The organism is Paenibacillus sp. ClWae2A, from assembly GCF_032452295.1.
In the GTDB taxonomy this organism is placed as follows: domain Bacteria; phylum Bacillota; class Bacilli; order Paenibacillales; family Paenibacillaceae; genus Paenibacillus.
The window spans coordinates 57,672-173,014 of the sequence record NZ_JAULSQ010000008.1 but is presented as its reverse complement, the minus strand read 5'-3'; the positions used below and the strand labels follow the sequence as shown (position 1 = coordinate 173,014).

96 protein-coding genes, 1 pseudogene and 2 riboswitches (2 of these 99 cut by a window edge) are annotated in these 115,343 nt (G+C 46.3%); of the genes and pseudogenes, 22 read left to right on the top strand and 75 right to left on the bottom strand.

The window, feature by feature from the left end; translation table 11 throughout:
• Positions 1-218: the beginning of a glycoside hydrolase family 43 protein gene (locus QVE09_RS22010; protein ID WP_315938503.1), read on the bottom strand. 1,273 nt of this gene lie to the left of the window's left edge; the window shows 218 of its 1,491 coding nt (coding positions 1-218); it begins with the start codon at positions 216-218; the stop codon falls past the left edge of the window.
• A gap of 180 nt (positions 219-398) precedes the next feature.
• Here QVE09_RS22010 and QVE09_RS22005 point away from each other — a divergent pair, with 180 nt between their 5' ends.
• Positions 399-1,304: an ArsR/SmtB family transcription factor gene (locus tag QVE09_RS22005; protein WP_315938502.1), complete on the top strand. Its 906-nt coding sequence runs from the start codon at positions 399-401 to the stop codon at positions 1,302-1,304.
• Between the two features lie 67 nt (positions 1,305-1,371).
• On the opposite strand, the gene QVE09_RS22000 is transcribed toward QVE09_RS22005, so the two are convergent.
• The 12 genes from QVE09_RS22000 to QVE09_RS21945 form a co-directional block, all read right to left on the bottom strand.
• Positions 1,372-1,899 carry a DinB family protein gene (locus tag QVE09_RS22000; RefSeq protein WP_315938501.1) on the bottom strand — a complete coding sequence of 176 codons (528 nt, stop codon included), beginning with the start codon at positions 1,897-1,899 and terminating at the stop codon, positions 1,372-1,374.
• A 15-nt stretch (positions 1,900-1,914) separates the two neighbouring features.
• Positions 1,915-2,064: a hypothetical protein gene (locus tag QVE09_RS21995; RefSeq protein ID WP_167483655.1), complete on the bottom strand. Its 150-nt coding sequence runs from the start codon at positions 2,062-2,064 to the stop codon at positions 1,915-1,917.
• Positions 2,065-2,117: 53 nt separating this feature from the next.
• Positions 2,118-2,849 (bottom strand): metallophosphoesterase family protein, encoded by a 732-nt coding sequence (locus tag QVE09_RS21990; protein WP_315938500.1) that lies wholly within the window; start codon positions 2,847-2,849, stop codon positions 2,118-2,120.
• Positions 2,846-3,790: a GNAT family N-acetyltransferase gene (locus QVE09_RS21985; protein WP_315938499.1), complete on the bottom strand. Its 945-nt coding sequence runs from the start codon at positions 3,788-3,790 to the stop codon at positions 2,846-2,848. Before QVE09_RS21985 ends, QVE09_RS21990 begins: the two co-directional genes overlap by 4 nt.
• 38 nt (positions 3,791-3,828) lie before the next feature.
• Positions 3,829-4,290 carry a DUF6896 domain-containing protein gene (locus QVE09_RS21980; protein ID WP_315938498.1) on the bottom strand — a complete coding sequence of 154 codons (462 nt, stop codon included), beginning with the start codon at positions 4,288-4,290 and terminating at the stop codon, positions 3,829-3,831.
• Positions 4,287-5,024, bottom strand: coding sequence for a DUF1361 domain-containing protein (locus tag QVE09_RS21975; RefSeq protein ID WP_315938497.1), 738 nt, complete (start codon positions 5,022-5,024; stop codon positions 4,287-4,289). Before QVE09_RS21975 ends, QVE09_RS21980 begins: the two co-directional genes overlap by 4 nt.
• A gap of 41 nt (positions 5,025-5,065) precedes the next feature.
• Positions 5,066-5,494: a GNAT family N-acetyltransferase gene (locus QVE09_RS21970; RefSeq protein ID WP_315938496.1), complete on the bottom strand. Its 429-nt coding sequence runs from the start codon at positions 5,492-5,494 to the stop codon at positions 5,066-5,068.
• Between the two features lie 17 nt (positions 5,495-5,511).
• On the bottom strand, positions 5,512-5,961 hold the full coding sequence (locus tag QVE09_RS21965; protein WP_315938592.1) for a GNAT family N-acetyltransferase: 450 nt from the start codon (positions 5,959-5,961) through the stop codon (positions 5,512-5,514).
• A 32-nt stretch (positions 5,962-5,993) separates the two neighbouring features.
• Positions 5,994-6,404, bottom strand: coding sequence for a GNAT family N-acetyltransferase (locus QVE09_RS21960; RefSeq protein ID WP_315938495.1), 411 nt, complete (start codon positions 6,402-6,404; stop codon positions 5,994-5,996).
• Between the two features lie 128 nt (positions 6,405-6,532).
• Positions 6,533-7,759, bottom strand: a complete 1,227-nt coding sequence (locus QVE09_RS21955; protein WP_315938591.1) for an amidohydrolase — start codon at positions 7,757-7,759, stop codon at positions 6,533-6,535.
• 220 nt (positions 7,760-7,979) lie between these two features.
• Positions 7,980-8,534 (bottom strand): methylated-DNA--[protein]-cysteine S-methyltransferase, encoded by a 555-nt coding sequence (locus QVE09_RS21950; RefSeq protein ID WP_315938494.1) that lies wholly within the window; start codon positions 8,532-8,534, stop codon positions 7,980-7,982.
• Between the two features lie 42 nt (positions 8,535-8,576).
• Entirely contained in the window at positions 8,577-9,281 is a 705-nt protein-coding gene (locus tag QVE09_RS21945; RefSeq protein ID WP_315938493.1) for a DNA alkylation repair protein, read from the bottom strand.
• Between the two features lie 188 nt (positions 9,282-9,469).
• Here QVE09_RS21945 and mgtE point away from each other — a divergent pair, with 188 nt between their 5' ends.
• Complete coding sequence (gene mgtE / locus QVE09_RS21940; protein ID WP_315938492.1) at positions 9,470-10,840, top strand: magnesium transporter; 1,371 nt, start codon at positions 9,470-9,472, stop codon at positions 10,838-10,840.
• Between the two features lie 72 nt (positions 10,841-10,912).
• On the opposite strand, the gene mmsB is transcribed toward mgtE, so the two are convergent.
• From mmsB to QVE09_RS21910, 6 genes are all read right to left on the bottom strand, one after another.
• On the bottom strand, positions 10,913-12,076 hold the full coding sequence (gene mmsB, locus QVE09_RS21935) for a multiple monosaccharide ABC transporter permease (protein WP_036674453.1): 1,164 nt from the start codon (positions 12,074-12,076) through the stop codon (positions 10,913-10,915).
• Complete coding sequence (gene mmsA, locus QVE09_RS21930) at positions 12,045-13,610, bottom strand: multiple monosaccharide ABC transporter ATP-binding protein (protein WP_315938491.1); 1,566 nt, start codon at positions 13,608-13,610, stop codon at positions 12,045-12,047. The genes mmsB and mmsA overlap by 32 nt, the downstream gene beginning before the upstream one ends.
• A gap of 21 nt (positions 13,611-13,631) precedes the next feature.
• Positions 13,632-14,717, bottom strand: coding sequence for a multiple monosaccharide ABC transporter substrate-binding protein (gene chvE, locus QVE09_RS21925; RefSeq protein WP_315938490.1), 1,086 nt, complete (start codon positions 14,715-14,717; stop codon positions 13,632-13,634).
• 318 nt (positions 14,718-15,035) lie between these two features.
• Positions 15,036-16,334: a response regulator gene (locus QVE09_RS21920; RefSeq protein ID WP_397387081.1), complete on the bottom strand. Its 1,299-nt coding sequence runs from the start codon at positions 16,332-16,334 to the stop codon at positions 15,036-15,038.
• A gap of 8 nt (positions 16,335-16,342) precedes the next feature.
• Positions 16,343-18,211, bottom strand: coding sequence for a cache domain-containing sensor histidine kinase (locus tag QVE09_RS21915; RefSeq protein WP_315938589.1), 1,869 nt, complete (start codon positions 18,209-18,211; stop codon positions 16,343-16,345).
• 91 nt (positions 18,212-18,302) lie between these two features.
• A complete protein-coding gene (locus QVE09_RS21910; protein WP_315938489.1) occupies positions 18,303-19,310 on the bottom strand; it encodes a substrate-binding domain-containing protein in 1,008 nt (335 codons plus the stop codon).
• A gap of 203 nt (positions 19,311-19,513) precedes the next feature.
• Between QVE09_RS21910 and QVE09_RS21905 the strand changes: the two genes are divergently transcribed.
• Positions 19,514-20,095, top strand: a complete 582-nt coding sequence (locus QVE09_RS21905; protein WP_315938488.1) for a LysE family translocator — start codon at positions 19,514-19,516, stop codon at positions 20,093-20,095.
• Positions 20,096-20,114: 19 nt separating this feature from the next.
• Positions 20,115-20,900: an AraC family transcriptional regulator gene (locus tag QVE09_RS21900; RefSeq protein ID WP_315938487.1), complete on the top strand. Its 786-nt coding sequence runs from the start codon at positions 20,115-20,117 to the stop codon at positions 20,898-20,900.
• A 347-nt stretch (positions 20,901-21,247) separates the two neighbouring features.
• Here the strand turns inward: QVE09_RS21900 and QVE09_RS21895 are convergent, their stop codons facing one another.
• Positions 21,248-21,826, bottom strand: coding sequence for a hypothetical protein (locus QVE09_RS21895; protein WP_315938486.1), 579 nt, complete (start codon positions 21,824-21,826; stop codon positions 21,248-21,250).
• A gap of 172 nt (positions 21,827-21,998) precedes the next feature.
• Here QVE09_RS21895 and QVE09_RS21890 point away from each other — a divergent pair, with 172 nt between their 5' ends.
• A complete protein-coding gene (locus QVE09_RS21890; protein ID WP_315938485.1) occupies positions 21,999-22,664 on the top strand; it encodes a phosphatase PAP2 family protein in 666 nt (221 codons plus the stop codon).
• 171 nt (positions 22,665-22,835) lie between these two features.
• Here QVE09_RS21890 and QVE09_RS21885 read toward each other — a convergent pair whose 3' ends face one another.
• Positions 22,836-24,269: a glycoside hydrolase family 1 protein gene (locus QVE09_RS21885; protein ID WP_315938484.1), complete on the bottom strand. Its 1,434-nt coding sequence runs from the start codon at positions 24,267-24,269 to the stop codon at positions 22,836-22,838.
• Positions 24,270-24,579: 310 nt separating this feature from the next.
• On the opposite strand from QVE09_RS21885, the gene QVE09_RS21880 reads away from it, so the two are divergent.
• Positions 24,580-25,521 carry a helix-turn-helix transcriptional regulator gene (locus QVE09_RS21880; RefSeq protein WP_315938483.1) on the top strand — a complete coding sequence of 314 codons (942 nt, stop codon included), beginning with the start codon at positions 24,580-24,582 and terminating at the stop codon, positions 25,519-25,521.
• 73 nt (positions 25,522-25,594) lie between these two features.
• On the top strand, positions 25,595-26,410 hold the full coding sequence (locus tag QVE09_RS21875) for a class I SAM-dependent methyltransferase (RefSeq protein ID WP_315938482.1): 816 nt from the start codon (positions 25,595-25,597) through the stop codon (positions 26,408-26,410).
• A 99-nt stretch (positions 26,411-26,509) separates the two neighbouring features.
• Here QVE09_RS21875 and QVE09_RS21870 read toward each other — a convergent pair whose 3' ends face one another.
• The 4 genes from QVE09_RS21870 to QVE09_RS21855 form a co-directional block, all read right to left on the bottom strand.
• Positions 26,510-27,304 carry a hypothetical protein gene (locus tag QVE09_RS21870; RefSeq protein ID WP_315938588.1) on the bottom strand — a complete coding sequence of 265 codons (795 nt, stop codon included), beginning with the start codon at positions 27,302-27,304 and terminating at the stop codon, positions 26,510-26,512.
• Between the two features lie 123 nt (positions 27,305-27,427).
• A complete protein-coding gene (locus tag QVE09_RS21865; RefSeq protein ID WP_074096159.1) occupies positions 27,428-27,844 on the bottom strand; it encodes a hypothetical protein in 417 nt (138 codons plus the stop codon).
• A gap of 546 nt (positions 27,845-28,390) precedes the next feature.
• Positions 28,391-28,795: a VOC family protein gene (locus tag QVE09_RS21860; RefSeq protein WP_315938481.1), complete on the bottom strand. Its 405-nt coding sequence runs from the start codon at positions 28,793-28,795 to the stop codon at positions 28,391-28,393.
• Positions 28,796-29,075: 280 nt separating this feature from the next.
• Positions 29,076-30,356 carry an XRE family transcriptional regulator gene (locus tag QVE09_RS21855; protein WP_315938480.1) on the bottom strand — a complete coding sequence of 427 codons (1,281 nt, stop codon included), beginning with the start codon at positions 30,354-30,356 and terminating at the stop codon, positions 29,076-29,078.
• 203 nt (positions 30,357-30,559) lie between these two features.
• On the opposite strand from QVE09_RS21855, the gene fabV reads away from it, so the two are divergent.
• Entirely contained in the window at positions 30,560-31,753 is a 1,194-nt protein-coding gene (gene fabV, locus QVE09_RS21850; protein WP_315938479.1) for an enoyl-ACP reductase FabV, read from the top strand.
• Between the two features lie 181 nt (positions 31,754-31,934).
• Here the strand turns inward: fabV and QVE09_RS21845 are convergent, their stop codons facing one another.
• The 3 genes from QVE09_RS21845 to QVE09_RS21835 all read right to left on the bottom strand — a co-directional run bounded on the left by QVE09_RS21845 (position 31,935) and on the right by QVE09_RS21835 (position 34,810).
• Positions 31,935-33,182, bottom strand: coding sequence for a DNA glycosylase AlkZ-like family protein (locus QVE09_RS21845; protein WP_315938478.1), 1,248 nt, complete (start codon positions 33,180-33,182; stop codon positions 31,935-31,937).
• 116 nt (positions 33,183-33,298) lie between these two features.
• Positions 33,299-33,526, bottom strand: coding sequence for a hypothetical protein (locus QVE09_RS21840; RefSeq protein ID WP_315938477.1), 228 nt, complete (start codon positions 33,524-33,526; stop codon positions 33,299-33,301).
• Between the two features lie 165 nt (positions 33,527-33,691).
• Positions 33,692-34,810: an NADH-dependent flavin oxidoreductase gene (locus tag QVE09_RS21835; protein WP_315938476.1), complete on the bottom strand. Its 1,119-nt coding sequence runs from the start codon at positions 34,808-34,810 to the stop codon at positions 33,692-33,694.
• A 224-nt stretch (positions 34,811-35,034) separates the two neighbouring features.
• Here QVE09_RS21835 and QVE09_RS21830 point away from each other — a divergent pair, with 224 nt between their 5' ends.
• Positions 35,035-35,469, top strand: a complete 435-nt coding sequence (locus QVE09_RS21830) for a MerR family transcriptional regulator (RefSeq protein ID WP_315938475.1) — start codon at positions 35,035-35,037, stop codon at positions 35,467-35,469.
• Between the two features lie 243 nt (positions 35,470-35,712).
• On the opposite strand, the gene QVE09_RS21825 is transcribed toward QVE09_RS21830, so the two are convergent.
• Positions 35,713-36,309, bottom strand: coding sequence for a restriction endonuclease (locus QVE09_RS21825; RefSeq protein ID WP_036617077.1), 597 nt, complete (start codon positions 36,307-36,309; stop codon positions 35,713-35,715).
• 261 nt (positions 36,310-36,570) lie between these two features.
• Here QVE09_RS21825 and QVE09_RS21820 point away from each other — a divergent pair, with 261 nt between their 5' ends.
• Both QVE09_RS21820 and QVE09_RS21815 read left to right on the top strand, forming a co-directional pair.
• The gene (locus QVE09_RS21820) at positions 36,571-37,839 is read left to right on the top strand and encodes a hypothetical protein (RefSeq protein ID WP_315938474.1); all 1,269 of its coding nucleotides are present in this window, start codon (positions 36,571-36,573) and stop codon (positions 37,837-37,839) included.
• A gap of 284 nt (positions 37,840-38,123) precedes the next feature.
• Entirely contained in the window at positions 38,124-39,005 is an 882-nt protein-coding gene (locus QVE09_RS21815) for a putative RNA methyltransferase (protein WP_397387078.1), read from the top strand.
• Positions 39,006-39,098: 93 nt separating this feature from the next.
• Here the strand turns inward: QVE09_RS21815 and msrA are convergent, their stop codons facing one another.
• From msrA to QVE09_RS21785, 6 genes are all read right to left on the bottom strand, one after another.
• Positions 39,099-39,614, bottom strand: a complete 516-nt coding sequence (gene msrA / locus QVE09_RS21810; RefSeq protein ID WP_315938472.1) for a peptide-methionine (S)-S-oxide reductase MsrA — start codon at positions 39,612-39,614, stop codon at positions 39,099-39,101.
• A 397-nt stretch (positions 39,615-40,011) separates the two neighbouring features.
• Complete coding sequence (locus tag QVE09_RS21805; RefSeq protein ID WP_315938471.1) at positions 40,012-40,269, bottom strand: GlsB/YeaQ/YmgE family stress response membrane protein; 258 nt, start codon at positions 40,267-40,269, stop codon at positions 40,012-40,014.
• A gap of 309 nt (positions 40,270-40,578) precedes the next feature.
• The gene (locus QVE09_RS21800) at positions 40,579-41,883 is read right to left on the bottom strand and encodes an ATP-binding protein (RefSeq protein WP_315938470.1); all 1,305 of its coding nucleotides are present in this window, start codon (positions 41,881-41,883) and stop codon (positions 40,579-40,581) included.
• The gene (locus QVE09_RS21795; RefSeq protein ID WP_315938469.1) at positions 41,883-43,346 is read right to left on the bottom strand and encodes an RtcB family protein; all 1,464 of its coding nucleotides are present in this window, start codon (positions 43,344-43,346) and stop codon (positions 41,883-41,885) included. The genes QVE09_RS21800 and QVE09_RS21795 overlap by 1 nt, the downstream gene beginning before the upstream one ends.
• A gap of 499 nt (positions 43,347-43,845) precedes the next feature.
• A complete protein-coding gene (locus tag QVE09_RS21790) occupies positions 43,846-44,664 on the bottom strand; it encodes a TerC family protein (RefSeq protein WP_397387080.1) in 819 nt (272 codons plus the stop codon).
• 277 nt (positions 44,665-44,941) lie between these two features.
• Entirely contained in the window at positions 44,942-45,253 is a 312-nt protein-coding gene (locus QVE09_RS21785; protein WP_315938467.1) for a DUF3817 domain-containing protein, read from the bottom strand.
• Positions 45,254-45,468: 215 nt separating this feature from the next.
• Between QVE09_RS21785 and QVE09_RS21780 the strand changes: the two genes are divergently transcribed.
• Complete coding sequence (locus QVE09_RS21780; RefSeq protein ID WP_315938466.1) at positions 45,469-46,572, top strand: glycosyltransferase family 4 protein; 1,104 nt, start codon at positions 45,469-45,471, stop codon at positions 46,570-46,572.
• 59 nt (positions 46,573-46,631) lie between these two features.
• Here the strand turns inward: QVE09_RS21780 and QVE09_RS21775 are convergent, their stop codons facing one another.
• The 14 genes from QVE09_RS21775 to QVE09_RS21710 form a co-directional block, all read right to left on the bottom strand.
• Positions 46,632-46,994, bottom strand: coding sequence for an HIRAN domain-containing protein (locus QVE09_RS21775; protein ID WP_315938465.1), 363 nt, complete (start codon positions 46,992-46,994; stop codon positions 46,632-46,634).
• Positions 46,995-47,027: 33 nt separating this feature from the next.
• Complete coding sequence (locus tag QVE09_RS21770; RefSeq protein WP_315938464.1) at positions 47,028-48,008, bottom strand: helix-turn-helix transcriptional regulator; 981 nt, start codon at positions 48,006-48,008, stop codon at positions 47,028-47,030.
• Positions 48,009-48,280: 272 nt separating this feature from the next.
• The gene (locus QVE09_RS21765) at positions 48,281-48,802 is read right to left on the bottom strand and encodes a hypothetical protein (RefSeq protein WP_315938463.1); all 522 of its coding nucleotides are present in this window, start codon (positions 48,800-48,802) and stop codon (positions 48,281-48,283) included.
• 184 nt (positions 48,803-48,986) lie between these two features.
• Positions 48,987-49,616 carry a 50S ribosomal protein L25 gene (locus tag QVE09_RS21760; RefSeq protein WP_315938462.1) on the bottom strand — a complete coding sequence of 210 codons (630 nt, stop codon included), beginning with the start codon at positions 49,614-49,616 and terminating at the stop codon, positions 48,987-48,989.
• Positions 49,617-49,896: 280 nt separating this feature from the next.
• Positions 49,897-52,773 (bottom strand): type I pullulanase, encoded by a 2,877-nt coding sequence (gene pulA, locus QVE09_RS21755; protein WP_315938461.1) that lies wholly within the window; start codon positions 52,771-52,773, stop codon positions 49,897-49,899.
• 481 nt (positions 52,774-53,254) lie between these two features.
• Entirely contained in the window at positions 53,255-55,303 is a 2,049-nt protein-coding gene (gene pulA, locus QVE09_RS21750; RefSeq protein WP_315938460.1) for a type I pullulanase, read from the bottom strand.
• A 171-nt stretch (positions 55,304-55,474) separates the two neighbouring features.
• Positions 55,475-58,723 (bottom strand): DUF5704 domain-containing protein, encoded by a 3,249-nt coding sequence (locus QVE09_RS21745; RefSeq protein ID WP_315938459.1) that lies wholly within the window; start codon positions 58,721-58,723, stop codon positions 55,475-55,477.
• Between the two features lie 443 nt (positions 58,724-59,166).
• A complete protein-coding gene (locus tag QVE09_RS21740) occupies positions 59,167-60,435 on the bottom strand; it encodes an S-layer homology domain-containing protein (protein ID WP_315938458.1) in 1,269 nt (422 codons plus the stop codon).
• Positions 60,436-60,781: 346 nt separating this feature from the next.
• Entirely contained in the window at positions 60,782-62,293 is a 1,512-nt protein-coding gene (locus tag QVE09_RS21735; protein WP_315938457.1) for an extracellular solute-binding protein, read from the bottom strand.
• 108 nt (positions 62,294-62,401) lie between these two features.
• Positions 62,402-63,505 carry a glycoside hydrolase family 88/105 protein gene (locus QVE09_RS21730; RefSeq protein ID WP_315938456.1) on the bottom strand — a complete coding sequence of 368 codons (1,104 nt, stop codon included), beginning with the start codon at positions 63,503-63,505 and terminating at the stop codon, positions 62,402-62,404.
• A 24-nt stretch (positions 63,506-63,529) separates the two neighbouring features.
• Positions 63,530-65,029 (bottom strand): extracellular solute-binding protein, encoded by a 1,500-nt coding sequence (locus QVE09_RS21725; protein WP_062835837.1) that lies wholly within the window; start codon positions 65,027-65,029, stop codon positions 63,530-63,532.
• Positions 65,030-65,090: 61 nt separating this feature from the next.
• Complete coding sequence (locus QVE09_RS21720; RefSeq protein WP_124115652.1) at positions 65,091-65,963, bottom strand: carbohydrate ABC transporter permease; 873 nt, start codon at positions 65,961-65,963, stop codon at positions 65,091-65,093.
• 45 nt (positions 65,964-66,008) lie between these two features.
• A complete protein-coding gene (locus tag QVE09_RS21715; RefSeq protein WP_017686861.1) occupies positions 66,009-66,962 on the bottom strand; it encodes an ABC transporter permease in 954 nt (317 codons plus the stop codon).
• Between the two features lie 282 nt (positions 66,963-67,244).
• Positions 67,245-69,581, bottom strand: coding sequence for an AraC family transcriptional regulator (locus QVE09_RS21710; RefSeq protein WP_315938455.1), 2,337 nt, complete (start codon positions 69,579-69,581; stop codon positions 67,245-67,247).
• 524 nt (positions 69,582-70,105) lie between these two features.
• Between QVE09_RS21710 and QVE09_RS21705 the strand changes: the two genes are divergently transcribed.
• Both QVE09_RS21705 and QVE09_RS21700 read left to right on the top strand, forming a co-directional pair.
• Positions 70,106-72,109 carry an endonuclease MutS2 gene (locus tag QVE09_RS21705; protein ID WP_315938454.1) on the top strand — a complete coding sequence of 668 codons (2,004 nt, stop codon included), beginning with the start codon at positions 70,106-70,108 and terminating at the stop codon, positions 72,107-72,109.
• A 138-nt stretch (positions 72,110-72,247) separates the two neighbouring features.
• Positions 72,248-72,499, top strand: coding sequence for a cysteine-rich CWC family protein (locus QVE09_RS21700; protein WP_315938453.1), 252 nt, complete (start codon positions 72,248-72,250; stop codon positions 72,497-72,499).
• A 60-nt stretch (positions 72,500-72,559) separates the two neighbouring features.
• Here QVE09_RS21700 and QVE09_RS21695 read toward each other — a convergent pair whose 3' ends face one another.
• The 5 genes from QVE09_RS21695 to gcvH form a co-directional block, all read right to left on the bottom strand.
• Complete coding sequence (locus tag QVE09_RS21695; protein WP_315938452.1) at positions 72,560-73,705, bottom strand: mannitol-1-phosphate 5-dehydrogenase; 1,146 nt, start codon at positions 73,703-73,705, stop codon at positions 72,560-72,562.
• Positions 73,702-74,136: a PTS mannitol transporter subunit IIA gene (locus QVE09_RS21690; RefSeq protein ID WP_315938451.1), complete on the bottom strand. Its 435-nt coding sequence runs from the start codon at positions 74,134-74,136 to the stop codon at positions 73,702-73,704. Before QVE09_RS21690 ends, QVE09_RS21695 begins: the two co-directional genes overlap by 4 nt.
• Positions 74,133-76,235, bottom strand: coding sequence for a BglG family transcription antiterminator (locus QVE09_RS21685; protein WP_315938450.1), 2,103 nt, complete (start codon positions 76,233-76,235; stop codon positions 74,133-74,135). Before QVE09_RS21685 ends, QVE09_RS21690 begins: the two co-directional genes overlap by 4 nt.
• Before the next feature lie 38 nt (positions 76,236-76,273).
• Positions 76,274-77,728, bottom strand: coding sequence for a PTS mannitol transporter subunit IIBC (locus QVE09_RS21680; RefSeq protein WP_315938449.1), 1,455 nt, complete (start codon positions 77,726-77,728; stop codon positions 76,274-76,276).
• Between the two features lie 420 nt (positions 77,729-78,148).
• Positions 78,149-78,541: a glycine cleavage system protein GcvH gene (gene gcvH / locus QVE09_RS21675; protein ID WP_047844042.1), complete on the bottom strand. Its 393-nt coding sequence runs from the start codon at positions 78,539-78,541 to the stop codon at positions 78,149-78,151.
• 344 nt (positions 78,542-78,885) lie between these two features.
• A riboswitch (glycine riboswitch) is annotated at positions 78,886-79,008 on the top strand.
• Between the two features lie 3 nt (positions 79,009-79,011).
• A riboswitch (glycine riboswitch) is annotated at positions 79,012-79,112 on the top strand.
• A 216-nt stretch (positions 79,113-79,328) separates the two neighbouring features.
• On the opposite strand from gcvH, the gene gcvT reads away from it, so the two are divergent.
• The 3 genes from gcvT to gcvPB all read left to right on the top strand — a co-directional run bounded on the left by gcvT (position 79,329) and on the right by gcvPB (position 83,394).
• Positions 79,329-80,465: a glycine cleavage system aminomethyltransferase GcvT gene (gene gcvT / locus QVE09_RS21670; protein ID WP_315938448.1), complete on the top strand. Its 1,137-nt coding sequence runs from the start codon at positions 79,329-79,331 to the stop codon at positions 80,463-80,465.
• Positions 80,462-81,817 carry an aminomethyl-transferring glycine dehydrogenase subunit GcvPA gene (gene gcvPA / locus QVE09_RS21665; RefSeq protein WP_315938447.1) on the top strand — a complete coding sequence of 452 codons (1,356 nt, stop codon included), beginning with the start codon at positions 80,462-80,464 and terminating at the stop codon, positions 81,815-81,817. Before gcvT ends, gcvPA begins: the two co-directional genes overlap by 4 nt.
• A 137-nt stretch (positions 81,818-81,954) precedes the next feature.
• Positions 81,955-83,394 (top strand): aminomethyl-transferring glycine dehydrogenase subunit GcvPB, encoded by a 1,440-nt coding sequence (gene gcvPB / locus QVE09_RS21660; RefSeq protein ID WP_315938587.1) that lies wholly within the window; start codon positions 81,955-81,957, stop codon positions 83,392-83,394.
• Between the two features lie 295 nt (positions 83,395-83,689).
• Here gcvPB and ptsP read toward each other — a convergent pair whose 3' ends face one another.
• From ptsP to QVE09_RS21605, 11 genes are all read right to left on the bottom strand, one after another.
• Complete coding sequence (gene ptsP / locus QVE09_RS21655; RefSeq protein ID WP_315938446.1) at positions 83,690-85,402, bottom strand: phosphoenolpyruvate--protein phosphotransferase; 1,713 nt, start codon at positions 85,400-85,402, stop codon at positions 83,690-83,692.
• The gene (locus QVE09_RS21650) at positions 85,395-85,670 is read right to left on the bottom strand and encodes an HPr family phosphocarrier protein (RefSeq protein ID WP_036617010.1); all 276 of its coding nucleotides are present in this window, start codon (positions 85,668-85,670) and stop codon (positions 85,395-85,397) included. The genes ptsP and QVE09_RS21650 overlap by 8 nt, the downstream gene beginning before the upstream one ends.
• A gap of 77 nt (positions 85,671-85,747) precedes the next feature.
• Entirely contained in the window at positions 85,748-87,799 is a 2,052-nt protein-coding gene (gene ptsG, locus QVE09_RS21645; RefSeq protein ID WP_307542706.1) for a glucose-specific PTS transporter subunit IIBC, read from the bottom strand.
• A 287-nt stretch (positions 87,800-88,086) separates the two neighbouring features.
• Positions 88,087-88,941, bottom strand: coding sequence for a glucose PTS transporter transcription antiterminator GlcT (gene glcT / locus QVE09_RS21640; protein WP_315938445.1), 855 nt, complete (start codon positions 88,939-88,941; stop codon positions 88,087-88,089).
• A gap of 166 nt (positions 88,942-89,107) precedes the next feature.
• Positions 89,108-90,664 (bottom strand): flotillin lipid rafts scaffold protein FloT, encoded by a 1,557-nt coding sequence (locus tag QVE09_RS21635; protein WP_091027708.1) that lies wholly within the window; start codon positions 90,662-90,664, stop codon positions 89,108-89,110.
• Positions 90,665-90,727: 63 nt separating this feature from the next.
• Complete coding sequence (locus QVE09_RS21630) at positions 90,728-91,264, bottom strand: NfeD family membrane protein (protein ID WP_315938444.1); 537 nt, start codon at positions 91,262-91,264, stop codon at positions 90,728-90,730.
• Positions 91,265-91,543: 279 nt separating this feature from the next.
• On the bottom strand, positions 91,544-92,707 hold the full coding sequence (locus tag QVE09_RS21625) for an iron-containing alcohol dehydrogenase (protein ID WP_315938443.1): 1,164 nt from the start codon (positions 92,705-92,707) through the stop codon (positions 91,544-91,546).
• 93 nt (positions 92,708-92,800) lie between these two features.
• Positions 92,801-93,388, bottom strand: a complete 588-nt coding sequence (locus QVE09_RS21620) for an MSMEG_1061 family FMN-dependent PPOX-type flavoprotein (protein WP_315938442.1) — start codon at positions 93,386-93,388, stop codon at positions 92,801-92,803.
• A 152-nt stretch (positions 93,389-93,540) separates the two neighbouring features.
• Positions 93,541-95,139 (bottom strand): UDP-glucose--hexose-1-phosphate uridylyltransferase, encoded by a 1,599-nt coding sequence (locus QVE09_RS21615; RefSeq protein WP_315938441.1) that lies wholly within the window; start codon positions 95,137-95,139, stop codon positions 93,541-93,543.
• 14 nt (positions 95,140-95,153) lie between these two features.
• Entirely contained in the window at positions 95,154-96,143 is a 990-nt protein-coding gene (gene galE / locus QVE09_RS21610) for a UDP-glucose 4-epimerase GalE (RefSeq protein WP_315938440.1), read from the bottom strand.
• Position 96,144: 1 nt separating this feature from the next.
• Positions 96,145-97,326 carry a galactokinase gene (locus QVE09_RS21605; protein WP_315938439.1) on the bottom strand — a complete coding sequence of 394 codons (1,182 nt, stop codon included), beginning with the start codon at positions 97,324-97,326 and terminating at the stop codon, positions 96,145-96,147.
• A 153-nt stretch (positions 97,327-97,479) separates the two neighbouring features.
• Between QVE09_RS21605 and QVE09_RS21600 the strand changes: the two genes are divergently transcribed.
• Positions 97,480-98,454, top strand: a complete 975-nt coding sequence (locus QVE09_RS21600; protein ID WP_315938438.1) for an AraC family transcriptional regulator — start codon at positions 97,480-97,482, stop codon at positions 98,452-98,454.
• A gap of 80 nt (positions 98,455-98,534) precedes the next feature.
• On the opposite strand, the gene mgrA is transcribed toward QVE09_RS21600, so the two are convergent.
• The 6 genes from mgrA to QVE09_RS21570 all read right to left on the bottom strand — a co-directional run bounded on the left by mgrA (position 98,535) and on the right by QVE09_RS21570 (position 103,976).
• On the bottom strand, positions 98,535-99,542 hold the full coding sequence (mgrA, locus tag QVE09_RS21595; protein ID WP_315938437.1) for an L-glyceraldehyde 3-phosphate reductase: 1,008 nt from the start codon (positions 99,540-99,542) through the stop codon (positions 98,535-98,537).
• 77 nt (positions 99,543-99,619) lie between these two features.
• Positions 99,620-100,360, bottom strand: coding sequence for an NAD-dependent protein deacylase (locus QVE09_RS21590; RefSeq protein WP_315938436.1), 741 nt, complete (start codon positions 100,358-100,360; stop codon positions 99,620-99,622).
• Between the two features lie 234 nt (positions 100,361-100,594).
• The gene (locus QVE09_RS21585; protein WP_315938435.1) at positions 100,595-101,362 is read right to left on the bottom strand and encodes an HAD family hydrolase; all 768 of its coding nucleotides are present in this window, start codon (positions 101,360-101,362) and stop codon (positions 100,595-100,597) included.
• A gap of 34 nt (positions 101,363-101,396) precedes the next feature.
• A complete protein-coding gene (locus QVE09_RS21580) occupies positions 101,397-102,161 on the bottom strand; it encodes an alpha/beta fold hydrolase (RefSeq protein ID WP_315938434.1) in 765 nt (254 codons plus the stop codon).
• A gap of 95 nt (positions 102,162-102,256) precedes the next feature.
• Positions 102,257-102,922: a bifunctional 2-keto-4-hydroxyglutarate aldolase/2-keto-3-deoxy-6-phosphogluconate aldolase gene (locus QVE09_RS21575; RefSeq protein ID WP_017686833.1), complete on the bottom strand. Its 666-nt coding sequence runs from the start codon at positions 102,920-102,922 to the stop codon at positions 102,257-102,259.
• Between the two features lie 88 nt (positions 102,923-103,010).
• A complete protein-coding gene (locus QVE09_RS21570; protein WP_133385876.1) occupies positions 103,011-103,976 on the bottom strand; it encodes a sugar kinase in 966 nt (321 codons plus the stop codon).
• Between the two features lie 222 nt (positions 103,977-104,198).
• Here QVE09_RS21570 and QVE09_RS21565 point away from each other — a divergent pair, with 222 nt between their 5' ends.
• The 3 genes and pseudogenes from QVE09_RS21565 to ilvD all read left to right on the top strand — a co-directional run bounded on the left by QVE09_RS21565 (position 104,199) and on the right by ilvD (position 107,608).
• Positions 104,199-105,239: an acyltransferase family protein gene (locus tag QVE09_RS21565; RefSeq protein ID WP_315938433.1), complete on the top strand. Its 1,041-nt coding sequence runs from the start codon at positions 104,199-104,201 to the stop codon at positions 105,237-105,239.
• 123 nt (positions 105,240-105,362) lie between these two features.
• Positions 105,363-105,605: pseudogene (locus QVE09_RS21560) on the top strand (KGG domain-containing protein); the annotation flags it as partial.
• A 317-nt stretch (positions 105,606-105,922) separates the two neighbouring features.
• On the top strand, positions 105,923-107,608 hold the full coding sequence (ilvD, locus tag QVE09_RS21555) for a dihydroxy-acid dehydratase (protein WP_074096200.1): 1,686 nt from the start codon (positions 105,923-105,925) through the stop codon (positions 107,606-107,608).
• Positions 107,609-107,725: 117 nt separating this feature from the next.
• Here the strand turns inward: ilvD and QVE09_RS21550 are convergent, their stop codons facing one another.
• On the bottom strand, positions 107,726-109,129 hold the full coding sequence (locus QVE09_RS21550) for a polysaccharide deacetylase family protein (protein WP_315938432.1): 1,404 nt from the start codon (positions 109,127-109,129) through the stop codon (positions 107,726-107,728).
• 174 nt (positions 109,130-109,303) lie between these two features.
• Here QVE09_RS21550 and QVE09_RS21545 point away from each other — a divergent pair, with 174 nt between their 5' ends.
• Complete coding sequence (locus QVE09_RS21545) at positions 109,304-110,500, top strand: AI-2E family transporter (protein ID WP_315938431.1); 1,197 nt, start codon at positions 109,304-109,306, stop codon at positions 110,498-110,500.
• On the opposite strand, the gene QVE09_RS21540 is transcribed toward QVE09_RS21545, so the two are convergent.
• From QVE09_RS21540 to QVE09_RS21530, 3 genes are all read right to left on the bottom strand, one after another.
• Complete coding sequence (locus QVE09_RS21540; protein ID WP_315938430.1) at positions 110,479-112,218, bottom strand: peptidoglycan D,D-transpeptidase FtsI family protein; 1,740 nt, start codon at positions 112,216-112,218, stop codon at positions 110,479-110,481. The two genes, QVE09_RS21545 and QVE09_RS21540, sit on opposite strands and share 22 nt — an antisense overlap.
• Positions 112,219-112,412: 194 nt before the next feature.
• Positions 112,413-114,701: a methyl-accepting chemotaxis protein gene (locus tag QVE09_RS21535; RefSeq protein ID WP_315938429.1), complete on the bottom strand. Its 2,289-nt coding sequence runs from the start codon at positions 114,699-114,701 to the stop codon at positions 112,413-112,415.
• Between the two features lie 234 nt (positions 114,702-114,935).
• Positions 114,936-115,343, bottom strand: partial view of a peptidase U32 family protein gene (locus QVE09_RS21530; protein ID WP_315938428.1) — the final stretch only. Its footprint extends 921 nt past the window's final position; the window shows 408 of its 1,329 coding nt (coding positions 922-1,329); its start codon lies off the right edge, out of view; the stop codon is at positions 114,936-114,938.

Sequence of the window (115,343 nt, the reverse complement as noted above, 5' to 3'; positions counted from 1 at the left end):
AATACACCCCCAGAGCTGTTCACCGTCTCGAGCTGAATCTGGCTTTTGCGAGTCAGGCAGTGACCAATCTGCTTCCAATTCAGCAGATCCTTGCTTTCAAAGAGCGGTACGCCCGGAAAATATTGAAAAGAACTGCAAACCATATAGTATGTATCGTGCACCTTAATCACACTAGGGTCTGGATAAAAACCTTTTACAACAGGGTTATTGTATATCATTACTCCACTCCACCTTTTATTATAAAATTCACAAATATAAGAATTCAACTTCGTAACAACTATAAAAATTAAACACCATTGGGTGTAAACTTGCAATGAATCTGGATTGCATCTTGGAGTTAATTTTATTAAATTAATATATATGTGATTTTAGAAGATTAAGGGTAGGGAGTTGTACAGATGATCAAAGCAAATGGGGAGCCCCAGTTCCTTCCTTTATATGAGGCGCTTGCAAGCGAAGTCAGATGGAGAATCATGGATATGATTGCAGATCGCGAAATGAATGTGAAGGATATTGCTGCAGCATTAGAGCTTAGTCCCTCCATTGTCACGATGCATATTCGCAAACTGGAGGATGCGGGTCTAATTGGGAGCAAAAGAGTTCGGATCAACGGAGGGACACACAAATTATGTTACCTCAAGCAAAATCAGATTGAGATCGAGCTTCCATCCCCAAGCCGAACTTCACGAACCAGAGAGCAGACGATATCCGTCGGGCACTATACTGCTTTTGATATCCACCCTACTTGTGGGCTAGGGACACTTGAGAAAGAAATCGGCGTATGGGATGATCCGCGTTACTTCCTTGATCCCGAGCGGGTACACGCCGCTATCCTGTGGTTTGGGAAGGGCTATGTTGAATATAAAACACCTAACTTTGTACTACCTAATCAGACTACCGATGCTATTGAAATTTCGATGGAACTGGCGTCTGAAGCTCCGGGATTGCGGGATCATTGGCCTTCGGATATTCGCTTCACCTTCAATGGCATTTCTCTTGGAACGTGGACAAGCCCTGCCGATTTTGGCAGAGCAGCACGCGGCAAATATACGCCGGAATGGTGGCATCGCAATGTAAATCAGTATGGATTATTGAAGACCATCCGCATTGATGCCTCTGGTACATATATGGATGGTGAGTGGATGTCAGACATTACTCTCAAAGATGTCAAACTAGACGAACCGTTCTGGACGCTACGCTTCACGGTTGACGAGGAAAGCCCCAACGTAGGGGGATTAACGATCTATGGTGCCGGTTTCGGTAATCATGATCAGGATATTATTATACGTGTACTTCAGATCTGAAGTAACCGCTAAGTGGAGGTGGTGATATCATTCAGATCTGGTATTAGAAGATAGACCTATCTATGTGTTAGCAATCATTTTGTGTTTGGAACCACTTTCTTAGCTGATTAATATGAGCTTGATGATAACGGTTATGGTCAGCCATATGCCATAACCCCCAACGTACCGTAGCTTGCTTTTCGTTCTGATGTCCAAAAGTAACTACTCGATCTAGGTCAGCATCTGCTACTTGTGTGCATGTTTCTTTCAGAAGGGTTAATACACCCTCATATTGAGAGATAAGTGTGTTACGTGATACACCTTGAATCAGCGGAAGTCTATTATGTTCATCAATCATGGGACCATATTGCTCTATTAATGGCTGCGGAAGGACAACTCCCTTTATTCTATAAACCCAATTCATATCAACAAACGTAATATGTCGTATTAATTGAGCTGTACTATTAAACTGGTTCTGTTCCCCTTTGTAATCTACCTCTTCTTGCGACATCCCCTCAGTAATCGATTGAAGTCGCTGACTATTCTCTTTTACTGCGGAAAATAACATTCCAACAATAGGCTCCATATTGGCTTCACCTTGTAAATCGTAAATCATAGTCATCCCACCTTTTTACCTTCGCTCTTTCAATAGGTCCTTAATTTCCCTTAACTCTGATAATATTTCTTTGGTGTGCTGGCTATTTTTTGAGTTATCTATTCCAACTTTCACAACATAAATACCGAGGAACAGATACACCACCAACATAATGATCATTCCCATGTACCTCTCTCCTTTCCAAGTAGCAGCACATTGCTATGAACGTTTACTCAAGTCTATACACCCTCTCTCTCCAACTGATTCCCATGGAATGCCTTCAAAAGAAAAGCCCGATCCGGAACGTTCAATCGTTCATACGATTGCAGATACTCCCTATTGTCATATGGAACGCCAAGGAATTTCACATCCGTTTTGCCCTCTTGGAGATCCACAATCCCATATCTGGAAATGGCAAGATCGTTACAGCCTAAAGCTCCCGGATTCATATAAACCCGCTGATCTGTCCTATAATAATGAAGAATATGATAATGACCAAAACAAACCAAATCATTAGTCGTCCCCTGATACTTCGCGTCTAATTTGGTTCCGGATGGTTCTTTATCGATAACATCCAACTTGTCGTTGCTCATATGATAGTGAGTTAGAAGGAACCGACGTCCTTCTAACTCTTTTTCAACGAATTTCGGTAGAGCTTGTATTCTCTTGATCGATTCTGCACTTAGATGTTGACCAATCCATTCATGGTGCTCAGCTATGCCTTTATGTCCTTCTAATGGACCCTTATTTTGGAGTAAGCTCAATACGGCCTCTTCATGATTCCCCGAAATCGCTATCATATTTTTACGGCTGTACAACATCTCGATCACTTCATTGGAGTAAGGGCCAATACCGATCATATCCCCCAAACAAAATGTATGCTCAACATCTCCTCTGGAATCGATATCAGCTAATACCGCTTGAAGAGCAGGGAAATTCCCATGAATATCGGTTAAGATGGCAACCTTCATTGTGACTCCTCCTCAGGAATATACATCGTCTGAATCTCCTGTACACCCGGAATAAATCCCAGATTCAGATATACGGACTCGGCATCATTTCCTTGCATCACATACAATCGTAGGACAGGATACTGACCCTTAAGCGCATTCAAAGCTCTCTGTAACATCAGTGTAGCAAGCCCTCTTCCTCTATATGCCGGCCGAACCCCTATGCTGTATACAGCAGCCTGATTATCCTGCAGGCAAAGACGACAGTTGGCAATAAGCTGCCCCGTTTCCTTATCGTATACAAGCGTGGAGGCTTGAGTCAGAATTTCATTCGTATAATTAGGGTCATCGCTTGGAATAAAATCTGCAAGCGTGGTATGTTTTCTTCGTGTAGCTTCAAGACTTCCTGCAAAACTCTCCAGGTCACATTGAGCAATCTCATCTTCATTCACATATGTTCTGGTGCCGGTTTCACTTTCAATAATCTCTGGACTCTTCACGGTTACCCTGCTGTCCCACTCGATCTCAAAATGATCTGTAGGCCGCTGCATCCAGCGACATCTGAACTCCACTGGCCAGAATCCAGCTCTTGCGTATAGATCAACTTGGTCTGGAAGAATCTCAAAGGTCAGAATGCGTTTGGTGCGATCGGACCACTGTAATAATTTATGCTTCAGAAGCTTCAATACCTCAAAGCACTGCTGGAATGGCGGGATAAAAAACAAATGATACATCCGGTTAGGCTCCATTCTCACGCCACCTATTTTGCTTTCCCCCTTGTAAATCCAGTACGCACTGATCTTGGAAGAACTAAACTCTTCTTCCCTGAAAAATCCGACATAACGCATATCATAATAAACCGTGCAATATAATCCCCATTCGGCAAAATCAGCTTTGCGAATCGAAAATTCATCCGACAGATCATATTGAAGAATATCTGTAGACCATTCCGTTAAACTCATACGTCATTCCTCCTCAATTCTAATTACATGTACAGCAATTAAAGAACCTTTCTATACGCCACCCCGTGAACATGAATTAACACATGCTTTGCCTCCATACGTTCGAAGAAATCCAACATGTCCTTAAAGGGATTCTCGAAATACGAAGTCAGGTATGCAAGCTCTGGCGTTGTTTTTATAAAATTGTAAAAAAAGTAGGGGTCCATGTTGCCCACATCCTCTGGACTACCGAGGAAAACCTCTAATGTCTGCCCTGTTTTTGTATTCTTGAACATACAGTGCTCGCCGTGAACATCAAAATACCAGTTTCCCGTTAATTCTTCTTCTCCATGGATTACATCCGCATTGGACAGCAAATGGTACGCCCCTTCAAGAATTGACGTCCGATCAGGCTGATCGGTTTCCAATATCAGTTGGTCGATCAATTGCCACGCGATTCTTTGGTACATATCCATCACAGCCAACAATTCTTCCGTAATTTCCTGCGTTATCACCTTCATAATTTCAGATCCTTTGCCCTTTCCAATGAAGATGAACTGCTAGACCTTGCGGTTAGCAGAGATAAAATAACGTATCCAAAAAGTTGAACCGTAAATACAATGGCGACAAATTCAACCATCATGCTGTTCGCTGCATTGAAATCATTCACAAGATCCACGAAGATCTTTCCCGGTCTGGATAATACATCCCACGAATTCCACCGATTAAATCTGCCAATGTAGACCCCTATACTGCTCAATAGCAAAATAACACCGATAACCATCATACTAATGTACTTATTAACTAATTGGTTTAACATGCCGTGGAGCTGAATGATCGAACAAGTTGAGAGCAGCAATCCGATAATTGCTACGGCAAACGTCAGGGTGAGTCCATACCAAAAATCAATATTAACCCAAAATCTAACCTCCCCTTGAGCATCAAAATATCTGAATGAATGCAGAATCTCCGTAAAAAGGTAGGCCGCATTGGGCAGAAAAAAGAGCCATACTCCACACATCAGCCCCATACATATCATACTCGTTGTGGTTAATTTCTTATTGAATATGTATCTAATGCAGGATGAGATAATGAATGGTACCCATGCCAGGAACATGTCCCAACTTAAAAATCGATACATATTCGTATCCGTTTGGGCACGTAAATACATCACAACACCTAGACAACAACAAGTAGCCACGAGCAAAGTAACGATGAGTCGGAGATCTTGAACCGGATGTTTGTTATCTTTCATTTCTTTGCTTCTACTTCCTTTTCCTTGATGAATGTTATAAGTTATAAATACTTTTTAAATGCCTTGCTGGATTCTCCGTTGTACCCCAATTTCGTATAAAAGTGATGTGCTTCGTTTCTGGATGATCCGCTCGTTAGAAACACCTTCACACACTTTTTCTGCACACATACATGCTCTATATGTTTCATCAATTCAGATCCATATCCCTTGCTCTGCACATGTTCCGTAATGATAACCCGCTCAACTACGCCAAATGGTCTATTTTCCACCAAAGCATCCAGACAAATATGTAAATGAGCCGTGCCGATCACCTGATCATCCATTTCATACACCAACAAGAAACTGTTTGGGTTATTCCGAACCTCTTCAATCCGTTCTGCCAGTACCTTCGTGTTTAAGTTGTTTGGCAATAATTCTGTATACAGCCTTTCGATAACCGCTGCATCCCTAGCTTCTGCCTCTCTTATCATCAAGCTTCCCCTCCCTGTTACCTCACTTGATAACTTAAAATGATATCACCGTTGTCTTCCAACTCACCCGTTTCTTGAAACCCGATACGCTTATACAGCGCATTTGCCGCAATGTTATGCGGAACATGGGATACCCTGATTTGCCGGCAGTCACTTCTCTCTTGCAACATACGAACTACTTCTTGAATGGCAAGTTTACCGTAGCCCTTCCCCTGGTACTTCTCATCCATCATGAAGCGCAGAATCCAGTAATACCCGTCATTGTAGATCTCGTTATCAAATAAAATAAAACCGACCATCTGATCCTCTGCAAAAATGCCATATGGTTTGGACGTAATCTCCTTCGTCGCATGGATCAATGAATCCGCATTGCTTGCGACCAAATCGAGCTGATCTTCCCGCGGTTTAAGGTTGATGCATTCGAATTCATTTATTTTGGTTATAGGTTGTAACGTCACTTGCTCCATATCCACAATTTTCTCTCCTTGCAGCTTATTTACTAGATTTTCTTGATCAATATAATCTCCAAGGGTTGTGTATCCAGCAACAGAGCCCCTGCATCAATATATCCCAGCTTTCGATAGAAATGTTGGGCATGTTCGTCCGATTGCGTTGAAGTCATCACGGTATCAAAGCCTTGTTGCTTCATTAGACTTTCCCAGTGATGCACCACTTTTTTGCCAATTCCACCGTTTCGATAGGATTCATCAATCCAGATCATATTCATGAAGGGAAGGTTGTCCCAAAAGTAACCGTACCTCATCCATCCAACTCTTGATCCCTCGTCCTCGTCCCATAAGATGAATATTTCTTTCTCAGAAATCTTCGTTTTCACAAGTGACTGATGGATATGCCGATCTCTTTCAATGATATAGTCGTAGTCAGCTTCCGTTGCGTATTCAATCTTCATTTGTATTACTCCCTTCATTAACTACGTCCATCATAACCCAAAATGTGGTATATGCGAACATTTCTTTCCTCTTTTTCCCCCATGCCAAAAAACCACGGTTTCCCGTGGCTGTACCCGCTCTATTTTCCTCAATCCGCTGTTGATCCGCTGACCAATTGCCCCTTGTACCATACGGCCTGCCGCGCAGATCGCCGCGCAACGGCTTCCGCCGAACAACTCGCATGCACCAATACAAAACTCGCGGAGTCGCCTACCTTCGGCCAGACTTGTTCCCCTTGTGAATCCAGCGGTGTGATCCCCCCTGTTACGAATGCCAAAGATTGAGACAAGGACAATTCGTCACTATATCCGTACAGTTCTGCAAAGCGTCCCGCTTTCTCAAGCAGATCCCCGTTGCCAAAAGGAGACCAATGATCTGTCAGGCTGTCTGTGGCCAACTTCACGTCCACACCCATACGGTGGAGCATGGGAAGAGGCATCATCGTTCTGCCAATGGGCACCGTGGAAGCAATGCTCATACCAAGCGAAGCCATTCGCTGCGCCATATCTTCTGCTTCCTGCTGCTCTGCGCGGGCAAACCAGAACGCATGACTTACCGTAACTTTGCCCTGAAGCCCTGCTGCTTCAGTCAGATTAGCGAGTTCCAGCAGTGTTTGTTTACCGGCCTGCCCGCCATCATGCAGATGTATGTCTATACCCGCCTGGTACTGAACAGCCAGTTCAACCATGGCATTCAGTGATTTCTCGATCTGTTCGTCCACCGTATGAGGATCAAGTCCGCCCACATGTGTTGCACCTTCCTTCATCGCTTGGCCCATAAGCTCCACTGAATGGGAGCGAAGCAGTCCATGCTGGGGGAAAGCTACGATTTCCGACGAGATTTTGCCCGAAAATGATTCCAAAGCCTGCCGCGTCGCTTCCAGTCTTTTCAACCCACTGACGGGTTCGATATTACAATGACTACGTACATGAGTGGAGCCGTACCCCTGGATCAAGGTCAGAATGCTCTCCGCTTGACGCTTTGCATCTGGCAGCAGCTTGGGCAACAGAACCTTCTCTTCCTCAATGCGATCGAAAATACTAGAGATACGTTTAACCGCTGTCCACGGCCCATCGTAGTAGGTTTTGTCCAGATGGATATGAGCCTCCTCGAACGAAGGCAGCAGCAAAAGTCCTTTGCCATCTACTTGTGGCAGATCGCTAGACAGCGGGTTGTTTCCTTCCACAATCGCCGCAATCACTCCATCTTCAATTCGCAGATGAGCAAGGGTTGTCCGTGTCCCTGTCACCTGTTCCCCCTCCTGAACATAACCCCGCTCCAAAGTCACGTTTGTTAACCAATAAACCTGCTTCATCATGTCATTCCTCTTTTCTCACCCGGCATTACGTCTTCCGGATACCGATTGATCTATGATCTATGGTACCATACGGGTTCACAGGGCAAAAATACGTAAAACGTTGGTGTTCCATATGCGGAACGTTTGTATTACGCTACATTAATGCATGCAAAAAAACAGACACAATGAAGTGCCTGCCCTGTCCATATCACCTTAATCTTCTATGTTCCCTCTTCCATTAAAAATGAAACCGCGCATGCCCTCCATCGGTCACACCTTCAATCTGTTCGATATCCAGCAGTCTGCGCTTCATCTCCAAACCTCCGCGGAACCCGGTCAGCTTGCGATTAGCCCCGATAATGCGGTGGCAGGGTAGCAGAACCGGAATTGGATTGGCCCCATTTGCAGCCCCAACCGCTCGCACAGCCGATGGTCTTCCAATCGCAGTAGCTATATCACCATAGGTCCGAATTTCACCATAAGGCACACGCCCTAGCTCTCTCCATACCTCCTGCTGGAAGTTCGTTCCGATCAAATCCAGTGGGATTGCATCTGTATAAGCCATCGGTTCCCCTGCAAAGTAGGACTGCAGCCAGTCCACCATGCCTGTTTGTTTCAGCGCATGCTCGTTCTCTTCCAGTTCCACGCCAGGTGCAACTTTCTGTAACCAGCCATTCCAGTCCTCCAGTGTTTCGTTGGGCATGACCACTCGGCACAATCCCTGTTCCGTTGCGAGCAGCACCCATGGACGACCGTCCAACTGCATCGTAGTGTACATCAACTTTTTTCTCATTCGTTTATCGCCCTCTCCGCGGTGGAATGCTTCATGTTAGGACTAGGAGGTAACCTGCTTCTTCACCTTACGTTTCATACTGCGGATCATCTGCTTGCTCTCCGGATCAACGCGATAAGATTCCGTGATTTTCTGAAGGGCCTTATTATACGTAAAATCGTCCAAGGTATTATGGTTCAGATAACGCAGAGTCACCTCAGGTTGTTTCACATAGGCCATTGAGATGGCCCAAGCAACTGCCATTTTCACATAATACGCCTCGTGACTAATCTGATCCAATGCGGTTAGAACCTGATCAATATATCTCTCATTCAGATAAAAATTCAACAGCATTACCACGCCAAACCGAATCTCATATTCCTGATCTGATTTCAGATAGGGCTGCAAAAAAGCCCACATCGGCTCCGAATGCACCTTCGTATATTTCAGTCCCGCACAGAAGCTGTCACACACCGACCAGTTGTCAATCTTCGGTACAAATGTTTCAATAGCCTTTAACAGTTCGTCCAGATCAGCCTGGACATGTCCAATGACCATTGCTTGCAACATCACTTCTTCAAAATATTCATCCTCTGCCGTTTCCAGATACGTGCGCCAGTCCCCGGCGGCAAGCTGCTTGGCAATTTTTCGTAAGGCAGGCAACCTTACACCTAGTACATTCGTGATGTTGGGAATAAGTGCAGCCGAGAATTTCTGATACTCCGGCTCAACCATGCTGAGCAATTGTGTTCTAATATCTGCTTCCACTAGCGCATGTCCTCCTCGTCTGTTGCTATACAACAAGTATATCCTTGCAGCGGCTGTTTGTAAGCCCATATCGAATGTTTGAGCAAGATTACAATATTTTTGGGTGCGCTCTTTTCCCTTCATTTGTTTAACCGCCAGCCCATTTCGTTTAAAAATATGAAGCTAACCGTTTAGAAAGGAGTGTCGATATGAACGGACCTCATACCAAGAAAGATTTCTCCGTAGAGGAGATCACCGAACAACTCGTGCAATATGTGCAATCCCGGAACCTTCCCGATTTCTATAAATTGGTGAAAGAACTGCATCCCTACGACCTCTCACTTGTATATAAAAAGTTCCCTGAAGAAGAAACCAATCGGTTTCTGCTCCTGTTCAAACCTGATGCTCTGGCGGATCTTGCCGAGACCTTGAAGCTGCACGAACAGATTCAACTGTTTGAACGACTTGGGCCGGAACGAACACTTGAAGTCATGCAGCAGATGGACAAAAGTGATCTGATCCGGTTCATGCACGATTTGCCTGCCAAACGCAGAGAAGAATTGCTGTCCAACATGAATCTGGACCACTCTGCCATTATCCGGTCCGTGCTTAATTATCCGCCGGAAACGGCAGGACGTATCATGACAGATCAATATCGGACCCTGCTCGCCCATGAGACAGCCAAGGAAGCCTTGCGACAATCGCAAGGTACCATGCATATATCCTCCTCCAGTTACCTCTATGTGACCGATAATGAAGGCAAACTGGTCGGTGTCGTGAGTTATCGCTCACTCGCCTTGGCAGACAACAAGACCCAGGTTGAAGAACTGATGACCCGGCGGGTGATCCATGCAACGGTAGATATGGACCAGGAAGAAGCAGCACAGCTTCTGCAGCGTTATGAGTTTATGGCGCTTCCGGTAGTGGATGAGAATCACAGATTATGCGGTATCATCCAGATGGATGACGTCATTGATATTATTATGGATGAAGCGAGTGAAGATTTAGCCAAGATGGGGGGTGGCAGCAAGGATATCGACTTTGATACCAAACCACTCGTGGCCGTCAGACGCAGGCTTCCCTGGCTCATCTTGCTTCTATTGATTGGTCTAATCTCGGGAAGTATTGTGGATTTCTTCGAGGATACATTGAATCAGGTTGTAGCACTGGCATTTTTCATGCCGATGATTGCAGGTATGACCGGTAACACAGGAACGCAGTCTCTGGCTGTTGTGGTACGCGGACTGATCGGACGCAAACTCGACAAAGCCACCGTACTCGCACTGATTGGTCGAGAGATCAAGGTAGGAATAATGATTGGCTTGGTATGTGGATTGCTGATTACTGTCATCGCTTATTTCTGGCAAGGGGACTGGTTACTCGGCGCCATTATTGGTGTATCTCTGTTCCTCACTCTGGTCATTGGTACACTGACCGGTACATGCATCCCGCTTCTACTTAGTCGTTTCAAAGTCGACCCGGCTGTTGCCTCTGGCCCATTAATCACCACATTGAATGATATCTTGTCCCTGTTTATCTATTTTGGGATCGCCACACGTTTCCTCGATGCCTTGATGTAAATAGGTTGTGCATACAACAAAACAGACCTGATCCTGATGAGATCAAGGTCTGTTTTTTCATTTTATCAAGTGTTACGCCGATCTTTTATTTTTATTATAGATATCAAACGCTACAGCGAGCAGCAATACCAATCCCTTAATTCCCTGCTGCCAGTCAATACCAAGACCAATCAGGGACATCCCGTTATTCAGCACACCCATAACCAAACCACCGATGATGGCACCAAATACCGTACCTATGCCCCCTGAAGCGGAAGCACCACCGATGAAGCAGGCCGCAATGGCATCCAACTCGAAATTGGTACCCGCTCTTGGCGTAGCCGCATTCAGACGTGCGGCGAAGATTAACCCTGATACCGCGGCAAGCGTACCCATGTTCACGAAAACCCAGAAGGTTACCTTTTTTGTTTTGACACCGGACAGACCTGCGGCCTTCTCATTACCTCCAAGCGCATACACATGTCGTCCCATGACAGTACGATTCATAACGAAGGAGTACACAACGATCAGGACAAAGAGCAGGACCAGGATATTCGGAATACCTGCATAACTTGCGAGTACAAACGTAAACAGATTCGTCACGACAGCCACCACAATCAACTTGAGCAAGAACAGTCCCTGTGACACAACCTCAAATCCATATTTTCGCTGGGAACGGCGTTCCCGCAGTTCATTGACAATGTACCATACGGTGAGCACAAGACCCACAATGATCGATACCAGACCGAAGCCCGAGAATTGAATGTCTGCCAGGAAACCCGAGCTTATTTTCTGGAATCCACCCGGGAAAGGAGAGATCGATTGCCCCTCCAGGACAATCATCGTTAAGCCGCGGAATAGCAGCATGCCTGCCAACGTCACGATAAATGCCGGAATTCGCACATATGCGATCCAGAAGCCTTGCCATGCACCGATCAAAGCCCCAACCAGCAAAGAAGCGATGACCGCAAGCCAAGCCGGAAGCTGCCAATCAACCATCATAATCGCGGCAACGGCACCAACAAAGGCTGCAATGGAACCAACAGACAGGTCAATATGCCCGGTAATGATGACCAGCACCATTCCAATCGCCAGCACCAAAATGTAACTGTTCTGCAAAATCAAATTTGTAATATTAATCGGCTTGAGCAACAGCCCGCCTGTAAGTACCTCGAACAAGAGCATAATCACTACCAGGGCAATAATCATGCCGTATTGACGGATATTATTTTTGAACAGTTTTGTTATCATTTCCATGCTTGCCGCCTCCAGACTTGGTCATATATCTCATCAACGTTTCCTGCGATGCTTGCTCCCGGCTGACTTCACCCGTGATTCGCCCGGCATTCATCACATAGATCCGGTCACACAGGCCAAGAACCTCCGGAAGCTCGGATGAGATTACCAGTACGCCCTTGCCTTCAGCAGCAAGCCGATGAATGATCGTATAGATTTCGAATTTCGCTCCTACATCAATACCGCGGGTAGGTTCATCCAGGATAAGAATATCCGGTCCGGCAAAAATCCATTTGCTGAGCACCACTTTTTGCTGGTTGCCTCCACTCAGATTACCGGTCTTCTGCAAAATACTTGGTGCTTTGATGTTCATGCTTTTCTTCATCTCTTCCGCCACCAGTACTTCTTCACGCTCGTTCACTACCGCGTTTCGCGTCAGCTTGCTCAGACCCGTCAAGGAAATATTGCGCTTGATGTCATCCATCAGAATGAGTCCGTATTCCTTGCGGTCTTCTGTCACATAAGCAAACCCATTCTGAATAGCCTCTGTGACGGTATTGTTGTGGATCGGTTTACCATTCTTAATGAGTTGACCCGAAATATTCCGGCCATAGGATTTGCCAAAGATACTCATGGCAAGTTCGGTACGCCCAGCGCCCATCAGCCCGGCAATACCTACAATCTCACCACGTCTGATATTCATATGGATCTGATCCAGTACCTTCCGCTCGGCATGATGTTCGTGATATACCGTCCAGTCCTTTACCTCAAGGATAATTTCACCAATGGTCGCATGACGCTCCGGATACCGGCTGGTGAGATCACGTCCTACCATTCCGCTAATAATCCGGTCCTCCGTCACTTTTTCCTTCTTCATATCCAACGTCTCAATTGTCTTGCCATCCCGTAAAATAGTCACCGAATCGGATACCTTGGATACCTCATTCAGCTTGTGTGAGATCAGGATACAGGCGATGCCCTGTTTCTTGAATTCCAGCATCAATTGCAGCAGATTTTCACTGTCGTCCTCGTTCAGTGCAGCGGTTGGCTCATCCAAAATAAGCAGTCGTACCTTTTTGGAGAGCGCTTTCGCAATTTCGACCAGTTGCTGCTTGCCTACCCCAATGCTGGATACCAGCGTGTTTGGATTTTCGCTCAGTCCCACCTTCGTGAGTAGTTCTCGTGTACCTACAAAAGTTTCCTTCCAGTTGACAATTCCTCTGCTGGCACGCTCATTGCCCAGATATATATTTTCCGCGATTGAAAGGTAGGGAATCAGGGCCAACTCCTGATGGATAATGACAATTCCCAGATCCTCGCTCTGCTTAATATTCTTGAACTCACAATTTTTGCCCTGAAATAAAATGTCGCCTTCATACGTGCCATGTGGATATACACCACTCAGTACCTTCATCAAGGTAGATTTACCTGCGCCATTTTCACCACATATGGAATGAATTTCGCCTTCACGGACTTTCAGATTGACATTTTCCAGCGCTTTGACGCCAGGAAAGGTTTTGGTGATGTTTTTCATTTCCAGAATGATTCCGGCCATGGGATGTGCTCCTTTCATTTATTATTTCAGTCCGATTTCTTCCTTCGTGTAATACTGTGTACCAACGATATCCTGCTCCACATTTGTACGGTCCACTGAGATCGGATCCAAGAGATACGCCGGAACAACCTTAATTCCGTTGTTATATGATGTTTCATCATTAACTTCTGCCTGTTTTCCTTGCAAAATGCTATTGGCCATCTCTACCGTCTTCTCCGCTAGCTTGCGTGTATCCTTGAACACCGTCTGCGTCTGTTCCCCGGCCACAATGGACTTGATTGAGGCAAGTTCTGCATCCTGTCCTGTAATAACGGGTAGCGGCTTGTTCGAAGTACCGTAACCAATCCCTTTCAAGGATGAGATGATACCAATACTGATTCCATCATAAGGAGATAATACTGCATCCAGATGATCACCCGAGTAATACGCACTCAGCAGGTTATCCATCCGTGACTGGGCCAGTGCCCCGTCCCAGCGCAAGGTCGCAATCTGGGCCATCGTCATCTGCTTGCTGCGTACCACCAGTTTGCCGGAATCGATGTACGGCTTCAGCACAGACATCGCACCGTCGAAGAAGAAATAGGCGTTATTATCATCAGGAGAGCCACCAAACAGCTCAATGTTATATGGTCCTTTTCCATCCTTGAGCCCAAGCTTTTGTTCGATGTAGGAGGCTTGAAGCACACCCACCTTAAAATTGTCGAACGTGGCGTAATAGGTTAAGTATGGCGTATTGCGAATGAGCCGATCATACGAGATCACTTGTATCCCTTCGTCATGCGCTTTCTTGATTACATCCGTTAATGTGTTGCCATCCACGGACGCGATGACCATCACATCCACACCTTTGGTGATCATGTTTTCAATCTGTGAAATCTGATTCTCAACCACATCCTCAGCATACTGAAGATCGGTTTTGTACCCCTGCTCCTGAAACAGGCGGACCATGTTCTCCCCGTCTCCCACCCATCGTTCTGATGATTTGGTTGGCATCGATATACCGACATATCCCTTTTCTTTACTGCCTGGGCCACTCTCTGCCAGATTGCAGGCCGAAAGCATCAAGGTCATCACCAGAAGCCAGATGAGCATTGCACCTTTTTTCATATGAAGTTCCCCTTTCCTCACGTCATACGGTTCTGAATGAGTTATAAGATAACGCTTACAATGCATGTAGTGCATCCTGTTGCTTGCTGTTCCTATCTGAGACCAATCGTAGCATTGGAGAAGCCATAAGGTCTTTGCACGTTTTGAACCTTTTTTATAAAAATTTAACTTTTGATGGAAACGCTTAAAGTACAAGTTTGATCCACGAGATACCATTCCAGAGTCAAAAAAAAGGACATGCTCCACTTCGCTTCACACGAAGTAGAACATATCCATCTCATTTATCACACGTCTGAATGAACAACTGTATTACGATATTTAATTCGCGGAAGGATGATAAGCCGTCCCCCCGTTCTTTCGATACTGCACAGGCGAAATGCCCATTGTTTTCTTAAATGCAGTGCTGAAATAATGCTGGGTATCATAACCTACACGCTCAGCTATGGTGTGGATCGGCAGTGTTGTTGAATCTAATAACTGTATAGCCTTGCGAATGCGAGCATGCGTGACAAGTGTGACAAAGGAATCATTCAGCTCTTTCTTCAGCACACGACTAAGATATACGGCAGATACTTGTAGACGGGAAGCGAGTGATTCCAGGGTCAGTTCCCGCTCGGCATACTCTTCGTGAATAAGCTGTCTTGCCCGGCGAACCAGAGGTGACAACTGCACTTCCCCGAATACCCTTTCACGGCAATGACGGTACGTATCCGGCGTTTCTTCCAGTGTCCCTGCATGTGTCTCCACATGAGCATGAATGGCAATATTCAGGCAAGAACTGATCTGCTGTTCCAGAAGGGACTCTATTTCTTCAGGGGCTTCCTGCCACAGACACATGCCGATCAACCCGCTTACGTCCCGAAACAGGACATGAGGCACGTCCCCCAGAAGTTCACTAATTATATTTTCCACTGCAAACAGAAACAACTGACGATCATTCTCTCTCAGTATCGTCTGACGAGCTTCAGCAGCAGGCCAGCGTACGACCCCGACCTGCACAGGTGGGACGGCGGGCAGCCGCAAAAACACAAGTTGCTCCGTCAGATCCCTCCCTTCAGCCTGCCCCTCCAGCCACTCCAGCATAAATCGCTGGCGAAGCAACGGGATATTACGTTCAATCTGATGAGCTGCCTGTTGTACATATGCCGTCCTCTGGTGCTCTTCAGTAAGTCGCTGATGCAATCGCTCAAGTGCAGCATATAATTGTTCTGCTTGCACAGGTTTTAAGATGTAATCCTCTACGCCAAGACGAACCGCCTCCTGCGCATATGCAAATTCATCATGTCCCGAGATGATCAGGTAACGACAGCCCGGGCACTTCTGCTGAAGGGCACGGATTAGTTCGATTCCGTTCAGGAATGGCATGTTCATATCAACGAGAACAATATCCACACCCAAGTCAGCAGCCCGTTCCAGCGCTTCCTCGCCATCTTCCGCTTCACCTACAACTTCCATCCCGAGAGTTGTCCAGTCAATGGCATCCCGAATCCCCTCACGAATGATCGGTTCATCATCCGCGATGAGCACGCGGTATTTCTTTGCCATGTGGCTATCCGGCGTAATCTCCATTACCTTGGTTGATTCGGATGTCTCATCTATCCCAGTGGAAGTTGTCACGGTCGATTTTATGAATTTTCCCATTCATTCTCCTGCCTCTCTTCATTATTGATCTGCTGGATTGGTGGGAGCTCTCGCATCAACGGATGAATGATGGTCACACGAGTTCCTTCACCTTCCTGGCTCTCCAGTTCAATACCGTACTCATCGCCAAAGGACAGCCGGAGACGGGCTTGCACGTTCAACATTCCATAACTTTTGCCTGTCATCCCAGGCGAAGACGCTTCCAAACTTGCTAGAGGAGCTTCAAGCAGATGCTGCATCTCGGCAAGCCGTTCGTTGGACATTCCTGCTCCATTATCCTGAACGGTCAGCAGCAGTCTGTTATGTTCCAATCTGGCCTCCACCCAAATGTGTCCCGGCCCACGCCTGCCCTTAATTCCATGATAGATTGCATTCTCTATTAGGGGCTGAAGTAGCAGCTTTAACACGAAGAGGTCCCGCAGTTCCTCTGGAATATTCAATGTATACTGAAGACGATCGCGGTATCGTGTCTGCTGAATTTGCAGATAGCTGGTCATATGCTCAACCTCGGAATGCAGCGGAATGTAATCCTGTCCTTTACTAAGCCCTATGCGAAATAATCGAGATAACGCGCCAACCATGCCGGACACATCTTCTGCACCCTCTTTGCGTGCCATCCAATGAATCGTATCCAGGGTATTGTACAAAAAGTGTGGTTTGATATGCTCCTGCAAACTCCGCATTTCAGCGTCGCGCTTCTGCCGCTCCCGCAATTCATTTAGTGATATCAGTTGTCGAATCTGTGCCAGCATGCGGTTATAACTGTTGCCAAGCATGCCAATCTCATCAGCGCGATCGCTCCAGCGGCCTGGTCTGAGATTGCCAGTCTCCGCCCTGCGCATGTAGGACATGAGTCGGAAAATGGGCTGAGCAATAGAACGGGAGAACCATAAAGAGGCGCTCAGGCCAAACAAACAAACCACAAATACAAAGCTAACCACGTAAAACTGGATTTGGCGTACTTCGGATATCGAGTCTCTTGTGGGAAATACCCCTACCGTTCTCCAACCTGTAAAGGTAGACGACTGATACATGAATAATAACGTTCCACCTTCTGTATCGGCGGTAAACGTTCCACTCTCACCGGAGGGGAACCAGTCTGTGGGAATGTGTTCTATTAGCGGGTGCTCCGGCTTGTATACACTTTGACCTTCTGCATCCGTCACCATCACATAACCGGATTTCCCCAAGGTTACATTACGGGCAGCCTGAGAGACCGACCTTAGTTTAAGATCAATCATAATAACCCCCCGCACACGTCCTGACGATTCATCCGTTATGGAACGTGCAACCGATACAATCTCATCATCCTTGTACCGTACATGTGTCGTGAGATTACGCTCTTTCGGCTGACCCAATACCATGAAGATGCCCGGATTGGCCGAAGCTTTTTGATACCAATTTTCCTGGATCAGGCTCTGTTCCACTCGGGGATACATCTCGTTGCTAATATAGTCACCATTTGCATTGACGAGAACAATCCCGGCGATTTCAGGATACAATGTTGTGAACCCCTGCAAGGTTTGTTTGATGCCATATAACCGATTTTGCTCCGTTTCGGCATTGGTGTCCATGTTCATCGGTTCGATGCCTGCAACATCATTCGGTGGCATTTTGTCGTTCATAAAAGCATCAATATCCGGATCAAATGCGATCAGATAGGTCATGTTTTGCAAATTCTCCATTTTGCTGTTCAGAGCTTCATTCACTTTGCCAATCAGTTGCATGGTATGCCCTTCAACCTGTCGCTCAACTACGCGCTCCACCGTCCAGTTCACAAGCAACCCAAGTCCTACGGAAGGTACAATGGCGAATAGCAGAAAAAGCAGCATCAGCTGGTACCGAAGGGGCATATTACGCAAGCGTAAACGCCGAATCCCGTTCCTGAAAGTGGAGAGAATCGCTCTCCTGCTCCAAGGCCTTGGACTCTTGAAATCCCCCTTGTTATTTGGCATAGTAATCATCCACATCCGAGCGTGTCACCACAGAGATCCCTGTGTCCACCATCACGGGAAGCGGTGCATTTTCACCGGATGAGGATGGGGCAGGAACCGTTAACTGGTGATGCAGATGGAACAGATATTGGAGTGACCAATATCCCATATTCCAGGTTCCCTGTGCAATTGTAGCTGAGATCGTACCGTTCTTGATCATATCCAATGTAGTCTTATTTGTATCAAACGAAATAATCTGCAATGGATGTCTGTCCCCGGCAGTCTGAACGGCTTCACCCGCTCCTGCTCCTCCGGTAGCTTCGGTCACAAAAATACCCGCCAGCTCCGGGTGTTCCTTCATCATTCTCAGTGTTTCGTCTCTGGATACCATCGCATCACCGTGTCCGTCTGCAACTTCAACAATCTGCATGGAAGGGTATCTCTCCTTGATCGTATCGCGGAAACCCTTCGTGCGCTCTTCATGATTTTGTTGTCCGGGCAAGGTTAATACCGCGACCTCTCCCTCACGACCCAGCAGTTCAGCCATTTTATCGGCAGCCATTACACCCGACTTGTAATTATCTGTCCCAAGAAAAGAATAGGCCTGGCTATCAGGTGCATCCGCGTCAAATAATACAACAGGGATATCTGCGTCGATTGCCTTGTTAATCGCTGGAACTAACGATTGAGGATCGATTGCAGATATAGCAATGCCTGCGGGTTTACGAGCGATAGCCTGCTCGATTACCATGGTCTGCTCCTTCGCATCATACCGGGTAGCCCCGCGATATTCTACGGTCACGCCAAGTGCATCCGCGGCATCCTCGAAACCTTTGAGCGGGCTCTTCCAATACTCCAGCCCGGACTGGAATGTAATCATGATATACGTCTCTCCGATATCGCCGCGCAGCCCCCGGTCCTCCCAAGAACTGTTTACCTGACTGGTGTATTCAAACCTCAATACATACAACGCAAATGCTGAGATTAGCAAAATGTAAACAAGTAGCATTTTTTTCATTCCGTTCACTTCCTCAAGTCGTCTGATCACCTTGTACATCGTCTAAATTGTAAACGCAATCATTCAAAAAGAAAACCACCCCTTATCTTTTAGAAGCAAGCTCCTGTTGCTAACCGTGTACCTGCTGCAATAATGTACTATATGGTTTCTCCCTTTGGACGTATGATCATGAAACTAAACTACAACCAGAGGAGAGCATCATCATGAATCTTGCATCTTTTTTAATCTACTGCATCGTCGTTACGTTCAGCCCAGGCCCTAGCAATATCGTAATTCTTTCTTCCGTACAGCAGGTTGGGGCGCGTCAAACGATGCAATATGTGTGGGGAGCTACGCTGGCATTTGGTCTGCTGCTTACCGCATCAGCTTTTCTTAATCATCTTCTTGCGGGAGTGTTACCCGGAGTTCTGAAGGTGATGCAGATTGTCGGCGGCCTGTACATGGTGTATCTGGCGTACCAGATCTATAAGATGGGTACCACCGAGGATGCACCAAAACAAGTTACCGGATTTTGGAACGGTTTCATCATGCAATTTGTGAATCCAAAGGTCGTCTTGTTTACTTTCACTGTCATTCCAAGTTATGTATTGCCCTTTTATCAAAGTTCATTCTCATCGTTTCTGTTCGTGCTGCTAATTACCTTCATTGGTTTTCTTGCCTATTCCAGCTGGGTTGTTTTTGGCACGGTTTTCAGAACGTTGCTGAATCGCCACCAAAAATTACTGAGTATTCTCATGACACTTTTTTTGTTATACTCAGCCATTATAGTATCCGGATTAATCTAAAGCTTGGGAGGTGTGCTGCATGGAACGGTTTAACTATAAAAAGTCGCAAGACGTGCTGGCACTATCCGCCAGCTTTACTGATTTTGCATACAAAAAACATTGCCACGAAGAGTATGCGATCGGCGTAACCCTGCGTGGCATTCAACAATACAATCTGGACGGACAATATCAGGCGTCTCACCAAAATGGTGTCATGTTGTTCAACCGTGAACAGTCTCATGATGGAAGCTCCTATGATAAGGCTGGCATTGACTATGTGATGCTGTATTTGAAGCCGGAATTGGTAGAGGAGATTATAGGCAAAAAGGAATTGCGTTTTGGAAGTCCCATCGTCTATGACCCCGAGCTTGCACGTAACATTCTGATGCTGAACGATGCCGTTCAACTCAGACAGAACGAAGCCGAGTGCAGCGAACGGGTCTTCGATCTGGTTCACCTTCTGGCTCAGAAGGAGATGGATACCAAGCTCTGGTTGCCTCAGGACAGTTTGGTTCGCAAAGCCAAGGAAATCATGTTTTGCAGCACCGAAGATGTGCTCAAGCTGGACAATCTGAGCTCCGAATTTGGCATGTCCAAGTTTCAATTTATCCGTGAATTCAAGGCACACGCAGGCATATCCCCCTACCAGTTTTTCTTAAACTGCAAGGTGGAGCGTGCCCGTCAATCCATTGAAATGCAGAAGGACGTCTATGCTGCTGTTGCCGATTGCGGATTCGTTGATCTGACCCATCTGAATCGTCATTTCAAACGGGTATTTGGTGTCACAGCTTATGAATACATGTTGCAGTTAAACTATACAAATTGAACTAAAGAATATTTACACTGGCCACTCCGATGACAGAATAACCTTCTGATCGCTGTTATCCCCAGATTTTTTTGATCCCTTTTTATAAAGGGAAAATCCGGTGATAGCGTATGCTTCCGATGCAGCTTTCTTTCAGAAAGCTTTTAGGCGAACGCTCCGCTTCTTCAAGTTCTTTCTGTCCTCTCCGTTTTGTGTAAATGTTTAGTTCAATTTATATAGTTTCATAAGATTGATAGTCCCAGCTCCAATTGGATACAATTTTGACGCCACTCCTAAAAATTCCCGTATGGAGCGCCAATAGATCTTAACGCTCTGTACGGGGATTGGCTTCTTTTTTCGTTGGGCAATCAGATTCTTTTCTTTCGTTTCCATATCCACACGATTGCCAACGCTGCTAATAAAATGACTGCACTGTATAAGATAAGATAGAAAGGCCCAGTTCGCCCATCACCATCATTGGTTTCTCCAAAATCTTCTTTACTTACAACCTTGCCCGCGCCCAGCAATTTCAAATCGTCTCCGGCTTGTTCACTTGGAACATTGCGGCTGCACAGATTCGTATGAAGCTTATGATCCACTTCATATTGATAAGCATAGATCAGGTAGGACTGATTCTTTTCAAATTGAATGCCACAGGATTCAGACCCACCATCACTCGCGAGGATTTTCATCTTTTTGGCGTTAACCCCCTTCCATGCCGTATCTACATCAAAGGTATACTCTCTTAATAAGCCATCATGCTTCGACTGTTGAGAACGTCCCTTCTTCACCACTTCTCCTGTAAATACCGTTGTGTTTGTCTTCAATCTCTCTTGAACATCACTCTCAACACAACTGCAAGCATACACTTTCTCTCCGGGAAATAGAGCTAACCCAGACGTAACCAACAGTAAGATCAACATGCACATCACCAAACGTCGTTTCATTCCGACCGCTCTCCTCCTACATTCTCTGCTTGAATAAGCGTTGTTAAGGTTACATATTTTTATTGCTGCTATATTTATTGTAAAATTATAGCACAATACAAATATCGTTATGTCCGAGATACACAAGGACACAACATACGAAATCAACCATCACGGAGGAACTCAACATTTGATGCACAACTGGAAAAAGAATATCTCATTCCCGCTGCTCGTTGCAGCGTTATGCATGATCGCTTTTATAAGCATCGCCCTGTCCATCAGCGACAACCAGATTCATCGATTTGATGACACGCTGATCGGCTGGATTCAGGGATTGGAATCCCCTGGTATGACAGAATTCATGCACCTTTTTACCTGGATCGGCAGCGAAATGCCAGTGGTCTTCATTACCATCATCGCCATGATTGTGTTATACGTTTGCCTGCGACACAAACGCGAACTGCTCTTCCTGGCTTGTGTGCTTGCAGGTTCAACCCTGTTAAATGCATTGCTCAAACTGGTATTCCAGCGTGCCAGACCTACGATTAACCGAATTATTGAAGTGAGCGGCTACAGCTTCCCCAGTGGGCATTCCATGGCTGCATTTAGCCTGTATGGTGGACTGGCCTTTCTAATCTGGAAACATGTACCCACTGTTATGGGCCGTGTGCTGATGATTATTGCCAGCGCCGTATTTATACTGACCATTGGTATAAGTCGTATCTACTTGGGTGTGCATTATCCAAGTGATATCGTAGGCGGATACTTCTTAAGTGGTTGCTGGCTCTCCACCTGCATATGGTTTTACCGCCGTCACTTGCAGCGCATGTCCCAACTGCAAAGCAGAAGACTGGCATAGTCGCCACCAGCGCATGCACATAGAAATACCCGGCTTTCCTTAACTGAAGGATTGCCGGGTATTTTTATATTCTTATATTTGATCCTGAATCCATCCTGAACGAGTTCAGAACCTATAAGAACCCGCCTGTCCTATTTCAAGGAACAGACGGGTCTTGATTTTTATACCAAATTACAACACTTCACCATTGGATTCGATGACTTTTTTGTACCAGTGGAAACTCTTCTTCGGTGTTCTGCTTAAATCTCCGTTACCGTCGTTATCCTTGTTGACATGAATGAAGCCATAACGCTTCTTCATCTCTCCAGTGGATGCACTAACCAGGTCGATACATCCCCACATGGTGTAAGCAATGAGATCTACGCCATCAGCTACCGCTTCTTTCATCTGTTCAATGTGACCTTTCAAATAATCAATGCGATAGTCATCCTGAATGGAGCCGTCTTCCTCTACCACATCGACAGCACCCAAACCGTTCTCAACCACCATCAGTGGAATCTGATAACGATCATACAGATGATTCAGTGTGTAACGCAGTCCTTTTGGATCGATCTGCCAACCCCAGTCGGAAGCTTCGAGATATGGATTTTTGATACCGCCCAGCAGATTACCTTCTGCTCTCTCGAGGGACTCGTCCGCACTCTCAACCAGAGACATGTAATAACTGAAGGAATAGAAGTCTACGCAGCCTTCACGCAAAGTCTGCTCGTCTCCCGGTTGCATCTCGATCTGGATACCTTCTTCGGCGAAGAAACGTTTGGCGAATCCAGGATATGCTCCACGAACCTGTACATCACCGCAGATCATATTGGAGATTTGGTCTTTCTTCTGTGCAAGCAACATGTCGTCCGGGTTACAAGTATTTGGATAGGTTGTCATGAAAGCGACCATACAGCCGATCTGGAAATCAGGGTTAATCTCATGTCCCAGCTTCACCGCTTTGGCACTCGCAACGAATTGGTGATGTAATGCCTGGAAACGAGTCTGTGGATCATCCACTCCGTCCACCAGTGTCTCTTTGCCTTCAAACAGAATACCTGCAGCCATATAAGCACCCATCGGCATCGTCAGACAGTTGATTTCGTTGAACGTAAGCCAGTATTTCACTTGATCTTTGTAGCGGTTGAAGAGAGTTGTACAATAACGGATATAACAATCGATGACTTCACGGGAAGCCCAGCCATTATACTTCTGTGTCAGACCGAATGGCGTTTCATAATGGGAGATCGTTACGAGCGGCTCAATATTGTACTTTTTCAACTCGGCAAAGACGTTATCGTAGAACTGCAATCCCTCTTCGTTTGGCTCCAGATCGTAACCGTTCGGATAGATCCGGGACCAGTTAATGGACATGCGGAACATTTTGAAGCCCATCTCTGCCATCATCGCGATATCTTCTTTGTAATGTCCGTAAAAATCAACCGCTTCATGGCTCGGATAATACGTCCCCTCTTCCAGTACAGGTGTAATCCGGCGTGGAATCGTGTGGGTTCCTCCTGTCATCATGTCAGACGTGCTAGGCCCCTTGCCACCCTGGTTCCATCCACCCTCGAATTGATTGGCAGCCGTTGCGCCACCCCAGTAAAATCCTTCTTTCATTGTCATGACCAGTTCCTCCTTCATATTTAACTCATTTCGATATAAAATGCTTGATATTATGCGAGTAGCCGTTCCGGTCACGAATCGTTCTTCTGATCGCTGTTATCCTCGGATTTCTTTTATTCTTATTTCTAAATGGAAAAATCCGATGATAAAGGCGAACACTTCGTTTCGTCAGAATCGATATCGTCCCCTTCACTACTTCGCAATAAATGAAGAACACAAATTATAAGACTGAGTCAAAATGTCTTGGTAAGACTTTTACACCAGTGTACCATCCATACCCTGACACCTATTGTCATGGTATAATCAGAGCATGGAAAATAACCGATTATTTCGAATGTTGCTTTTGTTATTGGAGAAAAAGAAAGCCACTGCACCCGAACTCGCCCGTATGTTCGAGATTTCTGTTCGTACGGTGTACCGTGATATCGACCGGCTGAGCGCTGCGGGTATCCCCGTCTATACGACGACCGGCAAGCATGGCGGTATCCATCTGATGGATAACTATGTCATGGACAAGTCCCTGTTGTCGGAAGAGGACCAGAACGAAATTTTGATGGGACTATACAGCATCAGCGCAATCCCACACCTTAATAGTGCCCATATGTTGCAACGGCTGACCGCCCTGTTTGATCACAAGCTGGATTGGATCGAATTCAATTTCTCACCATGGGGCAGCATCCCCCTGCAAGAGAGAGAATTGTTCAATCAGGTGAAACAAGCCATATTAACGAATCAACTGATTACGTTTCATTATGTTAATTCGGATGGTGAGAAAAGCATGCCGACTGTAGAACCACAGAAGCTTATTTTCAAAAACAGTACATGGTACTTCAAAGGGTATATTCATGATGATCCTGATCGGAAAGAATTCGAAACATTCAAGATGAAACGGATTACCCAATTGACTTTTCTAACGAGAAAACACGATCACCCTGTTCATGCGGGGTCAACCTACCCTGAATCAGAAGCAACTCCTGTCCTGACTCCTCTTACACTCTCGTTCTCCAGCAACATAGCATACCGAGTGTATGATTTTTTCGAACCGTCCCTCATTAAAAAAGAGCCTGATGGCAGGCTCCGTGTGTCTCTCGAACTGAATGTAGGGGAATGGCTCTACTCCTTCCTGCTGTCGTTTGGTTCCGAGCTGACCGTAATCGAGCCTGTTCATGTTGGACAGGAATTGCTCAGGCGTCATATCAAAGCCGTTGAACATTTGCAGAACGTCATGAACAAACTACCCAACAATGAATGATATAATATAGGCCTATACAACTTTTGATCACAGCTGACTCTCCGTCATCCATCTGACCGAAGGAGGATTATCCATGCAAGACATTAGACGCAACAATGTGGAACGTTTCAAAGGTTTTGGTACGTTATACGATCAGAACCGACCAGCTGCTCCCACTGAAGTGGTGGATATTCTAACGACATATCTTGGCAACACACCGCGTATGGTCGCAGATATTGGCTGTGGCACCGGCTTATCCTCGTGGATCTGGCTTAATGAAGCTGAACGTATCATCGGCTTTGAACCCAGCGATGACATGAGGTCTGTAGCAGAATCCAAGTGGGAATCTGCCGGGAAGCCGGATAACCTGCGGTTTGTGTCCGGCTTGTCTCACGACCTAGGACTACCAGATGGCAGTGTGGATGTGCTGACCTGCTCGCAATCGTTTCACTGGATGGAGCCGCAACCCACACTACGCGAGTTTGCACGTGTTCTTCGTACAGGGGGCATATTTGCAGCCTACGATTGCGACTGGCCGCCAATGTTAGACTGGCAGTTAGAACAAGCCTATCTGCAGTTGAATAAGGAAGCAGATCAACGAGCAGCCAGTCTGGCTCCCCAGGATAGTCAGGCACACAAATGGAGCAAAGATGGGCATTTGCAGCAGATTCAGCAGTCCGGGCTGTTCCGATATGTGCGGGAAATCGTGTTTCATCACCACGAGACATTCACTGCCGATCGATATGTCAATCTCGCCCTGAGCCAAGGCGGGCTGCAAACAGCGTTGAAGCTTGGAGCGGATGATCTATTAACAGCTGCTGACGAGTTCAGAGCGCTGGCTAATCGTGTATTTGACGGAGAATCCAGAAGAGTACTCTTTTCTTATCGCATGCGCCTTGGTATTGTCTGAAAGTAGTCCGTTGCTTGCATCTCTCGTACATACCAAATGCAATAGGGAGGACCTACACGTCATAAACATGATCTGTAGGTCCTCCTTTTGTCCACATCCTCAGGAGGAGAACAAGTCACTTAATTGTCCTTCCTGTATATTCAATGCCAGTACCAATTTTGTTGGGTCCTGCCTTGAATAAATGACGTTAATGATATGACCTTGCTGCACCTGCGGCAGCGCAGATGACAAAATCTCTTTTTGCGTTGTCACATTGAAGGTTTCACCGTTCGTCTTTGTTATGCTGAGTTTGAGCTGGAGCTTGATCTTATTACTGCCTCCACTCCCAAGTGGAGTGACATCGAGAATCTTGGCCATCGCTTTTTCACCTGTTCTCGCAATATCCATCATTTCAGGCGATACCCCCTGCTGTACCATCTTCTCATCCAGTAATTGCTGCATATCTTCTTGCGACAACCGCCCTTTTAGATCAAGTCCTACCTTGCGCTCATCCTTTACAGAAACGACTAACGGAATGAAACTGCCCGGTTGGAACTGTGCCAGGGAGGTCAATGGAATGACTGCTTTCATCTCGGTATCATATTTCTCTCGCCCTTTAAGCGAAACTGTCAGACCCAATCGAACCTCAGGCTGTTCATTAATATACGTACCTGTCTGTTGTATAGTCTTAATGACCCCAACTGCTGGTAAACCTGTCTTCACTCGACCTACGCCAAAAATATTGCTCAAAATCGCAGGAACAAAGATTAGTGCAAACCCGGCAAAGATTGCCGGAGTATACCACCATGCCTGCATAATCATAAACGGATCGTTCCACAGCTGCTGTGCCAGAAATGGGGAGAACCCCACTCCAAACACCGTTAATATGCCAATCAATCTCAGGAAACCTACCATATGACCCACCCTCTCTTAATCCTTCTCTTAATATCTCTATCAACTCCTTTAATAATGTATCTATTAACCGTTGTTATACGCATTATTTATATAGAGCATCGCTGTCCTATAACCAAATACCTTCTAGATGGACACTAGACCCATGTAGATCAGTTCGGACGGATTCGCTGGATTCTGACCTAATCCCACCCGATCGCCTACTCGTGGAATCTGCATTTTGGACACCAATGTCTCCAATGTTCGCTGATACTGGTTGCCATTCGTTTCTGTCACATCCAACACAAGCACAACAATCGGATCAAAGTTGATCAGTTTGCCTGTATCGGTGATTGTCACCACCGTAGCCGTAGCTGTTAAAGGCAGAGAACCACTCGCTGCCAACTGTGCCTGTTTCGCCGAATCCAGACTTTGGTTGATGGCCTCCCGATGTTCTTTCGATACAAAACCTTTCATCATCATGCCAGTGAGTCCTTTATTCATCATTTTATCCGCTTTGGCAATCGCATCTTCCTGTTTGTTCTTTTTACCGAACCATCCCATAGTAAACACCTCATTTGTTTTATTTGTTTTTAGAAGTTGTTCAAAAAGTCCACTTTTGATTACGAATCATGCCTAGCGGCATCATCAGCATCGAAGTTGAAATTCAGCCGAATAAGCAGATGCTTACGAAGTATGTTTCCTTCGGAAACATTTTAGTTGCTCACGTAGGTCTCCTACGCTCCGCTACTCCATTTCTAGCTTCATTCCATCTTCTCGGTACTGAAAACCAGACTTTTTAACACGTATTTATAATTAAATTATAAACACCGCGGCTTGTCCTTGAATACCCTTCTGACGGTATACAAAAAAAACGAAAAATCCGGCAATTGAATTACTGGATAATCGTTTCTTTGGTAAGGAAGTATGCTAATTCCGCAAAAAAAGATCTGCTAATCCGATCTTCATTTCACCATTGACGGCCATATTTTGTGCCATGTGCGTTGGCAACGCACAAAATCATGCCAAAAACAGTGGGATTTAACCCATAAGTTTTTCAAACTACACACTTTTTCAATCTTTAACACTGAGTAAGCTGTTCTTCTAGAATCAGCCCCTACCGCTGAAACGTTTGATCGCTTCCTCGGTCACTGGCTGGAAGAGGTTAATGAGATTGCCATCAGGATCACGGAACAGCACAGCACGATTCCCCCACGGCATCGTGGTCGGTTCCTTTACCCACTCGTCCACAAACGGCTTCAAGCGCTCGTATTCGGCATCGACATCGTGGACGCGGAACTCGAGGATGACAGTGTGATTGTCGGCCGCCACTGCAGAACCAATGCCAAACAGTGGCACCGTCTGGGAGTGGCCAATCGCCAGGGTGCACGATGGCATAACAAGTTCAGCAAAGACAGGCGCGGGGCGTACCGCCGAAACACCCATGACTTTCTCATAAAACTCGACAAGACGATCCACATCGTCGGTAATAATGCGTAAAGAAGCAAAATACATAAAATATCACCCTTCCTGTTATATAATAAAATGCCATATCATTTTTTGGGTCAGAATCGGCCTTCCATCCCTTTATGTTTACTTAATTGATAATAAAATAACGCTACTGACAACAGTATGTCAGTAGCGTTATTCAACATTTTTTTGGGGTTTTATCCTTAATGCTTCAAAGGATAACCAACTCATGATTGACGTTTATCAAAAGGGCATTCTCAATTCTATTTTTTCTTTTATCCTTCTGATTAACACCCTTTATTACTAGCATTACTTTTAATCCAGTCTATTTTTTGCGTAACAGATATACCAGCTTTCGAAAATACATGGCTGCTTCCTTGTATTTCCGCTGATCCTCGGATACTACGGCCATCCCCTCATATAACGGTTCAAGCCGCATGACATGCTGTGCGGATTCAAAATAAGGCAGACAGGCAAGCGCCCGCTCCATGAAAACTTCGCGATCTCCATGCGCAAGAGCCAGATGGCTTTGGTAGAAGGTTGCGCTCATCTGCTGGTCCTGTGTTGTTGCACATTTCAAGAGTTGATCTACACTCTGCGCAAGCACGCCCCAGTTCTTCCGTGCCAGAGCCACTTCGCATCGATACACACTGACGAGCGGCTGCATCGCGAGCTGTGTTTCTTCCGTTTCATGCTGCAATAGCGATTCAAATCGTTCAATCTCCGCCTGTGCCTGATCCAGTTCACCTGTCATCGTCAGCATGACAATCCGATTGTTGGCAATCGCCGTCACCAGATCTCCCTTGTTGCCCGCATACACGAGGTTTGCCTCCGCCATCGTTAATGCCGAGAGTGCCTCCTGAACCAGCCCCATCGCGAAACAATAACCACTATACGCCACATATAACCCGGACAACCGATGGAACATCCGCTGATCATAGACATGACGCATTGTAAGCTCGAATACCTGTTTTGCCTCTTCATACTGTTTGACCTGAATGTAGGCCTCCATCTTGATATTTTGCACAGACAACCAGAATTCACTGCCAGGAAGCGCCAACTCACTTAGCCTGGTTGCATGAGTTAGTACATCTACAAAGGCCATTTTGGAGCGATAATATTGTATTTTATAGAATAAAAGTGCCTTGATTAACGGACGCGGCAGATTAATATCGTCTGGACGACCGTATTTCTCCAGGTAAAAATTGAGGTAGGACGTATGTATATACTCATGAGCCGTTGCATCGTTTAATTGCTGATAATAGACCGCCTTCATCAAGGCCGTTGTCAACTCTACGGTCAGCGTGTCATCCCGATCTGCCAGAGCATGCACCGTATCTTCGGATATCGCCGACGCTGGAACAGACATTTGTTCGAAAATAACCTCTGCCCGTTCGAGTGTTTCCTCGTCCTGAGCCGCAGCCTTTAGAATATAGGAAGGGGATACCCCAAGACGCCCCGCGATGGCTTCTGCCAAGTCCTCAGGTAGAGGATAACGATCCGCCAGGATATTGGCAAAGTGGGCCTGCGTGACCAGACCTTCCACAAGGTCTTTACGTGAGATTTGTTTTCTTTTGCTTAACAGTTCAATGCGTTCCTTCAGCATGGTATCCCTGTCCTTTCTATCCTAACAAACGAGTACATTCTATTCACATCATCGCAAAATTAGAGATATAACGCCACCCTTCCGGCGAAATCAAACGAAACGGTTTCCGTTTCCGAGGTAATTGTTTTACAATAAGAAAGTATGTGTAAGAGCATTTTATCGAAATGCTGAAACATGAGCTGAATATGAAAGGATGCAAATAAATGATTATTAAACCAAGAACACGTGGTTTTATTTGTACCACTTCCCATCCTGTAGGTTGCGCTGCGCAAGTGCAGGAACAGATTGATTATGTGAAATCCCAGCCTGAGCTGAAAGGACCGCGTAATGTGCTCGTGATCGGTGCTTCCACTGGATACGGTCTGGCGTCACGCGTTGTTTCTGCCTTTGGAGCTGGAGCGAATACAGTCGGCATTTATCGTCCAAGCAGTTCCACAGAGAAACGTACGGCTTCCGCAGGCTGGTACAACTCCGCTGCATTCGAAAAAGCCGCTGAGGAAGCAGGCCTGAAATCGTACAGCGTTACAGGTGATGCATTCGCAAACGAAACACGAGACAAAGCCGTTGAACTGATTCGCAGTGAACTCGGTCAAGTCGATCTGGTTGTATACAGCGTAGCCTCGGCACGTCGTACCGATCCGAACACGGGTGAAGTATTTAACTCTGTGCTGAAGCCTATCGGACAATCCTACACGAATAAAACGGTAAACTTCCACACAGGCGAAATTAGTTCCGTTACCCTTGAACCGGCAAACGAAGAAGAAATTCGTCAGACGGTAACCGTTATGGGTGGAGACGATTGGGAACTATGGATGGATGCCCTGCAACAAGGCGGCGTGCTTGCCGATGATGCAACAACCATCGCTTTCTCTTATATCGGTCCTGAACTTACACATGCCATTTATCGTGATGGTTCCATCGGTCAGGCCAAGAATCATCTGGAAGCAACTGCACACAAGCTGAATGATCGTCTGAGTGCCCAAGGTGGACGTGCGTACGTAACTGTAGCCAAAGCGCTGGTGACTCAATCCAGCTCCGCGATTCCAGTGGTGCCGTTGTATATCTCAGCATTGTACAAAGTCATGAAAGAAAAAGGCTTGCACGAAGGCTGCATCGAGCAGTTGCAACGTCTGTTCGCTGATCGCCTGTATGCGGGAGGAGAAGTTCCAACCGATGCAGAAGGTCGTATTCGCATTGACGATTGGGAGATGAGAGCGGACGTTCAGGAAGAAGTGGCGAAGCTTTGGAATGAATTGACCACAGAGAACATCTACGATCTGTCCGATCTGGAAGGTTATCGTCGCGAATTCTTCCAACTGTTTGGTTTTGAAACCGATGGTGTAGATTATGAAGCAGACGTTGATCCGAACGTTGAAGTGCCTCATTTGGTGAACTAAAGAAGTTTTGGCGTGGACGTGAGCTTAGGTTTTTGTTAGAGCTTACTGCGTATATCATGCTAAAGATATGATTTTAAAATCAATGAAGGAGGAGCCAGTTGGCTCCCCTTTTTTTGTCCTTTTTAATTCCACACACTGATTCCAATTCCCTTATCCATACACTCCTTCGTATATCCCCTAATCAAATCGATTTAAGCTGCTTTTTCAGTTCTTTCGGTACCGTATTCTCAATAGAGATCGAACGAGTTCCATGCATGGACGCAAAAAATTGAAGCCCCTCCCGAAAATCCGTAAGCCATTCCTCCACAGGTGGAGCAGTCTCTTCCATTGATAACAAACGAACGGTAAGTACTCCCGTTTTGCGATCAAGTCGTGGGTCCATACGTCCAATCAACCGATCACCGTGAAGAATAGGCATGGCATAATAACCGTAGGTTCTTTTCACCTCTGGCGTATAAATCTCCCATTTATAATGAAAATCAAATAAATCGACAATACGTTCTCTTCTCCATAACAGGTTGTCCAGTGGCGGCAGGAAACGGACCGGGCCTGACGGATCATAGTGTGGCTCTTCCCTTTCCATGTGCAGCAGCAAATCCTCATCTTCAGCACGTATATAATAAGGCGTCGCCACGTCCTCCACCTTAAGCGGGATCATTCGCCCATCTGACACACGGTCAGCAATATCGGCGCGTCGTTCAGCCGCTGTAGATTTTAGCCAACCCAGACGGGGATCACGGGCATCTACGACACGATACGCATGAATGTATTTATCCAGCAGAGCCTGTCTCTGGGCCAACACATCCATATCTTCTTTTATCGTAAGTCCCTGTTGTTGCAATCCGGATTCGGTAATATGAAAATAACGTTCATTCCCCTGCCGCGCCACCACACGAATCACAGCGGAGTCTAACAGTAAATTCAGAGCAAGTGTGGTATCCTTCGTCTTTGGCACATCTGCATTGTCCCAATAACCACTTACCCGCTCAACAGCACGAAAGGCTCTTGAAGGTAAAGGTCCTTCTTCCTTCAAACGCTGTAACACATGCTGCACTGTTTTCTCCAGACCTTGCAAGGACGGAGCCAGACGCTCCCTTAATCGGGCACGCACAGGTTCAAAGAGAGCATAATCCTCGATTGGAATGACACAGGCAGCATTTGCAAAATATTCAAACACCTTGTGATCACTCAGCAGCGTATTTAAGCTGTCAGCAGTATAACCAGGATCACGAGCACCCAGCACCAAATGCTGGTTTCCGGTTACAGCAGCCACAGGATCGATCTGCACGCAACCAAGGGAGCGAATCAAACTCAAAACTTGATCGGGTCCCGAAGGTAAGGAAACTGCGGGCCAACGTCCCAGTAAAGCTTGCGTTTGCAGCAAAAAACGCCGAACGATTTTTTTATTCATGTGCAGCGCTGTTGTCATATGTATAGGTTCTTCCCTTCATTAGATATACAAGGATTCATAGTTCAGTTCATTAAGATTGATTTTAACAGTCCACATCATTACTTTCCAACCAAAGAAAGAATTCAATGTCTTACTTATCCAGCAATCCGGTCCTTATGGACAAAATAAAAAGAAGCACCACCATCCTGGATGATCTGCTTCTTGTGTTTGACCTTTTGCAATTTTTCCTGCTTCGTAGGCATGAGCCGCACATGCTGGGATAACGCACCATAATCTCCGTTAACTCTTCGGCTCTGTTCCGAGCACCATTGACCTGACCGCTCTGCTTTGCGTAATGCTTTTTGTGTTTGTGTACGTGCCATAATGGATCACACACTCCTTTGGTTGATATACACTCAATATATCATGTGCAGCTATGCAAGTGAAGGTGAAGCTTTTTTTGTTGAAGCGGATAAATTAATACAAAAGTTCTTAAAATCAAAAAAGGCCGCTATTATTAGCGTCCTTTTTTTGATATTTCATCTTCTTTATTGTTCAACTTTAAACCATGGACCTGCATTTTGTATGACACCCCATAGTTTCGCTGGCAACAAAAGATCACTAACTTTGGATGATTTAATCACGTTTTGAATTTCCGCCTCCCTTCCTTGTTGAACTTTTTCAACCCACTCTGGATCGGAGATTAATACACGTCCAATTACCGCTAACGAAAGTCCTTTCTCCATGCTTTGAGAGACATTCTCTGGGCTTTCCAAGGCACCCGCTGCAATTACAAAAATCCGATTGTTGGCATGTTCAACAATCAGCTCAAGATACGTTTTTTTGTTATCTTGGTTATATTTTGGTTTTGACGTAAGGGCTTGTACCAAGGAACCATGAACATAATCAACATTTTCTTCAATCAGTTTATCAATCAGTGCGTAAGTATCTTTCATTCTAAGGGCATCTTGTTGATGTTCCTCTGGGGAAATGCGGTAACCTAAAATAAATGGTTTAGTCGAATATCTCTCAATAGCTTTTTTCACCTCTCGAATAACAGCTATTGGAAAACTTAGACGTTTTTCCAGTGATCCCCCCCATTGGTCTTGACGTTTGTTGAAGAATGGAGATAAAAAGCTTTGAAGTAAAAAACCGTGGGCTCCATGGAGTTCAACACCGTCAAAACCAGCTTCAATTGCACGTCTTGTAGCTTCACCGAACGCATGTATAATTTCCAGAATTTCTTCATGCTTGAGTTCTCTAGGGGATACTGCTTCAGTCAGAGCAACACCGCTCGGACTTACCACGTCACCATTAGGAACTAATTCAGCAATCGCTTTATCTCCAGCATGGAACAATTGAAGAATTGCTGGAGCTCCTCCACTCTTAGCAGCATCTGCCAATTTTTTTAGACTAGGGATAAATGAATCATTATATGCGGCGAATTCATGTGTAAATCCAATACCATTGGGTAGGACATGAGTACAGCCCGTGATAACTAAACCTACACCATTCACTCTTTTTTTATAATATGCAACTTCCTCATCGGAAATCGTGTAATCATCATTACTTGACCATGTCGTCATCGGAGACATAACCACTCTATTCTTTAAGGTAATCCCTTTATTGAATGTAAAGGATTCAAACAAGTTATTAAATTTACTCATTGTACGTTCTCCTTTGTATTTTGATTTCTAAGTGCTTATTTATGGAACAGATGAGGTAACCCTATCTCATTCATCCCAATCACAAGTTCTTCTCAAGAATATCAGGTTAACCTAAGGGGAAGTAAAGTAGGAATTTAACACGTAATTTAAAACGATTTACTTTTAATAATTTTCTATTGTGATAAAATAACAGTTACAGTAACTGTAACTGTGGAGGCGATCAGATGTTTTTTTCAATGAAATATGTGGTGGAGAATTATAATATAACTGCAAAGACACTTCGATTTTATGAAGAGCAAGGGATATTACCGAATATTTCGCGCGATGAAAAAGGGAATAGAGTTTATACCGAACAACAAATCGATTGGATTTCTTTTATTCTTTGTCTCAAAGAAACAGGAATGCCGCTTTCTAAAATTAAAGACTACAAGGAATCCTATGAGATGGGGAACTCCACCTATTTAGAAAGAGAGGAAATGTTAAAGAAACATAAAATTGAATTACAAAAGAAAATTGAAGAAAGTTTGAAACATATGGAAGAAATAAATTATAAATTAGCTATGTATGAACTTCAAAAAGATGAGGTTGGGAAAAATCCTAACCACAATTTTAAATGTCACGGCCTTGAGGTAAACATTGTCGATACCAGAGAGGGGTGAATCAAATATTCGAAATGTTACAACTAACAGATGAACAAACGGAGCTCGAAATATCCATCCAGAAAAATAACCAGTCGCCTGTATCTAACTAGCGATTGGTTATAATCGTTTTAAAATCTGCATCTGTCGTATTCATCCATTTTTTTGAGGGAGCCTCAACGGTTTAAACGTTAATCCTGACAACATTACTACTTTTTGATTATATTTAAAAAATCTACGTTGGAGCACAGTAATACAATGAAACTAGCGGGATTGCCGCTTTCGCCGGGACTGCCACGTCTCGATTGGTTCATGATCATCTTCTTCGATCAGTTCCAATGCTTCTTCCACTCTTCTCGCTTTGAATAACAGGATTAATTCCATCAGGTCTTCCCGGTCCAGCAACTTCACTCCATTGACTGCTGCAAGCGTCCGACAGGCTTCGGTGTAACGAGCGGACGTTAATACAATCGACCGGTCGGCTTCATAATAACGCATCGATGTATAAATCTCCTGCACTGCACTCAATCCTACAGGATGGTTCGCACCATATCGCTTCGCTTGTATCACACTTCGTCTGCCGAGTCTATCGACAAATACCAGATCTGCCCCAAAATCCCGGCTGCTCGTTGTCTTATGCACCTCATCGTACCCGAGCTCTTCGAATAAATGATAGAGATATAATTCAAATTCCGAACCATCCTCCATCTTGTCGATATCCTTTATTGTAATCTTACGAGGATTGGCTTCACTTCGGATCCGCTGCCCGCGCCCGATAACACGCCGAATAATCCAGGCCAGCAGTAACAATATGATGATACATCCAATGACCCATAGGGTCACATTTTCACTCCAGTTCATAGCTGTTCTCCTTGTTCATTTCCTATGTTCTATCCAACGTCTTACGCAGATATGGCTTGTCACCGCACTAAATATATCAGACTTCCACCTTCATCGAAAGAAGATGAATTCCCTGTAACCGCAACACTTCTCCAAACATCGTTATTTCAACAAACCAATGATAAAAGGTTACAGTGCGTTCGGTTGAATTCAGCTTGACTTTAATGGTAAAATTCAACAATCGGTTCTATTTTGAACCGAAGAAGAAAGGTGGTTTATTACTTGCATACATCCAACAAACGAAAGTCCAAAACATGGGCTGCCCTCATTCTTAGCGGCATGCTCCTCTTCACCATGAATACAACAGGTTACGCCGCTGCTTCAACCGAATCCATGCCCAAACCGGCGTGGACGTCATCTTCCCTGATGTTATCTGAGGCTAATACAGAGAAAGATGTCCTGATTAAGGGAATCCATGCCGTGCCATCCAAAAATCTTGTATATGTACATGCCTCCCAGCCCGTGACCAAAACAAGCAGCAAAACAACACTCGACTGGCAACTGGACTCTCTCCAAGCATTCGATGCTACAACTGGACAATTGAAGTGGAATACGATATTCCATGAGAAAAGTGGTCCTTATACCACCTACTCCGATTCGGTATATGCCAGCAACGGTACAGCTTACGTGTATATGGAATATTCGGACAAAACCAAGAAAGTGTACTCATTCAATACATCCGGTAAAACCAACTGGGTCAAAACGGTGAATTCACCTGCAAGCATATCCCTATTGGATAACGATACGCTGATGGTTGCTTCAAGTCAGGGCGTGCAATTGAATGGTTCGGTTCGCTCCACCATCTCGTTATATGACAAAAAGGGCAAGCTGATTACCGAAAAGACCATCAACGGCAACGTGCTTAAGGCTGACCATGGTCGAATTGTAGTGGATGCCAGTAAACAAACCAAGGTAGGCAACTTCTGGCAGCAAGCTGCGAATCCCAAAGTAGAGATCTATGATCGTACGTTGAATCGTCTGTCCTTCTACCAATTCCCTGCCAATGCAAATACACTCGGAGATGGCGGCGGAGAATCGCTGGCCATTCTGGACGATGGTTCCATTATTATGCGTGCGAATTTCGAGAACACCGGTAACCGACTGATGGGCTTTGGCATCGATGGCAAGCTTGCTTGGGGACGTGCCATTGCTGGTGATGCCTACATTCAGACGGCTGGCAACGGTTATACAGTCTTTACAGGGCAGAAGCTGGAATTGTACACGATGAAAGGCAAAGTGACTGAGCGTACATTCAAGGACGCACAGCCTGCGTTGATGCATGTCGACCAGACACAGGATGGTCAGTATCAGCTTGATTTTGCCAAAACAGGATACATTCTTGATCCACAGACGCTGGAAGACGTGCATATCTACACGACCAGTGCCTCGGTTCCTTCATTAGAAAGTGTTTCAACCTATGTCGATGATGTCATCTATTCCTTGAACAATGAGACATTGTCCAAATATGCATTAAAGGTTGCTTCAAAATAATGAACAGAGCGCTTCTGTATGACCGCCTACACGGTTGACAGGGCGCTCTTTTATTTCAAATCCGCCTCGCTCCCCTTACTTGTCATTTCTTCTCATCCTGTTATACTGGTAACGTTCTCTTGCTTCACCCTAATCTTGATAGGCCAAAGGAGCTTAACCTTCCTATGATTATTCAGTTCATTCGATACAGATAACTTGGGGCATAGCCTTAAACCTCTTTTTTTGAATTTTGTGCAGAGGTTTATTTGTTATGCCCTTTTCTTCAGTTATCCAAATCTGAATGAATGGGGTGTTATTCCATGTCAGTCCATCGCAGAGAACGTAGCGCTGCACTTATTAATCCATACATCCATATGTTGAACTGTCCCATTTGTCATAGCCCTATGGCAACCATTAACTCAGGGAGCATTCAATGTGTGTCCAGGCATAGCTTTGATCTTGCAAGACAAGGCTATATCAATTTCATGACACGTTTTTTCAAGGGCAACTATGACAAACGTTTATTTACAGCCAAAAGGAATATCTTATCGGAAACCGTTATTTATGCTCCTTTGACCGAAGTACTACGCAGGTGGATTGCACGTTATTCCGTTGACATCAGCTGTCCCGTGCATATTCTGGATGCAGGCACAGGAGAGGGAACATTTCTGCAGCAGATTACGCAGAATACTCCAGCCGTTGGCTGGGGCATCGACATTGCCAAAGAAGGCATTGCCATGGCTTCCTCTGCCTACAGCCAGCAAATTTGGTTTGTCGGCGATCTGGCATGCAGTCCGTTTGCAGAAGGTCAGCTGGACATCATCCTGAATATACTTTCTCCTTCCAACTATGAAGAGTTTGGACGAATTCTGAAAGATGGGGGATGGATCATCAAAGTCATCCCCCGTGAACGATATTTAATTGAACTGAGAGAAATGCTGTTCCTGAATCGACCTGATCGAGCAGACGGCCGGGAACTTACGCTGGACCGATTCCGCAAACATCATCATCTCATCGCCAGCATTCCGCTGACCTACACGCTGCCCGTCACCGCAAACATGCTGGATTCACTCGTTCATATGACACCACTTTCCTGGCATCTGTCGGGAATATCCCGGATGGGCATTCAAGCTTCCTTGTCGAAGATTACCATTGACGTAGAAATACTGGTGGGAACGAACAATTAGATAACCGTTATGGCAGATTTCAGCCGCCATACAGCCAAAAAGCCGGGCGAGTTCCAACTGGAACTTTCCCGGCTTTTCATGTGATCTGATGCATTATTTCCAATTCTCGTCTATAAATTCGTCCCGTCCGGATAACGCACGGTCTTCCTTATAATGTTTCTCGTTTTTCTTGTGGTAATCCTGATGATAATCTTCAGCCGGATAGAATATAGCTGCATCGCGAATTTCCGTAACAATCGGTTGACTGAATCGTCCGCTGGCTGCCAGTTCCTGTTTGGACTGTTCAGCAAGCTCACGTTGACGTTCATTATGCACAAAGATTGCCGTACGATACTGTGTCCCCCGATCCTGGAACTGGCCTCCGTCATCCGTCGGATCAATCTGTGGCCAGTACAGCTCCAGCAGTCGTTCATAAGGGAATACATCTGGATCAAATGTAATCTCAACCACTTCGACATGACCGGTCTCCCCGGTTTTGACCTGCTCATATGTTGGATTCTCGACGTGACCGCCAGCATAACCCGATATAATGCCATGAATGCCCGGTTGTTCTTCAAACGGTGTAACCATACACCAGAAACATCCGCCGGCGAATGTAGCTTTTTCCATTCCGTTCATCCCCTCTTATCTAAACTACCTTTTACACTTACCACTCCGATGACAGAACAACCTTCTGATCGCTGTTATCCCCAGATTTTTTATATTTGGCTTTACAAGGAGAAAATTTGGTGATAAAGGCGAGTGTATGCTTTCGAAGCAGCTTTCTTGCAGAAAGCTTTTAGCTCCGCTTCTTCAGGTTATTTCTGTCCTCTACGTTCTCGTGTAAATGTTAGTTCAATTTATATAGATAGCTGATATGCATATCTTCTTATATTTTAAAACAACAAGAGGTTGATTGAAAGCCATCGTTATGGCTCTCAATCAACCTCTTCATTGGTAAAACATTTTATTCATTTGGTAATGCAATTTAGCTGACAACTTTATTCAAGAACTGATCTTGAATGAGTTACCCGCGACTACGTCCCATCGAACGGAAGATCAAGCTTACGATAGCTACAAGAACAATCGCACCGATCAATGCAGGTACAATGTAGAATCCGCCCATCTCAGGACCCATATCGCCCAAGATTACTCCACCTAACCATCCACCGATAAAACCAGCTACGATGTTACCAATAACACCACCTGGGATGTCACGACCAACGATCAAACCTGCTAACCATCCAATGATACCACCGATAATTAATGACCATAACCAACCCATATCATTCACCTCTAATTAAAGTTTTTGTTGTTGTCTGTCTACTATTAACCGCTACAGAAGCATTTAAACAATTGGCATAAAAATTTTTGCATATCACCTTTTGTCCCGATGCATCGTTCTCTGCAAAACAAGCCTCCGTCAGGTATGGAAACAGATCGCGTTACTTTCCGGCATCTCACCAGCTCAGGGCTGCGTTATGTACCTCCCGAAAGTCATTGTATGTTAGAGCAGACAAGGTTAGTATCACCAATTAAGGTAGGATTATTTATAAAATTGCGTCATATTATAGGATGGATGGGTTAGATCTGATCAATAAAAGCCTGCACGGCCCTTACCTGGCTGCGCCAGCCAAGTATGTTTGTGGCTCTTATCCAGCTCGCCACGCATCGACTGAATGACTTTTACAATGTCTGTCTGTCCATTCTGATGCCATTCGAGCGCAGCGCTCACATACAACTCACCTAGCTGTGCAAGAGAAAACGTGTCGGTCAGACGAGCCGCTTCTACTGTGCCTTCTTCACCCGCAAATATGGTGAAGCCTCGTTGGCGCAAGTATTGCAAGCGCAGCGCTTCATCTGGCAACGGAATTTCATAAGCCCGGTCAAACCGTCCAGCACGGTTCATGAGGCCAGGATCTATTTTCTCCGGATAATTCGTTGTCCCGATCAGGAAGATGCCTTCTTTTGACGTAGCTCCATCGAGTGTATTCAGGAAAAAGGAACGGACTTCATCCGGCATCGAATCGATGTCCTCAATGATCAGTACCATCGGTGCCAACCGCTTGGCAGCCTCGAACACTTCACGCACCGATTCACTGTTGGTATACTCCGTAATCTGCCAATACGCAGCCGGTCCCGGAATACTTCCAGCAATGGATTTTACCAACGTGGTCTTGCCGTTTCCCGGATGCCCATACAATAGAATGCCCCGTTTGTACGGGATATCATAATCTCTGTAGAAGGAACGATCTGCTTCAAAGAACTGATCCAGCGAGCGGAAAATATCCTGCTTGATCTGTGCCGAGAGAACAACATCCTCTCTTCCCACGGAGCGAGTGATGGATTCCACATGACGATCGCTGCCATTGCGGGCATCGGTATACACCGTCACTTTTTTCATATTTTGCTGACGTTCCCGCTCCCGTACACTTCCCAGAAATTGCTTCATCTCCTCATCGCCGACGGCAAACACAAAGTCTTCACTGTAGATTCCGTTCTCTCGGAAAAATGGAACCCGGACAAGTGCTACGCCCCATTTCGGATAAGCAAATACGTTATTGCGAATGGAGTAATGCACACCATAAGTCGGCACATCTCCATCATCGTCGTAATGCAACGTCTGAAGTTCCAGATCCTCGAATATACGGGCTACCAATTCCACTTCGTCACTGCCATTTTGCAAGTCTTCCCGGAGTAACTCCCAGTATTCATTGTTCGGGTCAGAACTGGCATAAAGCTTGTACTCAACTCCATAGCGCTGAAGGAGTGCCTCACTGATTCCACGAATCAGCCTTGAATAGATGGCGTACCCTTCCACTCGAATTCGGGTATCATGTTGTTCGTCATAGGTATAGATCGCTTGAGTTGGATCTGTTTGTTTTTCGTTTAATGTCATTATTTCGCTCCCTTTACCGCTACAAGCGGTTTGCATTTGGCTACAACTTGAGCCAGGCCCGCGCCGGTAACACTGTCTATAATTTCATCTACATTTTTATAAGCCTGAGGTGATTCATCAATAATGGATTCAAGTGAGCGTTGGTTTACCACGATCTCATCTTCTGTACCGACACCCAGTGCCGTAGCAAAATCTTCCACGGTAATCAATCGTTTCGTTGCCGTCCGTGAACGGATCCGACCCGCACCGTGACATATGGAATAATAATTATCAGCACCCTGTGGCTGACCTACCATGATATATGAAGCAGTTCCCATGGAACCGGGAATAAGCGCCGGATGCCCTGTTGCCAGATAAGGCTTTGGATTGTCCGGGTGACCTGCTGGCAACGCACGTGTGGCCCCTTTACGATGCACAAAAACGGAACCTTGGTCTGCGTGAGATTCTTCCCAAGCATAGTTGTGCATCAGATCATATAACGTACGGAATTCACATTTGGAGCCAAACACATCCCGGAATGCTTCGCGAATAGCATACGCAATCAGGTGCCGATTGACAACAGCGTAATTCAATGCAGAATACATCATGTTCACATAATGACGACCTTCCGCATGCTCCAGTGGAGCAAATACCAGTCTGGGATCGGATGTACCCAGGTTAAGCCGCTGCATGACTTTGGCAATCGCTGACGAACTCGTCTGACTTACATAACCACCCCATGAACGAGAGCCGGAATGAATCATGACCACAACCTGTCCATCATACAATCCCCAAGCTTCGGCGATTTCACGATTCTCTTCAGCGATCTCAATCGCCTGGATCTCGGCAAAATGATTCCCCCCACCCAGTGTTCCGAGCTGACGATGCGAACGGTGCCACGTCATATCAGGAACATGGTTTAATACATCCTCATCATAACTGAACTTACTGCTTTCCACATGTGTCATCGCGGTTGATTTTTTCGGTGTATAGCTGTCCGGAATATACTTTTTGGGTAAACCATGCAGCCCTTTACGAACAATATGCTCCAGTCTTATATCCGAGTAATGACCTCGCTGGTTCGCCTCCATCGGCAATACTTTCTCAATGGCTTTAACGAGTTTACGGCGAAGCTTAATGTCTTTCAATTCGTCCTTGTGCAAGTTCGTCATATGCACTCGCATGCCACAGCCAATGTCACTGCCAACGATGGAGGGAGAAACGTATCCGCTCTGCGCATCCCACACGGCTGTTGTTCCAATGCACGTACCTACACCGACATGTACGTCTGGCGTGTAACTCATATAAGAGATTCCCGGAATCTGCAGATTATTGTTCGCCATCTCGAATACCTTGTAATCAAGCGAGGAGAAGAGTTGCTGCGCCGCATATACGGTTAGGTCGCCTGCAGGCAATTTTACTTCATGGCGGTAGCCACCTGCGATTTCATTTGGATTGGTAAATAAATTAAATTCTGTATTCATAAAAGTGTATTATTCCTTCCTGTACGTTCAGCAAATTCGGTTTGCTGCATCTGTAAAATAAAACTAAAAAAAGCCATAGGCTAATCGCCCATGACTTCTACTGAATGACAATAACGGAGAACAGAACAGCATAAACATGCTGTGTGTCTGTCATCCATCGCTATAATATAAGCGAAGAACGCATATCGATTATAAAACCCGCTAAACGATATGCCTATCCCCTATGTCGACCGTATGAGGCCAATGAAACGATGAGCCGGATATGCTATTGTGTCTACGTTGCGCCCCGTTTGAATCAAATCATAACCAAGCATCATGTCTCTCGGCCTCCCTTCGTTAATGTTAGTCTTATATTAAGGGGACTAGAATTCATGTGTCAACCCTTTTCTTGGAAATTGAACCATGTTGCATATTTCATATGTAAACAAAAACAGGAGATTGTCCTAGGACAATCTCCTGTTTTTCAAATAATAATGATGTTGTTAGCGTAACATGATTATTACAGTCCTGCTTGTTTTTCCAACTCTTCAACCGGATTTTCGTCTTCTTTTTCAGGAACTTTGGAAGACAGGAACCAACCACATACCGCAATGGTGATCAGTACAATATAGAATCCGAATTTCCAAATTTTATTTTCCGGGAAATGCTCATCCAGAACACCCAATGAAGGATGCGCGAGTGTAATAACTGCCAGCTTAACCCCTACCCAACCTACGATTACAAATGCCGCAACTTCAAGCCCTGGACGGGAATGAAGCAATTTCACAAAGTATGAGGCTGCAAAACGCATGATCACAAGCCCGATGAATCCACCGAGGAAGATAACGATAAACTGTCCACCGTCAAGTCCCCCAATTGCAGGCAATCCACTTGGTGGCAACGCCACGGCCAAAGCAACAGCAGCCAGAATGGAATCAACTGCAAATGCGATATCCGCTACTTCGACCTTGAAAACGGTCATCCAGAAACCGGATTGTTTTTTCGGTTTCTTAGGCGTTGAATCAGCTGCTTCATCTGTCTTATTACGACTACCCAGTATCTTTTTAACGATGTGGTTAATCGAAATGTACAAGAGATACAGGGCACCGATGGCTTGCACCTGCCATACATCGACGAGGAAAGAGATGAGGAACAACGAACCTAAACGGAAAACAAATGCACCCATCAGACCATAGAACAACGCTTTTTTGCGCTTATCTTCAGGCAAGTGTTTAACCATAATTGCGAGTACCAATGCATTATCTGCTGCGAGTAATCCTTCAAGGACCACTAAGACAGCAAGCACCCACCCATATTCTAATAATAATGAAGCATCCAACATTGACTCCTCCTTAATATTCTTATGATGTACAAAAAAAAGGACCTTTACCATCGCTGGTAAGGTCCTTTTATATCCACAAAAAGAGACCTTTACCGAGCATGAAAACTTGGTAAAGGTCTCGCTAACAACAAAATTGCTGCCAATAAAGCCGGGGATATGATCCCGAATTGACGACTTTACTGTAAAAGCTACTCCCCTTTAACAGGAATATGTAGTTTTAGTTGGAACGGGTTGTTTAACCTGTACTCATCATATTTCATAACGTTAAATAAAGTCAAGCTTTATTTAGTTGACGGTACAGCTTACGGAATACGAAAATATCATAGATCATATTCCCCAGTGGAATGAAAGAAACGAAGAACAGAGCGATTGGACGGCGCAGACGCCACTTCTGTGAGGTGTACATACTCACCATAAATAACAAGTACATTAAAAACAAAAAACCGTACAGATTTCCAAACCATGTGACAGCCTGCGGCATAACCCCGGCATCTCTCAACGGAAAAGCAACAAACAGTAGCAACACGTACGAAATGCCCTGCAACCACAACATCAGCCGGAAGCGCCCCAGCGAAGAATGTAACATTATTTTCCTCCTGCTTTTATACATGTAACGAATTCAATTGTTCCCGTACAGTATATCACAAAAGCAGAATATCTCCGCTTTATTCCATGCAACAGATTATTCCTGCACGCTCATATGGGGGTTCACCTACCTTTTTGCAGGAGCCAAATGCCTCAGCTTCTCATAAGATATATGGCGAAGATTGTTAAAGATGTCGGACAAGGAGGAGCCTGATCATGAAAATAGCTATGGTTGCACCCGAGAAATTGCCTTTGCCCGGTAATGGTTCCGTGGAAATCTGTATCCTGGGCATCGCCCGTGAACTAGCCCATCGCCATCAGGTGACCATTATAAGTCGTCAAATGGAGGGTCTCTCCACCACAGAACAGATCGACGGTATCACCATTCAACGTGTCCTTGCTTCGAGTCCTGTCGGGTATACCAAAGCGGTCATCCGTCTGTTATCCAAACAACCTTACGATGTCATTCAAGTGGATAACAGGCCACGAAGTATGGCTACCATCAAACGAGCTTTTCCACGCACACCTGTTGTACTCTATCTTCACTCGTTAACGTTTGCTCAGCCCGGACCTTCCAGACTCACATTGATGAAAAAAGCTGATTGGATTGCCGTCAACAGTCATTCCCTGCGACAAAGGTTAGGCCGCAGATTTCCGCTGGTAAAACGCCGGATGAGTGTGGTTCCATTGGGTGCAGATCTAAGCCGCTTCAGGCCTGTTGAATCCAGCGAAGAACAGATTCATCTGCGTACACAATTTGGAGTAACTAAGCCATTCTCTATTCTGTATGTCGGCAGGCTCATCCCTGGAAAAGGTGTAGACGTATTAATTCGTGCAACTGCCCTCCTTCAGCGACAGATGCCTGTTCAACTGGTTGTTGCAGGCAAAGGACCTCCGTATTACATGCGTAAACTTCGCGAACTTGCCCATAAACAAAAAGTCCATGTTTCCTTCCGTGGTCAGATAAACCATGAGCATATCGATCAGTTGTATCGGGCCGTCGATTGCCTGGTTTGTCCATCTCAAGAACATGAAGCTTTTGGCCTGGTTAATGTTGAGGCGATGGCTTCAGGATTACCCGTCATTGCTTCGGATAACGGAGGTATTCGTGAGATTATTGAATCAGGTATCAATGGCTACCTTGTCACTGCTTATAAGCGTCCCCAGCGTTTCGCCTCTTGCCTGTACAAACTTGCAAGCAATCCCGCTTTTGCCGAGATGTTAGGGAAGGCTGGCCGTGACAGCGCAAGGGCACATTTCAGTTGGGCAAGAACAGCCATGCATCTGGAAGCCACTTATACCAGGCTCATCCGTAAATGAGCCTTCTTCTGTTTTTAAGATGATCATTTTGACAGAAATGAACACACTCTTTAAAATGATCAAGCTTTTTCACGAAATTGCCATCCCGTAATCAAAGAATCCATCTGCGGAACAGGAATGTGACTCATCTCAATTAACTCCATAATAACCATATCTCTCATCATGAATCGTACCTTGGCACACGTTAGTTGATGAAATACATCGTAGAATGCCGTCCCGGTCCAACATCCATGAGGCACGACAAGTGGATCATTAACGATATAACCTACAGCTCCAATCGGGGGAATAACAACCTTAATCGCTTGATGATCCAAACGATTATCTGGATCTTTGACGAGATACACGGTATCCCCCACATGTAAAGCCTGTACTCCATGGTAGTGATCCATCCCATACATAGCTGCGAATAATTTGGTGCTCATATTACCTGCTCCTTTTCCTGTATTTCTCCATGTTTAAAATTTTAACAAAGGTACATCCGTTTCATAATGTTCCAACCACTCGACAAGTTGCCTGCGTATCTCTCTACGAAACTCACGAGGTTCAAGTACCTCTGCCTCGGGACCAAATTGATACAACCATTTCAAAAATTCTCGGCTGCTATTCAGTGTCACTTCAAATAACAATCCCCCATCCGACATATTCGTCATTCGCGGGCGAACAAACATTTCTTCTTCTTTTATGTAGGGGGCCACTTTCTCAGAGAATCTCACCTTGAAATGGATATGTTCGTCGCCACGGTCAATAGACCATGTGTTCTTCATGTACTGCGTTATGTTGAAATCACCCATGTCGAAACCGGTATTTGTTCGTGTCACATCCAAAAAACGGCTAATTCGAAACAATCGAACTTTTTGCAGCAAATGACAGTATCCGATCAAATAAAAACGTTGATCACGTGGAATGAGATAATAGGGATCGATATCGCGAACTGTGATCTCATTTCTTGTCAGCGTATGATATTGAGTACGAATGGTTTGCTGGCTTAGAATAGCTTCGATGATGGGAATCAGCAAATTAGGGTCCTTTCCTTCCTCACGATAAGCCGGCGTGCCCATCCGAATAATTCCCGCAATATTCTCTACAATGTCACTGTTTCTTGATTTTAATTTGGTATGAGCCGACATAACCTTGTCAAAAGCTGAATCAAACTCAGCAGGTAACTTGGAGGTATCAACTACGGACGGGAGCAAGGAGAAAACCATTGCTTCCTGTTCAGTAAAATCTAATGGATACATCGCAAACTCACCAATAAATCGGTAACCTTTGCCGTATCCTTCATTCATAATCGGGGCGACCCTATCCAAAATCCGGAGATCACGATAAATCGTGCGTACAGTCGTACCGCATTTCAGCGCCAATTCCTTGGCCGAAATTCCAGGATTTGCTTGTATAGCCTGAAGTATACGCAGCAGACGAATTAATTTCTCTGTCATGTAGTTTCTCCCCTTCGATATTTTATCGGCAAGGAAAACTAGTTCCTTTAGTACAGAACTAAATCTTTAGTCCCAATATTATTTTCGCAATTTCACCATTTTTGTATAGTCCAATTGCACTCTTACCCCCTTTTAATATACATTCTCTTACTTGCTTGCGTAAAACATTAACCCAAAAGGCCTTAAACCTAAGCCTGAAAGCCTATACAATTTTCTAAAAATAATACAAAAAAAGCCCAGATCTCTACAATGAGTCAAGGCTTTTCTCGGAATTACTGGTTATCCAACTGTAATAATTGATTCATCACATTCGCCATATGCTCACAAAGTTCAGCAATGTCCCCCATCTGGTCTTCATTCACACTACGGTCAAAATAAACGTGAGCCGTGACGTTATACGTAACTGGCTGTTCATCAAAGATATACCGGATGTTCTGGCACATCCTCTGCTCAGGCCAGCTCTTCTGTAATATCCGACGAATAACCGGGCACTGCTTCTCAGGCTCCTTCACAACCATACCAAACCGCAGTTCCAAACGGCAACCCGGATGAGCACCAGGCGTCTCCAGGATCTCCGCTGCAAGCTCCTCAAGGGAACTGCTTAATACGACCTCTCCTGTTACTTCCGGGCGATCCCTGAGACAGAATTGTAATGTGAATTCTCTGGACATGACTGCCATCTCCAGCTGATCTTTACGCCCCGTAATCTGAATACGTTCATCCAGGTTATCCATGTCATAGAGATGATTCTCAAACCCGACTTTCAGATTGTCATACACCGTTGGATCAAACATTGAAATAAACCTACTTTCTTGCCCTTTAACATGTATTGTAGTACATTCTCATTTTTCATGCGACTAGCACATTCTCATTTTTCATGCGACTAGCACATTCTCTTGTCCTGAAAATATAAAAAGCCCAGTCACTAGGACTGGGCTTCGGCTAAGCATGGGATCTGCTGAGATCCCTGAGCTTCGCTTATTCTTCTGCAGCTTTTTCTTCAGCTGCCGGTTCAGCTTCCTCAGCAGAAGCCGTTGGCTCTTCCTCAGCCGCTTGTGGCGGCATGACGGACGCGATAATGGATTCAGGTGATGTTATGAGTGTCAAACCTTTATCCAGTTTGATATCCGCAGCAGTCAAACGATCGCCAATATCCAATCCGCTAACATCAACTTCAATGGACGTTGGCAGATCCGCAGGCAATCCTTCTACTTCCAGCTGTGTCTCCTGTGTCTGGAATACACCGCCAGCTTTTGAGCCTGCCGCTGTACCCTGGAAGTCGATCGATACACTTACGCTGATCGGCTTGTTCTTAGAAATTTGCAGGAAGTCTACATGCAGCAAACGTCCGTTACGCTCTTGCTGATCCTTGATCAGCACCGGGACCGTTTTACCGCCCTCAACACTCAGGTTGAACATTTCGGAGCGGCCTGTGCGTGCCACTTTCAGCATTTCTTTTTCATCTACATGTATTGAAGCACCTTCAAGTCCCGGGCCGTAAACGACTGCGGGAACTCGTCCGCCTTGTCTTAACAGGCGCAGTGCTGCACCTTTCTTTTCCGTTCTTGGCGTTGCTGTAAGTTGAGCCATTTTTCCGTTGGATTTCATGATTGAACATCCTCCTTCAAGGGATCACTACATTATATTTGTTGGAAAGCGCTAAAGCGTCGCTTATAGACCATAATGGTCTTTTTTCCTTTGGCCGAATCGTGGGCCATATCTATATTTACCCCAATGATAGAGGATCTCAAACACGAAACAGGACAATTCTTTATTTTTTGGCAAGTTATGCGGCATATAATCAGACCAAAAAAGCAGTCGGAATCTCTTCCAACTGCTGGTTTAACAAGGTTTTGACGAACTACATTCGAAATTATAAATAAAGAAACTATGCGCTATTACGATCCTCTGTTTTTTCGCTTTCACGAATGATCTGCATCTCGTCTGATCCGCTACGGACAATAATGTGCACATCCCCATCTTCAGGTACAATGTCCACGTAACGGTCTCCACACGTATCTTTAGCTTCCCATTCGTTCAATCGAATGATCAATCCCAGGTGATGCAGACCCGGAGCAACGCGGAAGCGGGCTTCGGCGGCATTTCCGACTTGTTCCAGCCGTACTGCTCCGTCCTCCATACCCGTACCCCATACCCAGACATCCCAACCTTCATAATGCTGGTCTTCCCGTTCGTATCGAAGCGTGACGGTTCGCGAAATCTGTTTATGAATCGTTACACCAAGCGTTGCCCGGATTCCTCCAGATTCAGCAATAATATGGGTTGCTCCAGGTGTCATCGCACGTACGATCCCTGCTGCACTCACCGCTGCAAGTTCTGGATGAGAAGAGCTCCAGCGTATATTCGAATCCTGAAGCGGCTGACCAAATTGATCCAGAACCAAGGCACGGAAGCGACTGATTCGAGTCATGTACATGACAGGTTCGCCCACAATTTCGATGCGTTCAGCATGACGATAATCCACTTGTAACATACAGCTTGCCGTGATGTCCCCACAATGGACTGTGATCGAAGCTTCCCCTCGTTCCAGTGCATGGATTGTTCCATCAGGCTGGATCTGAATAATATCCGGATCAGAAGAAGTCCAGGTGACTGGAGCTTTTTCTACAACATTGCCAATGCTGTCCCGTACGATCGCTCGCAGTTGAGTGGTCTCCTGTGGACTATATACCTGGCGAGGAAAACTAATCTCCACTGTTGATGGTTCAGCGCCTCCAGCATGCTCTGTGTCATACAGTACCATTAGGGACCATCGTTCTACCTGAACAGTACCACGAACAGTCTCGATCAGGTCTGTGCCTGCCTGATGATCATTGACTACGACATGCCAGTCCCCTTCACCCAGGTCGACATGCTGTTGGTGCTCTGTTCCGTTATAGATGACCATAATTTGATTCCAGGTGTCCTGATTCGCACCATCCTGAAGTATAAAGGCAACTACATTACCATCCGCACGAATAACACGAAGGTGATTTCGTACCTGTTCAGCATCAATCATACGAAAAGCGGGATGTGTGCGCCGCAAATGAATAAGACCACGATAGTAGTCGAACACCGGTCTGAATCGTGATTTGTTGGCCCATGTGATGGCGTTCACCGCATCCCCGCTCCGATAACTGTTATGATCACCGGCTTTGGATCTGAGCATCTCATCCCCTGAATGCAGAAACGGAATTCCCTGAGAAGTAAGCAGAATGCCGGAAGAGAGCAACGAGCGACGAACCATCTCATGATTTAAAACAGCATCTGCATCCACATACCGATAAGGATCTGCTGCTTTTACAGCGGACTCCGCACTTCCACCACCCACGGGCTGTCCGTCCTTCCATACGGGAAATCCTAATTCATGCCTGAGGTTCATTGTTGTCGCAATTTTATCCCACAGATTGAGATTGTCATGAGCAGTTACATAATTGACAACTTCCACAGGCGAAGATGTGAAATCATCCAGTGCTCCCGCTAATCCCCTAATAAGCTCATATTCCTGCCCTCCAGCACCCGTGACAAACCCTCTTCCGCTGCCATCACTATCCCCCTTGATTGCACTGCGAAAGTGATCATTAAATACTGCAAATCCCTGACCTCGCTGGGTTCCTTTTAATGTTTTGCGGTCCAAAGGTGAATCTCCACCCATCCAGGGTTCCCCATAGATCAGAAACGCCGGATCGATCTGTTCCCGCAGTTCGCGTGTCAATTCATTCATCGTTTCCGTATCAATCAGGGCCATAAGGTCAAATCGAAATCCGTCCACATGATATTCTTCTGCCCAATATCGGAGAGAATCCAGAATATATTTTCGCACCATTGGACGTTCTGTCGCCAATTCATTGCCTACACCAGAACCATTACTGAGGGTGCCATCCTCCCGGTAACGGTAATAATAGCCTGGTACAATCCGTTCAAAAGGTCCCTCTTCCACGCTATACGTATGATTATAGACAACATCAAGTACAACGCGAATGCCTTGTCTGTGCAGCGATTGAACGAGGGATTTGAGCTCCCGAATTCGAACTGCCGGATCACGAGGGTCGGTAGCGTAGGAACCTTCGGGAACGTTATAATGTTGCGGATCATATCCCCAGTTGTATGGTGCTCTGACATTCGAACCAACATCCGCCGTAGCGAGTTCATTCACCGTCTGATAATCCGCCACAGGTAGAAAATGTACATGAGTGACTCCCAGTTCGGCAAGATGGTCTACCCCAATACTATTGCCTGCTCTATCCGTCAGACCGGATGCCGTGAATGCCAGATATTTTCCCTTATACGGAATATCTGCATGTGGGTCCGAGGAGAAATCACGAACATGCAACTCATATAACACGGCATCGACAGGACGCAGAAAAGCAGGTTTGACATCCAGGTCCCAATCGACTGGATTGGTGGTCTCCGGATCTATAATAGCCGTTCGTTGCCCATTAGCCGTTACCGCTCTGGCGTAAGGATCAACAACCACTTCAACCCGCTGATCATCATGGATAATTCGGTACATATAATAATGTTCTGCCCAATCGCCTATAAGCTCCAACGTCCATATGCCGTCCGCATCACGTGTCAAGGAATGTTCCCGTCCATCCGTATGCTCTTGCACCTTACCATTCTCGTTGTAATGCCCTTCATCTTCAAAAATCAATATATAAACCTGTTGTGCCGTAGGTGCCCACAATTTAAAAGTACTTGCAGCACGAGTATATGTTAAGCCAAGATCGTTGCCTTTGTAACGAAAAGAAGTCCATTCCGGCATCGTTCCCACCGCCTTTATATCCATTGTTTTCGTGTTGTCCCGATGTTACGGAGCGGGACGTGATTTGTCAACCCGGGGTTGTCTGTACTCATCATATCGGTCCAATTTGCGTATTCAATTAGCAATCGCTTTCAAAAATAAGATATGAAAACAAGCGCCATAGATTGACAGCATTTGTACCTGTCCTGACAAAAAAATTTGAAATATACAAGAATATAATGCAGGATGTCACCTGAGTTGAGATTAAAAATGCACCAGCCGGTGCACTACATAATAAAGGTGGACACATGACCATGTATAGCCCTGCGACCAAGCCAATGGCTCTGACGCATCAACAAATCCCCCTTTCTGACCGGAAAGGGGGATTTGTTGATATCAATTTATTTGATTAAATTTGATTGGATATCTTGAACATAGCCTTGTTAGCGATTTTACTAATGGTTTGTTGGCAGCCTTCAATTCTTGACAAGCATTGCGTTCATCAGGAATTGGAATACATCACCGTTAGGGATATCGCATTCACATTTACCTGTCCATTTTGTACGGTACGTATCGTATCAACGCCTACTTGTCCTTTTTCTACAATCACATTCCATGTCCCTGTGGGAACAGCGATGTCACGGTTTTCTTTTGCCGCGTTGTATATGACAACAATACGTTCCCATGAATCGCTGGCTGCTGTACCGTTCAGTTCATACGCCAGCAGCCCATTACCTTTTTCGATTAGACGAACATGCTTCTCAATCTCTTCCCGTGTACGAAACCGAAATACGGGATGCTCTCGCCGAAGAAGAATCAGCCCACGATAATAATCAAACACCGGCTTGAACAGCTTCTTTTGCTCCCAATGTATGGCATTGACCACGTCTCCACTCTGGTGGCTGTTGGCGTCCCCATATTTGCTGCGAAGCAACTCATCTCCAGCCGCGATCAGGGGAACACCCTGGGAGGTTAGAACGATACCATTGGCAAGCAGACAACGCCTAACGGTCTCATTGTCCAGAATGTGTTCCGGATCGATCTGCAGGTACGGCTTAGCCTTCTCTACTGCCTCTTCCACACTCTGGCATCCACGAATACTTCCATCCTCGTCATAGGTGAGGAAATTCAAGGTATCATGTAGTCCTTGTGTACGTGCGACTTTGTCCCACAGGTTGAGATTATCGTGCACTGTTACATAGTTAATCGTCTCGGATGGACCATCCGTAAAATCCTGAATGGCTCCCCGGACGCCAGTCCACAATTCGTCTTCTTTCCCGTCCGCGCCCGTCGCAAATCCCGTCCCCATGCCATCACTGTCTCCCTTGATCACTCCACGGAAATTATCGTTAAACACAGCAAAACCCGCTCCGCGCTGCGTTCCTTTAAGGGTCATATCATCCCCAAGCGGCGAATCCAGTGCGCCCCATGGTTCACCATATAACAATATGGAAGGTGACACTTCGGTGTGCAATTCCGCTGCAAGCTGTTTCATCGTAGTTGTGTCGATCAGGCCCATCAGATCAAAGCGAAAACCGTCCACATGGTACTCCTCTGCCCAGTAACGGACCGAGTCGATGATAAACTTGCGAACCATGGTGCGTTCAGTAGCCACCTCATTGCCCGTACCTGAACCATTGCTGTAGGTCCCATCGGCGTTTTGACGATAGTAGTACCCTGGTACAAGTTTTTCAAAAGAGCTGCCTGCCGTATTAAAGGTATGATTATATACCACATCCATAATGACACCTATTCCCTTGTTATGAAGGGCAAGCACCATTGATTTGAACTCACGAATCCGTGTCTCCGGATAATCTATGCGTGATGCATAGGAACCTTCCGGGACATTGTAATGGAGCGGATCATATCCCCAGTTATAGTTGGAGCCATCAGACGTATCACCATCCACTCTGGATTCATCCACCGTCGCAAAATCAAATACAGGCAGCAGATGCACATGGGTGATCCCGAGTTCAACCAAATGATCGATCCCCATTGTGTTGCCCTCCGAATCACGCAGACCCGTCTCGGTAAAAGCCAGGTATTTGCCTTTATTCGTTATACCCGATGATGGGTGAATGGAAAAATCACGTACATGCAGTTCGTACAGGACTGCATCTACAGGACTGGTTAATTCTGGGCGAATGTCCTCACTCCATCCCTTCGGATGTGTCTGCTCCAGTCTCACAATTACACCCATTTCTCCATTCATGGTCACTGCTCGTGCGTAGGGATCTACAGCATTGGTCGAATATCCATCTTCGAAAGTAGGCTTGTACATGTAACGGTAGCTACTTAAATCACCCTCCAGTTCCAGAACCCAGATGCCTTGTTCTTTCTTTTGCATAGGTAACGCCTGCTGTTTCCGTTGATTGGGTTCTTCCTCCGAGGTCCCGCCTGTCAAAGGTGGATACAGAAGTAGTTCCATCTGAACAGCTAACGGTGACCAGACTTTGAAGCGACAGGCTTGCCCTTCTAATGTGACACCTAAATCTCTACCTTTGTATGTATCTTCTGAAATCAATAGTTCCTGCTTATCCTCTTCAATCATGTGTGTTGTTCCCCTCTCGTTGAGAAAATTGATGAATATGGATGGTACCAGTGCTCCTTACCCTTTATACCCGTTCTGCTGCCCAACCATAATCCGAATTACACAAAAGAAGACAAACGTCATGTAGATTCACATCACGCCTGCCTTCTTTATGGGTAAAACGATATCTCTCTAATGCGGTACCTGGGATTGGAAATCATTACGACTGGATTGATCCGCGTGGTACAAAACCACGTCCCCATCTTGCATCAGCCAGCTTCTCCCCTGACCATCTACCGGGTTGTTATCAAAACCTTCCATTTGCCATTGATTCATCAACGGTGCATGAATATATTGCAGATGCGGTGCATTCGTATTGCCGCTGCGCAATGTTTCGATATTGAAGTTAACTACAATGTAACCATCCCTCAGAAATACCGTTGCCTTGTCATCCAACCGGTTTTGTCTGGCAAGCGATTCGAGATCCGTTCCTTTGGGCACTGCATATACATCCGCTGGCAAGCTATATTCCCCATACCAGCGCTGAATCGCTGCATTCGCCCGATCCACATTAACACTGGAGGGAATATCTGTTTTTGGGCCAATGAGTGTACGGATCTGTGAAGGAAGAATCATCCAGTCATAACGACCTACCCACGTTTTATGATGAGAGGTCTGATCCACGAAACGAACCATATGTTCCGCCATTGTACCCTGATTGCGTTCCTCTTCCGACAGTTCATAAGTATACTGATAACGCGCTGTATCACCTAACTCCGTACCGGGTACATTCCGCAACCTTGAGTTCAGGACAACAAAGCGTTTTTCTAAATCTTGTGCCGATCCGATACGAATGAGTCGTTCCTGTCCCCGATGGTAGTATAAATCCACTTTTTGCCGGGTGGTGCCATCTTTACTCACAAAAGAAAACGTTGGCGTGATTCGAATACCATCCTGTTTCCCAAACATATTGCCCTTGGTTTTCAGATCAAACTTGAAATGGTAACCTGTCTTCACTGCAGCATTTCGAAAACCCTGTACCGGATGACTGCCGGGACGAATAGGCAGTACATAGGGAGCCAAGTTACCTCGGGGATCTCCGTCAATACCGTTTCCTCCGGTCCAATAGCTCACACCCGTTGGTTCCGGGCTGCCCATCCGCTTGCGGAACACATTCTCCCAGTTGTAGTCTGAAATATCGGTAATGTGAAAATCATACAACCTTCCGATAACCTCTACAGCAACGGTATCTGCTGCGACATGATGGGTCAGATTTGTGTTGGCATCCTGTTGTTCTGTAAAGTTTGCAGGTGCATTCTCGGCAATATTACGAAACTCAATCTGGTAATTTCCTTCATCTACCCATACAGGAAGATAAAAAGGGGTATCCAACTGATTTACAGGAATATCCACCCAAGTCATGGCCGGGATGAACTGGCTTCTGGCAGCGTTATAGACATCGAATGGGAAACGAACCTGTTTGATCCGGAAATATTTCGCATAATCATGGTTTCCATACCCAGGATAACTTGCTACATCCAAATGTTGACCTGAGGTTGGGATTCGTACAATAAATGGCCGCTCTAAAATAAGTGCAGCTCTGATCGGATCAGGCGTAGTCTTCTGATTATGAGGCTGATCATCTGACACCCAGGCGTAGTTCACAACTGGAGTATGTACTGTCACCGAGTTGATGCCCAAAATGGGGAATTTCTGATCCTGCCCTCCGTTAACATTGCCAGGGAGCAGTCCATACGTTATCTCACCCGTGGTCGGCTGGTTAGCTTTGTTCATCAATGTGTTTTTGATTGTAAACCGGTTCTGGTATAGAACATCGTCTCCGATCATGCCAGGTTGGGGGATCGTCCCAGGTCTTGGAGTTGTTTTCTCCACCGGGGCAGGATCCATAATTGTCGCTCCATTAAAGGTTACCTTGTCGTTATTAACGGTGTTCTCTCTAACCTCCGCTTCAGCTTCAGATTGAAACAATGACGTTTCATCTGGCGTAGAGGGTTCAGTCGAACCACCCGGAACCCCTTTGATGCCAAGATCAATTTCTCGACATGGCGCAGGTTTCACATGATTGGTAACCGCAGTATCCATAGCCGATTGCAAAGTCGGTGATGTATATGCATTGGGCGTCAGGGTCACGGTGTCACCATAACCGCCTAGCGCATAGTTAGATACCTTGGCCTCATTTAACTTGTATACCTCCAGATTATCGATCTGCCAATAGCTATATGTCCTTGTTACTTGCATGGTTTTATCCCCAGGCACATCACGTTCTCTGGGCTGAGGAGGTGTCCCTGGATCCCCCTCACCACTAGACGCTCTTCCCGGGATCGTCCAGGTTTTATGATAAACCCTTTTCACAGGAACCGTGTAAGTCACCGTGCCTGTCATGTTAACCCAACGGTGCTGAAACAGATATTCCTTGGCCAAGACATTGGCATAGAGATCTTCCGAAGTCGGAATACCACGGGTAACATCGAACTTCTCAGATCCCCGATCGTCTGCCTTCAACACACCTCGAACAGACGGGTCCATAACCGATGCTTCAATAACCGTGCCTCTACTAGGTGGGCTGATGGTCACAGGGCAAGCGTTCGCAGGGTCTCCCCCCGGATCGCCATCATTACCACCTTCTCCATTATCCGTGCAGTCCTTCACCTCAAGCACCTGAGTCCCTTGTTCATCCAGTTGCTGAGCAGAATCAAGAAAATGAGCTTTGATGGTAGTACTACCCACGATCCCTTTTGTCGTGATTTTGCCATCAGCACCGATCGTGGCTATAGTCGGATTCGAGCTCTGCCACGTCAATTTGGGATGAGCCGTAAGTTTATGAACAGTGCGATCCGGTTTAGTTAGAACTGCTTCTGCCTGTAGAGGTGTCGTATTGGCTTTACAAGCATTCGGCAGATTCACAACGAGTCCTGGCTCAGACGTGACTGTTATGGTGGCAGTATCCGAGATCAGATATGTACCATTGTTCCAGATCGCACGCACAGTGACCGTGCCTGGACTTTCGGCCGTTAACATCCCTGTTTTGAGCTCTATACTTGCAATCGTCTCGTCAGAAGAAAACCATTTGATCTCTGCCTCCCTGCGGGATACATCGATGCCCCCATTAAAGGCTGTTTCGCCATAATGTCTTGTGCTAACTTCGGCTTTCATCTGCTTTGTTTGTCCAATAGTCAAAACCGAATCCGGTGTTACATCGATTTCTTTTTCTTCAACCAGATCGCCTTCCCAAATGATGTCCATTGGTGTATGGTAGGCTACCACTTGCTTGAGACAACCTTGATTTGTTCTACCACCATTCTCATAATCAGTCCACTCCGTTACTTGGTGTGAACCTCCTGTTTTGGTAATGATTTTTACTATAGTACTACCTTCTCTTATAACCGTTGTACCAACTCCTGTATAGAATAATTGTTGCATTCTTGACTGGTAGTTTACGCTCTTAATACGAACTTTCTCTATCATTCTCTGTGTGATTGTTTGAGATTGGAATTCTGGCCATTGTTCAGCTGGCCATTTGGAAAAATCAACTTCGTTAGGAATCTCCCTCTCGGCGGGGTACGGTTTAGAACATGAATTAGCATTAAGGTTCTCCGAGAGAGTTGGTCCAGAAGTATGGTCTGCCCTGAAATCACCATTATCAAGTTGATACCAGTAAACACCTGGATTTGCTATTCTTTTTTCAGATTGTACGGTATTAGATATTTTTTGCTTTTTAGGTCCATACGGATCTGAACCTGAAGCTTCAACTGAGGATGAGAAATTCAAAAATAGCATATTAATAAGGAAAATTGATATAAAAATTAAGGATCTCTTCTCGACATGAGGATACAAAAAAATTTTCCACCACCATTAATTTTGACTTACATATTCTGAATTTTTAGTATATTTCCACTTTTTTGATTAAAGGAATATGCTCCATTTTTACCATCTAAAACGGATGTAATCCAGAATCTCTTTTCCACATCTTTTTTTATCAAATCCCTTGAACTATCTGGAATAGTAATTAAGCCATTCTTGGAGGCTTGTTTAAGGTCCAATCGATTAAACTGTATAAAACCATTATATAAGCCTCCATTAAATGTAATTAAGTTGGATTTATCAATTTTGGATGTAAAAGATATATCTGCGAAAGCCATATAATTACCTTTGAAAAGATGTGTCTCTGGACCAATAAATAATGGTGCATAGACGCTTTTCGCTTTCCCCTGAGTAACATCTACGACAATATATCTATGAAGTGTAATTACCCCAGAATTATTTGATAACTTAATTTTCTCTTTCGATATATCACTTACTTTGACAGAATTTTTAGTATAAAAATAATTACTAATTGTCGTTAAATTCGTACCCGTCGTGCCGACCTCTCTCATTTCATTCAGGTCGCTATACTTCCCAGCATCCGTACCCTCAACGTCCATATAACGCAGCAAAATGGCCGATACTTCTGCACGAGTGGTGGAATCCGCAGGTTTTAATGTGCCATCCTGGAATCCACCGACAATGCCTGTCCCACGAACAAGGGCAAGATACGGAATCTGCTCGGCACGAATGGTGCCGCGGTTCACTTCCGGTGTGGGGAGCAGCGTATTTTTTGTATCGTTAAAAGCATCCTGAAAGCTGCTACCGGACTTGATCAGTCCATTTGCAATCCATTTCATCATCTCGTAACGCGTTAGCTCCGCATTCGGATTGAACCCTTTGGCGTAATCGCCAGCGTTAATGAATCCTTGTCCTACAAGCTGGCTAACCGCCGCTTCAGACCAATGTCCCTCGAGATCAGCAAAGGAATTTTGCCCCTCTACCTTCTCCATTCCAGTCGCACGGGCGAGTATTGTCGCATATTCCCCACGCGTAATTTTGCCATTGGGACGAAACGTTCCGTCCTGGTAACCTGAGATCAGATTTTTTTCGTAAGCTTTGGCAATTGTCGCTTGAGCCCAGTGGCCCTTGATATCCTTGAACTTGCTAAGGGCATTGTCACTTGTTCCCGATGCAGCATTCGCTGTTGACGTCAAATGTACGGGGCCCATCGGTAATAGTGTTGCTGCCAATACTGCTGTTGTTACCAACCCGACAATCCAAACATTCCGTTTTTTCTTCTTCTCGTGACCTTCAGTTTGCTTATTCAATCTACTCACGCTCCTATGTACCTTAGTATGGGGATGCTTTACATGGTCAACCTAGTCAATTCTCTTCATAACCAAAACCTAAATTTGCCATAATAATCAATATTCTACCATGTTGTACTAGGCTATTGGTATTATTTTTCGTCCATCCCCATCACTTCAAGGCGTGCAACGCTCCTTCCATAGACCCACTTCATTCGCTTAAAACACAAAAAAAGGCCATGAATCCGCAGATTCATAGCCTTATGCTTTAAGGGTGTGGTCTTTCTTATGATATTGAAAAATGAACTCACTCATAGAATAAACCATATCATTCCATTTGATCAACCTTTTTTTATTTCACCCAGCTTTATTTTCCGTTCAATTCCTTATAGGAAGCTTCCAATTCCGTGATCAATTGATCACCACCAGCTTTTCTCCAGCTTGCGATTTCCTGCTCCCAACCTGCATCATCGATTTTACCCATAATGTACTTGGTCTGCGCATCCCAGATCATCTGATCCAGTTCCTGACCACGCTCGGTATAGATCGCCGAAGACAATGTGAGTGCCGGATTAGCAATGGCATACTGCTCATTTTCACGCGCCATCTTCGTACCTTTCATGCCAATGGGAACATCAACCAGTTCAGGCACGTTATAACCTTCAATGCTTAACAAATTATCTCGATATGGCTTCACTTCACGCTGATAAGCGTCGAAATCCTTGAGTTCGGTTTTCCCATCCGCAGTCTTGGTATAGTGCACATCGAGTAATCCACGGAGCTGCAACATACTCAATTCCTCATCCATCAACTGATCCAGGAACGTAAGAACCTGCTTCAGTTGCTCCTCATCTGTAACGGATGCTTTCGGAATGACCAGCATTCCGTAGTTTCCAGGCTCTCCGGCGATGCGAATACCATCGGGTCCCTGGAACGGAGCTACATCAATCTCTCCATCCGGGACATTTGGCGTAAGCCGTTGCTGGGAGGACTTCCCGTTCTGGGCCACACCGTTAAGCTTCATGCCAACCAGGCCGGAATCCATTTTTTTGTCCGCATCAGAAGGGTCTAGAGCAGGGAAATCACTGTTAATCAGTCCCTCGCTGAACAGTCGCTTGAACAGTTTCATCGTATCCACATATTCTGTAGTCAAGAACTCCGGGGTCAGTTTCCCCGCATCATCCACACCCCATTTGTTAACACCGCCAATACTTACAGCGATCCGCGTCAGTGGGGAAGAGACACCCTCATTATACTTTTTGAAGAGCAGTGCACCGTACGTATCTTCCTTACCATTCCCGTCCGGGTCATCCTTGCGAAGGGAGCGCATCACTTCATACCAGTCATCCAGCGTTTTGGGTATATCCAGCTTCAACGTATCAAACCAGTCCTTGCGATATACGATCGCAGTCCGTCCAATATCCCGGAAGTTCGGAATACCGTAGACCTTGCCTTCAATTTTGATATTGTTAAAATAAGCCTCGGATTGGGCAGACAGGTTCTTATAATCCTTCAAGTATGGCCCCAGTTCCCAGAACAATCCCGTTTTGGCGGCATTAAACGTTGTCGGTACATAATTCACCCGCATAATGGTCGGCATCTCGCCTGAAGCAACCATAACGTTCACTTTATCATCAAAAGCAGACTGCGGTATCCACTGTACATTAACATCCGTATTGGTATATTCCTCAATCTTCTGTTCAATCCCGTTCTCCTTGGCTGGTATATCTCCTACCTGCATTAAAGAGATGGAAATGGGAAGTTTACCTTCCCCTGCAGCAGGCGCTTTTTCTCCCCCACAACCTGCAAGCAATCCAGCGGACATTGCACCAATTACAACGATTCCGCCTAAACGGGACATTGGACCTTTTGGACTCATGAACCATCTCTCCTTTTGGATAGCCAAATTGTTCAGCAATCTTGCCTCACTTCACTCAAACCAAACATGTATGCGCTATCATAAATGTTCTAAAAAGAAGAACCAGCATTACGCCAGTTCAATCTCCACTCCCGCCAAAATGAACGGAGCGACCGATTTCGGATCATTAATCCGAATGGACTCGGTCACATAATACTCATAGGACCCGTCACGATAAGGGCTTCCTCCGAGACCGGCTCCGCCGTTACACTGCGTCAAGGACAGCACGCCTTCACGGTCCGTTTGCAGAAGATGCTGTAGCAGACCTTGATACCCTTTTTCCGCAACCGCTTTGAACTTGCCACTTAGATATCCTTTACGCACACCTTTGGCCAATGCATAGACAAACATTGAGGTCCCGGAAGCCTCCAGATAGTTCCGCTCACGTCCCGGTTGATCCAACAAATGTGGCCATAGTCCGGTCTGTTGATCCTGTACATGCACTAGTGCGTTTGCTACCCGTTCGAAGATGCCCACAATCTGCCCGCGCTGCAGATGATCTACTGGCAGGTGATCCAATGTATCCACAACCGCCATCACATACCAGCCCATTGCCCGACTCCAGACATGCGGAGAACATCCGGTCTCTCCCGAACTCCAGCGCTGCTCTTTGCTCTCATCCCAGGCATGGTACAAGAGACCGCTACGCGGATCACGTGTGCATTGTTCCACCAACAAGAGCTGAAGGGCAGCCTTGTCAAACCACTTCTCTTCACCCGTCACCGCGCCATACTGGGTCAGATACGGAGTGGCCATGTACAATCCATCCAGCCACATCTGGAAAGGGTAAATCTTTTTGTGCCAGAACCCGCCTTCACTTGTATGCGGCTGTCCCTTGAGCTGAGTCATAAGCAAATCCGCAGCTTTGCGGTACTTTTCTTCTCCCGTTTTGTCGTGCAGCAGGAACAGCGATTTTCCCTGATTGATCTGATCCAGGTTGTATTCCTCGATTGTATAGGATCGAATGGAACCATCTTCCTGAACAAAATGATCCATCAGCTCACGGATATAGTCAAAATATTTTTGCTCCCCCGTGTGCGTATACAGCTCCTCCAGCGCTTTCAGTAAGCAGCCGTTCTCATAATGCCAAGTGGAATACAGCTCATGGTTGCGATAACTTTCCATGAATTGCTGTGCCATGCGCACCGATGTGAGTTGCAGTGTTTCCTTCATGATCAAGCCTCCGCTTCCGGCTCCTTATTGAGCCTGTTTTTTGTAATCTTCGGCATATTCCTCACGAATCTTGTTTCCACCCGCATTGCCCCAATTCTCGATTTCCTTTTCCCAGCCACTTTGATCGATCTTGCCCATAATGTATTTGGTCTGTGCATCGGCAATTACCTGATCTAGGTCTGCCCCACGGTCACCATACGTTGGAGAATATAACGTCAGCGCAGGGTTTGGCACAGCGTGCTCCGCCAGTTCCTTGGCAAGTGCCGTACCTTTTTCACCCAGTTCGGTATCCTTCAATTTCGGTACGTTATATCCTTCGACATAAGGAAGATTATCACGGTAAGGCTTCACTTCACGCTGGAATGCATCGAAGTCACTCATCTCCACCTGATCTTCGCCCACTTTGGTGTAATGTTTGTCTTCCATACCACGCATCAACAGGGTCGCCATCTCAGGGTCCATCAGTTTATCCAGGAAGGAGAGCAGGTTCTTGAGTTCTTCTTCCGATTTCACCGTCGATTTAGGGAATGCCAGAATTCCCGAGTTACCCGTCTGCCCTGCAACACGATCTCCGTTCGCGCCAAGCAAACCAGCGATGTCTACCACACCATCCGGATTGTTTTTGGACAAACGCTCTTGCTGACTTTTTCCGTTCTGAGCAACACCAACACGGATACCGACAACACCGGAATCATACTTTTTCTCCGCTTCCGTAGAGTCGAATACGGCAAAGTCCTGGTTCAGCAATTTCTCATCGTACAAACGTTTCAGCAGATCCAGCACCTGCATATATTCCGGTGTCATGAATTCCGGCGTGAAGCTGCCATCATCCTCGACCTTCCACTTGTTAGGAGCACCAAAACTTACGCCAAGGCGCGTTGTGAAGGAGTATTGGTCCTCATTATATTTTTTGAAAAGCATCAGCCCAAACGTATTATCCTGACCGTCGCCATCCGGATCGGAGGTTGCCAGTGTTTTAATCGTTTCATACCATTCATCCGGTGTGGTTGGCACCTTAAGATTCAGCTTCTCGAACCAGTCCTTGCGATAGATCACTGTAGCCCGCGCAATATCGGAGAACACAGGAACCCCGTAGATTTTGCCCTCTACCTTGATGTTGTCAAAAAAACGCTCGTTCTGTGCCGACAGATTTTTGTAGTCTTTCAGCAATGGGCCCACTTCCCAGAACACGTCATTACGCATCGCGCTGGTCACCGTTGGGTTATATTGCACCTTCACAATTTTTGGCATATCGCTTGAAGCGATCATCACGTTAATTTTGTCATTGTAGGCCGAAGCCGGAATCCACTGGATATCCAGTTTGGTATTGGTATACGCTTCAATCTTTTGCTGAACTTCATTGCCTTTGCTTGGTACATCACCCACCTGTGCAATGGCTATGGACACATTTTGTACGCCGCCCTCGGCAGCCTGACCCTCGTCTGATCCGCATCCTGCCAGCAAACCTGTCACCAGTGCCAGTGTGCTCAAGACAGCTACGGCTTTCTTTTTTGTTGCTTTCATAACATGAAAACCTCCCTTTTTTATGCAGTCATATTGGACTGACTTTGAAACATGTGACGACTCAACCTTTCACCGAACCCAGCATCACTCCTTTGGCAAAGTGCTTTTGCAGGAATGGGTACACCAGCATAATCGGGATCGTGGAGAACACGATAACGGCCATACGAATGGTGAGCGGCTGGATCTCGGTCTCTTCGATACTTGTGTCTCCGATTCGGCTCTGTGCCAGAATGACAATCTCACGTAGCCAGACTTGGACAGGCCACTTCTCACTATCGTTGATATAGATAACAGCGCTGAAGAAACTGTTCCAGTGGGCCACCGCGTAAAAAAGTGAAAATGTCGCCATCGCTGGCATGGACAAAGGCAGAACAATCCGAAACAATACGCCGACATCGTTACATCCATCAATTTTGGCTGCATCCTCCAGTTCGTCGGGAATGGCCTGGAAGAAGTTTTTGAGTACGATCAAGTTAAATGCACTAATAGCGGTAGGCAGCATCAGCGACCATAACGTATCCGTCAGATGCAAAGATTTCACGACAAAGTATGTTGGAATCATCCCGCCACTGAAGAGCATCGTGAACAATACACCCAGCAAAATGGGCTGGCGTCCACGCAAATATCTTCTGGAGAGCGGATACGCCATAAGTGATGTAAACAGCAGGTTGATGAAGGTACCAATCACCGTAATATAGACCGATACACCCAGACTCCGAATCAAAGTATCTGTAGAGAAAATGTAACGGTACGCGGCCAGAGAGAACTCTTTTGGAAAAAGAATGAATCCTCCCTTAGCCACTTCATGCGGACTGGTAAATGAGACAGCCAAAATATAAATGAACGGGATGACCGTCACGATTCCAATCAACAGCAGCAAGCCGTGATTGAGAAAATCAAAGATCCGGTTGCCCCACGTTTTATCCTGTTGCATCTTAATGTTCACTCCTGTCTGGTGAAGAACGTTTACTCCCGAGGGTTAGTAGACGCCTTCCTCCCCGAATTTTTTGGCCAGCGTATTGGCACCAAGAACAAGCGCCAGCCCGACAACCGATTTGAATAACCCGACAGCAGCACTATAACTGTACTGTGCCTGGGTAAGCCCCTTCGTGTACACGTAGGTATCAAACACCTCGCCCACATCCCGGTTCGTCGGAGTTAGCATCAGGAAGATCTGTTCAAAGCCTGTATCCAGGAAATTGCCCAGACGCAGAATGAGCAAAATGACGATTGTACTGCGAATGGCCGGTAGAGTAATGTGCCAGGTTTGGCGCCAGCGATTGGCTCCATCAATCCGTGCAGCTTCATAGAGCTGTGTATCCACACCAGAAAGTGCTGCAAGGAAGATAATTGTGCCCCAACCGACTTCTTTCCAGATGGATTGTCCGACAATCATCGTTCGGAACCATCCGGGTTCAAGCAGGAACGCCACTTTTTGTCCTGTCAGGTTATAAAGCAATTCATTAATCGCACCACCCTCAGTTGTGAACAGCATGTAGAACACACCGACAACAACAACCCAGGAAACAAAGTGTGGAACGTAGACAAGGGTTTGTACAAATCGTTTGAAACGTTCACGGCGAACTTCATTCATCATGAGTGCCAGTACAATTGGCAGTGGGAAAAAGAACACAATGTTATAAATGGCAAGTAAAAACGTATTTCGAAATAATGTCCAGAACTGCGGTTCTCCGAAGAAACGCTGAAAATGTTTGAACCCTACCCAGTCACTCCCCAAGATACCCTTGTAAGGGGTGTAATCCTGAAAAGCCATCGTGATGCCATACATGGGTATGTATTTGAAAATAACAAAGTAAAGCACACCCGGTATTAACATGATATACAGCCACCGGTTTTTGATAATGTCCCTCCACAGCAGGTTTTTGTCACTGCGGGTAGCGGGCCGTGTTCGAGCCGCCGTTTCGGCTTTCATATTGTCTTCCTCCCCACATTGGAAACGATTACAAAATATCACTTCCTGAATTCATGTCTTCATTGTGGAGGATAAACGAATGACTGGCTATCGTCTCGTTTTAGCCTTTTATTTTTCCTTGTGTAGCAAGGGTTTAGCTCATTTCCCTCACAGAATCTAAAGGCATAATGAACTGCTTTCAACCTCCATATTCCTGTCTTAACTTCATGGAGAAAAGCAGTCTTCTTCCTTCATCCGAACATGAAAAAGCCTGCCTGCCATGGCAGGCAGAGCAGGTTTGTTTTATCGCTGCTGCTCCCGGTACTTGCCGGGGGTTGTTCCTGTGATTTTGCGAAACGTACGGATAAATGCGGTTGGATTGGTATAGTTTAATTTCTCGGCAATCTCCGATATTTTCAGATTCGTTGTTTGCAGCCAGGTCTTCGCTTTTTCCATACGATACTCTGCAAGATATTCCGTAAAATTGACTCCAGCTTCCTTCTTGAATACCCGACTTAGATAGACAGGGTGAAAATTAAGCTCAGCGGCACAGGCTTCCAGTGACAATTCACGATCGTAACGTTCCTCGATCAAACGAATCATACGTCTCGCAATATTCATGTATTGGGATTCTTCCTGTTCACGCCAGAAACGGATGACTGGCAGGAACAGCCGCTTGCGGAACCAATTGGTCATTTCGTCCAATGTGGACAACTTCAGCAAATGTGACATGGATGCTTTTTCACCCAGTACTTCGGCCACATCCCCGCCCTGCTCTTGCACAAGCTGATATACACGGGACAATAACTGAACCATAATGACGGGGTATTCACTGAAATGAAGTTTTTTGTCTGCAAGCAGTCCCAAATATTGCTTAAAGTAGGCGTCCGTTTTCTCTTCATCTCCTTGCTTGAGCGCAGAAGCGAGCTGATCCTCAATCATGCGTAACTGGGTATACAACGCGGCCTCCATCTGACCACGTGGCTGTATATCCTCGTAATGCAAAATAATACGGCTGCCCAGACTTACCCGACCTTGCAGAGCCTCGCGACTCTCCTGAACCGCTCTGGGCGTATCTCCGATACAAGCATAGGAACGACTGATGCCGATACTTACGGGCAGATTCAGATAAGTCACGACACGTTCGCGAATCCAGTCTGCCTGGGTATGCATCCATTCCTTCAGCTTCACCTCATCCGTCAGTTCGGAGGCAAGAACGGTGACCTGAGCATCATCCAGCATGACCGGGGTGAAGCGAACTGCTGAAGGAAGGAGCTCACCTACCATATTGTTGACAGCAAACAGCAGCAGATCGCGATCCTGTTCCTCATATCGGGTGCCTTCCAAGGTATCGATCTGGAGCATGAGTACACCAAGACTCGCCCACCCTGTAGGGAAATCGTACAATTCTCCCTGATATCTGAAATCTTCTTCCGAGATTTTGCCTGTTAACAGTTTGGTCATAAAAAACTCCTGTAGGTGCACATGCTGCCCCTTCATCTGCTCACGCATCGTTTTCTCCGAACTGAACAAGGTTGACAATTGCTCCTCAATATAGATAAATTCATCCTGACGGCGTCCTGACGGAGTAACTGGAGAATCTAACCCCTTCGTAAATTGCAGCAGTCTGGAAATCGGTGAGTACATCCGCCGACTACCGTATATGGCGACCAATCCCGTTACACATAACATGACTAGTGTAGCGACACCGGTAACCAATGCAATTTTCTGTGACTGGGCCGTGATCTGTCCAAGAGATACAACGGACACGTATAACCAGCCATTGAGTGGAGATTGCCTATAACTAACCGCCACTTGATTACCTTCCACCTCCGCACTGAAGAAACCCTCCGGCTGGCCTGTCGTTTGCACCATTTCATGAATTTCCTTATTCAGCGCGTCATATTTCCCGCCTTGCTGCATATCGTTCAGAAAATACTTCTGCTCCCGATCCAGAACGTACATATCTCCAGAATTCGTATTTCGGCTCAAATATGTACTCAGTTCCGTATCGGCGATATCAATCACAAGAAATCCCTTTGGTTTCACATTGGTTGGTATCATCGGGATTTTGAATACCATACTGACCACATTATCCGATGATATAAGGGTAGGTGCCTGTTCGGGTGTTAGTTCACCCATACCTGCTGACACAGGTACACTTTCTTTGGCTGAACTGGCATTCTGAGTGACCCAGAAAAGGCTGTTGGTATAGCTTAGGTAGGAGCCAATTCGGTCTCGAATGCTGAAATCATCCAATTTGCCAAAAGAACGCATCGAAACGACCCAATCTTCATCCAGATTAACCAGATAAGCTTGGTCAATGTTCGTAACCGCTTGCAAGTTGTTAAATCCGGATGTCAGATCACGAATCTCCTGAAATTCGCTGCTGTCCAACGGTTTCTTCATCGCTTGTAGTACCAGAGGCGAATTGACATACTGGATGGATGATAATTGCAGGCTGCGCAGAACTTGTTCTACCCGCATCTGGGTCTGATGCAATATCTGAAGATTGCTCTCACGCACTTTCTGTTCAATGTCACGTGATGCAATCGTATACGAGACCGAACCAATAACAATGACCGGAAGGGCTCCGAGGATCAGGGTAAAGCAGAGCAAACGCAATAAATACTTAGGCAAGAAGAGCATCCTCCTTTGTACGTATGTTTATTAAATTAAATCGCTTTCATTGGATTATTTTACTATTCTTATTTTAAAACCCATTCTTATTCAAGTCCACTCATTTATTCTAAGGTTGACTTCAAACCAATTTCCAGTTTATATTGGTTGCATATTCCTCAATCAAAGGAGAGATTTTTAATGTCGGTGAATGTTCTTAACTAACCAAGTTTCATATTCAGGAGTTTGGCCTTTCATTGCGCTTGTGCCCATATGGCATACGTGTATTTCATGATGCGCCAGATCCCTGTACTTAGTTAAGAACAGCGGATATCATAAATCGCCTCCGGGATTGTCATTGTCCGGGTCTATTTCCGCGCTGAGTTCAGCGCGGATTTTTTAATAGGACCTGTAGTGGACTCTGCTTTCCCATACGTTTAGGGCGGAGAATGACGTTTGTTCATTCTCCGCCCTTTTTGCGTTTTCCAGGAATATGTTTCAGCGCGTCAACTGAAATCCCAATTGAATTCAAGGAGAGATTACGCATGAATGAAAACACATTAAACAGTTTAGGCTATCCACAAATTCAAAAAAATGTTGCAGACTGCGCCCTGTCTTATCTGGGCAAACGTTATGCGAGAGAACTAAAACCGTTGGTAGATGCTCACCTTATTCGGATTCGCCTGGAAGAAACAGCAGAAGCCGCTGCGTTGATTCGCTTCGGGGCCAGTGTCCCCCTCCCTTCACTCGACGGAATGGAAACCATTATGGATCTGCTTGGCACCGGTTATCTATTCAGTGAACGCGACTTCAGTCATCTCGCTCAGTTCCTGCGGAGCTGTGCACAACTGATGAAATACATGGAGGGCAAATCCGAGGCCGCTCCCACCGTCAGTCGTTATGCAGCATCCATGATTCTAATCGAACCTTTGCTGAGTGAGATCGAGCGTTGCATCCATAGTGGACGCATTCAGGATCAGGCGAGCAAGGAACTGATTCGAATTCGTAAAAAAATAACGGTAAATGCGGAACGCATGAAACGAAAACTTGATTCTCTAGTGAGTAAACATCGCTCCATTATGCAGGAACATGTCATCAGCCAACGGGGAGGAAGAACGGTTCTGCCCATTAAGAAAGAGTTCCGTAAACAGGTGAAAGGCAGTGTACTGGATGAATCCGGAAGCGGGCAAACCGTATATATCGAACCTGTTGAATTAGTAAGTTTACAGATGGAATTGGCCGCTCTACAAGCGGAGGAGTCCCGAGAGGAGATGAGAATCCTCGGTGATTTAACCTCCCTGGCCGAATCGTATAACCGTGAAATCGTCCTCAACACCGAAACGGTAGGTGTATTGGACTTCCTGTTTGCCAAAGCCAAATATGCAGCCACCATGGATGGACGTACCGTTCGAGTCAATACACAAGGCCAAATCAGCCTTCAACGTGCACGTCATCCGTTCATGGGTTCTTCCATGGTTCCCCTTGATTTTGCCATCGGCAGAACGTACTCGTCGCTCATTATTACGGGCCCGAATACCGGTGGTAAAACGGTCGCACTCAAAACGCTAGGTTTGCTAACCCTGATGATGCAATCCGGTTTGCTTATTCCGGTAGAAGAAGGTGGCGAGATGGCTGTTTATAACGAGGTAGCGGTTGATATTGGTGATGGGCAGAGTTTGGAACAAGCACTCAGTACATTCTCCGCACATATTCGCAATATGATTGGCATACTGGAACAGGCCAATACGTCAACTCTGGTGCTCATTGATGAGATGGCTTCCGGGACAGATCCCGGTGAAGGCGTCGGACTTTCTATCGCCATGCTGGAGGAACTTCACAGCCGCGGAGCAACCGTTGTGGCAACAACACATTTTGGTGAAATCAAACATTTTGCTGCTGCCACCCCAGGATTCGAAAATGCCCGTATGGAATTTGACACCGTTTCTCTCCAGCCGCTGTATCGATTGCTTATCGGAGAAGCTGGTGAGAGCTATGCTTATTCCATCGCATTGAAACTGGGCATGCCACAGCGAATAATCGAGCGATCCAAGTCCCTGTCCGATCAAAGTATTTCAAGAGATCGTACATTCGTGTTCACATCACCCCCTTTGGAAACTCCGGCCCTGACACCTGATCGTTCCGTTACAGAAGCAGACGGCCCAGCAGAGTTATCCAAGCGGAATCAGTCGAAGCATTCAAAGGATTCAATCGCTCTCCACAAAAAGACAACAACCAGAGAGTCCGATTCTCCTGCTCCTGCCAAAACTTTTCGCAAAGGAGATCGGGTGTATGCGGCCTATCTTAATCAGTCGGGCATCGTCTGTGATGTGGAGGATAGCCGTGGAAATATCGGGGTCATGCTACGTGGACACAAAGTTAAAATCCATAAGAAACGCCTGACCCTGCATATATCTGCCAATGAGCTATATCCGGGTGACGATTATGACTTGGACATTGTGCTAGAAACAAAGGAAAATCGAAAGAAGCGTAAGTTGATGGGACGCAAACATGTGGAAGGTCTGCAAATCGAATTACCGCCTGAAGAATAGCCGATGGGAGAAACAGATGTGGTGAACTGGAAGTCATATTTACAGAGTGAAATCCATAATCACCGGCGTATTTCTGTTATACTGGGACCAGTATGTTTACTTCAGCTCGTAGCTATTCCACAGGGAGGGAAGAACCCCATGTCTGCAGAACAAGACGATCAAGAGCACATCCATATCGATGTTCTTGTCTGCCCGTTATGCGGCGAAGCTAATCGCTGTTCCTACGCCGCAGGACATCCTCATTCGGAATGTTGGTGTAACCGGGCTACTTTTCCCGAGGGTGTATTCGACCGCATTCCGGCAGAGCAGCGCCGAAAATCGTGTATATGTCAACGCTGTTTGGATGAATATACCGATAAAAGACAACCAAAAGAAGAGCCACACAGTTAACAACTGTATGGCTCTTCTTCATCATGCATCATCTATACTGTTAGCTGGCTACCACTGTTCTTACATTTGGTTATACTGGGCAACAGCCTGTTCAAGCACCGGATGATGCTCATCCATGGACGTATAATGGTGGAGGGTTGCTGTAATCCCCTTCTCGCGGATCATGCCCTGCAGTTCAACTGCTTCCGGATCATCGGAGACGTCGAACTTGCAGGCTGCTGCCATGCCCATAGTCAGATAGGTCGTTTCGGTTCCATCCGCATAGGCCTGAAGGGCCGGGCGAACCAGACGATCATTTTGAGACAACTTGCGCAGCGGGGAACGACCAACTCGAGTAACCTCATCGGTAAGATACGGGTTGACGAACCGTCCCAATATTTTGACAATATACTGCTCATGCTCTTCCGGGTTGAATGCAAAACGCTTTACCAGAACTTTTCCCGTTTCCTGCAGAGCACCGTAGACAATCGATTTCACCTTTTCATCGGCAATAGCCTTCTGAATTGTGTCATACCCGTGTACATTACCAATATACGCTGCAACGCAGTGTCCTGTATTAACAGTGAACAGCTTTCGTTCGATATACGGCTCCAGATCATCGACATATAGAATGCCCTCAACCGGTTTGAATGCAGGAGCCATCTGGGAACGATCCACCACCCACTCGTAAAAAGGCTCAACCTGTACATGCAAAGGGTCTTCATGATGCTGAATAGGCACAATCCTGTCTACGGCCGAGTCGGGAAAATAAATGTACTGATCTGCAAGGGAACGCACTTCTTCATTGAGCAGAGCATATACATGCTCTTTCAACTGTGTACTGGCTCCAATGGCGTTCTCACAAGCAATAATGTGAAGCGGGTTTTGAGCAGGACCGGAATTCAATCTTTTCTCAAGTCCTTTCGCAATACCTGGTGCAATATGTTTCAGCACACCCACGCCCACTGCAGTTGTAATCAGATCTGCTTCCACAACAGTTTGGGCAACCGTCTCCAGTTGGGTTCCATCGATTGCATTTACACCTGTGACGGTCTCCTGATCCTTGCTCTCGTTAGCCAGTTCCACCGTATATTGCCCCCGTTGCTGAAGAGCGGTTACCAAGGTCTGATTCACGTCGGAGAAAACCACCTCATAGCCAGCACGGGAGAGGATCAATCCGATAAACCCGCGTCCAATGTTACCTGCGCCAAAGTGTAGGGCTTTCATAGCTCCATTTCACTTTCCAGAATTGCGATAACTTCTTCGGCTGTTTTTGCCAGACGCAAGGCCTCCATATTCTCATCCTCAGCACAGATCACCGCGATGCTAGTCAAGATCTCCATATGTTCCCCGCCTTGAGCCGCGATACCAATGACCATATAAGCCTTTTCTTCGCCAAAATCAACACCCTGTGGATACTGAATGACAGAGATACCTGTGGATAAAATGAAAGCTTTGGATTCCTTTGTACCGTGCGGAATAGCCAGGCCGTTCCCTACATAGGTCGAGACAATCTCTTCACGTTCAATCATCTTCTCAATGTACTCAGCGGTAATATGTCCCGCATCCTTCAGAATCTGTCCAGCCATGCGAATCGCTTCGTATTTGTCCTGAGCCGTCGCATTCATGATGACTTTATCTGTTGTTAACATACTCATAATGGTTGACCTCCAATTTCGGTTTTACTACGATAAAATCCAACAAGTTCCTGGGACAGGTAATGAATGAGTTCATCCCTGATTCCCTTTTCCAGCAATGTAATCATTTCTTCCTGCAATAACAGGGCGCTGATCTCACTGAGAACCTCCAGGCTTTCCTTGGATAATTCTCTGGGACCAAGCATCAAGAGGACATGGGTAACTCCTGCCGGATCATCCGGCGTACGAAGAAGTGGCTCAGTGAGTTGAAACAAGCTAATGGACGGCCTGTAAATCCCCTCACTGCGTGTATGAAACAGCGCAAGTCTTGTGCCGGGAATCTTCTGACTCCCCACTGCTTCACGTGCCTCCAACCGTTTTGCGATCTCCCCCGGTTCCTTCAACACACCAGTTCCATGGAGTACGTTGCACATCGCATACACCGATTTATAGAATCCGATATCCTGGTTATCCAGCGGATAAACCTGAAACTTACCAATAATTCGGACGATTTCAACTAAAATAGCTTCCATTCCATCAGGGTCAGAGTAACGACTTGTCGTCTGAACCTCTGTTTCACGGGGCTTATTATGCTGTCGTTGTAATGTTGTTGTTCGGATAAAATGACGCAGACGTTCGCTCTCTTCCGCAGTAAGCAGTGGACTCACTTTGTAATACTGATGCTCATCCATCGGCAGATCCACAGTAGATAAGACAAGATCATATTGATCTGTAGGTATCCGGGCAGCCTCGTACCAGGACACGCTATCCATGATCCGAATCTCGGGAATCTCCTTGGATAATCGGCTGGAAAGCATGCGTGATGATCCAATTCCGCTTGTACACACGATGATCGCTCTGATCTCCCGTTTCAATGCACGTAACCTCTCGATGGAAGCTCCAAAATGCATGACCAGGAAACCAATTTCCTCATCAGGAACTTCTGTACCTGGCCAAGCTTGATGCACGGATTTTTTGACATCTTCAAAAAGTGAATCATAATCCTTGCGAATCTGCTGCAAAAGCGGATTACGAATCATCTGTTGTCCTTCAATTCGCTCCATTACAGGTTGCATATGACCAAGCAAACCTTCACGAAGCAAACGATCCTCATGAAAGGCGTAATGTGTCCTCGCCTGCATCTGATCAATCAGTGAATGTACCCTGTCCAGTAAAATCAAGTCGTCTATTGGCAACAGCCGCGAAGAGTGAATCCGCTGCTCTGTCTCAATTAATAGTCTATGAAAATAAGCTTGCTCATCTTGGGAGAATGTCAGCCCCAGCTCGGTCGATAACACACCACACAAGCGGGAAGCCATATAAGGTGGAACCTTCATTTCATCCTGCTCTGCGACTTCATCTCCCTTGTTCTCCAGGGGAGGTATACGGCCAATGCCAAAGCCTTTACGAATACGTACAACCGCTACGGATAATTGAATCAGCAGCTTCATGTATTGCCGTTCCGGGATGTTCTCCAGCCATTCGATATCTGGTTGCCATAACGCATTCTCGACCGTAAGCACATCACCGTGCCCAATCATATCCAACAGTTTTTGGTTTGCGATGGAGCCTCCCTGTTCTGGCTGTCTTCCGAATAGGTCGGACTCATCCAGAAATTCGAGAGCAAGTGCAGCTATGGCTGTGCGATGAATCGTCTCACTTCCGTTAATCTTGACGCCATATCCACGTCTGCGAACCAGCTTCAGTCCCGCCTGACGAATTCGTGACTCCAGATCGTCCAGATCAGTGGTTACGGTGGATACGGTCACTTTCAGATCCGAAGCCAAGGCGAGTAACTTTACAGGCTCCGGTTCATCCAGCAGGATGCAAAGCATGAAGAGCTTACGCTCTTCCGGCGTAAACTCTACATATTCTTTACCCTCTAGTTGCTGGCGCAATATAGCCAGATCATCGGAACCAGCATCAATTCGGATACCGGTTCCTGATTTTTTTTCCAGCCTCATGCCCAAAGGTTCAAGCCATTGTTCAATCATTTGCAGCTCCCGGTGAACCGTTCGGGTACTGACCTTTACTTCAACGGCGATTTCGCCAGCAGTTACTTCATGTGGATGCTCCAGCAGGAACTCCACGATTTCACGTTGTCTTTTGGTAATACTCATATCTCAGCCTCCGGCTCAGGGAAAACGAATGCGTGCAATTACTTTAGACGTTCAACGAGCGCATCGTATTCCGGGCTTTTTAGGAAGTTGTCGATGGATATATGTTCTGCGTTCGGCGCAACGGAGCGGGCACGATCGGTTAATATTTGTTGTGTGATGACCACATCTGCATCCGGCGGGATATCACTGATAGCCGTATTGGTCACCGTAACGTCAATCCCCTCTGCCTTCATCTTCTTGCGTAGAATGGAAGCACCCATGGCGCTCGACCCCATCCCTGCATCACAGGAGAATACAATTTTCTTCACGTCTGTTTTGACTGTAGAAGAAGCCGTATCTGCGGCTCTGTCTGCTTCACGATGGTTAGCCGTAATGCCAGCGTTTGGAACGGTTCCTTGACTCTTCATATCTTTCATCCGACTGGATGCGGACTCCAGATCTTCGTCCTTTTGTTTACCCGTTTTCAGCAACACTGCTGCTACCAGGAAGGAAACGACGGCTGCTACAAGCACCCCTGCGAGCATTGGCAGATATCCACCTTTCGGTGTTAAGAGGAAATAAGCGATAATACTACCCGGTGATGGTGCTGAAACAAGTCCTGCTCCAGTGAGCATGAATGTTAATGTACCTGCGACGCCACCCGCAATTGCGGCAAGAATCAGAATCGGTCTCATCAAAATGTAAGGGAAGTAGATCTCATGAATTCCCCCGAAGAAATGAATGATAACGGCACCTGGTGCAGAAGATTTGGCCATTCCGCGTCCGAAGAAACAGTAAGCAAGCAAGATACCAAGTCCCGGACCCGGGTTCGATTCAAGCATGTATAATACGGATTGCCCTAACTCTCTCGCTTGATCTGTTGCAATTGGTGTCAGAATCCCGTGGTTGATTGCATTGTTCAGGAACAATACTTTACCTGGTTCAATGATTAGGTTGACCAGCGGCAGCAAACCAAGATTCATTAAGCCTTGTACCCCGGCAGATAATACTTTGCTAATTGCTTCTACAGCAGGCCCGATGCCCAGTAGCGCAAAAATCCCCAAGATCCCGCCAATAATACCGGCTGAAAAGTTGTTAACCAGCATTTCAAATCCGGCTCTAACTTTACCTTCGATCGATTTATCAAACTTTTTGATGATCCATGCTGCCAGTGGTCCGGCAATCATGGCACCTAGGAACATCGGGATATCACTACCCACGATGACCCCGATGGTCATAATGGCACCCACGACACCACCACGCTGACCATGCACCATCGTACCCCCGGTGTAACCAATTAACAGTGGCAGCAAATATTTGATCATCGGATCGACTAGCTGCGCAAGCGTCTCGTTAGGGAACCAGCCTGTTGGAATGAACAGAGCCGTAATTAATCCCCAGGCGATAAACGCTCCCATATTCGGCATGACCATACCACTCAGGAATCGGCCAAAACGCTGAACACCTACCCGTAGCCCACCTTTGGAATTGGACGATTGGTCCAAATTACTCATTGTATTATCCTCCTTGGATCAAGTGATTATGATTTATGAAAGGGGTATCATTTCTCCCCTGCTGTAATCCTAAGCGAGAATGCTCTCCTGTTCAATGAAATGAAAGCGTACTTTCGTCATGAACAATGATGACAACATTAGGTTATGTAATCGTTTTAATGGATGCATAATGGCTGAACCCATTGGTACACAAGGCTTTTCTTGCCTATGACTTTTATCATTTCCAAAATCAATTTCTAACCTATAGCTTGGTCTAATCAGGCGATTCACATCCACAATCTGCTTCAATCCGCATTGGAAACCATTCTCGGAAAGCACAAAAAAACCTGTGCAAGCCTCAGGCTCACACAGGTCGAAACAATATGAAGTTCATTTCAATTCATTATAAAATATATGTTAATAAGTACAAGTTCGTTGATACTATTCTTCCGTATGTTTACGATACGCGTCTGCATTCATCAATGTAGACAATGCTGCTGTCAGATCTCCCTCAACACGGATTTCAATCATCCAGCCTTCCTCGTATGGAGAGCTGTTGACAAGTTCAGGGGAGTCCTGCAACGAATCATTCACTGCAATAATTGAACCAGTGACGGGAGAAAACAAGTCCGAAACCGTTTTGACCGATTCGATCGTTCCAATGCTGTCCTCTGCTTTTACATTGGTTTCAAGGTCAGGCAATTCCACAAACACAATGTCACCCAGCTGATGCTGCGCGAACTCGGTAATGCCAATACGTACAGTATCCTCCCCTACGGTTTGCACCCATTCGTGCTCTTCACTGTACAGGAAATCACTTTTCAATTCGCTCATCGATATCCGCCTCGCTTTTCATTAAATGAGTGCATGCGTTCTTTGACCTTAACCTTTTTCCCAGAACATAGCGTATGATATTTTTGATTCAAATGTCAAGATACCTCACAATTTATTTATTGATCACCTCTAAATCCTGTAACCCGATTACACTCTTTCTTCATATACTGGTGAATATTAGAATAGTAAGCGTAGTCTTTTTAAATACACGAACAATAACATTTAAGATAAATTAAATATTCGGTTTTTAGTTATGATCTATGACATCGTTCTTGACATCGGTAGTGGATTCACGTTTTAATGAGAGGAGTAAATGTGTTTATTGGACTATGTTATACCCGCGGATGAATGTAAAGGGAGAGATTACCCGTGACACCCGATTCGGGATGTACATGAGGTAACGCCGAAGGAGTAAACCACCGATAAGCGGGGGTGAATCTCTCAGGCAAAAGGACTTTTACGGGACGCAACTCTGGAGAGCATCTATTCGCCCTGAGCGGGCGTTATGATCACCCAAGGGGAAACCTGCTGCACAAGGCAGCGGGGTAACTCTCAGGTACAAGGGACAGAGCCTTAGAATACAGCGTGCTACTTGGCATGCCGATTCTTTGGCCTGTCCTTTTCCTTTTTCCCAAAAAACGAAAAACAGGATTCAGATCAGCGCTGCCATAGCTGCCTTACCATACTTATCTACTAAAAATCTCTGCTGAAAAATTTAAAAATACCCTGGTTCATTGATCCACGATTGTATATCCGGCCGGCTGACGGCCCATGACGAGGTGATTTGATGTCCGATTTGCTTAGAACACCACTCTTCCCACTCTATCAGCAATACGAAGGCGTACGGTGCATTGATTTTGGAGGCTGGGAGCTTCCGGTACAATTTAGCGGAATCCAGAAAGAACATGAAGCGGTGCGTGAGCGTGCTGGACTGTTTGATGTATCCCATATGGGCGAATTCACAGTACAGGGTGAGCAGGCTGAAGTTTTTTTGCAACAAATGATGACCAATGATGTGACCACGCTCGTTCCGGGTCAAGCCCAGTACACCCTGATGTGTTACCCAGATGGCGGTGTGGTGGATGATCTGCTCGTGTATAAGCTGGAAGATCAGCATTATATGCTCGTTGTTAACGCCTCTAACATCGACAAGGATTGGGCGTGGCTGCAAGAGCACTTGATCCCTGGCGTGAGCATGACCAACGATTCGGAGCAGACGGCGCTGCTCGCCTTGCAAGGACCACTGGCTGTAGACATTATCGGGAAAGTTACAGATACGGATGTATCCTCGATTGAGCCTTTCCATTTTGTACAGCAGGCAGAGGTATGCGGCGTTAAATTACTGTTGTCCCGTACCGGTTATACCGGTGAGGACGGCTTTGAACTATATGTACCTGCGGACCAGGCTGCTGCGGTGTGGAATGGATTAATGCAAGCCGGTGAAGGTCACGGACTCGTACCAACCGGACTTGGTGCCCGGGATACACTGCGCTTTGAAGCAAGGCTCCCCCTGTATGGACAGGAATTGTCGGCAACCATCTCTCCACTCGAAGCTGGCGTAGGTATGTTTGTGAAGCTGAATGCGGGACCTTTTATCGGACACGAAGCCTTGTTACAGCAAAAAAATGACGGGCCTGCCCGCAAATTGGTCGGCATCGAAGTGCTGGAGCGCGGTATTCCCCGCCCTCATTATCCGATTTACGCCGAAGGCGTACAGATTGGCGAAGTTACTACAGGCACACAATCACCTACATTGAAGCGTAATCTGGGGCTTGCTCTCATCGACAGTAAATACGCTGCGCTGGGAACCCCGCTTGAGATTGAGATCCGCGGCAAGAAACTAAAAGCCGAGGTCGTGAAGACCCCTTTTCATAAACGGACACGTACGTCAAAGACACCTACTCAAGGAGCTGACCAAGCATGAGCAAGCACCGTTACATTCCCATGACTGAGCAAGATCAGAGCGCCATGCTCGCAACCATCGGTGTGGATACGCTGGAGGAACTGTTTCAGGACATTCCAAAAGAGATCCGTTATCAGGGAGAGCTGCCTGTATCCTCCAAACTCGATGAATATGCACTGACACGTCACATGTCCAAACAAGCTGGTGCCAACGCCAATTTCGAAACACACGCCAGCTTCCTCGGCGCAGGCATATATGATCATCATGTTCCTTCCGTCATCAATCATGTCATTTCCCGTTCCGAGTTCTACACTGCCTACACACCTTATCAGCCTGAGATCAGCCAAGGTGAACTACAGGCCATTTTCGAATTTCAATCCTACATCTGTGAATTAACAGGTATGGCTGTAGCCAATGCCAGCATGTATGACGGCGCAACTGCCTTTGCAGAAGCCGGTAATCTGGCCGCAGCAGCAACACGTCGCAAACAGCTTATCGTATCCCGTACCGTTCATCCGGAAGCCCGTCAGGTATTGCAGGCGTATGCGCATGGATTGAGCCTCGAAATTGTCGAGATTGGTTATAAGGATGGAGCCACTGATTGGGATGCCCTGCAAGCTGCCATATCGGACGATACCGCTGCTGTCATGATCCAGAGTCCAAACTTCTTTGGTGCTGTGGAAAATGTAAAACAAGCGGCTGACCTCGCGCATGCGCACAAAGGCCTGCTCGTTGTAAGTGCTAACCCGCTATCGCTGGGTCTGCTGGAAGCCCCAGGCAAGCTGGGTGCCGACATCGTTGTTGGCGATGCGCAGCCCCTCGGTATCGCCGCTTCACTCGGCGGCCCGACATGCGGATATTTCGCCGTATCCCAGCCTCATATGCGCCGAATTCCTGGCCGAATTGTAGGCCAGACAACCGATCGCAATGGCAAACGTGGATTTGTACTCACACTGCAAGCACGTGAGCAGCATATCCGCCGCGAAAAGGCGACCTCCAACATCTGTTCCAACCAAGCTTTGCTTGCACTCAGCGCATCTGTGTACATGTCCATCATGGGTAAACAGGGCATGATCGATGTCGCGGATCTGAATTTGCAAAAGAGTCATTACACCCTCAATACATTAACTGCGATTCCTGGAGTTAGCCTTACTTTTAATGCACCAACATTTAATGAGTTTGTTATTAAGCTTCCTGAAGGAACAGACTTGGATACTCTTCAGTTGAAACTGCTGGATGCAGGCTTTATTGGTGGCTACGAACTCGGACGTGATTATCCGGAGCTTGCCGGACATATGCTGATGGCTGTTACGGAACGGCGCACTAAGGAAGAGATTGACGAATTCGCACGTGCATTGGAGGGATCGCTGTGACTCAGGAAACGACGACGACAACGACAACATCGGTACAAGGACAGTCGGAAACAGGTACCTCTGTCTCCAATTCGGTTCAACCTGAGACTGTTACAACATGTAGTACGCAAACCTTATCTCCTGCTCCGGAACAATCATTGATTTTTGAACTCAGCAGCCCTGGGCGTGTCGCTTATTCCTTGCCAGAATGTGACGTTCCTCGTCAGGCTGCCGATACGTTGATTCCCCGGGAAATGCTCCGTTCGGAAGCAGCAGCACTGCCGGAAGTGTTCGAGGTAGATGTTATTCGACACTATACTGCGCTGTCCCGTCGTAACTTCGGTGTAGATAACGGATTCTATCCACTGGGCTCTTGTACAATGAAATACAATCCAAAGATTAATGAGGATGTTGCACGTTATAACGGTTTTGCCAAAATCCATCCGTACCAGCATGAATCCAGCATTCAAGGTTCACTTGAACTGTTATATACGTTGCAAAACGACCTTGCAGGTCTGACAGGTATGGACGCTGTAACCCTGCAACCAGCCGCTGGTGCCCATGGAGAATGGACTGGACTTATGATGATCCGTGCCTACCACGAAGGTCGTGGTGAACAACGTACCAAAGTCATCGTACCCGATTCTTCTCACGGGACCAACCCTGCAAGTGCAACCGTTGCAGGATTTGAAACTGTGACGATTCCATCCCGTGCAGATGGACTGGTCGATCTGGACGCACTCCGTGCAGCCGTTGGTTCGGATACAGCAGCATTGATGCTGACGAACCCGAATACACTTGGTTTGTTCGAGAAAGACATTCAGGAGATTGCATCCATCGTACACCAGGCTGGTGGTTTGTTGTATTACGACGGAGCCAACTCCAATGCCATTATGGGCATTACTCGTCCGGGTGATATGGGCTTTGACGTGGTGCATCTGAACTTGCACAAAACGATGAGTACACCTCATGGCGGTGGTGGACCTGGCGCCGGACCAGTCGGTGTGAAGAGCCGTTTGATCCCCTTCCTGCCTAAACCGATGGTGATCAAAAATGATGATGGTATGTATGCATTCGATCGTGAAGGCGATCAATCCATTGGCCGGGTGAAAGCCTACTACGGCAACTTCGGTATTTTGGTACGTGCCTATGCCTACATTCGCACCTATGGACCGGAAGGATTGCGCCGTGTATCTGAGTGTGCGGTACTCAATGCTAACTATATGATGGCCCGTCTCGCACCTTACTACGAGATTCCATATCCAGGTGTATGCAAACATGAATTCGTTATGTCTGGTCGGGGATTGAAACAATATGGTGTGCGTACACTGGATGTTGCCAAACGATTGCTTGATTTTGGATATCACCCGCCTACAGTGTACTTCCCGCTCAACGTGGAGGAATGCATCATGATCGAACCGACAGAAACCGAAAGCAAAGAAACGCTGGATGGGTTCATCGATACGATGATACGGATTGCCAAAGAAGCGGAAGAGACACCTGAGTTGGTACTGAACGCACCTTATGGTACACCGGTCACTCGTCTTGATGAGACTACCGCAGCCCGCAAACCTGTACTGAACTGCGCTTGCAGTTAATTAAATCATTGTTAATACGAAAGCTCTTGCTGAGGTTCCAATCAGCAAGAGCTTTTTGTGTTGCCTTCCCCTTTAAAGATGCCACTCTTACAGCTCACCATCATCCTGTTAGAACATGTCTCAAACGAAGGCAAGCTATAGTCCGATGTATACCAGTGTCCGAATCACATTATCCTGTTCATAACAAAAAAAGCCGATACCCACATGAATCGCGGATACCGGCAAAATCGCTGCATCAATGCAGCTCATTATCGGAAAAAGAAAAACCTCAAATCCGGAGGAAACCCCGGCAAAATTACGCTTTAATGCTTTGAACCAATTCAACGACTTGTTCAGCCGTTTGCATATCCAGAGCTTTAGCAGCCAGTTCCTGCATATCCGCACGGGACAGTTTGGTGATCTGACTACGAGCTGGCAGAATGGAAGTTGCGCTCATGCTGAACTCATCCAATCCAAGACCAAGCAACAATGGAATTGCGGTTTCGTCTCCTGCCATCTCACCACACATGCCAACCCATTTGCCTTCACGATGCGCTGCATCGATAACCATTTTAACCAAACGCAAAATGGCTGGGTTGTAAGGTTGGTACAGATACGCTACTCTTTCGTTCATACGGTCAGCAGCCATTGTGTATTGAATCAGATCGTTCGTTCCAATACTGAAGAAATCCACTTCTTTGGCAAACTGATCCGCCAGAACTGCAGTCGAAGGAATTTCGACCATGATTCCGAGTTGAATGCTGTCAGAAACAGCAATACCTTCAGCAACAAGCTTCTCTTTCTCTTCGAGCAAGACAGCTTTTGCTTCACGGAATTCACCGAGTGTTGCGATCATTGGGAACATGACACGCAGGTTTCCATGTACGCTTGCACGCAGCAATGCACGCAATTGTGTACGGAAGATATCCAGACGGTCCAGACACAGACGAACTGCGCGGAAGCCGAGGAATGGATTCATTTCTTTTGGCAGATCCAGGTATGGAAGCTCTTTGTCTCCACCGATGTCGAGTGTACGAACAACGACAGGTTTACCTTCCATTTTTTCAAGTACCGCTTTGTAAGCATTATACTGAATGTCTTCGGAAGGAAGCTTGTCTCTGCCCATGTACAAGAACTCGGTACGGTACAGACCTACAGCCTCGCCACCGTTTTCCAGAACACCCGTTACATCATTTGGCGTACCGATGTTGGCTGCAAGTTCAACATGAACATTGTCCACCGTTACCGTTGGCTCATCACGAAGTTTTCTCCACTCTGCACGTTGTGCATCATACTGTTCCTGTTTGGCACGGTATTCAGTAATAACTTCATCAGTAGGGTTAACCAGTACGTGACCATCCAGACCGTCAACAATGATCATATCGCCTTGTTTCGCTTGAGCCAAGATGTCCTTGGTACCAACGACAGCCGGAATTTCAAGTGAGCGAGCCATGATCGCCGAGTGAGAAGTACGTCCACCGATGTTGGTTGCAAAACCTTTAACAAATTGGCGATTCAATTGAGCCGTGTCGGAAGGTGTCAGATCCTCCGCAAGCACGATCACTTCTTCATTGATCTCAGCCGGACTCATGAAGTCGATACCAAGCAAGTGATTTAGCACACGTTTGGTAACGTCACGCATATCTGCTGCACGTTCCTGCAAATATGCACTCTTCATGTTCTCAAACATGGAGATAAATTGCGATGCCGTTTCGTTCAAAGCAAATTCTGCATTGATCATGTCATCTGCAATTCTAGCTTTAACCGGATCAATCAGTTCCGGGTCATTCAGAATGAGCAAATGCGAAGCAAAAATTTCAGCTTTTTTCTCGCCAAGCTCTTGTAAAGTGCGCTCTTTGATCGCCTCGAGCTCAGCCTGGGATTTACCCAGAGCTGAGTCGAGTTTTGCGATCTCTGCGTCAACGTCGTTAATTTGGCGTTTTTCTACAGAGTAGTCAGGATGCTCCAAGATAAACGCCTTGGCGATAGCAATACCCGCCGAAGCCGCGATCCCGGAGACATTAAGCATTAATTTCGCCCAACCCTTCGTTAACCATAACGTCAGTCAAAGCTTGAAGAGCTTCAGCTTCGCCTTCGCCTTCAACGATGATGCTGATAGTGTCGCCTTGTTCCAATCCGAGGGAAAGAACACCCAGGATGGATTTCAAAGTTACTTTTTTACCGTTAGCTTCTGCAAAGGATTCTGCACCTTTGAATTTGTTTGCTGTATTAACCAGGGCTGTCGCCGGACGTGCGTGGATACCATCTTCGTCTGTAATTCTGAATGTTTGTTGCATTACAATCATCTCACTTTCAGTAGTTTGGTTTAGGCATTGCATATATTTACACTTGCTTGCCATCGTCGTAACACTTCTTATTTTATCTCAATGATTGGCTGATCGCCAACTTTCAGCACTCCACTCTTCTTCAGGGTTACCGTGGAGCCCTCTGGCAGGTTGGTGAAAATAACTGGTGAAATGATCGAAGGAGCGTTTGCTTTGACATACTCCAGATCCACTTCCATAATCGGCTGACCAGCTGATACCAGATCACCTTCCTGTACCAGTACGTTAAAGCCTTGACCCTTCAGCTTCACCGTATTAACACCTATATGAACAAGCACTTCCTTGCCACCATCGGACATAATGCCCACGGCATGTTTGCTTGGAAATACATTAAACACTTTACCATACACAGGAGAAGTTATCGTACCATCATGTGGCAAAATTGCGAACCCATCACCTGTCATTTTCTCAGCAAATACCGGATCAGGTACGTTTGTAATGTCCAGCAATTCACCATTGACTGGCATGACGATATCCTCAGCAACGATGCGCTCGCCTTGCTCACCTTGTGCCTTCTCCTCTTCTGGAGTTGGTTTGGCAGCTGCTGGCGTTGGTGCTGGTGTTCGTCCTGCAATAATATCCTGCATCTGAGATTTGATCGTGTCGGAACGTGTTCCGAAGATGGCTTGAACATTATTACCCACTTCAAGTACACCAGATGCACCCAATTGTTTCAAACGATCTTTTTTCACATTGGATTTCTCATTAACTTCAATCCGCAAACGAGTAATACAAGCGTCCAGATGTTTGATATTCTCTTTGCCACCAAAGGCTTCGAGAATGTTATGGGGCAGATCATCCGTTGAACCAGAGCCTCCGCCAGATTCGGTTTCAGGCGTTGCATCCTCTCGTCCAGGTGTTTTGAGATTGAATTTGCGAATGATAAACCGGAAACCGAAGTAATAGATCACCGCAAGAATCAATCCGACAATAATCACGTCCCACCAAGGTGTACGGTTCGGAATAATCCCGAAGATCAGGAAGTCAATGAACCCACCGGAGAAGGTCATACCGATCTTTACACCCAGAATTTGCATGGTCATGAAAGACAAACCCGCAAAGATACAGTGTACTGCAAACAGGATTGGTGCTACAAACAGGAACGAGAATTCAAGTGGTTCTGTGATCCCTGTCAGGAACGAGGTCAGCGCAGCTGAACCCATGATACCTGCAACATACTTTTTGTGTTCTGGTCTTGCTTCATGGTACATCGCAAGTGCGGCCGCTGGCAAACCAAACATCATGAACGGGAATTTACCAACTTGGAATGTTCCCGCTGTGAGGTTCACACCGTCACGCAATTGATTGAAGAAGATTTGCTGGTCACCACGGATGACATCTCCAGCTTTGTTCACATACTCACCGAACTCAAACCAGAATGGGGAGTAGAAAATGTGGTGAAGACCAAACGGAATTAATGACCGTTCTACAACTCCGAAGATGAATGCCGACAATGTCGGGCTTGTATCTACCATGAAGTGAGACACAGCATTCAATCCATTTTGAATCGGTGGCCAGATAATCACCAGAAGCAACCCGATTAAGAGGGATACAACCGAAGTGATAATCGGAACAAAACGTTTACCTGCAAAGAAACCGAGGTAAGACGGCAGTTCGATTTTGAAAAATCGATTGTAACAAAGCGCGGCGGCAATACCTATGATAATACCTCCGAACACGCCTGTACTTAATGTCGGGATACCCAAGATGCTGGCATAACCCGGTACTTCGCCGATCATTGCCGGAGTAACCCCTACCGCGGTGCCCAGTGTGACGTTCATGACCAGATAACCGATGATCGCTGCGAGACCTGCAACGCCTTCGCCACCGGCCAATCCGACGGCTACACCGACGGCGAACAGCAATGCCAGATTATCGAATACGATCTGACCTGCGTTCATCATAATTGTTGCGATCGAGTTCACCCAAGGGGTGTCGAGCGCCGTTACATATTGCAAGAAATCTGGATTAACCAGCATGTTACCGATTCCGAGCAGCAAACCTGCCGCAGGTAGAATGGCTACAGGTAACATGAGAGCTTTACCTACTCTTTGCAATACACCAAAAAGCTTTTTGAACATCGCGTCGTTTCTCCCTTTCGTCTAAGTTGTATGTTGTTATGCAAGCAAGGGAACACAAAAAAAGGCATGAATTAATAAAGTAAACTGTGCCAACCTTGGGGTATAGCATACCCTGTACAAGGAAAGAACAATCACACTTTAATTAACTCATGCCTGATCGAGTCAGTAACACGTCGCTTATGTTTATTCAGTTGCTTGATTACGGAAACCATTGTAGCACCAGTTCTAATCTATTGCAAGCCTTTACACCAAAAAAATAAATTCTTCATTCCATCACTGGAATGATCTCACTTATTCTCTTCTTCCTTCCGTTGATTCAGCCTTTGCAGATGAATGGTCAGATAACCTACCTCCGCAGGATAAACCGGCAGTTTCAGTCTTTTCTCCATTACTTTGGTCAGTTTCCATGCAAGCGAGTACATTTCGGGATACTCCAACTTAAGCAGGGAATCCAACTTATGAAGCTCTTCCACTTTGTCTCCACGGCGAACACGCTCAAGGGCGAAACGAAGATGAGTCAGCAAACGAGAGTAATCAAGCGATTCCGTTTCAAACGAATAATCGAGTTGATCAGACACCAGGTTCACCAAATCAGTGATCAATTGTGAATGTTCACGTACCTGGGATATATTTTGATTGGTCATTGCGCTATAGATATGGAGGGCAACAAAACCAATCTCGTCCATCCCCAGATCTACGCCCATTCTCTCTTTGATCAAACGAACAGCGTATTCTCCCATTCGATATTCTTCAGGATAAATCTCGCGGGTTTCATATAAAAATGGATTTTGTATGATAATGCCCTGCTCCTTGCGTTTTAACGCGAAAGAAATGTGATCGGTTAATGCAATATGGATATGTTCATTCAGAGGAACGTCCGTACGCTCTGCAATATACGTAATAACTTCGTTAATAATCTCGATCAGTGCTTCATCCACCTGTGGAAGAAGCTGTTTGTACTGCTCTTGCTCCTGCTGGTTTGTCAAAATGAACATTTTCTCCACAGCCATCAATGGAATGTGATCACTCGGTTTTCGGTTAAAGCCAATGCCTTTACCAATAACAACGACTTCCCCGTGTTCAGGATGCTGTGCAATGATTACATTATTATTTAGCGCTTTATCTACATGCAAGCTGCTCATTGTTTGCACCTCTTTTTTCACACCATCTTAGGTGTGATTAAGTCACACCCTGTTACGAACGAAAAGACACCCGGAGCGGGCAAACCGCGCCGGACGTCTCGCTTAAAAAGTAACAAAAATTCGCCTTAAGGTCAATAGAGCAACCATGCAAGATTCGAAGTGCTTCTTACTCGTCAACTCCAGCTCTTTCCACAATCTTGTCGATTATAGAAGGAGTTGTAACAGCTTCGCTCTGTTGAATGGCAACTGGCGCAGGTGTTTTAGACTTGGTAAGGCCTTTAATCAGCTGCTCTACATCGATGCCGGATACACTCTTGAGCATCTCTGGAGCGGTCGCCATAAGTTCAGTAACATAGTTACTCACTCGCGCTGCACCTTCACCTTTACCTGTATCTACCACCGTCAGTTTATCAATCGATGCAATTGGCTCTGCAATTTTGCCAGCCAGTTCAGGCAGCATTTTGACAATGATATCGAGTACAGCCGCTTCGCCAAACTTCTGGAACGCCTCTGCCAGTTTTTCCTTCGCTTCTGCTTCGGCAAGACCACGCAAACGAATAACTTCTGCATCCGCTGTACCTTTGGCAAGTTCCGCATCCGCCATGGCCTGACCTTCAAGTCGCTTCTGTTCAGCTGTTGCTTTGGCATGTGTTTCGATCGAATACTGTACAGCATCGGCTTCACGCATTCTTTTGGCTTTATCGGCCTCGGCAGCCTGCTCCACCGCATAACGATCCGCTTCTGCCTTTTTCTTCACTTCAGCATCATATTGCTTCTCACGTACGACGATTTCTTTTTCCTGGAGATCGATCTCACGTTCTTTACGAACGAGTTCAACCTTCATTTCTTCTTCCACAACGGTCTGTCTCGCTCGCGCTTCATGGATATGGTAAGCCTGATCGGCTTCCGCTTTGGCTGTATCCTGATCCCGCTTAAACGTGGCTACTTTCAGTTCTTTCTCTTTGGCTGCCTCAGCGATATTGGTATCCCGCAGCAACTCTGCTTTTTGACCCTGCTCTTCCGCATTGGCCTTCTGAATACGTGCATCACGCATCGCTTCCGCTTCAGCTATCTCGGCATCCCGCTTCACTGCCGCAATTCTCGGTTTACCGAGAGCATCCAGGTAACCCTGTTTGTCACGAACATCCTTGATGGTAAATGAAACAATTTGAAGGCCCATTTTCTTCAGATCTCTAGCTGCTACACCTTGAACCTCTTGCGCAAACCGATCCCGGTTCCGATATACTTCTTCCACCGTCATTGTACCGAGGATGGCCCGCAAATGCCCCTCCAGTACTTCCTGTGCTTCGCTTCTCAGCGCTTCTACAGGTTTACCGATGAATTGCTCAGCTGCCGTAGCAACATCCTCTACAGCACCTCCAACCTTGATAATCGCTACGCCGTCAGCAATAACCGGAACCCCTTGCTCCGTGTACACTTCAGGTGTGGAGACATCCAGCTTGTGGGACAATAAGGAGATGAACTCGGATTGCTGGAATACCGGCAGGATAAATGCACCGCCACCACGAACAATCTTAATTTTTCGGCCAGAATCATCATCGGAAATATTTTTGCTACCCAAGAATGATCCCGTAACGATCATCGCTTCATCCGGTCCAACCGTTTTGTATCTCGCCCAGAAAGCCAAACCTAAAATTAGAATGACACCGACTACAACTATAGGAATCAGCAATACATCCCAATTCAAATTCAAATTATCCATTCCACATCTCTCCCCTTATTCATTCATGATGAGTGCTTAAACTACTTAGGTGATAAGAATACTTTATAAATCTTTAAGTACATTTTCATCCCATTCCGACACACGCAGTACGCCATCTACAACATCCACCACAACAACACGGGCTCCCGCCGCAATGGGGAGGTGTTCAAAACTGGATGCCGTTTGAATCGTACTACCGGATGCAAAACGGATCATCACTTCGCCAAAACCTTTTTCCGGCACCGGAATGGTGATTTCCCCAATTTTTCCAGCTAACTCTTTCATTGAAAATGCAATCGAGACATCGCTGTTACGCATCGGTTTGATATATGCGAAGAATACCAGCATGGCTGCAGCAATACCTATAAGCAGGGATAATATTAGACCCGACATCGCACTTAATGAACTATAACGTGTCAGCATAATGCCTGCCCCACCGAAGGTTGTAATGGAACCAGCTAGCACAACGGGTTTGAAAAAATCAAGACCTGGCATTTCGAAGGCTCCGTCCAGCAAGCCGTCAATCAAGTCACCCAGCACAAGGCTGACAACCGCAAATATTGCTCCTCCGATCAGACACCCCCAATAAATTGTCTCCATCCCCTGTTCCTCCTCTCCTCTGCCGCAAATTCATCCTAACTGAGCACTCCACATGTAAATAAATACGTAGCTAACATCAAAATGTTTCAAAATCTTTCCTCAAATGTATTCTGGATCCGATAATGGGTATTATCACGACATTCTGTTCTCCTTGCTTCATGTTCCTCCATCATTCACGTGTACAGCCCGAATACATGAAAAAACCGCAAGCCCCCATGAAGGAGACTTGCGGTTATTGGACATCAGGTTGTGTCCATTGACTTGTCAGTGATTATAGAATTATAGAGAAGCCTTGTAGATGGATACAACATCTTCCCGTTGCAGTTTCTTGAAGTTACCGAATGGACCAAACAACATGGCTTTATCAGCCATTACGTCGATCTGGCTATCATCGATATCGTAATCAGCCAAACGGTTAGGGGCACCAATGGATGTCCAGAATTTGCTGAGCGCATCGATACCTTCTTCGGCAATCTGTCTGTCCGACTTGCCTTCAGGATTCACTTCGAATACATTAATTGCCAGACGTTTGAATCGGTCCACATTGACATCCAGGTTATGCTTCATCCAGTGCGGGAACAAGATCGCCAGTCCGCCACCATGTGGAATATCATACACTGCGGATACCGCGTGTTCAATATTATGTGTTGCCCAGTCTCCTGCGAGACCCATATTCAGCACGCCATTCAGTGCCATTGTTCCGCAATACAGAATCGTTTCGCGCAATTCATAGTTTTCCAGATCTTCAACCAGACGAGGTGCTGCTTCCATGACTGTACGCAGAATCGTCTCACAGAAACCGAGTTGAACCGGTGTGTTGTCATCCAGATGGAAGTAATGCTCCAATACGTGGGACATCATATCCACCATACCGTACACCGTTTGGTCCAGTGGAACAGTGTATGTATTCACCGGATCCAGAATGGAGAAAGCAGGGAATGAATATGCGCTACCCCAGCCCAATTTTTCTTGTGTATCCTGATTTGTAATAACCGAACCGGAGTTCATCTCCGAACCGGTTGCTGCCATCGTCAATACGGTACCGAGTGGAAGGGCGTCCTGTGCAACGGCTTTGCGCTGAGCAAAATCCCACATATCGCCATCATATTTGGCACCTACCGCAATGGCTTTGGAGCAGTCCAGTACACTACCGCCACCTACAGCGAGGATCAGGTCGATGTTATTTGTTTTACAGAGGTCTACCCCTTTATGCACCGTAGAAAGACGCGGGTTAGGTTCCACACCAGCCAGTTCAGTTACTTCTGCTCCAGCTTCCTTAAGCAAACCGATCACTTGATCGTACAGACCACTGCGTTTGATACTGCCGCCACCATATACAAGCAGAACCCGTTTACCGTATTTCGGCACTTCTGTTTTCAATGCTTCCAGTTGTCCTTTGCCGAAAATCAGCCGGGTTGGATTATAGAATTGGAAAGATCTCATATCTATTGTCGCCTCCAATGGAGTTTAGAATTTTTAGTGCAACTCCAATTATAGTACCCCGTTTATAGAAAAACAAATCGATAGTCACTCACTTTATAACAATCCGTTAATCTCCAAATGGGCTCGAAACATCTCGCTCGTTGAAGGCAAATCCTCAGCATCGACCCATGTTTCTGAGGCCCATAATCCAGACTGTTTGAATGCCCGCGGACAATGGATAAAACACTCTTCCACATCTACAATGACAGCCGCACCTATGGTTTTACCACTCCAGCCCATACTGGCGATGAATTCCTCATCCTTGGTAATAGATGCTGTACCATTAATACGCAGCACTTCATTCATACCCGGAATCAAAAAGAGCATACCAATACCAGGGTTCGACAACATGTTCAGCAACGAATCTATGCGCCGATTTCCTGGGCGTTCGGGATAGACGAGCCGATATGTATCATACACTTTTACGAATCCCGCTCCATCACCCCGAGGTGACACATCACTTTTTCCATCACGATCGGAGGTGGAGAGGAAAAATAACGGTGACATGGATAGAAAGTTCTGAACATGTGAATCCACAAATGAAATTGCCTTGTTACGCACATGTTCATGCGGTTCACCCACCATGCCTTGCAGTTCCTCAGCATCTGTAATCAACGGAATATTCAATGCTTTCTTTTCCAAGTTATTAACCCCATTTCCTCAATTCATTGTGGTACTCTAGGACTTCACTCCATTATAACTTGCCTGAAATTTCTTTCCAATGCATACAAATGTCTAGAATAACAAGAACAACACCCGCTCATGATTGGGCGGGTGTTTTGGTTTGTTGACTACTATTCAGTGTATCCCATGCTGCTTACAAAACGACGGAAAGCCTGACGTCCTGCATCATCATATTTGTAGACTCCTGCATGTTCCAGAATCTCGGCAAATTTCAAGCCGACTTCCTGTTGTACAATGGCAACGGCTTGTTCTTTGTCTAGGTTAGGACCAAACCGTTCAATCAATTCTTCCGCCCAGCTCAGGTGTTTGTTCAACACATGATCAGAAGCTTTGGCGGCTTCAGCAAGTTTGGCATCTCCAGCGAGGATATCCGCGATACTGTCCAGTTCTTCTTTCAAACGACCTGGCAGGATGGCAAGCCCCATCACTTCGATCAGACCAATGTTTTCTTTCTTCAGATGATGCATCTCACGGTGAGGATGGAAAATCCCTTCAGGATGCACATCATTTGTACGATTGTTACGCAATACAAGATCCATCTCATAACCACCATCTGCACTGCGACGAACGATTGGTGTTACCGTATTGTGTGGTACCTGTTCGCCGTCCACTTCACTGAATGCTTCGATATCCACAGCAGAATCACTGTAGACCTTCCACGCTTCATATACAGCGTTACCAGCTTCTAGCAGTTCTTCAGGATCGTGTGAGGCCAGACGCATGACGGACATCGGCCATTTGACAAGACTCAATGTAAGTCCAGGTGCATCCGCATGGCGGAAGACCGCCTCTGGCTGTGCATTTTGAATGGCGAATGTATGACGTCCGCCCTGGAAATGGTCATGTGTCAGAATCGACCCACCTACGATCGGCAAATCTGCATTAGATCCGATAAAGTAATGCGGGTACTCCCCAACAAAGGCAAGCAGCCTGCGCAGCGTATCCTTTGTCAGTTTCATCGGCACATGATCATGATGGAAAATGATGCAGTGCTCGTTGTAGTACACATACGGCGAGTATTGGAACAACCAAGGCTCGTTGTTAAGTTCCAACGGAATGACTCTCAGATTCTGGCGGGCCGGGTGATTCACCCGACCAGCGTAGCCTACATTTTCACGACAAAGCTGGCATTTTGGATATACCGGTGGCGGAAGCAATTTCGCCATAGCAATTTCCTTTGGACTTTTCTCCGGTTTTGACAGGTTGATAGTAATCTCCATGTCTCCATAGGCCGTGTCCTGTGTCCAGTAGACGTTCTTCGAGATCCGATCCATACGGATGTAGTTGGAGTTAATCGACAAGTCATAGAATTGAGATGTGGCCGCCTCAATGCCTTCCGTCTGCTCCGTGTGGCGGAATGCGCGTACCACTTCGGATGGGCGTGCCATCAAATGACCCATGATTTTGGCATCCAGCAAATCACGGAATGTATCGCTATTTTCAGGAATGAGTCCAATGGAAAATCCATAATCAATCAACGTATCCAGCATAGCCTGTGGGCCATCGGGCACAGTCGCGTCCAACTCGCCGGCATAAGGCTCTGAGAATCCGAATTGTTCCAGCAAGAGGTTGCGGCTATAATCCCAATCCGCTTCCTCGATTAATTGTTTCTGCAAGGCAAATGCAACCAGACGTTCAATGGCATGCAGTGCTTCCTGCTGCTCCGGTGTCCGCTCTGTGGCACCTGCTGCAATATGAGTCTGTGACATAAGGTGTTCGCCTCCTAGTTTTTTCCGTAGCCGTCAGGACGTGATTGGTGCCAGCTCCAAGCGCTTTGAATAACATCTTCCAGATTGGTCCATTTTGGATTCCAACCCAGGACAGATCTCGCTTTGGCAGATGAAGCTACCAGCACAGCCGGGTCACCTGCACGACGTGGTTCCTGTACAACCGGGATATCGAGGCCAGTCACTTTTTTAGCTGTTTCGATCACTTGTTTTACCGAGAAGCCTGTGCCGTTACCCAGGTTAAACACGTTACTGTTCTCACCTTTGCGAAGATAATCTACTGCACGCAGATGTGCATCAGCCAAGTCGCTCACGTGGATATAGTCACGGATACATGTTCCATCTTCTGTTGCATAGTCGTCACCAAACACTGCGATGTGCGGACGTTGTTTCAAAGCCGTTTGCAGCACCAGTGGAATCAGATGACTCTCTGGTTGGTGATCTTCACCAATTTTGCCGCTCTCATGAGCACCGGCTGCATTGAAGTAACGCAGGGAAACGTATTTGATATCCTGAACTTTATCGAACCATGACATCATGCGTTCCATCATCAGCTTGGTTTCGCCGTATACGTTGGTTGGCTCTGTACGATCGCTTTCTTCGATTGGCACTTTCTCAGGCTCACCGTAGGTAGCTGCTGTAGAGGAGAAGACGATGCGGCGTACGTTCGCTGCATTCATCGCTTCCAACAGACAGAGTGTACCAAATACGTTGTTGTCATAATATTTAACCGGGTCTTTCATACTTTCGCCTACGAGCGAGTTGGCAGCAAAGTGAATGACTGCATCGATTGAATTCTCAGCGAACAGCTTCGCCAGAATTTCTTTGTCACGCAGATCCCCTTCATACAACTTACCACCGAGCAACGCCTCACGATGCCCTGTCTGCAAGTTATCCAGTACAACGACCTCTTCTCCACGTTCCAACAATGCTGCTACCGTATGAGAACCAATATATCCTGCTCCACCTGTCACCAAAATTGCCATTTTACTTCGCCTCCTTCAATTCTTTAACACCATCGCCTACACCGCATACATAGAAATCACCTTTGAGACGGGTACGCGCTTCATATGCAGCGCCCACTTCGCTTACAAAACGCTCGACATCATCTTCATGCACAAGTGATACGGTACAACCGCCAAATCCTGCGCCAGTCATCCGAGCACCAAGCGTGCCTGGAATCCGCTGAGCTTCTTCAACCATAACATCCAGCTCATCACAGCTTACTTCGTACAAGTCACGAAGCGATTCATGAGAAGCGTTCATCAGCTTACCGAAGGTTTCCAGATCATTACCCTGCAATGCTTCGACCGATGCGAGCACACGCGCGTTCTCTTCCACAACATGTTGTGCACGCTGTCTTACTTTCTCATCCTTGATCTGATCCTGTAGTGTTACGAACTGCTCTGGCGTCAATTGAGCCAGGTAATTCAGTGCAGGCAGCTGTTCCTTCAAGATGGCAAGTGCCTGCTCGCATTGGGAGCGACGTTCATTGTAAGCCGAATCCACCAGACCCCGGCGTTTGTTTGTGTTACCGATGACCAATTTGTAGGAACCTGTACGGAAAGGAACCTTTTCGTATTCCAGCGTGTCACACATCAGCAGGATCGCGTGATCCTGCGCACCGTTTGCAACAGCGAACTGATCCATGATTCCACAGTTGACGCCTACGAACTCATTTTCCGCTTTCTGGGACAGAAGCGCCAGTTGAACCGTATCAATATCCGACACACCCTCCAAAGACTGAATCGCGAATCCGGTAAGTACCTCCAGAGATGCAGACGATGAAAGTCCTGCCCCGTTCGGAATCTCCCCATGGTACAGGAAGTCGTAGCCTTTTGTTACATTCACGCCTTTGCCCTGCAATTCAACCATGACACCAACAGGATAGTCGGTCCATTCTCCGGTCTTCTCCTTACCGATGGAGGAAGTGTCTAGTACCCCTTCATATGACATGTTCGTGGAAGCCAATTGCAACTTGTTGTCCTCACGCTCACGAATGATCAATGTTGTGCCGAATTCAAGTGCTGCCGGAAGCACGTATCCACCGTTATAGTCAATGTGCTCACCGATCAGATTCACACGCCCAGGGGCATGAAATACACGGATGTCCGCTCCACTCTCTCCGTACTTCTCAATAAACTTTTGTTTCAATTCAGTTACGTTCACTGCTGGTGCACCTCGCCTCGTTGTTGTGGTTTTCTTAATGTTATTATATAAGAAAGCGGTGCCGCTTGTAATGCAACCATGTGTGTTTCATATGGATAAATGTGACCTTAAGGCGTATAATGATCGGAGCATACCGGAAAGAAGGAACAGACCATGGCAGACCAATCCAACATCAAGAAAGACCCTCTTGCATCTACTATCGAAAAAATCCAGGAATCACCTTCCGGTAAAAGTGGAGCACTCAGTTATTCGGTTGCCTCCAACCCTGTCTATTATGAACAAGGCGCACTGCATGTCCTGTTTGCCGGAGCAAGCCAGACCCTTCCGGGTCACGCCGTCGGACCGAAACTGTTTGATTATTATCTGTTGCACTATGTAGAAAAAGGGGCGGGTACGTTCCGTACCGAACTGCACACCTACGAGTTATCCGCAGGTGACTGTTTCCTCATTCACCCCGGGCAGCTGGTAAGCTACCAGTCCCATGCCCGCAACCCATGGCAATACCGCTGGATCGCCTTCACTGGCAGCCAGGCTAGCCAACATACCGAGGAGGCGGGATTCCGCCCGGAAAAATCCGTTTTTCATGCCGGACCCTCGTGTGGAATTTCCGATTGGTTATCCGTTATGCAGGATGCTTTTGCTGAGCGCAAAGAAAGCTCCCATTTCACATCACTGGGTACGTTATATATGATTCTAGCCGAAGCACAGAATCACCTTTCGCAGGGCCAAACCTTAATTCCAGGTGAATCCTCCATTCGACGTACGGTGAAACAGATGATTCAATATATGTCCACCCAGTATGCCTATCCTGTCTCCATTGAACAAATGTCTGCGAGTCTTGGATACAACCGTGCATATCTATCCCGTATTTTCAAACAGGAAACCGGACTTTCGCCAGTCACTTATCTGCTCAAACTGCGGATCGACAAGTCGCGCCAACTCCTGAGAGAACGCCCTGATCTGTCCATCGAACAGGTATCTGCATCGGTGGGACTGCCAGACGCACTGTATTTCTCCAAACAGTTCAAACGATTTCACGGTGAAGCGCCCAGCTTGTATCGAGAGAAAATCCTGTCCCGCCCACGAAATCAGGGGTTACAGAAGAATACTCAACAAAACAAACGGTGAGCAACATAACGGACGGAACCACATACGACAAAAAAGGTGCATTCCGCCATTATGGCTAAGATGCACCTTTTGCACTTTATTTATTTGTCATCAGGCTCCGGACGCAAAATGGATTCGATCCGTTCCAATTCCTCTGTAGAGAAATCCAGCTGACTGAGCGCAGCCACATTCTCTTCAATCTGGGAAGCACGACTTGCGCCAATCAGTGCAGAAGTTACCCTGCCGTTACGCAGCACCCAGGAGAGTGCAAATTGGGCCAAACTCTGACCGCGGGCCGCTGCAATCTGGTTCAGCGCACGCACTTTGCGGAGCGTCTCTGGAGAGATGTTGCTCTCATTCAGGAATACTGACGGTCCTTTGGCACGTGAGTCTTCCGGGATACCATTCAAGTATTTATTCGTGAGCACACCCTGTGCCAATGGACAAAATGCAATACTGCCTGTTCCATACTCATCCAGCACGTCCTGCAAACCATCTTCAATCCAGCGCTCCAGCAGCGAGTATTTCGGTTGATGGATTAACAGGGGTGTGCCCAGACTTTTCAGAATTTCGGCAGCCTGTCTTGTCTGCTCTGCGGGATAGTTGGAAATCCCTACATAAAGGGCTTTGCCCGAGCGAACAATATGATCCAGTGCCATCATCGTTTCTTCCAAAGGCGTTTCGGGATCATAACGATGTGAATAGAAAATATCTACATAATCCAGGCCCATACGCTTCAAGCTCTGATTCAGACTGGATACCAGATTTTTGCGTGAACCCCACTCGCCATAAGGCCCGGGCCACATATAATATCCTGCTTTGGTGGAGATCACAAGTTCATCCCGATAAGGTTTCAGATCCTGGGCCAGTACCTGTCCAAATAACTGCTCTGCCGAACCTGCTGGTGGGCCATAATTGTTGGCAAGGTCAAAATGTGTAATACCCAGATCAAATGAACGAGTAATCATATTACGGCCATTCTCAGCGTTATTGATACCGCCAAAATTATGCCACAGCCCCAGTGAAATCGCTGGCAGTTTCAAACCTGAACGTCCAACGCGGTTATATTTCATCGTTTCATAGCGAGTATCGCTTGCTACGTAGACCATTATGAATCCCTTCTTTCCCCAGGTTCCGCTTCTTGTGTCCGGTCTATGCCGGAGAATGCGGTTATTCAGTCCATACGTTAACCAAGAAGCTGGTCCACATTATTCATTACCTCACCAATCGGCTCTGTAATCAGCAAATCAGCTCTACGGTCATAGGCGGTAGGTGTAGCGTTGAGCAGAACGGTATGTTTTCCCTGAAAATACGTAATTAACTGGGCCGCTGGATATACCGTCAGTGACGTGCCTCCCACAAGTAACAGATCTGCAGATGACAGTGCATCAATGGATCGATATAATGTCGTCTGATCCAGCTCCTCTTCGTACAGCACCACATCCGGTTTAATCACACCACCGCATGTGATACAGCGAGGTACGGTATGTTGGGATTGTATAATTTCATTCAGCGTATAAAACTTCTTGCAATCCATGCAGCCATTACGATGAACTGAGCCGTGAAGCTCAAAAACATTGCTGCTGCCTGCCTTCTGATGCAGTCCATCAATATTTTGCGTGATGACTGCCTGAAGTTTCCCCTCCTGCTCCAGACGGGCTAACAGTCGATGGCAACCATTCGGTTCCGCATCTGGATGAAGCATTTTGCCACGATAAAAATCATAAAAAATATCGGCATGTTGATCAAAAAAATGTCGGCTTAACAACTCTTCCGGTGGATAAGGCGAATGCTGCTCCGTCTGATACAGACCCGCAGCCGAGCGGAAGTCGGGAATCCCGCTTTCCGTTGAAGTCCCGGCCCCTCCGAAAAAAACAATACGGGAGCTTTCCTGAATCCAGGCAGCCAGTTGTTCTGTTGCGTTCATCCTCTCTCCTCCTTTTATTTACTAGATAAATTGAACTAAAGAATATTTACACTGACCACTCCGATGACAGAACAACCTTCCGATCGCTGTTATTCCCAGATTTTTTTGATTCCCTTTATAAAGGATAAATCCGGTAATAAAGGCGAACGTTCCACTTCTTCAGGTTATTTCTGTCCTCTCCATTTCTTGTAAATGTTTAGTTCAATTTATATAGTTCAATCTGGCCAGAGTGACTTATATAATCACGCTTATCTCATTATAATGACGAATAATGGCATGGGCATCTACCAGGTGCGATCCTTGATCTAACTGCGGACAGTAACCCAGCGTATACGATACCTCTGCGTGTCGCCCCATCTGCATATCTCCATTGCTGTCTCCAATTACAACGGCCTCCGCAGGATTGATATGTAATTCACGGCAAGCCAAGAGTGCAGCTTCTCTATCCGGTTTACCTTGGATCACCCGATCACAGCCCACAATGGATGTGAAAAAGGAACGAATCCCCATCCAATCCAGATGTGTTTCTGCTGCAGCTGTACTGTCTGAAGTGACAACTGCCATAGGTATGTCCGCTGACCTGCAACTCTGCAAGAAAGCCAGTAATCCTGGCATCGGTTCAGCCAGTTTCCTCTGCCTAACCTCTCGCATGGCTACACTTGAAAATTTGCGTATCGTTGTGATCGCTTCATTCCATGGCATGCCTGCTGCATATAACTGCCCGGCAAGCAATCCCGTGCACTCATCCACAGTCGCAATAGCCAGCGGGCCTTGCGGATCATATCCAACAATATGTCCTTGTGGATTATGGATAGTGCCCAGAACGTGCTCCCGTTCAACCGTAAATGAAGCTCCAAGTTCATTCATACGTGATTGCAACTGATCCAGTAATGTCTCTGCCCACGGCCCCCATAGCTGGAGAAATTCCAGCAGTGTTCCATCTTTATCGAACAGGATACCTTTACATGGGATCTGCGCTCCATTCACTTGAAGCATGGTCATCCGTATCACCTCCGGTCGATAAGTCTAGCAATAATTACTTCATGGTACTTAACCAAGCCAGAACTGTCTTGACGGTCTGATTCAGCTGTTCTTCTCCACTCACTTCCGGCTCGCCATCCCCTTTTTGATGACCATAATCACCGAACTGGGCGTGATTTCCACCTTCAATGGTGTAATATACCGTGTCTTCCGGAAGATACATCCGTCCACTCTGATACTTCGTGGCATTCACGACCTCATCTTTAGTACCCAGAATAGATAAAGCAGGTATTCCAAGTGACTTTACGCTTCCTTTTTCATCCGGGTAGGATGCCAGAAAGAAGATGCCCTGTAATGCATCAGGATGTGCGGCTGCATAACGTGCAGCCATGGACCCACCGAGAGAGTGTCCACCCATAACAAATTGTTCATCTGGATATGCGGCCAGAATCTCATCTGCCAAGTTTGGCTTGAGCACTGCCAGGTTAACTGGCATCTTGGCAATAATCGTGTGATGACCCGCAGCGGCCAACTCATGCGCAAGTGGTGCGTAACTTTCAGGTTTTACCAGTCCACCAGGGTAGAAAAGTACACTTTTCCCAGTCGGTTTATCTGGCACAAAATCAATCCAGTTCTCTTGTTCGCTCACGGTCACCTTATTGGCTGTTTCCATGGCCGTTTGAGCTGTTTCCTGTGGACCGTATGGTGTGAATAATTTCCACGCAACAAATCCACATCCAATGACAATGAGCGCCAGAAGTACGAGCAGGAATTTCCCGATGCCCCTCTTCTTGCGCCCTGTATTATACCGATTTCTCAACGTTAATCACCTTTCTTCACTTCCGCAGGTGCCGCGGCTCACAGAATTGGGAGCCTTCGTTAATTCAGGCTCCCTTTCTCCGAATTGAACAAATATTATTCAGCCTTGGCCTTGCGGTAAGCATCCATATATTGTTCCGCTTTGCGACGGACATGACTCAGGTCACCCGTCTTCACAGCTTCCGATGTCAAGTCGGAGCCGATACCAACAGCCACTGCTCCACCCTTGATCCAATCCCCCAGATTAGACAAGGATACCCCGCCAGTTGGCATAAAATTCGCCTGTGGCATAGGCCCTTTCATCGTTTTGATAATCGAAGGATCATACAGATTACCCGGGAACAACTTCACGATGTCCACACCGAGTTCCAATGCGCGTTGAACATCAGCAATCGTCATCACACCAGGCAGAATCGGAATTCGATACAGGTTGCAGATCTGAACGGTATCCGGATTCAGGGAAGGTCCAACGACAAACTCGGCACCCGACATGATAGCTGCTCTCGCCGTTTGCGGTTCAAGCACCGTTCCCGCACCAATAATCGCGAATTTCTCTGGATCTTGTGTGTTCCAATGGTATACACGGCTTAATTTTTCAATGGCTTTGAGGGCACTGGGTACTGTCATCGTAATCTCGATAACTTTAATGCCACCCGCAATCGCTTGCTCGGCCATGGCAATGACTTGATCAGCAGAATCTGCACGCAGAACTGCCACAACCCCATTGTCCGTAATCTTTTGCAACAGCTGAAGCTTCTTCATTTCATTCTCTCCCTTGTCAATGTGGTGGTTGTGTATACAAGCCTTACATATAAGAACGAAGATGAGCCATATATGATTTCAGCAGCGACTAGCGCTCAACATGGGCAACGTTGTTCAGCTTGGCCTCGACCTGCCCCCACGTCGGGAGCGCCTCCCAATCGCCAACAGCCTGTATAACCATGGAACCGGTCAAATTGCCGAGACGGGTTGCTTCCTGCGGGGAGTATCCTTTTAATAAACCCGATAAAAATCCCGCGCAGAAACCATCTCCTGCTCCTACCGTATCCAGAACATAATCTGCCTTAAAGTACGGAACTTCCGTTAGGGTACCATTCGCCAATACGTAGGTCAAATCAGGGCCACCCTTCACGATGCACACAGCATTCATGGCAGATAAACGCTCAAGTACTTTTTGATCATTTTCTTCGTTATATAGAAGTTTCATCTCGTCCAGACCCGGCAAAAAGTAGTCCGCCAGTTCAGCTAAACGCAGTAAAACTGGACGGGCCTCTTCCGCAGACCATAGTTTGAGACGCAGATTCGGATCAAAGCTTACTTTCACCCCTGCCTGTTTGGCAATATGTATGGCAGCCTCTACTGTAGCAAGTCCGGACGGGCTTATCGCTGCCGTTATACCCGTAACATGCAGTATCTTCGCCCCGGCAATATAGTCAGGATCCAGATCATCAGGTGTGATCGCACTTGCAGCAGATAACTTCCTATAATAATGCACCGAGGCTTTCCCGGAAGCGTTCTCACGAATCATCAAACCAGTGGGCTCGTGATCACTCAACCTTACCCGGGATACATCTACGCCTTCACCGCGAATGGCTTTCAGAATCATGTTGCCGATCGGATCATTGCCCAAACGTCCAAACCAACCACTGGTATGCCCCAGGCGGGATACGCCAATAGCCAGATTGCTCTCAGCACCCCCGAAAGACTTGTCCAGTGTGGCTGCATATTCCAGCCCTCTTGTATCCTTGGCAGTCAGCAAACCCATACTCTCCCCAAACGTAATAATTTCCGGGCTTGGATAGGGACTCGTTGACATGATTTCTTCCCTCCTTATATTTACATTCCCTCATCTTCTGTTACTATTGTCATCCTCTATGCAACCGTTGTCAATCCCGGAGCGTTCATTTTGTTGTCACAGCTTTGAGAAAAGATAACGCTTACTAATGTGAATTAAATCACAATGAATAATGTACATCCATATTACCCTTATTACAGATGCAAATGACCTTGCGACCAGGGTCTATAAGGGGGCTACACCATGAAAAATCAGACTCAGATCCGGGATGATCAGGAATCTTTCTTTTACAATCTGCGCTTTATGCTTATTGTCTGTGTCCTTGCTGGTAATGCACTTGAACCACTCATCACACGCTTTGCAGGAGCGGAAGCTCTGTTCCTGTGGATATATACGTTTCACATGCCACTGTTTGTATGGGTAACCGGGTATTTTGCGACACACTCACTTCAAGGAGCCTCTGGACGAAACGTCCTGAAGCAGATTGCATTACAATATGTACTGTTTCAGTCCTTATACGCATTAATGGACTTTACCGTGTTCCACACACCCCATATGCGGCTATCCTTCTTTGCACCTTACTTGCTGTTATGGTTCCTCGCCAGTCATTTCTGCTGGCGACTGTTGCTTCGTCTGACGATTTCATGGCAACCGATATATCGGCTGATTGGATCGATTGCGCTCGGTGTAATTGCCGGGTATTTGCCTATCGACGGATTCTGGCTCAGCTTCAGCCGTACGTTTGTGTTCCTGCCATTCTTTGTCATCGGTTATGACTATGGAGCAAGCATCCGTTCTCGTTTATTATCCGGTTGGGGGCGAAAAACCGCAGCCATCCTCTCCGCTGCACTGTTGGTATGGATCGGGTATGGCGGTTTGAATATTTCATCGGGATGGTTACTTGGCAGCATGACATACGCCGAACTGGGCCACCACGAATGGTATGCCGGCATCTTCCGACTTGGCGTCTACCTATTGGAGATCGCATCTGCAGCACTTTTCTTGGCTTGGGTACCTTCCTTGACCTCCAGACTGACAGACCTTGGACGACGCACACTCTATGTATTCCTGCTGCATGGTTTTCTCGTTCGTCTCGCGATCTGGTCTGGAGTCTACAGTTATATGGGAAGCTCGGCGTATATTCCAGTCATACTTGTCATCGCCGTACTCTTTGCAGTCACACTTGCTCTGCCGGCTGTACGTCACACGTTCAAACCCTTAATTGAACCAGATATATCCCGCTTTTCTTTCAATAGACATGAGCTGTTTAAACGGTCGGCTTAATGCTCTGACGGATCTCTTCACCATCGATTCTATCCGGGTGTGTTGTTTCAGGCTGGAAATGATGTGGTAAATTAGGGATACGCGCTACAAAAAACAACTTATTGTTGTAAGGAGTGATTTGTAATGGCACGTCAACCGACGTCAGAACGCAAGATGAGCCGTGAGGAAGCCGGTAGATTAGGTGGTAAAGCCACTTCCAAGAACCATGATCGAAGCTTCTACCAGATGATTGGAAAAAAAGGTGGAGAAGCGACTTCAGATGCCCATGACACTGACTTTTACAAGCAAATTGGTCGCAAGGGCGGCGAAGCAACCTCCGAAACCCATAATAAGGAATTCTATCGTGAGATTGGACGCAAAGGCGGAAGCAACTGATGAATTCCGCTCGCCACATCGAAACATGATCATAGCTTTCCCGCAAATCAAGAAGTCTAATTCCATGAAAATGGTTTAAGGCTTCTTTCTATTGATTGTAGAAATATGACGACGGTTGTGATAGACTCAATAGAAAAACCGGGTGTTCACGGGTTTAAAGCAGCAAAGAATTTCACAAACTACGGGGAGCTCGTTACCGGCATGCCGGTCCTTTTTTTAGAGTACGGATGAAATTAAACGACAGATGCACTGCCATTTACTTTTCCATTCATGTTGCTCAATATTATATATTTGGGGGGAAATACACCATGTCAGCCAAGAAGATGCGTTCCGATATGATCAAAAAAGGTTTTGACCGTGCACCACACCGGAGTTTGCTCCGCGCAGCGGGCGTTAAAGAAGAGGATTTCGGCAAGCCGTTTATTGCCGTATGTAACTCATACATCGATATCGTGCCCGGCCACGTCCACCTTCAGGAATTCGGTAAAATTGTAAAGGATGCTATTCGTGAAGCCGGTGGCGTTCCATTCGAATTCAACACCATCGGTGTAGATGACGGAATTGCCATGGGACACATTGGTATGCGTTACTCGCTGCCAAGCCGTGACATTATCGCGGATTCCGTGGAAACCGTTGTATCTGCTCACTGGTTCGACGGCATGGTATGTATCCCGAACTGCGATAAAATTACACCCGGCATGATGATGGGTGCACTCCGCTGTAATATCCCTACCGTGTTTGTCAGTGGTGGACCGATGAAAGCGGGTCGTGACAGCAATGGTAAAGCTCTGTCCTTGACCTCTGTATTTGAAGGCGTAGGCGCTTATCAAGCAGGTAAAATCGATGATAAAAGCTTGCTTGAACTTGAACAGTTTGGCTGTCCAACATGTGGATCATGTTCCGGTATGTTTACTGCAAACTCCATGAACTGTCTGGCTGAAGCGATGGGACTGGCTATGCCAGGCAACGGAACCATCCTGGCTGTTGCTCCTGAGCGTCGTGAGTTTGTTAAACAATCTGCTAAACAACTGATGGAACTTATTAAAATGGATCTGAAACCACGTGATATCGTTACTGTAGAAGCGATCGATAACGCGTTTGCACTGGATATGGCGATGGGTGGATCTACGAATACAGTACTGCACACGCTGGCACTGGCTCATGAAGCGGGCATTGAGTATCCAATCGAACGTATCAATGAAGTAGCCAACCGTGTTCCGCATCTTGCTAAACTTGCACCTGCTTCCGATCTTCACATCGAAGATGTACACAATGCAGGTGGCGTAAGCGCAGTGCTGAACGAATTGCTCAAGAAACCAGGCGCGATTCATGGTGACTGCATTACAGTTACGGGTAAAACGATCCGTGAGAACGTTGAAGGAAAAGAAATTCAGGATACAAATGTCATTCACCATCTGGATAACCCGCATTCCGAAAAAGGCGGCCTGGCTGTATTGTTTGGTAACCTTGCACCACAAGGCGCTATCATCAAAGTTGGTGCAGTTGATGCTTCGGTTGGTGGATATCACAAAGGTCCTGCCATCTGCTTTGACTCCCAGGAGCAAGCGCTCGAAGGCATTGCTAACGGCAAAGTAAAAGAAGGACATGTTGTTGTTATCCGTTATGAAGGACCAAAAGGCGGACCAGGTATGCCTGAGATGCTGGCTCCTACTTCCCAGATCGTAGGTATGGGGCTCGGTGCCAAAGTTGGTCTGATCACCGATGGACGCTTCTCTGGCGCATCCCGCGGAATCAGTATCGGACATATCTCTCCGGAGGCAGCTGAAGGTGGTCCAATCGCCTTTGTTGAAGAAGGAGACATCATCGAACTGGATCTGAACAACCGTATCATCGAATTGCACATCAGTGACGAAGAGTTTGAACGTCGTCGCGCAGGCTGGAAAGGTTTTGAACCGAAAGTAAAAACCGGTTACCTGGCTCGTTATTCCAAACTGGTTACCAATGCAAGCAACGGTGGCGTACTGAGTATCTAATTCACGCTTTCCTTTACTTGAACTATCGGAAACAATCTAATAAATAAAGGGTTGCCCTTCTGCCAAATCTGGCGAAGGGCAACCCTTTTCTTTTGCTGGTTGGTGTGATCAGTCCGTTTAATTCTGCTCTGGAAGTAACTCTTTTTCAATTAACAACGATTCATCTCTGGATTCTTCTACCGTTGCTGCCACCTGCGTCGTATGTTGACCGTAACGTTCCAAAAGTAGATCCAGCGGCATGGCAATCATCTTGGGTACCAATTGTTCTGTCCGCTGTTTCAGACGTTTAGTTCCTGCCGGATGAATCACACTTAAGAGCAGTTTCAGGTATACTTTAGATGCAGCACTGAAAGGTCCAGGGGGCAACTCTTGTATGGTAAATCCGAATTTTTCCGGACCTCTGTTAATCATACTCACACCGTATATGGCTTTGGCAGAGCGTAACTCAGGTTCGAGTGCCACCATACGTGCCAAATCCGGCAATTGCTGTTCCATCGTCCGAATCATGCGAATAGCCAAATGCATACTGGAACGCGAAGTCACCCCAAGTTCGAACAACTTCTGATTGTCAAAATGCAGTTCAATGACCGGATCTCCGTTTTGAATGACATGACCATCACTCATCTCCATTCGTGCTCCGTGATATACACGGGATCGAAAGTGTAACATTGGATCTTCTGGCGAAGCCGTTCGCAGATGATATACCCAGTGGAACAACTTCTCCCAACCCAGCCACAAGGCCACAACGAGTCGTTTCCATAACTTCAACGTTGTCTGTGGTTGATTCTTGTTCTGAGATTCGCTCACGGTAACACCTCCCATCAACGTATCAACGCGTACGCTTTGCAAGCCTAGCCGTTCAGCTTCCTGTAATACGACTTCCAGCGCCTGAAGCATCTGCTCCGGCGCGTGTGCATCAGCACCAAGGGTCGTTCCTCGATCATGCAGCAGCATGACCTCTCCGCCTCTTAGCTCCTTCAGCATCCGTTCGGTCAATCTCTGGGCACCTACTCGGCTTCTCCAGTCTTCAAACATGGAAGACCACAGTACAATCTTTCGTTCTTTCTTGCTGAAAAAATCAAACAGATTCATAATCCCCCACGGTGGACGATAATAACAAGTCTTCACGCCGGTTACTTCATGAATAATCTGACCTGTTCGCTGAATCTGGTCACGAACAGTACGTGGCCGCATGAGCCAGTTCGTCTTGTGAATATAATTATGAATGCCAATAAGATGGCCTTCGTCATGTATGCGCTGAATGAGTTCAGGATGACTCGCCGCATGTTCTCCAACGACAAAAAATGTTGCTTTTGCTTGATGCTGATGGAGCAGATCGAGCAGTCTCGGCGTATAGTGTGGATCTGGCCCATCGTCAAACGTTAATGCAAATTGTGTATCACTTCTTCCCCGTCTGAATACACGAAACCCGAAAAGTCTGCTGATCAAACTTGGAATAAAGGCGTAAAAAGATGAAAGATACAATAACCACAGTAGAATACTCTGAAGTATCGTTGTCATGTTGCAAGCTCCCCACTTCTCCTGCTGAATTACGGTGCACTATGCACTATCTAAAATAAACCGCCTTTAATTTTATCATAGTTCAGACTTTTCTTGAATCCTGTTTTCCCAAAAAGATAGCTATCGTGTACAATAAATACAATCTAATTATTGCCGTCAAAAGGAGCCATGTCCATGCTACCGCTTTACAAAAAATACGGGCGCACTGTCTTTGACATCGCGTTGCTCGTATTAACCGTGTATGTGATCATGTACGGTTTCAGTCAATTATACCAAGTGGCTGCACCAGTCTTTCTATCATTCATTGTGTATTGGATGATTGAACCGCTGGCCAAATTTTTACATCGCAAAGGAGTGCCCAAGACACTTGGAGCCGCCATCTCCGTCTTATTGTTTCTTGGATTGATTGTCGCTGCCTTTTTTGGTGTAGGTTTGATTATCATTTCACAAATTTCCAATCTTCAAGATAATTTCCCCGTATACATTGAAATGATACAGCGTGAATTCACCAATCTGGTTCTATTCATTCAGGACAAGTCAGACGCTCTCCCTGATGGAGTTATGGAAAAAGCGGATGATTATTTTGCAACACTGACCGGGTTCCTGTCCAAATGGGCAACGAGTGGAGCACAATTCGTCGTAGGTTTCCTCAGTTCATTCTCTTCGTTTATTACGAACTTCGGAATTGCGATTATTCTGGCATTTTTTCTCAGTATCGAGATTGAATCCTGGCGCAAGTTCGCTCGTGCGAAAACGCCTAAAACATTAAAGTTAGCTATTGAATTCATGCGTAATCACGTGTTCAAGACGATCCGCTCGTATCTGAAGGCACAGATGATCATGATGCTCATTACGTTTGTATTGATTTATGCAGGTTTGTTGATTTTGGGAACCTCTAACGCCTTTACCATTGCAGCGGTCTGTGCGGTTTTTGATCTGGTACCATTGCTTGGCGTTCCTGTTGTATTTATTCCATGGATCATCTACTTGTTTATTATAGGCAATAGTAGCCTGGCGATCGGCCTGATTGTGATTCTGGCAGTGACAATGCTGACACGACAATTGCTGGAACCAAAAATATCGGGTAATTCGATTGGTGTATCTTCGGCGTACTTGATGCTTTCGTTTATGCTGATTTCCCTCTCGATCTTTGGCCTGGCTGGTGTAGTGTTATCTCCGGTGCTTCTGATCCTTCTGAAAGAACTGTTACAACAAGGGTACCTGCAAAAGTGGATTCACCTGCCAAAAGATGAATTTGAATCCTCTCCATTGGTCATGGACCCACCCGTTAACAAGGCCTCAGCGAGTTCTGCCGAGTCTATAATTCATACGCCTGTTCCTGCGAAGGATCACGAAGACCCAGCCAAATAGTCCATCACCTTCCTGAAGAGAGCTGTCGCCTGATGATGGCTGTCAGGAGAGACATTTTGGACAAGAACAGCTACAGCATAATGGGGTTGTTCTACCGGTCCATAACCAATGAACCATTGATTGTTACGCTTCTCTCCATGTTTCTGTACCTGAGCTGTACCTGATTTCCCTGCAACATGCCACCGTGCACGCTGCAGGGATTTTCCTGTTCCCTCACGAACTACCTTATTCATCCAGGATAACAGTTTATGCGCTGTTGCGGGAGCAATCTGTCCTGCTGCTGAAGGTGAATCATGCAAGGGCATCTCCAGCATGATGCCACCATCCGCATACCGGATGCGCTCAACGAGACGTGGGGCACTAACCTCTCCATCATGCAACAGGGTCACGATCAGATTAGCGGCTTGCAGAGGTGTAACCAAGACATCTCGCTGACCGATTGCTGTCTGTATTTTCGCACCTTCATCAGCAGAAGAAACAGCCTCTGTTCGCACACGCCCGTGATCCTCATGATCAAAGTGTCGTAACACAGGCATTCCTGCCATCTGCTTCCCCTCCCAGCCAATCGGACGCGCGAGTCCCAGACGATCAGCCGTGTTCTCCAGTTGTTCCATACTAAGCCTGCGCGCCGTTTCCGCGAATACGATGTTGCAAGACTCAGCGAATCCTTGCTCCAGATTTAGGTCTCCATGCCCGTGCTCCTTCCAGCAAGACAGCCCATATCTTCCGTACTCACCACCACAATGGAATTCTTCTCCGTTAGAAACCGCATGATACTCCAAAGCAGCAGCCGCAGTGACAATTTTGAAAATGGAACCCGGTACGGCTCCCTGTACTGCACGATTCCCCCAGGCCGATTCTCTAGGGTCCACATGTTGTGGCTGATAGAAAGGACGGGAGATCATGGCGCGAACATCTGCGTTAGCGGTATCTAACACAACAATGGCCCCTTCTTGTAATCCTGATTCTTCTGTCAGTTGCTCCAACCCACGCTGCAATCCGGCATCCACAGTGGTTTCTACACGCAAAGGATAATGGCTATTGGCCGGTGCAATGACGTGCGGCTGAATATCAGGGATAATCTCTCCACCACCCGAGACCATGCGTGATACAAGTGTAGGGCCAATTCCCCTTAACAGGGGTTCAAGTGTCCTCTCCAGTCCAGCTGCCCCTGATTTCATGGCAAATGGCTGTTTTACTTCATCCTGATGCCCAGTTAGTCCTTTGGAGGATTCAGGCTGTTCAGCCAGATAACCCATCCACTGCATTCCTGTATGCCCCTGAAGATACCTTGTCATCATCGGATAGATGCCAGCTCCTTGCAGGTGCAAACTACGTAGGCGCTCCACCTGAGCATCGGTCAAATGAACAGGCTGATGTGCACCCGCTGTCCAGAAATGAGGTACACTTTCCTGATTCCATTCTTTCTTCAATTGATCCAGGTCGGTATGTAATATAGCTGCCAACTGTGTCATCTCGGAGCCTTCTAATGCCCCTTGCTTGCGTAATTTCTCTAATGGACCTGCCTGTGGAAAAAGAACCAATCCCCATTGCAGCTTACCAGTCAACGCTTCACCCTTGTAATCCGTAAATTGCCCCCGGCCCGGGTCAAGCATCACCCCGCGTTCACGCTGCAATACAGACATTTCACGTACCGTTCGGTGAAATCCAGGCATGGTCTGATTCACCTGAACGATCTGGACCCATCCCAATCGCAATATAAGCAATCCAAAGACAAGAGTTAGAAGAATACAAGTTATATAAATTCGCCGTTTCGCAAGGAGATGCATCCCAATCTCACCTTTTGTCGTTTTGACATATTATTGCTGATAAGGCTTGGAATTATCCGGTAAACCAAAAGAAAACCTGTCCCATGTGCGGGACAGGTTCTCCTCATTTCAACCTTGGCTTGTTACACGGTAAAGCGTGACAAGGTTTCTTTCAGTTCAGTGGACACATTCTCCAGTTTGCCAGACAGATTTACCAGCTGGTTACTGATATTTTGCTGTTCACTGCTCAAGGAAGCTACTTCTTGGGACGTTGCAGAAGATTCTTCAGCTACAGCGCTGACATTGCTCATGGCTTCAGACAACGTACCTTGAGATTTGTTCAAATCTCCAATAGAACCTGTCACCATGCCCAGACGTTCCACAAATGCACCCATCTGTTCCTGTACGGAAGCGAAGATGACGTTGGTGTCTTTAACCGCATCCATCTGTTCCTTGAATAACGGATAGGCTGCAGACAAAGCATCCACGGTCTCATTCATTTCAGTCATGATTTTGTCAGTGATCTCTCCAACCATCTCAATGGATTGTCTGGATTGAGCCGCAAGCTGACGAACCTCATCAGCCACCACCATGAATCCGCGTCCGGCTGCACCGGCACGTGCTGCTTCAATGGTCGCATTCAGGGAAAGGATATTCGTCTGTTTCGTTATGTTTTGCAGTACTTCAAGCACTTTCAGAACAGAGGACGTGCTCTCTTTCAGCGAATCAACCTTATTCACCAGTGCACCAATCATTTCTTCTGTCTTCTGGGTTTTGGTCATCAACTGATTCAGATGTTGTGTTCCTGTCTGACTGGACTTCTCTACATGACGAGCAGAATCACCCATCTGTTCATTCGCAGCAATTACACTCTGCATCTGACGAGAGATATTGTCAGTTAATTCATTGCCACGTTCCGCTTCGGTTGCCAAACTGCCTGCACCGCCTGCGATCTCTTCTGTAGCTACGGCGATCTCCGAAGCAGATACAGCCGTTTTCTTGGATGCACTGCTCAGCTCAGAGGCCGTATCCAATACTTCCTGCGCAGAACGATTGGTTTGTTCAACCAACTTAGTAATCTGCTCCATCATCAGATTAAAGGCGGTCGAGAGCTGACCAATTTCATCCTTGGAGCTATATGGTGTACGAACTTTAAGATTACCTTTTGCACCTTCCTGCATCAGGTCTTTCAATTTGCCGAGTGGACGAGCGATCATACGCACCATCCAGATCCCGATCAATACTGCAATCCCCGCATCAATCAGCGCCATCCACAGGGTCAGAGTCAGAATGCCTTTTGCGTCCTGAACCAAAACAGAGGTAGGTATCATACCAACCAATTTCCAATTGGATGTATCCATCGTACTGTATACAGCCAGCATTTCCGTAGATTTGCCATCTACCGTATACTCCGTATTCGTGCTACCTGCTGGTTCGGTTAACTCTTTGACAAATGTAAGCTCTGTATCTTGTCCTGTACGATCCGAGATGGAGGACGCAACCACTTTATTATCAGGAGCAATCAGTTGAAGAACAGCTCCTGGACCCAGATCAAGCGATTTCAATTGTTCCTCCAAAACTTCCAGTTTCAGTTCAATAACCAGAACATACGACTGAGTAGTCCCCTGCAAGTTTTTCATGGAACGTGCAATTTTGAACGTTGGTGTTGAGCCATCTTCTTTGACCTCTGTTGGAAGCCAGCGATAACCGCCCGCCTCAATCAACTCACTGTACCATGCTTCCTGGCGAATACTGCCCATGGATGAACTGTTGCTGCCCGTACCCATAATGGACTTTGTATCGTCCGTAGGCACCAAATAAATCGCTTCCATAGATTTATTTGTAAATGCAACATTGGACAGTTGCTTGTTGATTGAACTTGAGTTCACAAATGTATCATACGCAGTCAAATTCTTATCTGACATTTTTTGTAGCAAGGACTGCATTTCCGGATCAAAGAAAATCTGTGTGGATGTATCCACAAATCTCTCCAAAATGATGTCCATTTTTTGTTTGGTCTGATCAATGGTCTCCTGATTGGCACGTGAGGCATTTTTCTCTATCGTACCCTTGGCTTTTGAATAGGATAATAGACCTAAACTCACTACAAAAATCATAATTCCTGCAAAAAAGATCAAGAACAGTTTAACCCCTACGGATTTAACCGGATTTGCCTTTTTAATCTGTTGGAAAGAAGCCCCCCCAAAGTTTTTCCAATCACGATTTTTCAACTGTTTCTTCACCCAATCAGTCTTGAGCCAGCCCAGCTTGAGCTTGCTACGATCAATCTTGAACATTCTTTTGCCATTACCTGTCGTTTTGCTTTTGACTACTTTTTCTTTCTTCACTTTCTGAACCTTCTCAGGGTTAACCTGCTCGACTTTTGTCACTTGCTCCCCACTGTCTTTCTGCTTCTTTTGAACCAATCCCATTCACCTGCCAGTTATTTACTTGTTAGATTTTTCTTTCTCTCCCCTATAAATATGTAGTATTCGACAGCTTTCTTCGTTCCCCTTTCATTTCCCAGAAATATTTTACAACTTTATTCCTATTTTTCTATAAAAAAAAGACCCCCATCTGCCGATAAACGGAGGTCCCCAAGTAAATTTCATAACACTATTTTGTTAAATCATAATACAATATTGACACATTATAGGTATTTGAGCCTACTTCTTTTTTCTCATCATATCGAAGTAAGAAACAGGTTGATCTACCTTCATTTTAATCAGTTGCAACGGGTGACGGGCTGCATCAAGAACATTGCCTTCTTCATCCTGTATTTCACCGACCAGCTGTTTGAAAAAGTGACCTCCCGGACCGAAAAATTCGATTTCTTGTCCTGGTTTGAAGTGATTTCGCTGTTGAATGGTTGCCATTCCTGTTTCGGCATCATACCCCATGACCAATCCAGCGAAGTCAAAAGGCACAGCCTTTTCTTCCGGTTCGTAGATATGATCTTCATGGTCTGGTGTATCATAGAAAAATCCGGTATTCAGCGGGCGATTCGCCGCTTTGTTCATTTCTTCAACCCATTCAGGTTTCAGAACATAGTTTTCCGGGTCTGCCATATAGGC

Coding starts and splice junctions, on each gene's coding strand:
- QVE09_RS22005 (WP_315938502.1), top strand. CDS start 399: ATGATCAAAGCAAATGGGGAGCCCCAGTTCCTTCCTTTATATGAGGCG.
- QVE09_RS22000 (WP_315938501.1), bottom strand. CDS start 1,899: ATGATTTACGATTTACAAGGTGAAGCCAATATGGAGCCTATTGTTGGA.
- QVE09_RS21995 (WP_167483655.1), bottom strand. CDS start 2,064: ATGGGAATGATCATTATGTTGGTGGTGTATCTGTTCCTCGGTATTTAT.
- QVE09_RS21990 (WP_315938500.1), bottom strand. CDS start 2,849: ATGAAGGTTGCCATCTTAACCGATATTCATGGGAATTTCCCTGCTCTT.
- QVE09_RS21985 (WP_315938499.1), bottom strand. CDS start 3,790: ATGAGTTTAACGGAATGGTCTACAGATATTCTTCAATATGATCTGTCG.
- QVE09_RS21980 (WP_315938498.1), bottom strand. CDS start 4,290: ATGAAGGTGATAACGCAGGAAATTACGGAAGAATTGTTGGCTGTGATG.
- QVE09_RS21975 (WP_315938497.1), bottom strand. CDS start 5,024: ATGAAAGATAACAAACATCCGGTTCAAGATCTCCGACTCATCGTTACT.
- QVE09_RS21970 (WP_315938496.1), bottom strand. CDS start 5,494: ATGATAAGAGAGGCAGAAGCTAGGGATGCAGCGGTTATCGAAAGGCTG.
- QVE09_RS21965 (WP_315938592.1), bottom strand. CDS start 5,961: ATGGAGCAAGTGACGTTACAACCTATAACCAAAATAAATGAATTCGAA.
- QVE09_RS21960 (WP_315938495.1), bottom strand. CDS start 6,404: ATGAAGATTGAATACGCAACGGAAGCTGACTACGACTATATCATTGAA.
- QVE09_RS21955 (WP_315938591.1), bottom strand. CDS start 7,759: ATGAAGCAGGTTTATTGGTTAACAAACGTGACTTTGGAGCGGGGTTAT.
- QVE09_RS21950 (WP_315938494.1), bottom strand. CDS start 8,534: ATGAGAAAAAAGTTGATGTACACTACGATGCAGTTGGACGGTCGTCCA.
- mgtE (WP_315938492.1), top strand. CDS start 9,470: ATGAACGGACCTCATACCAAGAAAGATTTCTCCGTAGAGGAGATCACC.
- mmsB (WP_036674453.1), bottom strand. CDS start 12,076: ATGGAAATGATAACAAAACTGTTCAAAAATAATATCCGTCAATACGGC.
- mmsA (WP_315938491.1), bottom strand. CDS start 13,610: ATGGCCGGAATCATTCTGGAAATGAAAAACATCACCAAAACCTTTCCT.
- chvE (WP_315938490.1), bottom strand. CDS start 14,717: ATGAAAAAAGGTGCAATGCTCATCTGGCTTCTGGTGATGACCTTGATG.
- QVE09_RS21915 (WP_315938589.1), bottom strand. CDS start 18,211: ATGCCCCTTCGGTACCAGCTGATGCTGCTTTTTCTGCTATTCGCCATT.
- QVE09_RS21910 (WP_315938489.1), bottom strand. CDS start 19,310: ATGAAAAAAATGCTACTTGTTTACATTTTGCTAATCTCAGCATTTGCG.
- QVE09_RS21905 (WP_315938488.1), top strand. CDS start 19,514: ATGAATCTTGCATCTTTTTTAATCTACTGCATCGTCGTTACGTTCAGC.
- QVE09_RS21900 (WP_315938487.1), top strand. CDS start 20,115: ATGGAACGGTTTAACTATAAAAAGTCGCAAGACGTGCTGGCACTATCC.
- QVE09_RS21895 (WP_315938486.1), bottom strand. CDS start 21,826: ATGAAACGACGTTTGGTGATGTGCATGTTGATCTTACTGTTGGTTACG.
- QVE09_RS21890 (WP_315938485.1), top strand. CDS start 21,999: ATGCACAACTGGAAAAAGAATATCTCATTCCCGCTGCTCGTTGCAGCG.
- QVE09_RS21885 (WP_315938484.1), bottom strand. CDS start 24,269: ATGACAATGAAAGAAGGATTTTACTGGGGTGGCGCAACGGCTGCCAAT.
- QVE09_RS21880 (WP_315938483.1), top strand. CDS start 24,580: ATGGAAAATAACCGATTATTTCGAATGTTGCTTTTGTTATTGGAGAAA.
- QVE09_RS21875 (WP_315938482.1), top strand. CDS start 25,595: ATGCAAGACATTAGACGCAACAATGTGGAACGTTTCAAAGGTTTTGGT.
- QVE09_RS21870 (WP_315938588.1), bottom strand. CDS start 27,304: ATGGTAGGTTTCCTGAGATTGATTGGCATATTAACGGTGTTTGGAGTG.
- QVE09_RS21865 (WP_074096159.1), bottom strand. CDS start 27,844: ATGGGATGGTTCGGTAAAAAGAACAAACAGGAAGATGCGATTGCCAAA.
- QVE09_RS21860 (WP_315938481.1), bottom strand. CDS start 28,795: ATGTATTTTGCTTCTTTACGCATTATTACCGACGATGTGGATCGTCTT.
- QVE09_RS21855 (WP_315938480.1), bottom strand. CDS start 30,356: ATGCTGAAGGAACGCATTGAACTGTTAAGCAAAAGAAAACAAATCTCA.
- fabV (WP_315938479.1), top strand. CDS start 30,560: ATGATTATTAAACCAAGAACACGTGGTTTTATTTGTACCACTTCCCAT.
- QVE09_RS21845 (WP_315938478.1), bottom strand. CDS start 33,182: ATGACAACAGCGCTGCACATGAATAAAAAAATCGTTCGGCGTTTTTTG.
- QVE09_RS21840 (WP_315938477.1), bottom strand. CDS start 33,526: ATGGCACGTACACAAACACAAAAAGCATTACGCAAAGCAGAGCGGTCA.
- QVE09_RS21835 (WP_315938476.1), bottom strand. CDS start 34,810: ATGAGTAAATTTAATAACTTGTTTGAATCCTTTACATTCAATAAAGGG.
- QVE09_RS21830 (WP_315938475.1), top strand. CDS start 35,035: ATGTTTTTTTCAATGAAATATGTGGTGGAGAATTATAATATAACTGCA.
- QVE09_RS21825 (WP_036617077.1), bottom strand. CDS start 36,309: ATGAACTGGAGTGAAAATGTGACCCTATGGGTCATTGGATGTATCATC.
- QVE09_RS21815 (WP_397387078.1), top strand. CDS start 38,124: ATGGGGTGTTATTCCATGTCAGTCCATCGCAGAGAACGTAGCGCTGCA.
- msrA (WP_315938472.1), bottom strand. CDS start 39,614: ATGGAAAAAGCTACATTCGCCGGCGGATGTTTCTGGTGTATGGTTACA.
- QVE09_RS21805 (WP_315938471.1), bottom strand. CDS start 40,269: ATGGGTTGGTTATGGTCATTAATTATCGGTGGTATCATTGGATGGTTA.
- QVE09_RS21800 (WP_315938470.1), bottom strand. CDS start 41,883: ATGACATTAAACGAAAAACAAACAGATCCAACTCAAGCGATCTATACC.
- QVE09_RS21795 (WP_315938469.1), bottom strand. CDS start 43,346: ATGAATACAGAATTTAATTTATTTACCAATCCAAATGAAATCGCAGGT.
- QVE09_RS21785 (WP_315938467.1), bottom strand. CDS start 45,253: ATGTTACATTCTTCGCTGGGGCGCTTCCGGCTGATGTTGTGGTTGCAG.
- QVE09_RS21780 (WP_315938466.1), top strand. CDS start 45,469: ATGAAAATAGCTATGGTTGCACCCGAGAAATTGCCTTTGCCCGGTAAT.
- QVE09_RS21775 (WP_315938465.1), bottom strand. CDS start 46,994: ATGAGCACCAAATTATTCGCAGCTATGTATGGGATGGATCACTACCAT.
- QVE09_RS21770 (WP_315938464.1), bottom strand. CDS start 48,008: ATGACAGAGAAATTAATTCGTCTGCTGCGTATACTTCAGGCTATACAA.
- QVE09_RS21765 (WP_315938463.1), bottom strand. CDS start 48,802: ATGTTTGATCCAACGGTGTATGACAATCTGAAAGTCGGGTTTGAGAAT.
- QVE09_RS21760 (WP_315938462.1), bottom strand. CDS start 49,616: ATGAAATCCAACGGAAAAATGGCTCAACTTACAGCAACGCCAAGAACG.
- pulA (WP_315938461.1), bottom strand. CDS start 52,773: ATGCCGGAATGGACTTCTTTTCGTTACAAAGGCAACGATCTTGGCTTA.
- pulA (WP_315938460.1), bottom strand. CDS start 55,303: ATGATTGAAGAGGATAAGCAGGAACTATTGATTTCAGAAGATACATAC.
- QVE09_RS21745 (WP_315938459.1), bottom strand. CDS start 58,723: ATGCAACAATTATTCTATACAGGAGTTGGTACAACGGTTATAAGAGAA.
- QVE09_RS21735 (WP_315938457.1), bottom strand. CDS start 62,293: ATGAGTCCAAAAGGTCCAATGTCCCGTTTAGGCGGAATCGTTGTAATT.
- QVE09_RS21730 (WP_315938456.1), bottom strand. CDS start 63,505: ATGAAGGAAACACTGCAACTCACATCGGTGCGCATGGCACAGCAATTC.
- QVE09_RS21725 (WP_062835837.1), bottom strand. CDS start 65,029: ATGAAAGCAACAAAAAAGAAAGCCGTAGCTGTCTTGAGCACACTGGCA.
- QVE09_RS21720 (WP_124115652.1), bottom strand. CDS start 65,963: ATGCAACAGGATAAAACGTGGGGCAACCGGATCTTTGATTTTCTCAAT.
- QVE09_RS21715 (WP_017686861.1), bottom strand. CDS start 66,962: ATGAAAGCCGAAACGGCGGCTCGAACACGGCCCGCTACCCGCAGTGAC.
- QVE09_RS21705 (WP_315938454.1), top strand. CDS start 70,106: ATGAATGAAAACACATTAAACAGTTTAGGCTATCCACAAATTCAAAAA.
- QVE09_RS21700 (WP_315938453.1), top strand. CDS start 72,248: ATGTCTGCAGAACAAGACGATCAAGAGCACATCCATATCGATGTTCTT.
- QVE09_RS21695 (WP_315938452.1), bottom strand. CDS start 73,705: ATGAAAGCCCTACACTTTGGCGCAGGTAACATTGGACGCGGGTTTATC.
- QVE09_RS21690 (WP_315938451.1), bottom strand. CDS start 74,136: ATGAGTATGTTAACAACAGATAAAGTCATCATGAATGCGACGGCTCAG.
- QVE09_RS21685 (WP_315938450.1), bottom strand. CDS start 76,235: ATGAGTATTACCAAAAGACAACGTGAAATCGTGGAGTTCCTGCTGGAG.
- QVE09_RS21680 (WP_315938449.1), bottom strand. CDS start 77,728: ATGAGTAATTTGGACCAATCGTCCAATTCCAAAGGTGGGCTACGGGTA.
- gcvH (WP_047844042.1), bottom strand. CDS start 78,541: ATGAGCGAATTGAAAAGTGATTTCCTGTACAGTGAAGAGCACGAATGG.
- gcvT (WP_315938448.1), top strand. CDS start 79,329: ATGTCCGATTTGCTTAGAACACCACTCTTCCCACTCTATCAGCAATAC.
- gcvPA (WP_315938447.1), top strand. CDS start 80,462: ATGAGCAAGCACCGTTACATTCCCATGACTGAGCAAGATCAGAGCGCC.
- ptsP (WP_315938446.1), bottom strand. CDS start 85,402: ATGCTTAATGTCTCCGGGATCGCGGCTTCGGCGGGTATTGCTATCGCC.
- QVE09_RS21650 (WP_036617010.1), bottom strand. CDS start 85,670: ATGCAACAAACATTCAGAATTACAGACGAAGATGGTATCCACGCACGT.
- ptsG (WP_307542706.1), bottom strand. CDS start 87,799: ATGTTCAAAAAGCTTTTTGGTGTATTGCAAAGAGTAGGTAAAGCTCTC.
- glcT (WP_315938445.1), bottom strand. CDS start 88,941: ATGAGCAGCTTGCATGTAGATAAAGCGCTAAATAATAATGTAATCATT.
- QVE09_RS21635 (WP_091027708.1), bottom strand. CDS start 90,664: ATGGATAATTTGAATTTGAATTGGGATGTATTGCTGATTCCTATAGTT.
- QVE09_RS21630 (WP_315938444.1), bottom strand. CDS start 91,264: ATGGAGACAATTTATTGGGGGTGTCTGATCGGAGGAGCAATATTTGCG.
- QVE09_RS21625 (WP_315938443.1), bottom strand. CDS start 92,707: ATGAGATCTTTCCAATTCTATAATCCAACCCGGCTGATTTTCGGCAAA.
- QVE09_RS21615 (WP_315938441.1), bottom strand. CDS start 95,139: ATGTCACAGACTCATATTGCAGCAGGTGCCACAGAGCGGACACCGGAG.
- galE (WP_315938440.1), bottom strand. CDS start 96,143: ATGGCAATTTTGGTGACAGGTGGAGCAGGATATATTGGTTCTCATACG.
- QVE09_RS21600 (WP_315938438.1), top strand. CDS start 97,480: ATGGCAGACCAATCCAACATCAAGAAAGACCCTCTTGCATCTACTATC.
- mgrA (WP_315938437.1), bottom strand. CDS start 99,542: ATGGTCTACGTAGCAAGCGATACTCGCTATGAAACGATGAAATATAAC.
- QVE09_RS21590 (WP_315938436.1), bottom strand. CDS start 100,360: ATGAACGCAACAGAACAACTGGCTGCCTGGATTCAGGAAAGCTCCCGT.
- QVE09_RS21585 (WP_315938435.1), bottom strand. CDS start 101,362: ATGACCATGCTTCAAGTGAATGGAGCGCAGATCCCATGTAAAGGTATC.
- QVE09_RS21575 (WP_017686833.1), bottom strand. CDS start 102,922: ATGAAGAAGCTTCAGCTGTTGCAAAAGATTACGGACAATGGGGTTGTG.
- QVE09_RS21570 (WP_133385876.1), bottom strand. CDS start 103,976: ATGTCAACGAGTCCCTATCCAAGCCCGGAAATTATTACGTTTGGGGAG.
- QVE09_RS21565 (WP_315938433.1), top strand. CDS start 104,199: ATGAAAAATCAGACTCAGATCCGGGATGATCAGGAATCTTTCTTTTAC.
- ilvD (WP_074096200.1), top strand. CDS start 105,923: ATGTCAGCCAAGAAGATGCGTTCCGATATGATCAAAAAAGGTTTTGAC.
- QVE09_RS21550 (WP_315938432.1), bottom strand. CDS start 109,129: ATGACAACGATACTTCAGAGTATTCTACTGTGGTTATTGTATCTTTCA.
- QVE09_RS21545 (WP_315938431.1), top strand. CDS start 109,304: ATGCTACCGCTTTACAAAAAATACGGGCGCACTGTCTTTGACATCGCG.
- QVE09_RS21535 (WP_315938429.1), bottom strand. CDS start 114,701: ATGGGATTGGTTCAAAAGAAGCAGAAAGACAGTGGGGAGCAAGTGACA.